The 95,332-nt window shown below is 56.9% G+C and carries 90 protein-coding genes, 1 tRNA gene and 1 pseudogene (1 of these 92 running past the window's edge); 41 read left to right on the top strand and 51 right to left on the bottom strand.

All coding sequences use genetic code 11. The annotated features are described in order from the left end of the window. Positions 1-229: 229 nt before the first annotated feature. On the bottom strand, positions 230-1,042 hold the full coding sequence (locus HK24_RS10930) for a mechanosensitive ion channel family protein (protein WP_086634483.1): 813 nt from the start codon (positions 1,040-1,042) through the stop codon (positions 230-232). Between the two features lie 315 nt (positions 1,043-1,357). Here HK24_RS10930 and fdhA point away from each other — a divergent pair, with 315 nt between their 5' ends. After that, a complete protein-coding gene (gene fdhA, locus HK24_RS10925) occupies positions 1,358-2,551 on the top strand; it encodes a formaldehyde dehydrogenase, glutathione-independent (protein ID WP_086634500.1) in 1,194 nt (397 codons plus the stop codon). A 75-nt stretch (positions 2,552-2,626) separates the two neighbouring features. Beyond that, positions 2,627-3,197, top strand: a pseudogene (locus HK24_RS10920) (NADPH-dependent FMN reductase). A gap of 75 nt (positions 3,198-3,272) precedes the next feature. On the opposite strand, the gene gltB reads toward HK24_RS10920, so the two are convergent. The 3 genes from gltB to HK24_RS10905 all read right to left on the bottom strand — a co-directional run bounded on the left by gltB (position 3,273) and on the right by HK24_RS10905 (position 10,356). Continuing rightward, positions 3,273-7,793: a glutamate synthase large subunit gene (gltB, locus tag HK24_RS10915; RefSeq protein ID WP_086634482.1), complete on the bottom strand. Its 4,521-nt coding sequence runs from the start codon at positions 7,791-7,793 to the stop codon at positions 3,273-3,275. Then, a complete protein-coding gene (locus HK24_RS10910; protein WP_086634481.1) occupies positions 7,790-9,223 on the bottom strand; it encodes an NAD(P)-dependent oxidoreductase in 1,434 nt (477 codons plus the stop codon). Before HK24_RS10910 ends, gltB begins: the two co-directional genes overlap by 4 nt. Positions 9,224-9,396: 173 nt before the next feature. Then, positions 9,397-10,356 (bottom strand): complex I NDUFA9 subunit family protein, encoded by a 960-nt coding sequence (locus HK24_RS10905; protein WP_233126238.1) that lies wholly within the window; start codon positions 10,354-10,356, stop codon positions 9,397-9,399. 110 nt (positions 10,357-10,466) lie between these two features. On the opposite strand from HK24_RS10905, the gene HK24_RS10900 reads away from it, so the two are divergent. The 7 genes from HK24_RS10900 (at position 10,467) to rpoN (ending at position 16,062) form a co-directional block, all read left to right on the top strand. Beyond that, positions 10,467-10,553: transfer RNA gene (locus HK24_RS10900), tRNA-Leu, on the top strand. A 61-nt stretch (positions 10,554-10,614) separates the two neighbouring features. Next, positions 10,615-11,259: a ribonuclease D gene (locus tag HK24_RS10895; RefSeq protein ID WP_086634480.1), complete on the top strand. Its 645-nt coding sequence runs from the start codon at positions 10,615-10,617 to the stop codon at positions 11,257-11,259. A 21-nt stretch (positions 11,260-11,280) separates the two neighbouring features. Then, entirely contained in the window at positions 11,281-12,267 is a 987-nt protein-coding gene (locus HK24_RS10890) for an SIS domain-containing protein (protein WP_086634479.1), read from the top strand. Continuing rightward, positions 12,264-13,034, top strand: coding sequence for an LPS export ABC transporter periplasmic protein LptC (gene lptC / locus HK24_RS10885; RefSeq protein WP_086634478.1), 771 nt, complete (start codon positions 12,264-12,266; stop codon positions 13,032-13,034). Before HK24_RS10890 ends, lptC begins: the two co-directional genes overlap by 4 nt. After that, a complete protein-coding gene (locus HK24_RS10880) occupies positions 13,031-13,975 on the top strand; it encodes an LptA/OstA family protein (protein WP_086634477.1) in 945 nt (314 codons plus the stop codon). Before lptC ends, HK24_RS10880 begins: the two co-directional genes overlap by 4 nt. Beyond that, a complete protein-coding gene (gene lptB / locus HK24_RS10875) occupies positions 13,972-14,727 on the top strand; it encodes an LPS export ABC transporter ATP-binding protein (RefSeq protein WP_046899759.1) in 756 nt (251 codons plus the stop codon). The genes HK24_RS10880 and lptB overlap by 4 nt, the downstream gene beginning before the upstream one ends. A 9-nt stretch (positions 14,728-14,736) precedes the next feature. After that, complete coding sequence (gene rpoN, locus HK24_RS10870; RefSeq protein WP_086634476.1) at positions 14,737-16,062, top strand: RNA polymerase factor sigma-54; 1,326 nt, start codon at positions 14,737-14,739, stop codon at positions 16,060-16,062. Between the two features lie 13 nt (positions 16,063-16,075). Here rpoN and HK24_RS10865 read toward each other — a convergent pair whose 3' ends face one another. Next, entirely contained in the window at positions 16,076-17,695 is a 1,620-nt protein-coding gene (locus HK24_RS10865; RefSeq protein WP_046899760.1) for an ABC-F family ATP-binding cassette domain-containing protein, read from the bottom strand. A gap of 502 nt (positions 17,696-18,197) precedes the next feature. On the opposite strand from HK24_RS10865, the gene fucP reads away from it, so the two are divergent. Beyond that, entirely contained in the window at positions 18,198-19,532 is a 1,335-nt protein-coding gene (fucP, locus tag HK24_RS10860) for an L-fucose:H+ symporter permease (protein ID WP_086634475.1), read from the top strand. 56 nt (positions 19,533-19,588) lie between these two features. Here fucP and HK24_RS10855 read toward each other — a convergent pair whose 3' ends face one another. Then, positions 19,589-20,755: a phosphatidylinositol-specific phospholipase C1-like protein gene (locus HK24_RS10855; protein WP_086634474.1), complete on the bottom strand. Its 1,167-nt coding sequence runs from the start codon at positions 20,753-20,755 to the stop codon at positions 19,589-19,591. Between the two features lie 216 nt (positions 20,756-20,971). Between HK24_RS10855 and HK24_RS10850 the strand changes: the two genes are divergently transcribed. After that, positions 20,972-23,359: a TonB-dependent receptor gene (locus HK24_RS10850; RefSeq protein WP_086634473.1), complete on the top strand. Its 2,388-nt coding sequence runs from the start codon at positions 20,972-20,974 to the stop codon at positions 23,357-23,359. Between the two features lie 93 nt (positions 23,360-23,452). Here HK24_RS10850 and HK24_RS10845 read toward each other — a convergent pair whose 3' ends face one another. The 3 genes from HK24_RS10845 to HK24_RS10835 all read right to left on the bottom strand — a co-directional run bounded on the left by HK24_RS10845 (position 23,453) and on the right by HK24_RS10835 (position 24,666). After that, the gene (locus tag HK24_RS10845) at positions 23,453-23,815 is read right to left on the bottom strand and encodes a RidA family protein (protein WP_086634472.1); all 363 of its coding nucleotides are present in this window, start codon (positions 23,813-23,815) and stop codon (positions 23,453-23,455) included. 10 nt (positions 23,816-23,825) lie between these two features. Further along, positions 23,826-24,077, bottom strand: coding sequence for a DUF1150 family protein (locus HK24_RS10840; protein WP_046899765.1), 252 nt, complete (start codon positions 24,075-24,077; stop codon positions 23,826-23,828). Between the two features lie 76 nt (positions 24,078-24,153). Beyond that, positions 24,154-24,666 carry an Hsp20 family protein gene (locus HK24_RS10835; RefSeq protein ID WP_046899766.1) on the bottom strand — a complete coding sequence of 171 codons (513 nt, stop codon included), beginning with the start codon at positions 24,664-24,666 and terminating at the stop codon, positions 24,154-24,156. Positions 24,667-24,832: 166 nt separating this feature from the next. Between HK24_RS10835 and def the strand changes: the two genes are divergently transcribed. Genes def through truA form a run of 3 tightly spaced genes read left to right on the top strand, consistent with a single transcriptional unit; the run spans position 24,833 to position 27,077 of the window. Beyond that, positions 24,833-25,387 carry a peptide deformylase gene (def, locus tag HK24_RS10830; protein WP_046899880.1) on the top strand — a complete coding sequence of 185 codons (555 nt, stop codon included), beginning with the start codon at positions 24,833-24,835 and terminating at the stop codon, positions 25,385-25,387. 6 nt (positions 25,388-25,393) lie between these two features. After that, positions 25,394-26,305: a methionyl-tRNA formyltransferase gene (gene fmt, locus HK24_RS10825; protein WP_086634471.1), complete on the top strand. Its 912-nt coding sequence runs from the start codon at positions 25,394-25,396 to the stop codon at positions 26,303-26,305. A 1-nt stretch (position 26,306) separates the two neighbouring features. Beyond that, positions 26,307-27,077: a tRNA pseudouridine(38-40) synthase TruA gene (gene truA, locus HK24_RS10820; RefSeq protein ID WP_198942121.1), complete on the top strand. Its 771-nt coding sequence runs from the start codon at positions 26,307-26,309 to the stop codon at positions 27,075-27,077. Here truA and HK24_RS10815 read toward each other — a convergent pair. The 3 genes from HK24_RS10815 to dapD are packed head-to-tail and all read right to left on the bottom strand — an operon-like array spanning position 27,074 to position 29,668. Next, positions 27,074-27,649 (bottom strand): hypothetical protein, encoded by a 576-nt coding sequence (locus tag HK24_RS10815; protein ID WP_198942120.1) that lies wholly within the window; start codon positions 27,647-27,649, stop codon positions 27,074-27,076. The genes truA and HK24_RS10815 overlap by 4 nt on opposite strands. A 38-nt stretch (positions 27,650-27,687) precedes the next feature. Further along, positions 27,688-28,833: a succinyl-diaminopimelate desuccinylase gene (dapE, locus tag HK24_RS10810; protein ID WP_086634468.1), complete on the bottom strand. Its 1,146-nt coding sequence runs from the start codon at positions 28,831-28,833 to the stop codon at positions 27,688-27,690. A gap of 4 nt (positions 28,834-28,837) precedes the next feature. Further along, on the bottom strand, positions 28,838-29,668 hold the full coding sequence (gene dapD / locus HK24_RS10805; protein ID WP_086634467.1) for a 2,3,4,5-tetrahydropyridine-2,6-dicarboxylate N-succinyltransferase: 831 nt from the start codon (positions 29,666-29,668) through the stop codon (positions 28,838-28,840). Positions 29,669-29,942: 274 nt separating this feature from the next. Here dapD and HK24_RS10800 point away from each other — a divergent pair, with 274 nt between their 5' ends. Beyond that, complete coding sequence (locus tag HK24_RS10800; RefSeq protein ID WP_086634498.1) at positions 29,943-30,920, top strand: diguanylate cyclase domain-containing protein; 978 nt, start codon at positions 29,943-29,945, stop codon at positions 30,918-30,920. Positions 30,921-30,926: 6 nt separating this feature from the next. Here HK24_RS10800 and argB read toward each other — a convergent pair whose 3' ends face one another. From argB to rpmH, 6 genes are all read right to left on the bottom strand, one after another. Beyond that, the gene (gene argB / locus HK24_RS10795; RefSeq protein WP_086634466.1) at positions 30,927-31,862 is read right to left on the bottom strand and encodes an acetylglutamate kinase; all 936 of its coding nucleotides are present in this window, start codon (positions 31,860-31,862) and stop codon (positions 30,927-30,929) included. Continuing rightward, entirely contained in the window at positions 31,859-32,539 is a 681-nt protein-coding gene (gene yihA / locus HK24_RS10790; protein ID WP_086634465.1) for a ribosome biogenesis GTP-binding protein YihA/YsxC, read from the bottom strand. Before yihA ends, argB begins: the two co-directional genes overlap by 4 nt. Before the next feature lie 6 nt (positions 32,540-32,545). Further along, positions 32,546-34,267 carry a membrane protein insertase YidC gene (gene yidC / locus HK24_RS10785; RefSeq protein WP_086634464.1) on the bottom strand — a complete coding sequence of 574 codons (1,722 nt, stop codon included), beginning with the start codon at positions 34,265-34,267 and terminating at the stop codon, positions 32,546-32,548. 90 nt (positions 34,268-34,357) lie between these two features. Next, a complete protein-coding gene (yidD, locus tag HK24_RS10780) occupies positions 34,358-34,606 on the bottom strand; it encodes a membrane protein insertion efficiency factor YidD (protein WP_086634463.1) in 249 nt (82 codons plus the stop codon). Continuing rightward, positions 34,603-34,950, bottom strand: a complete 348-nt coding sequence (rnpA, locus tag HK24_RS10775; protein WP_046899775.1) for a ribonuclease P protein component — start codon at positions 34,948-34,950, stop codon at positions 34,603-34,605. Before rnpA ends, yidD begins: the two co-directional genes overlap by 4 nt. Next, entirely contained in the window at positions 34,947-35,081 is a 135-nt protein-coding gene (rpmH, locus tag HK24_RS10770) for a 50S ribosomal protein L34 (RefSeq protein WP_010501271.1), read from the bottom strand. The genes rnpA and rpmH overlap by 4 nt, the downstream gene beginning before the upstream one ends. 142 nt (positions 35,082-35,223) lie before the next feature. Here rpmH and HK24_RS10765 point away from each other — a divergent pair, with 142 nt between their 5' ends. Further along, complete coding sequence (locus tag HK24_RS10765) at positions 35,224-35,433, top strand: hypothetical protein (RefSeq protein WP_233126237.1); 210 nt, start codon at positions 35,224-35,226, stop codon at positions 35,431-35,433. Here the strand turns inward: HK24_RS10765 and gloA are convergent. The 19 genes from gloA to rpoZ form a co-directional block, all read right to left on the bottom strand. Beyond that, complete coding sequence (gloA, locus tag HK24_RS10760) at positions 35,417-35,806, bottom strand: lactoylglutathione lyase (protein WP_046899777.1); 390 nt, start codon at positions 35,804-35,806, stop codon at positions 35,417-35,419. The two genes, HK24_RS10765 and gloA, sit on opposite strands and share 17 nt — an antisense overlap. After that, the gene (locus HK24_RS10755; protein ID WP_083956267.1) at positions 35,803-36,648 is read right to left on the bottom strand and encodes an LpxI family protein; all 846 of its coding nucleotides are present in this window, start codon (positions 36,646-36,648) and stop codon (positions 35,803-35,805) included. The genes gloA and HK24_RS10755 overlap by 4 nt, the downstream gene beginning before the upstream one ends. Before the next feature lie 2 nt (positions 36,649-36,650). After that, entirely contained in the window at positions 36,651-37,508 is an 858-nt protein-coding gene (gene lpxA / locus HK24_RS10750; protein ID WP_046899779.1) for an acyl-ACP--UDP-N-acetylglucosamine O-acyltransferase, read from the bottom strand. A gap of 4 nt (positions 37,509-37,512) precedes the next feature. After that, positions 37,513-38,031, bottom strand: a complete 519-nt coding sequence (gene fabZ / locus HK24_RS10745) for a 3-hydroxyacyl-ACP dehydratase FabZ (RefSeq protein WP_080951397.1) — start codon at positions 38,029-38,031, stop codon at positions 37,513-37,515. Positions 38,032-38,133: 102 nt separating this feature from the next. After that, on the bottom strand, positions 38,134-39,195 hold the full coding sequence (gene lpxD, locus HK24_RS10740) for a UDP-3-O-(3-hydroxymyristoyl)glucosamine N-acyltransferase (RefSeq protein ID WP_086634461.1): 1,062 nt from the start codon (positions 39,193-39,195) through the stop codon (positions 38,134-38,136). 11 nt (positions 39,196-39,206) lie between these two features. Beyond that, positions 39,207-40,118, bottom strand: coding sequence for an OmpH family outer membrane protein (locus HK24_RS10735; protein ID WP_198942119.1), 912 nt, complete (start codon positions 40,116-40,118; stop codon positions 39,207-39,209). 58 nt (positions 40,119-40,176) lie between these two features. Continuing rightward, on the bottom strand, positions 40,177-42,645 hold the full coding sequence (bamA, locus tag HK24_RS10730; protein ID WP_086634460.1) for an outer membrane protein assembly factor BamA: 2,469 nt from the start codon (positions 42,643-42,645) through the stop codon (positions 40,177-40,179). 168 nt (positions 42,646-42,813) lie between these two features. After that, the gene (gene rseP, locus HK24_RS10725) at positions 42,814-43,914 is read right to left on the bottom strand and encodes an RIP metalloprotease RseP (RefSeq protein WP_086634459.1); all 1,101 of its coding nucleotides are present in this window, start codon (positions 43,912-43,914) and stop codon (positions 42,814-42,816) included. Beyond that, positions 43,907-45,130, bottom strand: coding sequence for a 1-deoxy-D-xylulose-5-phosphate reductoisomerase (gene dxr / locus HK24_RS10720; RefSeq protein ID WP_086634458.1), 1,224 nt, complete (start codon positions 45,128-45,130; stop codon positions 43,907-43,909). Before dxr ends, rseP begins: the two co-directional genes overlap by 8 nt. Continuing rightward, positions 45,123-45,971 (bottom strand): phosphatidate cytidylyltransferase, encoded by an 849-nt coding sequence (locus HK24_RS10715; protein WP_086634457.1) that lies wholly within the window; start codon positions 45,969-45,971, stop codon positions 45,123-45,125. Before HK24_RS10715 ends, dxr begins: the two co-directional genes overlap by 8 nt. After that, positions 45,968-46,729 (bottom strand): polyprenyl diphosphate synthase, encoded by a 762-nt coding sequence (gene uppS, locus HK24_RS10710; RefSeq protein WP_086634456.1) that lies wholly within the window; start codon positions 46,727-46,729, stop codon positions 45,968-45,970. The genes HK24_RS10715 and uppS overlap by 4 nt, the downstream gene beginning before the upstream one ends. 14 nt (positions 46,730-46,743) lie before the next feature. Continuing rightward, entirely contained in the window at positions 46,744-47,310 is a 567-nt protein-coding gene (gene frr / locus HK24_RS10705; protein ID WP_046899786.1) for a ribosome recycling factor, read from the bottom strand. 70 nt (positions 47,311-47,380) lie between these two features. Further along, a complete protein-coding gene (pyrH, locus tag HK24_RS10700) occupies positions 47,381-48,118 on the bottom strand; it encodes a UMP kinase (RefSeq protein ID WP_086634455.1) in 738 nt (245 codons plus the stop codon). 126 nt (positions 48,119-48,244) lie between these two features. Next, the gene (era, locus tag HK24_RS10695) at positions 48,245-49,132 is read right to left on the bottom strand and encodes a GTPase Era (protein ID WP_046899788.1); all 888 of its coding nucleotides are present in this window, start codon (positions 49,130-49,132) and stop codon (positions 48,245-48,247) included. 25 nt (positions 49,133-49,157) lie between these two features. Continuing rightward, the gene (gene rnc / locus HK24_RS10690; protein WP_046899789.1) at positions 49,158-49,892 is read right to left on the bottom strand and encodes a ribonuclease III; all 735 of its coding nucleotides are present in this window, start codon (positions 49,890-49,892) and stop codon (positions 49,158-49,160) included. Continuing rightward, a complete protein-coding gene (gene lepB, locus HK24_RS10685) occupies positions 49,889-50,704 on the bottom strand; it encodes a signal peptidase I (RefSeq protein ID WP_233126236.1) in 816 nt (271 codons plus the stop codon). The genes rnc and lepB overlap by 4 nt, the downstream gene beginning before the upstream one ends. 40 nt (positions 50,705-50,744) lie before the next feature. After that, positions 50,745-51,149: a holo-ACP synthase gene (gene acpS, locus HK24_RS10680; RefSeq protein WP_086634453.1), complete on the bottom strand. Its 405-nt coding sequence runs from the start codon at positions 51,147-51,149 to the stop codon at positions 50,745-50,747. Between the two features lie 4 nt (positions 51,150-51,153). Continuing rightward, positions 51,154-53,454: a bifunctional (p)ppGpp synthetase/guanosine-3',5'-bis(diphosphate) 3'-pyrophosphohydrolase gene (locus HK24_RS10675; protein ID WP_064273905.1), complete on the bottom strand. Its 2,301-nt coding sequence runs from the start codon at positions 53,452-53,454 to the stop codon at positions 51,154-51,156. A gap of 38 nt (positions 53,455-53,492) precedes the next feature. Continuing rightward, positions 53,493-53,888, bottom strand: coding sequence for a DNA-directed RNA polymerase subunit omega (gene rpoZ / locus HK24_RS10670; RefSeq protein WP_046899793.1), 396 nt, complete (start codon positions 53,886-53,888; stop codon positions 53,493-53,495). Between the two features lie 205 nt (positions 53,889-54,093). Here rpoZ and HK24_RS10665 point away from each other — a divergent pair, with 205 nt between their 5' ends. Together HK24_RS10665 and HK24_RS10660 are read left to right on the top strand one after the other, a co-directional pair. Continuing rightward, the gene (locus tag HK24_RS10665) at positions 54,094-54,699 is read left to right on the top strand and encodes an NYN domain-containing protein (RefSeq protein WP_046899794.1); all 606 of its coding nucleotides are present in this window, start codon (positions 54,094-54,096) and stop codon (positions 54,697-54,699) included. Continuing rightward, positions 54,696-55,274 carry a hypothetical protein gene (locus HK24_RS10660; protein WP_198942118.1) on the top strand — a complete coding sequence of 193 codons (579 nt, stop codon included), beginning with the start codon at positions 54,696-54,698 and terminating at the stop codon, positions 55,272-55,274. The genes HK24_RS10665 and HK24_RS10660 overlap by 4 nt, the downstream gene beginning before the upstream one ends. On the opposite strand, the gene msrQ is transcribed toward HK24_RS10660, so the two are convergent. Both msrQ and msrP read right to left on the bottom strand, forming a co-directional pair. Beyond that, positions 55,246-55,893, bottom strand: a complete 648-nt coding sequence (msrQ, locus tag HK24_RS10655) for a protein-methionine-sulfoxide reductase heme-binding subunit MsrQ (RefSeq protein ID WP_086634452.1) — start codon at positions 55,891-55,893, stop codon at positions 55,246-55,248. The genes HK24_RS10660 and msrQ overlap by 29 nt on opposite strands. Further along, positions 55,880-56,824, bottom strand: coding sequence for a protein-methionine-sulfoxide reductase catalytic subunit MsrP (msrP, locus tag HK24_RS10650; protein ID WP_086634451.1), 945 nt, complete (start codon positions 56,822-56,824; stop codon positions 55,880-55,882). The genes msrQ and msrP overlap by 14 nt, the downstream gene beginning before the upstream one ends. A 79-nt stretch (positions 56,825-56,903) precedes the next feature. On the opposite strand from msrP, the gene HK24_RS10645 reads away from it, so the two are divergent. Both HK24_RS10645 and HK24_RS10640 read left to right on the top strand, forming a co-directional pair. Beyond that, positions 56,904-57,776 carry an NAD(P)-dependent oxidoreductase gene (locus HK24_RS10645; protein ID WP_086634450.1) on the top strand — a complete coding sequence of 291 codons (873 nt, stop codon included), beginning with the start codon at positions 56,904-56,906 and terminating at the stop codon, positions 57,774-57,776. Between the two features lie 71 nt (positions 57,777-57,847). Further along, entirely contained in the window at positions 57,848-58,456 is a 609-nt protein-coding gene (locus tag HK24_RS10640) for a superoxide dismutase (protein ID WP_046899798.1), read from the top strand. Between the two features lie 95 nt (positions 58,457-58,551). On the opposite strand, the gene yajC is transcribed toward HK24_RS10640, so the two are convergent. After that, positions 58,552-58,896, bottom strand: coding sequence for a preprotein translocase subunit YajC (gene yajC, locus HK24_RS10635; RefSeq protein ID WP_086634449.1), 345 nt, complete (start codon positions 58,894-58,896; stop codon positions 58,552-58,554). A gap of 104 nt (positions 58,897-59,000) precedes the next feature. Between yajC and HK24_RS10630 the strand changes: the two genes are divergently transcribed. Both HK24_RS10630 and bla read left to right on the top strand, forming a co-directional pair. Beyond that, the gene (locus tag HK24_RS10630; protein WP_233126235.1) at positions 59,001-59,870 is read left to right on the top strand and encodes an ATP-binding protein; all 870 of its coding nucleotides are present in this window, start codon (positions 59,001-59,003) and stop codon (positions 59,868-59,870) included. Further along, positions 59,867-60,754 carry a class A beta-lactamase gene (gene bla / locus HK24_RS10625; RefSeq protein WP_086634447.1) on the top strand — a complete coding sequence of 296 codons (888 nt, stop codon included), beginning with the start codon at positions 59,867-59,869 and terminating at the stop codon, positions 60,752-60,754. Before HK24_RS10630 ends, bla begins: the two co-directional genes overlap by 4 nt. A 40-nt stretch (positions 60,755-60,794) precedes the next feature. Here the strand turns inward: bla and HK24_RS10620 are convergent, their stop codons facing one another. Then, a complete protein-coding gene (locus HK24_RS10620) occupies positions 60,795-63,209 on the bottom strand; it encodes a TonB-dependent receptor (RefSeq protein WP_086634446.1) in 2,415 nt (804 codons plus the stop codon). Positions 63,210-63,470: 261 nt separating this feature from the next. Here HK24_RS10620 and HK24_RS10615 point away from each other — a divergent pair, with 261 nt between their 5' ends. Both HK24_RS10615 and HK24_RS10610 read left to right on the top strand, forming a co-directional pair. Next, positions 63,471-64,583: a Rieske 2Fe-2S domain-containing protein gene (locus tag HK24_RS10615; protein ID WP_046899802.1), complete on the top strand. Its 1,113-nt coding sequence runs from the start codon at positions 63,471-63,473 to the stop codon at positions 64,581-64,583. Beyond that, a complete protein-coding gene (locus tag HK24_RS10610; RefSeq protein ID WP_086634445.1) occupies positions 64,580-65,593 on the top strand; it encodes a bifunctional GNAT family N-acetyltransferase/(deoxy)nucleoside triphosphate pyrophosphohydrolase in 1,014 nt (337 codons plus the stop codon). Before HK24_RS10615 ends, HK24_RS10610 begins: the two co-directional genes overlap by 4 nt. Positions 65,594-65,635: 42 nt before the next feature. On the opposite strand, the gene HK24_RS10605 is transcribed toward HK24_RS10610, so the two are convergent. Further along, positions 65,636-66,529, bottom strand: a complete 894-nt coding sequence (locus HK24_RS10605; RefSeq protein WP_086634444.1) for an SMP-30/gluconolactonase/LRE family protein — start codon at positions 66,527-66,529, stop codon at positions 65,636-65,638. 100 nt (positions 66,530-66,629) lie between these two features. Here HK24_RS10605 and HK24_RS10600 point away from each other — a divergent pair, with 100 nt between their 5' ends. Further along, positions 66,630-67,394, top strand: a complete 765-nt coding sequence (locus tag HK24_RS10600) for a molybdopterin-binding protein (protein ID WP_086634495.1) — start codon at positions 66,630-66,632, stop codon at positions 67,392-67,394. A 46-nt stretch (positions 67,395-67,440) separates the two neighbouring features. Here HK24_RS10600 and HK24_RS10595 read toward each other — a convergent pair whose 3' ends face one another. From HK24_RS10595 to HK24_RS10585, 3 genes are read right to left on the bottom strand one after another with little or no spacing between them, the layout of a single operon-like run. Continuing rightward, positions 67,441-68,415, bottom strand: a complete 975-nt coding sequence (locus HK24_RS10595) for an acetyl-CoA carboxylase carboxyltransferase subunit alpha (protein ID WP_086634443.1) — start codon at positions 68,413-68,415, stop codon at positions 67,441-67,443. A 60-nt stretch (positions 68,416-68,475) separates the two neighbouring features. Beyond that, the gene (locus tag HK24_RS10590; protein ID WP_086634442.1) at positions 68,476-69,384 is read right to left on the bottom strand and encodes a tyrosine recombinase; all 909 of its coding nucleotides are present in this window, start codon (positions 69,382-69,384) and stop codon (positions 68,476-68,478) included. A 17-nt stretch (positions 69,385-69,401) separates the two neighbouring features. Then, entirely contained in the window at positions 69,402-69,797 is a 396-nt protein-coding gene (locus HK24_RS10585) for a hypothetical protein (RefSeq protein ID WP_086634441.1), read from the bottom strand. A gap of 62 nt (positions 69,798-69,859) precedes the next feature. Here HK24_RS10585 and aroB point away from each other — a divergent pair, with 62 nt between their 5' ends. From aroB to mtnK, 8 genes are all read left to right on the top strand, one after another. Then, positions 69,860-71,542 (top strand): 3-dehydroquinate synthase, encoded by a 1,683-nt coding sequence (aroB, locus tag HK24_RS10580; protein WP_086634440.1) that lies wholly within the window; start codon positions 69,860-69,862, stop codon positions 71,540-71,542. 318 nt (positions 71,543-71,860) lie between these two features. Continuing rightward, positions 71,861-73,000 (top strand): OmpA family protein, encoded by a 1,140-nt coding sequence (locus HK24_RS10575; protein ID WP_086634439.1) that lies wholly within the window; start codon positions 71,861-71,863, stop codon positions 72,998-73,000. A gap of 145 nt (positions 73,001-73,145) precedes the next feature. Beyond that, entirely contained in the window at positions 73,146-73,709 is a 564-nt protein-coding gene (locus tag HK24_RS10570; protein ID WP_046899808.1) for a GtrA family protein, read from the top strand. A gap of 83 nt (positions 73,710-73,792) precedes the next feature. Then, positions 73,793-76,432 carry an alanine--tRNA ligase gene (gene alaS, locus HK24_RS10565; protein ID WP_086634438.1) on the top strand — a complete coding sequence of 880 codons (2,640 nt, stop codon included), beginning with the start codon at positions 73,793-73,795 and terminating at the stop codon, positions 76,430-76,432. 116 nt (positions 76,433-76,548) lie between these two features. After that, the gene (locus HK24_RS10560; RefSeq protein WP_086634437.1) at positions 76,549-77,232 is read left to right on the top strand and encodes a carbonic anhydrase; all 684 of its coding nucleotides are present in this window, start codon (positions 76,549-76,551) and stop codon (positions 77,230-77,232) included. Between the two features lie 14 nt (positions 77,233-77,246). Then, entirely contained in the window at positions 77,247-78,092 is an 846-nt protein-coding gene (locus tag HK24_RS10555) for an endonuclease/exonuclease/phosphatase family protein (protein ID WP_086634436.1), read from the top strand. A gap of 40 nt (positions 78,093-78,132) precedes the next feature. Continuing rightward, complete coding sequence (locus HK24_RS10550; protein WP_233126234.1) at positions 78,133-78,873, top strand: hypothetical protein; 741 nt, start codon at positions 78,133-78,135, stop codon at positions 78,871-78,873. Beyond that, positions 78,873-80,063 carry an S-methyl-5-thioribose kinase gene (gene mtnK / locus HK24_RS10545; protein WP_086634435.1) on the top strand — a complete coding sequence of 397 codons (1,191 nt, stop codon included), beginning with the start codon at positions 78,873-78,875 and terminating at the stop codon, positions 80,061-80,063. Before HK24_RS10550 ends, mtnK begins: the two co-directional genes overlap by 1 nt. 601 nt (positions 80,064-80,664) lie before the next feature. Here mtnK and HK24_RS10540 read toward each other — a convergent pair. From HK24_RS10540 to rpsD, 3 genes are all read right to left on the bottom strand, one after another. Continuing rightward, positions 80,665-82,116, bottom strand: coding sequence for a phosphomannomutase (locus HK24_RS10540; RefSeq protein WP_198942123.1), 1,452 nt, complete (start codon positions 82,114-82,116; stop codon positions 80,665-80,667). Positions 82,117-82,319: 203 nt separating this feature from the next. Beyond that, positions 82,320-83,867 (bottom strand): peptide chain release factor 3, encoded by a 1,548-nt coding sequence (locus HK24_RS10535; RefSeq protein WP_086634433.1) that lies wholly within the window; start codon positions 83,865-83,867, stop codon positions 82,320-82,322. A 118-nt stretch (positions 83,868-83,985) separates the two neighbouring features. Then, positions 83,986-84,603: a 30S ribosomal protein S4 gene (gene rpsD, locus HK24_RS10530; RefSeq protein ID WP_007282513.1), complete on the bottom strand. Its 618-nt coding sequence runs from the start codon at positions 84,601-84,603 to the stop codon at positions 83,986-83,988. Between the two features lie 347 nt (positions 84,604-84,950). On the opposite strand from rpsD, the gene HK24_RS10525 reads away from it, so the two are divergent. Both HK24_RS10525 and HK24_RS10520 read left to right on the top strand, forming a co-directional pair. Continuing rightward, positions 84,951-85,421, top strand: coding sequence for a BON domain-containing protein (locus HK24_RS10525; protein WP_046899893.1), 471 nt, complete (start codon positions 84,951-84,953; stop codon positions 85,419-85,421). Positions 85,422-85,518: 97 nt separating this feature from the next. Further along, the gene (locus HK24_RS10520; RefSeq protein ID WP_086634432.1) at positions 85,519-86,724 is read left to right on the top strand and encodes an MFS transporter; all 1,206 of its coding nucleotides are present in this window, start codon (positions 85,519-85,521) and stop codon (positions 86,722-86,724) included. Here HK24_RS10520 and HK24_RS10515 read toward each other — a convergent pair. Continuing rightward, a complete protein-coding gene (locus HK24_RS10515; protein WP_086634431.1) occupies positions 86,687-88,069 on the bottom strand; it encodes an MATE family efflux transporter in 1,383 nt (460 codons plus the stop codon). The two genes, HK24_RS10520 and HK24_RS10515, sit on opposite strands and share 38 nt — an antisense overlap. Before the next feature lie 87 nt (positions 88,070-88,156). Here HK24_RS10515 and cysS point away from each other — a divergent pair, with 87 nt between their 5' ends. From cysS to HK24_RS10495, 4 genes are read left to right on the top strand one after another with little or no spacing between them, the layout of a single operon-like run. Further along, entirely contained in the window at positions 88,157-89,515 is a 1,359-nt protein-coding gene (gene cysS, locus HK24_RS10510; protein WP_086634493.1) for a cysteine--tRNA ligase, read from the top strand. 4 nt (positions 89,516-89,519) lie between these two features. Beyond that, positions 89,520-90,296: an RNA methyltransferase gene (locus tag HK24_RS10505; protein ID WP_046899897.1), complete on the top strand. Its 777-nt coding sequence runs from the start codon at positions 89,520-89,522 to the stop codon at positions 90,294-90,296. Positions 90,297-90,327: 31 nt separating this feature from the next. Continuing rightward, a complete protein-coding gene (locus HK24_RS10500; protein WP_086634430.1) occupies positions 90,328-91,287 on the top strand; it encodes an ion channel in 960 nt (319 codons plus the stop codon). Next, the gene (locus HK24_RS10495; RefSeq protein ID WP_233126233.1) at positions 91,280-92,149 is read left to right on the top strand and encodes an aldose 1-epimerase family protein; all 870 of its coding nucleotides are present in this window, start codon (positions 91,280-91,282) and stop codon (positions 92,147-92,149) included. Before HK24_RS10500 ends, HK24_RS10495 begins: the two co-directional genes overlap by 8 nt. Before the next feature lie 48 nt (positions 92,150-92,197). On the opposite strand, the gene gltX is transcribed toward HK24_RS10495, so the two are convergent. Further along, positions 92,198-93,532: a glutamate--tRNA ligase gene (gene gltX / locus HK24_RS10490; protein ID WP_086634428.1), complete on the bottom strand. Its 1,335-nt coding sequence runs from the start codon at positions 93,530-93,532 to the stop codon at positions 92,198-92,200. 292 nt (positions 93,533-93,824) lie between these two features. On the opposite strand from gltX, the gene HK24_RS10485 reads away from it, so the two are divergent. Both HK24_RS10485 and HK24_RS10480 read left to right on the top strand, forming a co-directional pair. Then, positions 93,825-94,418: a LemA family protein gene (locus tag HK24_RS10485; protein ID WP_046900877.1), complete on the top strand. Its 594-nt coding sequence runs from the start codon at positions 93,825-93,827 to the stop codon at positions 94,416-94,418. A 23-nt stretch (positions 94,419-94,441) separates the two neighbouring features. Continuing rightward, positions 94,442-95,281, top strand: coding sequence for a YgcG family protein (locus tag HK24_RS10480; protein WP_086634427.1), 840 nt, complete (start codon positions 94,442-94,444; stop codon positions 95,279-95,281). A gap of 28 nt (positions 95,282-95,309) precedes the next feature. Here HK24_RS10480 and HK24_RS10475 read toward each other — a convergent pair whose 3' ends face one another. Beyond that, positions 95,310-95,332: the final stretch of a glycosyltransferase family 4 protein gene (locus tag HK24_RS10475; protein WP_086634426.1), read on the bottom strand. Its footprint extends 1,165 nt past the window's final position; the window shows 23 of its 1,188 coding nt (coding positions 1,166-1,188); its start codon lies off the right edge, out of view; the stop codon is at positions 95,310-95,312.

Here is a 95,332-nt window from a genome sequence, read left to right as displayed (position 1 = left end):
TCTGCAAAATATGGACTTCAGAGCCAGAAAGATTCATCATCAATCCAACCCATCAAACCACGGGACTAAACAGCCAGTACGTCGGGTCCACCACCAATTTAAGAAATCGCCGTTTCAAACCGAGTGAGTATTTCTGAGGAGAACAACGGCGCTGCGTTCCTAATGGAACACGCTCCAAAGATTATAATGCGGCCTACCCAGCATAATCCCGGACAGGCCTCGAAAAGGTTCAAGCAGCAGTGCGGGCCGTAACACCCAGACGGAAGCCTTCTTTCTTCAGCGCCTGAATGGATGCTTCAGAATACTTGGCAACCAGCGGCGTTACGTTCCCCGGTGCACACCAGAAGCTCAGCGTCACGGCGACATTGGCCGGACGGGGCAGAAACGAAACGGATGGCGCGGGCGTCTTGAGAACCAGAGCGTCATTTTCAAACAGCCCCAGAAGCAGTGCACGAGCCTTGTCGATATCGTCGTTGTAATCAATCAGCAGACTGACCGACGCCAGAAGTCGCTCTGACTGCGAGCTGTTGATGACAACATTGTTCGAGAGCGTCCCGTTCGGCACATAGACGATGTCATTGCTGGCATCCTGCAGGACGGTGCGGAACATCTCGATCGAAACAACCGTTCCGGTATTACCCGCTGCGGTAATGGAATCACCGACCTTGAACGGACGGAACAGTAGGATCAGCACGCCACCCGCAAAGTTGGCAAGACTGCCCTGAAGCGCCATGCCAACAGCCAGGCCAGCCGCGCCCAGAACCGCGACGAAAGACGTCGTTGCAATGCCAACCATCGAAGCAACGCTGATCAGCAGAAGCGCCTTCAGCAGCAGCCCGACGACACTGAGCAGAAAGCCCCTGAGGGTCGGCTCAATGTTGCTTGCAGCCATCATGCGGCCCATGCCGCGCGTGATCATGTTGATGATGGACCAACCCACCAACAGCACGATAATCGCCAGAACAAGCTGCCCGACGTAACTCAGAAGAGTGGGAAGCCAGCCATAAAACTGTCCCCACAATGTATTGACGTGATTTTCCATGAACCCCTCTGTCGCTCGTTCAGTTGGCACAGCCGTGCCTATAGATGGCTCACAGGGTAGTGGGCTTCCATGGGCGGCTTCAAGTCTGGCTTGAAAAGTTGGTCACCTCTTAATTCACAAATCATCCGGCTCAGAAGGTAGCCTTAGGCAAAGGATAGAAATTTCCATCACGTTCGAGCGAGAGGCGCGTCTGTAGCCCTATGTCACGGTTCCAGAGTGCGCGGCGAACGTTGAGGTCTCTGTACGACAACATTTCGTCGTGCCGGGCGACCCCGGCCGCAAGGGATGGCCGCTGCCCGAACCCGGAGAGAAGCCATGTCTGACGAAAACAGAAGGGTCGTTTATCTTGGCCCCAGTCATGTTGAAGTCCAGCGGATCGACGACCCCAGAATGGAAACACCCGATGGCCGGAAGATTGACCACGGCGTCATTCTCAAGGTCATCTCCACCAATATCTGCGGCTCCGACCAGCATATGGTCCGAGGGCGCACGACAGCGCCATCCGGGCTGGTGCTCGGTCACGAAATTACCGGCGAAGTCATCGAAACCGGATCGGATGTCGAGATGGTTCACAAGGGCGATCTGGTCTCCGTTCCCTTTAACGTCGCCTGTGGGCGATGCAGATGCTGCCGGGAACAACACACGGGCGTATGCCTGACAGTCAATGCAAGCCGCGCGGGTGGCGCCTATGGCTATGTGGATATGGGCGGATGGATCGGCGGACAGGCCCGCTACGTCATGGTTCCTTATGCCGATTTCAATCTGCTGCGCTTCCCTGACAAGGCTCAGGCACTTGAGCGCATCAGAGACCTCACAATGCTGACCGATATTCTCCCCACCGGCTTTCATGGCGCCATCAATGCCAAAGTCGGTGTGGGCTCAACGGTCTACATTGCGGGCGCCGGGCCAGTCGGTATGGCCGCAGCAGCATCGGCACGCATTCTAGGCGCTGCCGTTGTCATGATCGGCGACTTCAATCCTGAACGCCTCGCCCACGCGAAAGCGGTCGGGTTTGAACCTATCAACCTCCAGAACCATGACCGGCTCGGAGACCTCATCGAACAGGTCATCGGGACACCGGAGGTTGACAGCTTCATTGATGCCGTCGGTTTCGAAGCCAAGGGGTATGACGGAAAGGAACAGCCAGCCGTCATCCTCAACCAGGCTATGGAAGTCACCCGTCCAGCCGGTGCCATCGGTATTCCGGGCCTGTACGTAACGGAAGATCCGGGCGCCCATGAAGCTGCGGCGCAGAAAGGCAACCTGACACTCCGGCTGGGTCAGGGCTGGGCCAAAAGCCAGTCGTTCCACACCGGGCAAACACCCGTTCTGAGATATAACCGACAACTGATGCAGGCCATTTTGCATGGACGCCTGCCCATCGCAGATATCGTCAACGCCACCGTGATTTCACTGGAAGACGCACCACGCGGCTACCATGATTTCGATAACGGCGCTCCGCGCAAGTTCGTTCTCGATCCTCATGGAATGCTGAAAAACGCAGCCTGACTCTTACTTTGTGTCATGACCCGTTCCCTGTTGGATCATGACACAAAAACCCGGCTCTTCGACGGAGACCAATCCATGCCCAACGACACGCCTCTGCATTTCTTCACCCTGCTCGGAAGCCTCCGCAAAGCCTCCTCTAACGCGTCGGTTGCGCGCGCCTTGCCCGAACTTGCGCCCGAAGGGGTTTCCATTACTCCGCTCGGATCAATCGGATACTTTCCCCATTACAACGCGGATCTTCAGGACGCAGGCTTTCCGTCCCCCCGTTCTGGCCATGGCGGAACAGATCCAGGCTGCAGACGGCGTCATTATCGTGACCCCGGAATATAATTATTCCATTCCCGGCGTACTGAAGAACGCCATCGACTGGCTCTCCCGCGTAGCGCCTCAACCTTTTAGTGGAAAACCTGTCGCCATCCAGACGGCGTCCCCCGGCATGATCGGAGGGGCCAGAGCGCAATACAACCTCCGACAGAATATGGTGTTTCTGGACGCCATTGTTCTTAACCGCCCAGAGGTCATGATTGGCATGGTCGCAGGGAAAGTAGATCCGGAAACGCTGAAACTGACTGACGAACCTACCTGCAAGTTCATTGCCGGCCAGATCGTTGCCCTTGCTGCATTAGCTCGAAAGCTTAGGAACTGACCCCGCAGAAGGTAAAAGAAAACCCCGCACCAGAAACCTGATGCGGGGCTTTCAGACTTTAATCGATCGAAGCAATCAGGCTGAAAGCTTGGACAGATCTTCCTGCACATAGCCAATGACCTTGGCATATTCGCGGGGAACGATGTGCCAGAACTGCTCCAGCGTATGCTCCCAGCAATGCAGCAGGTCCGCGGCGTAAGTGCTGCCCGTTTCTTCCACATGCTGCTCGACCAGCGTGCGCAGTTCCACATCCCAACGGCTACCCGGCTGCACGCGGTTCCACATCACCGTGTCCGGATTGATGCGGGATTCAAAGCGATTCTTCGGATCAAGCACATAGGCCATGCCGCCCGTGAAGCCGGCACCGAAGTTATCGCCCGTTTCACCGAGGATCACGACCTTGCCGCCGGTCATGTACTCGCAACCGTTCGAGCCACAGCCTTCAACTACAGCCGTCGCCCCGGAATTACGAACCGCGAAACGCTCACCAGCCTGACCCGCCGCAAAGAGCTTGCCACTCGTTGCACCGTACAGAACCGTGTTGCCAATGATCGCGTTCTCTTCCGAACGCCACTGGGACGACGGAGACTGACGCACAACGATCGTCGCACCCGAAAGCCCCTTACCGACGTAATCGTTGGAATCCCCTTCCACGATCATCTTCAGACCCTGCACCGCGAACGCACCTAGGGACTGACCAGCCGACCCACGAAGCGACAGCGTGAGCTGGCCTTCCGGCAGTTCGTGCATCCCGAACTGACGGGTGATCATGCCGGAAATACACGTCCCGATCGCGCGATGCGTGTTCTGCACGTTGTAGTGCAGATGCAGCTTCTCACGACGTTCGAACAGCGGGATCGCGTCCGCCACGATCTGTGCGTCCAGCGTTTCCGGAACCTCGTTACGACCTTCGCGGGTGCAATAACGGGCATGTTCACCCGGATCGGCCTGCACCAGCAGGGAGTTCAGATCCAGATCGTCCAGATAATCCGCGCCGCGAGACACCTGACGGAGCATATCCGTCCGTCCAATGACGTCCTTCAGGGAGCGAACGCCCAGATCGGCAAGGATATGGCGGATGTCTTCAGCAATCAGCGTGAAAAGATTGATGACCTTCTCCGGTGAGCCCTCGAACTTCGCACGCAGCTTTTCATCCTGAACGCAGACGCCAACCGGGCAGGTGTTGGAATGGCACTGACGCACCATGATGCAGCCCATGGCCACCAGCGCGGCCGTACCAATACCGAACTCTTCCGCACCCAGCATCGCCGCCATGACAACGTCACGGCCCGTCTTGATGCCGCCATCCGTCCGCAGCACCAAACGATGGCGCAGACGGTTGAGCATCAGAACCTGATGCGCTTCGGACAGGCCCATTTCCCACGGCAGACCCGCGTAATGGATCGAAGACTGCGGGCTGGCACCCGTACCACCGGAGTGACCAGAGATCAGGATGGCATCAGCCTTCGCCTTCGCCACACCGGCCGCAATCGTGCCGATACCCGTTCGGGCAACCAGCTTCACGGTAACGGTTGCCGTCGGGTTGACCTGCTTCAGATCATAAATGAGCTGGGCCAGATCCTCGATCGAATAGATGTCGTGGTGCGGCGGCGGGGAGATCAGCGTCACACCCGGCGTCGCATGACGCAGGCGGCCAATCAGCTCCGTGACCTTGAAGCCCGGAAGCTGTCCACCCTCGCCCGGCTTCGCGCCCTGGGCCATCTTGATTTCGATTTCGCGGCAATCATTCAGATACTGCGCGGTCACACCGAACCGGCCAGACGCCACCTGCTTGATCGCGGAAGACGCATTGTCCCCGTTCGGGCGCGGCTTGGAACGCTCGGCGTCCTCGCCACCCTCACCGGAGTCAGACTTCGCGCCAATCCGGTTCATGGCAATCGCCAGTGTCTCATGCGCTTCGGGGCTCAGAGCACCCAGCGAGATGCCCGGCGCGACAAGACGACGACGGATCTGCGTGATGCTTTCAACCTCGTCCACCGGGATCGGTGCATGAGGTGCCTTGAAGTCCAGCAGGTCACGCAGGGCGACCGGCGGCATCTGACGCACGGCGTCCGCGTAACGGCGATACAGCGTGTAGCTGTTGGCCGAAACAGCGCTTTGCAGCATGTGCACAAGCTGGCCGGAGAACGCATGCGTCTCACCCTGACGGCGCAGCTTGTAGCGACCACCGACCGGAAGGGCTTCAACCTTCTGGTCCCACGCAGCCGCATGAGCCTTCAGGATGTTGCGGGCGATACCCGGCAGACCAATGCCGGAAATACGAGACGGCATCCCCGGGAAAAACTCGGCCACCAGCGCACGGGACAGACCAATGGCTTCAAAGTTGTAACCACCGCGGTAAGCCGAGATGATGGAAATACCGAACTTGGACATGATCTTGAGCAGACCCTTGTCCACTGCCTTGCGGTAACGCTCCATCGCCTCACGCATTGTCATCTGGCCGAACAGGCCACGACGCAAACGGTCCGCGATGCTGTGCTGGGCCAGCGCCGGGTTCACCGTCGTCGCACCAACACCGATCGTCACGGCAATGGCGTGAACGTCGATAGCACTGGACGTCCGCACGTTCAGGGACGTGAACGTACGCAGGGAATGACGCACAAGGTGAACATGCACGGCAGCCGTCGCAAGGATCATCGGCACGGCCACACGATCCGGCCCGGTATTCTCATCCGTCAGGAACAGATGGGTGCAACCGCCACGGACATGATCTTCCGCCTGAACGCGGATCGACGCGATGGCCGCACGCAGCCCTTCCTCGCCGTCCTCAACCGGGAAAGTACAGTCGATCGAGGCTGCGTTCTCACCGCAGACTTTCCGCAGTTCATCAAACTCACCAACCGTCAGAACCGGGCTGGGAAGCTGAAGCAGATCGCACTGTTCCGGACGCTCGTCGAGGATGTTCCCGAGATTACCCAAACGCGTGATCAGGCTCATCACCCGCGTTTCACGCAGGGAGTCGATCGGCGGGTTCGTAACCTGGCTAAAGCCCTGGCGGAAGTAATGCGACAGGCCACGATAGATCTTGGACAGAACCTGAAGCGGCGTGTCGTCACCCATGGAGCCCAGGGCTTCGGCAGCCGTCTCGACCATCGGGTGAAGGATGGTTTCCAGCTCTTCATGCGTCAGGCTGACGGCCATCTGCTGGCGACGCAGCACGTCCGCAGCCATACCTTCCGGCTCGACCACATCCCGCACGATCGGCTCAATATTGCGGATGCGCTTGACCCAAGACTGGAAATCCTGACGGGAGGCCAGCATTTCAAGCAGTTCATCCGGCTGATAGAGGCGACCTTCCTTAAGGTCGAGCGCCAACGTCTGCCCCGGGCCAAGGCGCCCACGACGCTGAATACGCGCTTCCGGCACGCGAACCATGCCCGCTTCCGAACCCACGATCAGCAGGTTGTCATTCGTGATGGAATACCGCAGCGGACGCAGACCCGCACGATCCAGCCCGGCGATGACCCAGCGGCCATCCGTTGCACAGACCGCAGCCGGGCCGTCCCACGGTTCGATAACCGCATTACAGTAGCGGAACATGGCCCGGGCTGCCGGAGAAATCGCGGAGTTCGCACCGCTGGATGCTGGAATGAGCATCATCTTGGCCATCGGCGCGCTGCGGCCACCGAAGGTCATGAGTTCGAAGACGTTATCCAGCGCCGCCGTATCCGAACCCGCAGCCTGCACGACCGGCTTCAGATCCTCCATGTAAGGATCGAGTGCCGCGTGTGACAGGCGCGTTTCGTGCGACCGCATCCAGTTGGTGTTGCCGGAGATCGTGTTGATCTCACCGTTATGCGCCACCTTGCGGAACGGCTGGGCCAGCTTCCAGGTCGGGAACGTATTGGTCGAGTAACGCTGATGGTAGATCGCGAACCGCGAGACGAAACGCTCGTCCAGAAGATCCGGAAAGAAGTCCGTCAGGTTCTCGGCAAGGAACATGCCCTTGTAGATGACAGAGCGGCAGGACAGCGAGCAGATATACAGATCCACCTGCTGACGGGTCGCCTGCTTCTCGATGCGACGACGCAGCACATACAGATCACGCTCGAACTCGTCTTCCGAGCGAGCCAGCGTATTGCGGATCATGATCTGTTCGATTTCGGGGCGCGTCTGGTTGGCTTTCTCGCCAATGCAGGCCGTATCGATCGGCACCTGACGCCAGCCGTAGATTCCGTAACCGAAGTTCAGAACCTCGGTTTCAATAATCTGACGACCGGCTTCCTGCGACGCCAGATCCGTCTTCGGCAAGAACACCATACCGACGGCAATGCGACCGTCGATCGTGTCATCGCTGGAGCTGTTATGAATGGCTTCCGCGAAGAAATCCTGCGGGATTTCGACATGGATACCCGCACCATCGCCCGTCTTGCCATCAGCATCGACAGCACCACGATGCCAGATGTTGCCCAGCGCCTCGATCCCGGCCTTCACAACAGCGCGGGACGGCTTGCCATCCAGAGCAGCCACAAGGCCCACACCACAGGAATCTCGCTCCTGCGTCGGGTCATACAGACCCTTCAGGCGTTCGACGTTCTCAGTGTATTCGCGGATGAAATCGGTGTTCTGTGTCATTCCGCGGCCTCCAGCGCCAGGGTCTCGGTCAGAGAAAGGTGAATTGCATCAGCCGCATCACGGCCGTCCTTGATGGCCCAGACAACGAGGCTCGCACCACGGACAATGTCGCCACCAGCGAACACGCCCGGCAGGCTCGTCTGGAAACCGCCCGGCGGAACCGTCAGCGTGCCCCAGCGCGTCACGGCAAGCTCCGGCTGCTGCCACTGGCCCGGCAGGTCTTCCGGATCGAAACCCAGCGCGCGGATCACAAGGTCGCCTTCAATAATGGAATGCTGGCCCGTGCCTTCGATAGAGCGGCGGCCCGTAGCATCCGGTGCACCAAGACGCATTTTCAGCACCTTCACACCTTCAACCGTGCTCTCGCCCAGAAACTCTTCCGGTGCTGCCAGCCACTCGAAGTTCGCGCCTTCTTCCTCGGCGTTGTAAACTTCCTGACGGGAGCCCGGCATGTTCGCACGGTCACGGCGATAAACGCAGGTAACCTTCTCGGCGCCCTGACGGATAGACGTCCGAACGCAGTCCATGGCCGTATCGCCACCACCGATGACAACAACACGACGGCCCTTGGCATGAAGTGCTGCATCTTCACCGGGGTCTTCGTCATATCCACGACGGTTCGAGGCCGTCAGGAAGTCAATTGCATCCACAACGCCGTTCAGGTTTGCACCCGGAACATCTACGGAGCGCGAACGGTAGACGCCCGTCCCAAGGAACACCGCGTTATGACGCGTCCGCAGATCATCCAGTGAGGTTTCCCCCTCACCCGCACCGATTGGGGTGGAAAGGTGGAAGATGATGCCCTGCTCTTCCAGCAGCTTGTGACGACGGGCCACGACATGCTTTTCCAGCTTGAAGCTCGGAATACCGTAAGTCAGCAGACCACCCACACGGTCCTGACGTTCATAAACATGAACCTCATACCCGCGTGCCCGCAGACGCTCCGCACAGGCCAGACCGGCAGGGCCGGAACCCACGACGCCAACACTGACTTTGAGTTCACGATCCGGCAGGCGCGGTTGCACCCAGCCCTGCTCAAAAGCATTTTCCGTAATAAAGCGTTCGACAGCACCGATCGTGACGCTCTCGAACCCCTTCTGGATCACGCAGTTGCCTTCACACAGGCGATCCTGCGGGCAGATGCGACCGCAGATCTCCGGGAAGGTATTGGTAGCCGAAGACATCTCGTAGGCTTCCTGCAAACGGTCTTCTGCCGTCAGCTTCAGCCAGTCCGGAATGTTGTTACCCAGAGGACAATGCACGGAGCAGAACGGAATTCCACACTGAGAGCAGCGAGAGGCCTGCTCTTCAGCGCGGCTCATCGCAAACCCACGGTAAATCTCTCCAAAGTCTGCACGACGCTCAGCAGCGTCACGCTTCTCCGGAAGGATCTGTGGGTGATTGACGAACTGCAACATCCGTTCGGCCATGCGCCGTGTCTCCTAAAAACAGAACGCACGCCAAAGCGTACGAAATTTGTGGAATACCAGCTATTCCGTCAGTTTGCGCGATAATAGTCAGCAATACTTACCAATATAAAAAAACCGACCTCATAACGTCACTTTTCCTGCGTCAGTGTCACATTTTATAGGTCCGATACGGATCAATCAGGCTTTAGCTGGCGATAAAGCTTACAGATGCTTCCGTTCAGATACCCCGGAACCACCATTCCCAGTGATGCAGGATGGATTCCGAGTGCCTGCAAGGTCTCAGCTCCCGGCTGCACGACATTATCGACAGACATCATGGCCACCTGGTCTCGCGTCAGCAGATGGCCGGGCAACTTCTCCAGAACAGTCGCTTCAAGGCGGGCTATCACTTGCGGGATCGGGAGCAGAATTCTTTTACGACCCGACGCTTCGAGTACGAACGCCATAAGCTCACGCATACTCAGGATATCGGGACCACCGGCCTCAACCGTTAGACCTGCATTCTCCGGTTGCAGAAGTCGTAGCGCTGCTTCTGCAACATCTTCCACAAATACCGGCTGATAATATGTGCGGCCAGCAAAAACCGGCAAAACAGGCGATAGCGCTGCGATCAAGGCGAACAGATTAAAGAAACTGTCGTCCGTCCCGAACACTACAGACGGGCGAAGCAGACGCGCATCAGGAAAAACGTCCCGTACGACACGTTCTGCAGCCGCTTTACTCCGGCCATACGCCCCTGGAGACGTCAAAGAAGCACCAATGGCAGACATATGAACGTAGTGTTTCACACCTGCCAGATGAGCCCGCACAGCTGCGAGCCGAGCACCCTCGACATTAATGCGATGCAGAGTCTGCACATCTGGCGTCATGACAGAGACAAGATTGACGACGGCATCTACACCATCAAACAGACGATTAAGCTGCGCTGCATCATTGACCGACGTTTTCAGGAACTCGACGCGCCCTGTTCCACGCGCTTTTCCAAGCCCCTGAATTTTTTCGGGATTCTGACTCCCCACACGAACGACATGCCCTGTAGCAACCAGCTTTCTCACCAGGCTGCGCCCGATAAAACCACCACCACCAATGACAGCGACCTTCTGCTGCCCGGCACCCGAAAAAAGTTTTTCCATTTCCCTGTTTTCTTTCATTCCAACTGTTGACGCTCTCATTCAGTCAATGTAAACGCCTCTTCACCAACCCGGGATGCCTCAGGAAACTGAAAAAAACCGGTGCTTTCTGAGCCCAGATGGCGGAATTGGTAGACGCGCAGGTTTCAGGTACCTGTGTCCGAAAGGACGTGGAAGTTCGAGTCTTCTTCTGGGCACCACGGACGGTCAGGTTCATAAGAACCTTCCCCTCTGAGTTCATAAAAATTCGGTGACAACAAAATGAGCCAGCAGAACGCCATCCATCTTCATGACGGCGACCTGCCGGAAGATTTTGATATTGGCCCTGTTGTCGCCATAGATACCGAGACCATGGGTCTCAATCCCCACAGAGACCGCCTCTGCCTTGTGCAGCTTTCCGCCGGTGACGGTGAAGCACATCTCGTGCAGATCAAGCCTGTCTCCATGGGCGGCCGTGGCTACGATTGCCCTAATCTCAAAGCCTTCCTTTCGGATGACTCGATTACCAAGCTGATGCACTTCGCCCGCTTTGACGTGGCCGTGCTCCAGAAAGCCTTCGACATCACGATTTCTTCTGTCATCTGCACCAAGATCGCTGCCCGCCTAGTCTATACGTTCACGGACCGTCATGGCTTGGCCTATCTGTGCCGCGACCTGCTTGGCGTCGAGATCAGCAAGCACCAGCAGAGCTCGGACTGGGGCGCTGAAACCCTGACGGACGATCAGAAGCGCTATGCTGCATCTGACGTGCTCTATCTCCATGCCCTGTGGGACAAGCTTGAAGCCATGCTGATCCGGGAAGAGCGCCGGGAGCTGGCTCAGGCCTGCTTTGACTTCCTTTCAGCGCGCACCCGTCTGGATCTTCTGGGCTACGACGAGCCCGACATCTTCGCACACCGCGCGTAATCGCCTACACTGCGCCCCGACATGATAAACCCGGCTACCTCGCCCCTTCCCTCGGCCCTGCACACTCTTGCTGTCGAGCGACAGGGGCTTGAAGCGCTCGAAAGCGCCCTCGGCGGCTCTCTGGGCCAAGCTTTCAGCCACGCCATTGAGCGGATCCTTCTCTGTTCTGGCCGGCTGATTGTCACGGGGATCGGGAAGTCGGGTCATATTGGTCGCAAGATTCAAGCCACCCTTGCCTCTACCGGAACTCCGTCTCTTTTCGTGCACCCCGCAGAAGCCGCGCATGGTGATCTGGGCATGGTGGCGGCAGGGGATGTCATTCTTGCTCTCTCGAATTCCGGCGAAACCACAGAACTTGCCGCAATTCTGTCGTATGCGTCGCACAGACAGCTGGATGTGATTGCCATAACATCCGTCGAGACCTCGGCTCTGGCCCGCGCTGCCAAGATTGCTCTGGTTCTCCCTCCCGCCAGAGAAGCCTGCCCCATGGGATTGGCTCCCACTACGAGCACGCTTCTTCAGCTTGCCCTTGGAGATGCGCTGGCCATCGCCCTTCTGGAAAAACGCGGCTTCACAGCCAACGATTTCAGCGTGTTTCACCCAGGCGGTCGCCTGGGCGCGCGTTTGCGCCCGGTGCGGGAGCTGATGCACACCGGAGAGGCCCTTCCACTCGGGGAAAAATCTCTCTCGCTTCGTTCGGTCATTCTGGAAATGACGCACAAAGCTTTTGGCTGCATGGGCGTGACGGACGAGAATGGCGCGCTGTGCGGCCTCATCACGGATGCGGATCTTCGGCGGGCCCTCCACAGCGATCTTGACACGACCACGGCGGAAGAGGTCATGAATCTCTCTCCGACCACGACAGCCCCCTCGACCCTGGCACAGGACGTCCTTCTTCTCATGAATGCACGCTCCAAACCGATCACGAGTCTTTTCGTCGTTGGCGAGGACGGACGCCCACAGGGCATCATTCACCTGCACGATCTCCTGAGGGCGGGCCTAGCATGACCGACTCGCCCAAGGATGACAAACGCCCCAAACGGGACGACTTTTCAGGAAACCGGAGCGAAAGCCTCGCCAAGCTTGACGCCCTGCGCCGTGCAGCATTCCAAAAGGTACGGACCGCCCCAAATCCGGAAGAGCTGGCCCGCCGCCGCTCTCTTCTGGGGTTCGCCAAATGGGCACTCCCGGGGCTTGCACTTGTTCTGCTGAGTTCAATTGCGGCATGGCCCGAGATCTCTCATCTCGTCAATCAGAACCGTGCCGCTCTGAAAGAAATGGCCCGCCTGCGCGTTGAGAGCGGCAATATGGAAAATGCCGTCTATCGCGGTCTGGACGCCCATAACCACCTGTACATGATCACGGCACGCGTTACGCATCAGGAAGGCCCGGACCGTGTAGATCTGGTTGATCCGGTGGCGGATATCGAGCTGGCAGGCAATTCCTGGGCGCACATCAAGGCGGATCGTGGCGTCTACATGCAGCACGAGCAGACCTTGAATCTGGACGACAACGTGGTGCTTTACCGCGATGACGGGACGCTCATGAACGGCCCTTCCGCCGATATGGACCTGAAGCAGGACGTTATTGCATCCCGCGACTGGGTCCACGCCGAAGGCCCATTTGGCAAGCAGGACGCGCAGGGCTATTTCCTGGACCAGCATGCAGGTATCATGCAGTTTACAGGGCCGGGTCTGACGGTCCGCAACGACGATAACGGCCCCCCTTCCATGGCGGCCCGCCTCCGCCAGGAAGGAGCCAAGACAGAGAAATGATGAGCCGCATCGCCAGACTGCTTCCCGTTGCAGGACTTCTCCTCGCTACCACCGCCACACCTGCCGCTTATGCGGATGGGCTGGATATGTCTCACGGCGAGGCCGTTAAGCTGTTCTGGAAAAACGAGGAAATCTACGACCGGAACGTCCAGACAGTTACCTTGACCGGCGGTGCCCGTGCCGTACGGGGGGATGTAACGGTCGATGCCGATACGCTGATTGGCTATCTGCGCAAGAAAGCGGCTCCACAGGGGCAACCAGCCACACCGCCGCCGGCCGCAAATGGGCAGACGGGTGAAGCCGACCCGATGGGTGGCTCCCTCGAGCTGTACCGCATCGAAGCTCGCGGTCACGTCCATATCTATAACCAGACGGACCAGGGCTGGGGCGACCGTGCCCTGTATGACATGGATCAGGCCGTCATGGTCATGACCGGCAAGAACCTCAAGCTTACGACGCCGCAGGATGTGCTCACTGCACGTGACGTCATGGAATATCATTCCAAGACCCGCATGTCGGTCGGCCGTGGAAACGCAACTGTCACCACCAATGACGGGCGCCAGATCAAGGCTGACGTGCTGGTCTCCTTCAGTGCACCGGACTCCCCTGCACCAGCAGGACAGGCCCAGCCGGCGAAAAGCGACGGCAGCCCTCTCGGTGGCGGCTCTTCCAAATTGGATCGTGCTTATGGCTGGGGCCATGTCGTGCTGCGCACCCCTACCCAGACAGCAACCGGGGACAGAGGCGTCTATGTCTTTGCCAGCCAGATCGCCCGCCTGATCGGCCACGTGCATGTGACGCAGGGCCAGAACCAGAACAACGGGTCTCAGGCTATCGTCAACATGAAGACCGGCATTGCCACGATGCTGCCAGGATCTGACTCTCCTATTCAGGGACTAGTCGTTCCAAACGAAGCCAACAGCAGCCAGGCACCAAAGTGACAGACACATCCCCCTCATTTCCCGTGCTCCAGACCGGTCTGGTCGCCAGCGGGATCGGCAAGACCTACAAAAAGCGGGCTGTCGTCAAGAACGTGTCCATTCAGGTTCAACGCGGTGAGGCCGTTGGCCTCCTCGGACCGAACGGCGCAGGCAAGACGACAAGCTTCTACATGATCGTAGGGCTGGTCCAGCCAGACACAGGCACCATTACGCTGGATGGCGCAGACATCACCCAGTTGCCGATGTATCGACGGGCGCGTCTGGGCGTTGGTTATCTGCCACAGGAAGCCAGCATTTTCCGCGGCCTGAATGTCGAACAGAACATCATGGCTGCGCTGGAAGTGATTGAATCCGATCCGGAAAAACGCGAAACCATGCTGAACGGCCTTCTCGCGGAGTTCGGCATTACGCATCTGCGCCACTCGCCGTCCCTGGCCCTGTCCGGCGGTGAGCGCCGTCGTCTGGAAATTGCCCGCGCCCTGGCCAGCCAGCCGAACTATATCCTGCTGGATGAGCCTCTGGCCGGTATCGATCCGATTGCCGTGGGCGAAATTCGCGATCTTGTGTCTCACCTCAAGGATCGTGGCATCGGCGTGCTGATTACGGACCATAACGTCCGCGAAACGCTCGAGGTCATTGACCGCGCCTACATCATGCATGGTGGTCAGGTTCTGATGGAAGGGACACCGGAGGCCATCGTCGCCAACGAAGATGTGCGCCGGGTCTATCTTGGAGAGAACTTCTCGCTCTAATCTGACGGGATGCTCAGTCCCAGTCTGATACAGCGTCAGTCGCAGTCGCTCGTCATGACGCCGCAGTTGCGTCAGGCGATTGCGATGCTGCAACTGGGCCATCAGGAACTGACGCAATCACTTCAGCAGATTGCGGAACTGAACCCCCTTCTGATTCTGGAATCCACCGACACGGCTCCCAACACAGAGCCCGCGGATCCTGCATCTGAATTGCACGACGATGACCCGGAACGCTTTACTTCGGGTTCGGAACGACCAGAGACTGCAGCCCCCGGCCTCACACTTCATGATGATCTGATTGCCCAGATCCACCTCCAGTTTCCCGTTCAGCAGGACTGTGCCGCCGCTCTTTATCTTCTGGCTTGCCTCGATGAGGCCGGACGATTGCCGGAAGCAGTTTCAGGCCTTGCGGTCGAACTTGGTGTCGAGCCCGCTGCTCTTGAAACTATCCGCCAAGTTCTGATGCGACTGGAGCCTGCTGGTCTTTTTACACGCTCCTTGGAAGAGTGTCTGGCGGTCCAGCTGGAACAGAAAAATCGGCTAGATCCTGCCATGCAAATTCTTCTGGCTAATCTCGATCTTTTATCCCGAAGGGACTGGCGGCTGCTCCGCCAGAAATGTCAGCTCGAACAGGACGACCTGCTCGATATGCTGACAGAAATTCAGGCTCTTAATCCCAGACCGGGCTTTGATCCGCGCCAGCCAGTCTCCCCCATTCAGCCAGACCTGATCCTCCGCAAAAATGGTCCTGGATTCCGCCTGACATTCAATCATCGTCTGCTGCCCCACTGTCACGTGGATCTGGAAATGCAAAGCGCGCTCGACAGTTCAACAGACGCCGGGCGACAGCTACTTGCTTATGCAAGCGAGGCCAATGCTGTCATCCGCGCGCTGGAAATGCGTCGACAGACTATTCTGAAGATCGGAGCAGAAATTGTCCGTCAGCAGGCGACGTTCTTTGAAGAGGGCCTCTCTGCTCTCCGCCCCCTCACCATGCGCGACCTCGCCACAGGCGCAGATGTGCATGAAAGCACGGTCAGCCGGGTTGTGAACGGGAAGTACATAGATACACCCCGCGGCATTCTTCCGCTTCGTATGTTTTTCTCTACGGCTCTTCAGGCCAGCGATGGCTCCACACAGAGTGCCAGTGCCATTCAGCACCGCATCAAAACGCTGATCGCTTCAGAAGGCGATGGCATCCTGTCAGATGATGCCCTGACGACCCAACTTCAAAAAGAAGGGTTCGCCATCCAGCGCCGGACAGTGGCAAAATATCGGGAAGGCATGGGGATTGCAAAATCCAGCCAGAGGCGACGCCTGAGGAAAACCTCCTGACGTCCCAACCCGCTTAATGCAGACCCGGCGCTTCTTGCCCCGTACGCGCCACGTATTCCGTATATCCACCACCATATTGATGCACACCTTCCGGCGTGACTTCCAGAACGCGATTAGACAGGGCTGCCAGGAAGTGACGATCATGGGAAACGAACAGCATGGTTCCGTCATAGTCTGCGAGGGCCGTGATCAGCATTTCCTTCGTGGCCATGTCCAAATGGTTGGTTGGCTCATCGAGTACGAGAAAGTTCGGTGGATCAAAGAGCATCAGAGCCATAACAAGACGGGCCTTTTCGCCACCAGATAGAACCCGGCAACTCTTTTCCACTTCGTCACCCGAAAATCCGAAACCACCAGCGAGCGAGCGTAGAGCGCCCTGATTGGCCTGCGGGAACGTATATTCCAGCATTTCAAAGACTGTTCGGTCGCCATCAAGAAGGTCCATGGCGTGCTGGGCAAAATACCCGATCTTTACATTACTGCCGACGGTCACGGTTCCGGAATCAGGCTCCGTTGTTCCCGTCACAAGTTTTAGCAATGTGGACTTGCCGGCACCGTTCACACCCATGATGCAGCAGCGCTCACGCCGACGGATCATCAGATCCAATCCATCATAAATTGTGCGGCTGCCATACCGCTTGTCCACGCCCTGAATATTCACGACCACATCGCCCGAACGCGGAGCGGGGGCGAATTCGAAGCTCATGGCCTGACGACGCTTCGGCGGCTCCACACGATCAATCTTGTCCAGCTTCTTCACACGGCTCTGAACCTGCGCGGCATGAGACGCCCGGGCCTTGAAGCGCTCGATGAAGTTGATTTCCTTGGCCAGCATGGCCTGCTGACGCTCAAACTGTGCCTGCTGGTGCTTTTCGTTCAGGGCCCGTTGTTCTTCATAGAATTCGTAGTTTCCAGAGAACGTCGTCAGGTTACCGCCATCAATTTCGATCACTTTGTTGATAATACGGTTCATGAAGGCACGGTCATGGGACGTCATGAGCAATGCGCCATCGTAACCAGCAAGAAACTGCTCAAGCCAGATCAGACTTTCCAGATCAAGATGGTTGCTCGGCTCATCGAGCAGCATGACATCAGGTTTCATCAGAAGAATGCGGCCCAGCGCCACGCGCATCTTCCAGCCGCCAGACAGAAGACTAACATCTCCGTCCATCATTTCCTGGCTGAACCCGAGACCATGAAGAACCTCACGCGCCTTGCCATCCAGCGCATAGCCACCAAGATCCTCAAAGCGGCTCTGCACTTCGCCAAAGCGCTCAATGATGCTGTCCAGCTCATCCATCCGCTCTGGGTCGGCCATGGCAGCTTCCAACTCGGCCAACTCGGCAGCCACTTCCGAAACGGCACCTGCCCCGTTCATGACTTCCGCCACAGCACTATGGCCGGACATTTCACCAACATCCTGGCTGAAGAAGCCTATGGTGACGCCACGATCCGTCAGGACATTCCCTTCATCCGGCTCTTCCTGCTTTGTGATCATGCGGAACAGCGTGGATTTTCCCGCACCGTTTGGACCGACAAGGCCCACCTTCTCGCCCTTCAGAAGAGCGGCCGAGGCCTCAATAAAAATGACGCGCTGGCCGTTATGCTTGCTGATGTTGTCGAGACGAATCATGGGTCCTCAGAGGAACTGAAAAGCGGGAAACAAGGGATTGTCGGGACTTACCGTTATCCCAACACGGGCGGAACCCCTGAAAGCCAAAGTCTATACGGGAACCCGCTTTATTCACGCGACAGACGACATCTTCTTCACGCCGCACCTACCCCCGGCAATGCTGAAAAGGCCGGTCATTGCATATGGTTGAGGAGCGCTAACCCTGTCACGGCATGAAACTCACGCATCACGCGAGGACAAGCCTCTCAAATTAAGAATAAGGGCAAAATGATCTTTGACTGGGCTTATGGCGCGTTCCCGTTCCCCCAAGCCCAACTGACCTCCATCGAATGTGATCCATGTTCGAGACGGCATAGCAAAGCGAATGAGCATTATCGCTTTTAAAACATTTTATGTGTGATATATCCGCTTAATATAACAACAAACCAATCATATGCATCTCTTACGCAGATACATCCTTATCCCAAACTTTAGCGCTCAATAAACTTCTGTGAGGCAATCCGTGGCCAAGTCCGATCCTGTCGTCCAACTCCCGGACGGCTTTTATCTGAACCGCACACCCCTTCTGGCTTTTGGCCTCCTGTGTTGCCTGTTCTCCCTCTGGGGCTGTGCGATGAGCCTCAATGATGTGCTGATCGGGCAGTTCCGCAAAGCCTTCATGCTGTCGGATTTTCAGTCCGCGCTCGTGCAGTTCTCATTCTACATCAGCTATTTCGTGCTGGGCATTCCAGCAGGCATGATCATCAAGCGCTTCAGCTACAAATGGTCGATCCAACTCGGGCTGCTCTTGTATCTGATCGGCTGCTGCCTCTTCTTCCCGGCTGCCCATTTCGCGACATACCAGATCTTCTTCGTCGCGCTCTTTGTCGTCGCGGCAGGATTGGTCTTCATCGAAACTGCGGCCGATACCTATTGCACCCTGCTCGGCCCTCCGGGACGCGGAACGCACCGTCTGAACTTTGCCAGTGCATTTCAGCCAATTGGCGCCATTCTTGGCTCCAGCATGGGGGCCTACCTGATTTTCAAGGATGGTGACCTGTCACGCGAGCAGCTTTCCGCCATGCCCGCCGCTCAGGCCTGGCAGCATCAGCTCGGCATGATCCACGCAACTCTTGAGCCATATGTCTATATTCTCGGCGTTCTGCTGGTGGTCATGATCGCCATTGGCGTCACGCGTTATCCGGCCTGCAAAGGACGCGATCAGCAGCGTAGCCACGAACTGGATACGGCCGGCGCCCTCAAACGGCTGTTCGCCAACAAGCGCTTTGTCCTCGGTATCCTGACACAGTTTCTGTATGTAGGTGCGCAGGTCGGCGTCTGGAGCTTCATCATCCGGCTTTCCATGCGACTGGGGCACATCAATGAACGACAAGCCTCCGTATACCTGATCGCCTCATTCTGTGCGTTCTTTGTCGGCAAGCTGGTAGCCAACTTCTTCATGCGACACGCACGCCCGGCACGGGTTCTGTTCGTTTACAGCCTGCTCTGCATCGTGGCGCTAGGCTATGCGGTGATGGTGCATGACTTCACGGCTGTGTACGCGGCCATCCTCGTCAGTGGGCTGCTCGGCCCCTGCTGGCCAACCATCTATGGCCTGACCGTCGATGAACTTGGCCATGACCGCGCATATGGCGGGTCCATTCTGGTGATGAGCATCAGCGGCGGTGGCATTCTCCCGCTTCTGCAAGGCTACATCTCGGACGCAACGGGCGGAAACATGCAGCTTGCATACATTGTTCCGATGGGATGCTTCGTCGTGATTGCAATGTTCGCGGCGTATTGCATGAAAAGCGGCGACGAAACGGCAGAACACGTCGTGTTCGACGCCACGCTTTGATCCAAGAAAAAGGGCGAGCACTAGCTCGCCCTTCATGACCCAACAGCCTGAAGGTCTCAGTCCTTGATCAACGCGCCATCCCGGCAGTCCTTGGGAGCATTAACCGGATTGCATCGGGCCACCGCCTGATTGGCAAACTGAACCTTGTAGTCATGCCAAGGCGCGGGCTCGAGAGCCGGATAATCAGTGCTGATGATCTGCGCGCCACTCTTAAAAGATACGTCTCGGCGGCTCAGGTCATTCTGTCGCGCCTCAATCGTGTTGGCATCCGCCCGCGTCCGAACGAGATAACCCTGCCGAACCAGTTCCGGGATTGTTCGGGCAGCCTCAGCATTATCAAAAGACGCGCCTTTCTGACCGGCGAAACCTTCATTGACCTCCGTATAAGCCGCATCCGGATCACCCGGTCGGCCATTGGTAAACAGAACGCGCCCCTTCAGACCCGGATGGCCCAATACATAACGGGCGGTATCCTGAGGGCGATCCAGCACGAAGATGATCTTGCCACGCGCAGACGCCAGTGTCGGCCAGCCTTTCGTTCGGATCGCTTCATTGACCGAGGCTGACGTCCCCCGAACATCGTCAGGAATCAGGAGATGATCACGGCCAATAACATCCGTGATTTCCTTGTCGAGACGATCATAGGTTACAGGCGTAAACGTCTCGGGAACCGTGAATGTCATCTTGTCGCTTTTGAATGGGATGTCCTGTTTTGTTTCGACATCAATGAACACCGGGAAATGCCCCGGATGCTCATCTGACCACGTCCGGATGATCTGAAGGCATTTGCTGAAAGGTTCGCAGTTCGAGTGCTGGTCAATGTCCACAATATGCATGACCTTGAAATCGGTACCCTGCATGGCTGCAGCAGATGCCGGATCAGCATCGGGGGTAATGCCGCTTTTACGCTCCCACTCCGGCCCCTTTGGATGACTATACTGACCGCCCTGAGTATCGGCATAAATGTCAATTTCGAGCTGGCGAACGCCACCATCGAGCTGCCGGTCCAGTGTCGTGTGCTTGTAGTCCAACGCTTCTGCGGCTTTTGGGGAAACCGCCTGAAGCCATTTCAGCGTCGCGGGGGAAAGATCCGTTCTGTAACTATTATGGGTTCCAATGATCTGAACCTGATTCAGATGTAAATCCTTGGGGATTTCCTGCGCCAAGGCCGATGATGCAAGACCAAAGAAAGAAAAGACCAGTCCATACGTGAAGCGGTTCATGTGATGTCATCCATTTCTCAGAAGCGACGGGATGACAGATCACTACAAGACATATGACAACCGTAATGTTTTGAACGTTTTATGATGATGACTTATTTATTTCATTTCATGTTCATAAAAACATCCTTTGAAATGATCTGGAAGCGCCCGTAGTTCCACCCATGCCTCCTTCCGGGAGGTGGCCTCAGGCCAAACGTGCCGTGTGATGGAATAACAATGCCTTCCTACAAGAGACGTTCTTTTTATCTGCTCTGCGCCTCCGCACTCGTTCCAGCATTGATCTGCAGCACCGGTCCGGCACAAGCCCGCGTCCATCACACCGGAAAAACCCAGACAAAACAGACGCCTGTCGCTCCGGCTCCAAAATCCGCACCAAAAGTTCCACACGATCTGGAAGGCCACTCAGCCGAGAGCATGAGCATTCGCGCCAGCCGCCGGGCACTGGGCGGCGGCATGATGGTGCATCATACGGAAGCCAAAACCATCAGCACCGTCACGCAGGACTATATTTCCAAACAGGCCCCAACCGTTACGCCCGGCGTTCTGGCCTCCAGCCTTCCCGGCGTACAGGCCACCAATGAAGGGCCGCTCAGCACGACCGCAGAAACCATCCATATCCGTGGCCTGGATCAGACGCAGATCGGCATGGTGTATGAAGGCATTCCCCTCGCCGACCCGTTCACTTACGGCGCCTATACGTCCGCTATGGTCGATAACGAGAACCTGGGGTCCGTCTCCGTCAGTCAGGGCTCGTCAGACCTCACGGCACCCGTTTACAACGCTGACGGCGCACAGATGACACTGTCCCTGCGACACCCCGCAGACAAGATGACAGCCTATGCCGAAGCCTCCGGCGGCACACACAGCACGAACAAGGAATTCGTCCGGTTCGATATAGGTGAAATCGGCCATAGTGGCATCCGGGCTTTTGCATCCGGCTCTTATTCCAGCGCCAATCTCTGGCGTGGCCCGGGACGGATGGATCGCTGGCATGTGGATGCCGCCATCGAAAAGCGATGGGCCCCCAAAAGCAGCTCCGAGCTGATTTTCGGATATAACAAAGCCAACCAGACCGAGTGGCTCTACCCGACGCTTGCGCAGTGGAACACTTACGGCACCGGCTACAACACGCACGGGACCTACACGAAGGGTGACACGCTCTATTACAAGCTCAACACCAAGGCGACGAATGCCGTAGTCGGTGCGCTTAAAAACCATTTCGATTTCGGACATGGCCTGACGCTTGACGCTGAACCCTATGCCATCGAGACGTTCGGCCCCAACAACTACGGCGTCAATATTCCAGCGTCCAACGGCTATGTCGGCACCCAGCAATATTCATCCTTGAACGGATATGAAGGCCAGACCGGAAATGTCACAGCCATCAGTATTCACCCATGGGTCCAGACGTCCAGCGGCATCAACCTTGTTGGTGCCTGGCATCGTGGTTTCAATACGCTGAAACTCTCCTACTGGTATTCTTATGCAGTCCATACCGAGTACCAGAACCATTATCCGGTCAATGCATCCGGCCAGTACACCGAGAATAACGGGTACCTGACGGCCTTCAACAACGTGTCCGTCAGCCAGTACAACATCAATGGCTTTCAGCAGCTGAACGCCATCGGTCTGGAAGATCAGGTCAAGCTCTTCCATGACCGCCTTACCATCGACGCGGGCCTGCGTGCCAACATGATCTCCCGCAGCTTCAGTCAGGATCTGCCAGGAGCCAATTTTAAATCCGTGGAGAACATGTTTGTTCCCATCCCGCAGGTCCTGATCAGCTACCAGTTTGATCAGAAAAACCAGATCTACGTGAACGGCACGACCGGTTATCGCGCACCGTCTTCTTTCCAGGCACAGGTCCCGGTTTACAGCTTCACAAGCGCAAATAGAGCTTCACTTCCGCTGACAAATTTCCAGCCGGAATACATGATCGGCGAGGAAATCGGATACCGCCATTCGGGCGATATCATGTTCAACGTGGCGCTGTTCAATTACAACCTGACGCATCACCAGATCACCAGCGTCTCGTATCTTCCCAACTCCACCATCATGATCAGCCAGCCGATCGATGCGGGTGGCGAAAGCGCACAGGGCGTGCAGGCTGAAATTTCAACGCGCCCCTGGCACCATATCAGCGCCTATGCGTCCGGCCAGTTCATGCATACGCGTGTTGGCAACAACATCGCCTATCAGGGTGACTATCTGCGCACGAAGGGGAAGCAGGAAGTCGCGTCCCCGAAGTTCACCGGCGCTCTGGGCCTGACCTATGACGACGGCACCAACTTCGCGAACTTCAACCTGCGCTACACGGACTCCCAGTACGCCACACTGATGAATGACCAGTCCATTCCGTCCTACATCACATCCGATATTTCGCTGGGTCGCTATCTTCCGAAAATCGGTCGGGTTCGCCCGAAGGCCATGCTGAGCCTCATGAATGTCGGGGACAATCACTATCTGGCACAGGTTAACGGCTTCTCCGGCAACGCCACAACAACACGCGGCGTCTATGGAAAGACACTCTCCGCGTCTCAGCCGACCTACAGCGTTGGCACAGGCTTCGCTGCAGTTGTCTCCGTCTCTGGGACGTTTGAATAAAACCCATAGCGGGATCTGGCGGGTCCCGGACAAACAAAAAAAGCGGTACAGCCTCTTTGGCTGTACCGCTTTTTTATTGGGAGTTGTTTCTGCTCAGCGCAGGGCAGCAATCGCCGTAATTTCCACTCGCCAGTCCGGATCGGCCAACTTGGCCTCAACCGTGGCACGGGCGGGCTTATGGCCCGTATCCAGCCACACATCCCAGGCCTTGTTCATGTTCCCGATCTCGTTGATGTCGGTCAGGAAGATCTGAACAGACAAAATACGCGTCTTGTCCGTACCCAGATCCGCCAGAAGCACGTCAATCTGGTGCAGGATATCAGCCGTCTGGCCTTCAGTATCCAGCGTGGCGTCATCCGCGACCTGACCGGCGAGATAAGCCAAGCCATTATGGGTCACGACGCCAGCAAGACGATTTTCTTCAAGATGGCGGGTAATGTCGGGATTAGTGCTCACGCCGGAACCTTCACTGAAGAAGAGTAGGAATCAATTCATGTTCGAGGATCGCGTCCATAGCGCTTTCCTCATCCTCAGCAACGGCCATCGGTGTGCCGTCAGCAGCGTGAATAGCTACCATCAGCTCGCCGTCATGCAGCACTGATTTGACATAGGCCAGCTGGGACATGCCCAGCGTCCGGAGCTGCGGCCCCGTAATCCGCCTCAGATCTGCGGGGAGCACATCTTCCTGCCCATCACTGTTTTCGAACGGGTTGTTCAATTCATAATCCTTACTGACACCTGAGGGCCTTTTCAGCCGCAGTCAGGTTGAAACATTCATACTGTCGATACGTGACTTACTCGTCGTCAAGTTCCCGCACAGGCCGGGTGCGCCGGGCCGTCTTGACCACAGGCGGAACAACTTCGTGCTGAACCGTCTGCGGGCTCCCGCCAGTGCGCCGTCCTTGCGTGATAGCAATCCGTTTGACACGGACTTCAGGCTCCGGACGTAGAAGATCGATATGAAGCAGGCCATTATCAAGCCATGCCCCGCCAATCTCTATGCCTTCAGCCAGAACAAACGCCTTATGGAACTGCCGTGCAGCAATACCACGATGTAGGAAGATCCGTCCCTGGCTGTCATCGGTCTGACGTCCACGGATCACCAGCTGGTTGTCTTCCTGCGTGATCTGAAGGTCATCCATCACGAACCCGGCTACAGCCAAGGTAATCCGGAGCGCCGTCTGGCTCAGCTGCTCGATGTTGTAGGGCGGGTAACCGTCTGACGTAGACTTGGAGGCACGCTCGAGCATCTGCTCGAGATGATCAAAACCAAGGAACATCGGGGATGTAAACAAGCGACCGGACATAGGGCTAGAGCCTCCTCCATGAGCGAGACAGCGGGAACCAGACCCTCCATGAGGCATCTGACGTGACCCTAGGATATGGTGGAGCAGGCTTTCTATGCAAGTTCTGCCTCGGGAAATGCTTGCTCGGGACTGGCATAAACAGCCGTCGCTCGCTACATCGCAAGGCATGAGCGAATTCGATTTCCTGTCCGGCATCGACGCGGTGCCGCCGACCCCGATCCTGATTGCCCCTGCGCCCGTGCTGCGTCAGGTCACCCGTGACGTCCGCGCAGAGGACATGGCGTTCCTGCGTGAGCAGCTTCCAGGCATGTTTTCCGCCATGTACAAGGCTCCCGGCATTGGCCTCGCGGCCCCGCAGGTTGGTCTTGATATGCGCTTTGCCCTTGTGGACGTCGCTGAAGAAGATGCCCCGCGCGAACCCATGGTTCTCATCAATCCGGAGATCGTCACGGATTCCGAACAGATGGCCGTACGGGAAGAAGGCTGCCTCTCGCTGCCGAACCAGTATGCGGAAGTCATCCGTCCCGAATCGATTCGCGTGCGTTACCGCGACCTCGCGGGTGAGATCATCGAGCGTGATGCTGATGGCCTGCTGGCCACATGCATCCAGCATGAAATGGATCATCTGGAGGGTATCCTGTTCGTGGATCACCTCTCCACACTCAAGCGCAACATGATCATGCGCCGCCTGGCCAAAGAGCAGAAGCTGAGAAGGCGTTAATCTCTGATGCGTCTGATCTTCATGGGTACGCCGGATTTCGCGGTTCCGGCCCTGCATGCCCTCATGGCCGCAGGGCACGAAATCGTTGCCGTTTATACACAGCCTCCTCGTCCGGCAGGACGTGGCAAGGCCGTACGGCGCTCTCCTGTCCATGAAGCCGCCGAAGCGGCAGGCATTGAAGTGCGTACCCCTGCCCGCGTTCGCCGGGACGCAGCAGAGCATGAAGCGTTTGCGGCTCTCGATGCAGACGCCGCAGTGGTTGCTGCTTACGGGTTGATCCTGCCGAAAGCCATGCTGGATGCCCCGCGTCTGGGATGCCTGAATATTCACGCCAGCCTGCTTCCCCGCTGGCGCGGAGCTTCTCCTATCCAGTCCTCCATCGTGGCTGGAGACACCAGAAGCGGCGTTTCCATCATGCAGATGGACGAGGGTCTCGATACGGGCGCGGTCCTGCTGGAAGAAACCACGCCAATCAGCCTGTCAGACACCGCCAGCACACTCCACGATCGTCTGGCGGAAATTGGCGGCAGGCTGATTGTTCGAGCACTGAGTGAGCAGCCTCAGCCTGTGCCACAGCCTGAAGACGGCGTGACATACGCGCATATGCTGAAGCGCGAAGACGGACGTATCGACTGGTCACGGTCCTGCGAGGACATTGACCGCCAAATTCGGGGGCTGACACCATGGCCCGGCGCATTCACGATGCTAAACGGTGTCGTCCTCAAAATCGGCGCAGCTACCCCACGCCCCGAAATTGCAGGACCTGTTGCCGGTAGCGCACTGGATGATGCTCTGACCATTGCCTGCGGCACCGGCGCACTGCGCATTGACCGTATCCAGAAACCCGGACGCAGCATGATGGACGCTGCAGATTTCGTACGCGGACAAGCAATTCCGGCAGGCACACGCTTTGACTGAAATGGATATCTCCCGCTGGGCGTTACGTCTCGAATATGACGGGACGGGCTTTGTGGGGTGGCAGAAACAGCAAGACGGCGTCTCTATCCAGAGCCTCATTGAGGCGGCAGCGTCTCGGCTTGTTGGAAATCGTCCGGTCTCCAGCATCACCGCAGGCCGTACCGATGCCGGTGTCCATGCCTCCGGAATGGTCATTCACATCGATTTCCCGGGCGACGCCAAGATCAACGGGCGCCAGATCCGCGATGGCATGGGTTATTACCTCAAGCCTCACAGAGTTGTAGTTCTGGAGGCCGCACAGGTCAGCCTGGACTGGAGCGCACGTTTCTCCGCCATCTGGCGCAGCTACCAGTTCAAGATCTTGAACCGTCAGGCGCGCCCCGCCTTGCAGGAGACACACGTCTGGCACGTCAAGCGCGTTCTGGATGTAGACCTGATGCAGGAAGGCGCGAACTACCTTCTGGGCTCGCACGACTTCACGTCATTCCGGGCGATCGCCTGTCAGGCCCGAAGTGCTGTCCGCACCCTTGATGTTCTGACCATTCACCGGGAAGGCGACTTGGTTATCGTGAACACGAAGGCACGCTCGTTCCTGCATCATCAGGTCCGGAATATGGTTGGCTCTCTGGTCATGGTGGGCTCTCGCCAGTGGCCGCCGGAAAAGATGCGCGAAGTGTTGGAAGCCCGGAACCGCTGCGCTGCGGGACCGACTTCTCCACCGGATGGCCTTTGCCTCACAGGCGTCGGCTATCCGGAAGATCCGTTCGCCTAAGCTCCGAACAGATCGGCTATCGCATTGTAATGCGGTGGGACCAGCAAGAGCAGGCCGATCAGGGCAAACACGCTCACCGTCTGCAATACGGTCATAATGGCGGCCTGCCATGCCGTCATAACAAGCCCAACCCGTGTGACATACCAGGTTAGCCACAGGCTATAGAGCCATACACCCACCGCAACACCCGCCAGCGCTGCAGAAGACGAGGCAGCGGCAGGCATGATGATCCTCATGATGCCTTCGGCCATGATCATCATGATAACCGGTAGCCACGCACACCAGAGCGAGGCCGTCGCATACCGGGTCCACAAGCCTTTCCGGCCTACGAACACGGCATAACGTTCCGAGACGATGAGCTGAAGCAACGGGCAAACCAGCTGAACCAATGCGCGTATGGCCTGCAATTCCCGCTGATCCGCTGGCAACAGGAAGACACTCACCAGTTCGATCAGGGTTATGGCAATGGTGGGCGCCAGAGCCGCCATCAGCGGCTGAACCCCTGGGGAGAAACAGTTGATCCCCACCGCACGCCCACGCCCCAGCAGCCAGACGCCCAGTGGGATACTCATTCCTCCAAGCGGGGGAATACCGGTTGGACGGTCTGGGGTCACAGGCCAAATCTTTCCATGAACGTCAGATAGATCTGCGTCAGATCTTCAAGGGTCGAGACATCAACATGCTCGTCCCGCTTATGCATTGTCGCCCCAACCAGCCCAAACTCCGCTACGGCACAGTGCTGCGAAATGAAGCGCGCATCAGACGTTCCTCCGCCCGTATCGAGTTTCGGCTGCCGCCCTGTCACATCCTGAACAGCCCGCTCAAGACATTGAACTGCTGGACCCGGCTGCGTCAGAAACGCCTCCCCGCTGATGGAAACCGTAACGTCACTGTCAGGGGCATGCCGGGACACAACGTCACGGATCCACTCAGCCAGAGCAGCACCGGTGTGACAGTCATTGAACCGGATGTTCAGGCACGCCCTGGCCTCAGCAGGAATGACGTTCGTCGCAGGGTTGCCGACGTCAACGCTCGTGATCTGCAATGAAGACGGGGAGAACCACTTCGTCCCCTCATCAAGACAGCGTCCAGTCAGTTCACTGAGCGCCGGAAGAAGGCGATGAATGGGGTTATCGGCCAGATGCGGATAGGCAACGTGTCCCTGAACGCCCCGAACCACAATGTTCGCATTCATGCTGCCCCGGCGACCAATCTTGATCGTGTCCCCAAGAGCAGAAGGATTTGTGGGTTCTCCGAGCAGGCAGAAATCAGGCACATCATTTCGAGCCGCCAGCCATTCAATGACAGGCTTCGTACCGAAATGAGCCGGGCCTTCCTCATCACCCGTAATGAGCAGAGAGATTGACCCCTTGAGAATATTGTTCTGAAGAAAACGTGCGATGGCTGCCACCGAGCAAGCTAGGCCGCCTTTCATGTCCGCGATCCCGCGGCCGTACAGTCGCCCATCCTGAATTTGCGCTGCAAAAGGATCGTGTGCCCAGCCTTCACCGGGGGGAACCACATCCGTATGGCCCGCAAAGCAGAGAGACGGACGCCCAGTACCAATTTTAGCGTAAAAATTCGGCGTCGGAGCGTCCGCTGGTCCGAACGGCAAATGGACCACTTCAAACCCCATCCCTTCCAGCACAGATGCCAGAAGAGGCTGTGCCCCGTCATCGGCTGGTGTGACGGACTGACAGCGGATCAGATCCTGCGCGAGAGCAACAGGATCAGTCGGAAAAGATGGGGACGGCATGACTTTAGTCGCGCAACAGTTCGTTGATGGACGTCTTGGAGCGGGTGCGCTCGTCAACGCGCTTGACGATCACAGCGCACGCGAGGGACGGCTGACCTGGCTCCTTCGGCGGTAGCGTGCCTGGGATAACCACGGAATAGGCCGGCACACGTCCCATGAAGATTTCACCCGTCGCACGGTCCACAATCTTCGTAGAGGCACCGATAAACACGCCCATGGACAGGACGGAGCCCTTCTCCACGATCACGCCTTCAGCAACTTCCGAACGGGCACCGATGAAGCAATCATCTTCAATGATGACTGGAGCAGCCTGAAGCGGCTCAAGAACGCCACCGATGCCTGCACCACCGCTGATATGGCAGTTCTTACCAATCTGGGCGCAGGAACCAACCGTTGCCCAGGTGTCGACCATCGTGCCGCTATCTACACGGGCACCCACGTTCACGAAGCTCGGCATCAGAACAACATTCGGCGCAATGAACGCGGAGCGACGAACAATGGCACCTGGAACGGCACGGAAACCGGCTTCAGCAAACCGGAACTGATCCCAGCCTTCAAACTTCAGCGGAACCTTATCAAAAGCAGGCTGACCGCCACATCCACCCACCATCACGCGGCTGTCGTACAGACGGAATGAGAGCAGAACAGCCTTCTTCAGCCATTCATGGACAACCCAGCCATTTTCGCTCGGCTCGGCAACACGCAGCGTACCAGCGTCCAACCCTTTGAGAGCGGTTTCGACGACCTCGCGGTCCTCTCCCTCAGTCTGGGCGTTCAGAGTAGCGCGACGCTCCCAAAGAGCGTCAATAGCGGTGCGGAGCGTATCGTGAGGCATCAGGACCAATCCGGAAAAGGAGCAGAAAACCGCCGGACCATGCGGTCCCCGATCCCGGCTGTCAACGGCTCTTTCCCTGTGAGCAACATCCAGACCAACGTTAAGGCTTTGTTTACCTTTTGATCCTATGAAAAATCCAAGCGCTTTCGCTTCTGGAAAAACCCGGAATGCCCAAGACGCCAGACGGTGTTCTCACATCGATTCACGACGCAGCATATCTCTCGCTTCAACGATGCGGCACGTTCAGCCGCAAAATCATGGACCCTTTGCGGCAATGCATGACATTGGCCTGAAAAGCCCGCCCCTTCCGGTGACCGAGCCGACCTCACCTCAAAGCTTTCAGCTTTTGCGAGAGAGCCTGGCCTGTATGCGCAGCGCCATTCTGCCGCGACTAGGCATCGCAGCGGCTCTCTCCAAAGTACAGGAAGCACTTGGGGCTGAGTGCCTGCTCTTCAGCGCATTCACAGCCTCAGATCATAGTCTGAAGTTGCATCAATCCGCCCCAATTCCAGAGGGGTTTCAGAATGAACTGCAACAGTATGATTTTTTGCTCAATCACGACGTCATTCAGTTCTTCTCAGCGGCCCGTCACGCGCTGTTGGTGTGCGAGGCCATCAGAAGCCAGGCACCTCTCGGCCTTCTGTGCTGGAAAGAAACACCGTGGTCAGCGGAAGAGATCGAATTTATCCGTACTCTTCTGGCCTTCATTGCGACGTTGCAAGATTTTGAAGGGTTGCACAGGAACGTCCTGAAGGGCGCTCACTATGACCTCTCGTCCAACCTTTTGAACTGGGAAGGTCTGAAGCAGGAAATGGAGCGACGCATTCCGCGTCTGGATCGTGATTGCCTCGCGGCGACCCTCATGATCGCGCATGTTCCCGGCCTGAGCGAAATAACCCAAACACATGGATTTCAGGCAGGAGAAGAAGCGCTCACGCAATGCGTTGCCTTGCTCCGCAAAGCCGTACGACCAACCGATGCTATTGCCCGGCTTAGTGGCAACATGTTTGCGCTTTGGCTGGACGGAGGGGATCGCTTTGCTATGGCGGAACGTGCCGAACGGATGACGGCGCATGGCATCCCGATCCTGATTAATCCGCCAGTGCATCTCCCGTTACACATCGGACTGATGTGCCGCGAAGCAAATGATCCGGAAAATACGGCAGACAATCTTCTGGAAAGAGCCAGTCAGGCTCTCCAGACCGGAGAAGAAGAGCAAAAAAAATGGCGCTTCTCACACGAAGCGCCATAAGCCACATCAGGCTTTAATGAGAGTTCCTGGGCCTGCTCGGGTAAAGAGTTCCAGAAGACAGGTGTGGGGCACGCGACCGTCGAGAATAACCGCAGCCTTGGCACCGCTCTGAACAGCGTCCAGACAGGTCTCAACTTTCGGGATCATGCCGCCGGAAATCGTGCCATCCTTGATGAGATTGCGCGCTTCTTCTGCGCTCAGCTCTTCAATCAGCTTACCCTCACGATCCAGCACGCCCGGAACGTCCGTCAGCATCAGCAGACGTGATGCATGAACTGCACCAGCAATCGCGCCTGCTGCCGTGTCGGCATTGATATTGTAGGTCTCACCATTCTCGCCAGCGCCAACAGGCGCGATCACGGGGATCAGACCTGAGCCAAGCAGAGCATAAAGAACGCGCGGATCAATCTTCTCAGGCTGCCCTACGAAACCGAGGTCAATGACGCTCTCGATCTGGCTGTCCGGATCGCGGCGTGTGCGGGTGACCTTACGGGCCTGGATGAGACTTCCATCCTTGCCCGAAATCCCAACAGCCATGGCGCCAGCACGGTTTATAAGCTGGGCAACCTGCTTGTTCACACTCCCGGCCAGAACCATCTCGATCACATCGACCATGGCACTATCGGTAACGCGCAGACCATCCACAAACTCTGAACGGATATTGAGACGATCCAGCATGGAGCTGATCTGGGGACCGCCACCATGCACAACGATCGGATTGATCCCGACCAGTTTCAGCAGGGCAATATCATACCCGAAAGCACTGGCGAGTTTGCCCTCACCCATTGCGTGACCGCCATACTTTACGACGATCGTGTCACCAGCATAACGACGCAGGTACGGCAGCGCGCTTGCAAGAATAGCAGCCTGCTGCTGGGCATCGTCCATATTCACCGCCGGGGGAATCTCCGGCAGCTTTTCACTGTGGGTCTTTTTACTCATGGCCGGACATCTCCTTCCCCTGACGTCTGAACAGGATCTGCGAAACGGGCAATCTCCGCGCGGAGATCTTCAATCCCTTCCCCGGTCTGGCTGCTAGTGCAGACGATCCGTGGGTAGGCCGCAGCCTGCTTGAGAGCGATCGCTTCAACTTCCGCAATCTTGGCTTTCAGTGCAGTCGGCCGAACCTGATCGCATTTGGTGAGCACAATCTGGAATACCACAGCCGCACGCCCCAGCAGATCCATGACGTCCCTGTCGGACTGCTTGATCTCAATCCGCGCATCCAGAAGCAGAATGACGCGGGCCAGCGTTGTCCGTCCACGAAGATAGGCGAACATCATGTTCTGCCAGTCTTCCTTGACGGATTTCGCAGCCTTCGCGAAACCGTAACCGGGCATATCCACAAGAGAAATGCGATCTGCGAGATTGAAGAAGTTGAGTTGCTTGGTGCGCCCCGGCTCCGAAGATGCTCTCGCCAGCGCACGACGCCCGGTCAGGGCGTTGATGATGCTGGACTTGCCAACATTAGAACGCCCGGCAAAAGCAACTTCCGGCCGACCGACCGGCGGAAGCTGGTCGATCTTCTGGGAACCAAAAAAGAACTCGCACTCCCCTGCGAAGAGCAGGCGACCGTCTTCGATCTGTTCAGGGGTAGGAGGGCCAGCGGCTTCTTTCATGATGTCTCAGCGTCCACTTTTAGTAACAGGAACCGGCAGCTTGGCACGGCTCTGAATGAAGGACTGCTGGGCGAATGTCAGCAGGTTATTCCACGTATAGTAAACCAGAAGGCTGGCCGGGAAGTTGGACATCACGAACACATAGACCAGCGGCATAAACTGCATGATGCGGGCCTGAGCCGGGTCCATGCTGACCATTGTCTGGCGCTGGAGCAGCCAGAAAGTCACACCCAGTGCGGCGCCCCAGATGCTGACGTGCAGGAAGGAGAAATACACAGTCGGGTCGAAGGGGATCAGACCAAACAGGTTAAAGATGTTCGTCGGATCTGGAACGGACAGATCGTGAATCCAGCCGAAGAACGGGGCATGACGCTCGTCAATGCTGATGTTCAGCATCTTGTAGAGGCAGAAGAAGATCGGAGCCTGGATCAGAACCGGAAGGCACCCACTTGCAGGACTAACACCCTCTTCGCGGTAGAGTGCCATGACCTTCTGGTTCATCACCATTGGGTCGTCCTTGTTCTTCTCGCGGATCTCCTTGATCTTCGGGGCCAGCAGACGCATGCGCGCTGAAGATCCAGCTGCCTTGGATGCCAGCGGGAAGAGCACAATCTTGACGATCAGCGTCAGCGCCATCAGCGCCAGACCGAAATTGCCCAGATGCAGATACAGCCAGTGCAGCAGATACAGGATCGGACGCGTCAGAAAGCTGAACCAGCCAAAGTCGATGGCTTTGTCGAAATCCGTAATGTGCAGGTTGCTGCTGTAAGCCTGCAGAAGGCTTGGCACCTTTGCACCAGCGAAAAGGTGGCTCGTCTGCGTAACAGTGCCATTCGGCATGATCTGCTGCGGAGCCTGAGACACGAAGCCGATACGATAGGACCCTGCATTTTCCGGAACGTAAGCAAAGCTTGCCGTCACAGAAGACGTGGAGTCAGGTGCGACCGCCGTCAGCCAGTACTTGTCGCTGATACCGCCCCAGCCACCTGTGCCACCCTTGGCCCAGAACGTGTGGTCAGGATGCTCAGCACCCTTGCGGACGTTTTTGTAGGTCTCGTCGTTCAGGCGACCGTCCATGACGGCAATAGGGCCTTCATGTGCAGTCCAGAAACCTTCCGGAGCCTGATAGTCACGCTGCACACGCTGGAACGGAAGCAGCGCAACAGGCTGGGAGGAATGATTCTCCACCGACTGCACAGCCGAGAACATATAATGCTCATCAACTGAAAGGTGGATCGAGAAGATCAGACCTTCGCCGTTATCCCATGTCAGTGTGACAGGGTGGCCAGGAGAGAGTGCCTCGTCCGCGCTGGTCCAGACCGTGTTCAGATCCGGAACCTTCGCATTGGACCCCGGAGCGTTGCTCCAGCCAATTACGAAGAAGTTCGGATGCTCGCTGCCGGGCTTGTCCAGCAGACGGACAAGCGGACTGTCCTTTGCAAGAGTGGCACGGTACTTCGTCAGCACCGCATCATCCAGAAGCGCACCCTTGAGGTTCAGGGAGCCCTGCACGTCGTCGCTGGTAATCGCAATGCGACGAGCGACCACTTCCGGTTCAGGCGAGGCCTGAGCCGGACCAGCAACAGCCGGAGTGGACGGAGACTGTGTCGCAGTGGTTTGCGTCACAGCCGGATGACTGTCCGGACGGGGTTTCGGCATGAAATAGTCGAAACCGATCAGGATGAGGGCCGAGAGGATAATGGCCGCAATGATGCGCTTGATTTCCATCGGGCTGATGCCGGTCTTTCGTCTCTAACGGAGGAATGCTGAGCCTCAAGTGGCCGAAAACCGTTACCAAAACAATAGGCGCACGCGTTTTTAATGCCGATGAGCCTCGGGCGGGAGGTCACATCCCCCTTTTGACCAGGGGTGACAGCGGAGGATTCTCTTCAAGGCCAGCCAGCCGCCCCGAACAGGCCCATGCCCCTTGATCGCCATGATGGCATAGGTGCTGCACCCGGGTTCAAAACGACAATTTCGACCCAGATAGGGACTGATGAAGAGCTTGTAAGCGTCAATCAACGCAAGCAGGAAGACGGTGACAGCCTTATTGAAAAGGCGTGTCATTTTTCCAGGCCCTTGCGGAGCGCTTTACGAAGATCATCCTGAAGGAGGGGAAATTCTCGTCGGCGCGTACCGTCGCGGCCGATCAGGACAAAGTCTCCCGAAGGAAGACCGTCCTCACGCGCTACAAGACGCAACGCCTCACGGAGGCGGCGTTTTGTGCGGTTACGAATGACAGAGTTTCCAACCTTTTTCGTGACGGTAAAGCCGACACGGCTATCAGGCTGGCTATCATCCTGCAGCATCTGCACAACCATTCCCGGGGTAGCGACTTTACGCCCCTTCCCGGCAACACGCAGAAACTGCGGCCGCTTTTTCAGGCGGCCAGCTGTGTGGTTCCGGCTCAGGCGGAGAGCTTCGAGCGGCCCTTGGTACGACGGTTTGCCAGCACGCGGCGGCCACCGACTGTAGCACTACGTGCACGGAAACCGTGACGACGCTTACGAACCAGCTTGGAGGGTTGATACGTGCGCTTCATGACATCGATCCTTTAAAACCATGCAGACGCCTCTCTGGACATCCGCGTCGATCGGGCGCACGAAACGCCCGGTGAATGAGACCCGGGCTTGTACTCACCCGCCCCTCCCCTGTCAATGCTACACCCTCAGGAACTTAAGGATATGAGCCAGGATCCCGCTCTACCACCGTCATCAACTGACGACTCCAAGGCATTTCGACATGATCTGCGAAATGCCCTGTCCCCGGCAATGCTGTGTGCGGACATCCTGACATCCCATTCAGACGAATCCGTCAGAAAACATGCAGGAACAATTGTCGAGGCGCTGGAAAAAGCACTGCGCCTCCTGAAGAAACCTACTTCTTCTCAATAAGCTCGATCTTGTAGCCGTCTGGATCTTCCACGAAGGCAATGATGATCGTGCCAAACTTCAGTGGCCCGGCTTCACGGGTCACTTTGCCGCCGCCGATCCGAACAGCCTCTACAAGCGCAGCCACATCCGGCACGCCAATCGCAAAATGGCCGAATCCCGTGCCGACGTCGTAATCCGTTTCCTGGTCCCAGTTATAGGTCAGCTCAATTTCGGCCTGTCCGTTCTCATTATCAGCGAATCCAATGAAAACGAGTGTGTAACGGCCTTCACGAACTTCCTTGCGGCGCAGTTCTTTCATGCCAAGAAGGCTGTAGAACGCCAGACTGCGATCAATGTCTCGAATACGAACCATCGTGTGCAGGAATGTGCTCATTTTTCTTCTTTCAGATCTTCGCTTGTCAGCCCGTAAAGGAATAGCCCGTATCGGTCAGCCAAGGCGACGCAGCGGTCAGGGTCTGTCAACAACGTGACACCAGGCTGAAACGCGACGCCGCGCAATCCGTTCCGGGCCGCATTTTCCAGCGTCTCAGGACCTATTGTCGGCATATCTGCCCTCAGGTCCTGTCCGCTTTTAGGCATTTTGATAAGAACGCCGCCACTGCCAGCCTGCATCAGTTTGCCGCAGCGTCCCAGCATGGCATCCGTGCCCTCAAGAGCTTCGACAGCCAGAACCAGACCGCTCTGAACGACACACCCCTGCCCGATATCCAGTGCCGCCATGGCCCGCAGCACCTGAACACCACGCGCTATGTCCTGACGCGCCTGTTCGTCTGGCACAACGCGGCCAAGCGTCCCGCTTTTACCGGTAGCATGATCAAGGAATTCGTGGGCACCTCGAACGATGAACCCTTCTTCCCCGAGAACGCGCACAACGGCTCCGAGAAGCCCGTCATCGCCAAGGAAGATCGCGCGTCCCAGACGTGCAAGAACACGCGCCCCTTCCGCATCAGGGCGAAGGTCACGCCACGCAGGGCGCCGAACCGGTCCGATCAGAACCAGCTCCCGGCATCCATGCTTTTTAAGGGCTGTCAGGATTTCTCCTACAGCAGCAAGGCGAATGATTTCATGTGGATAAGGCGCCAGACGGGCCATGTCCGCGAAATCACGAAATCCGACCACGAAAACCGACTTCCCCTTTTCCAGGGCAGCCGCAGCGACCTTTGCAGGCAAGGGGCCTGCCCCGGCCAAAATACCGACGCAACCTGCCCCCATCATGCTCAGGCCCCTTCGGTTTCGGAAAGCCCCTCATTACGGGCCACACGTGTCAGCCCGCGACGGCTTGGCGCTTCCATAAAGTCCAGCATTTCAGCAATGCGCTGCAAATGCCCATATTCACGGCGCACGTCCGCAAGTCGGGCTTCCAGCACCACATCCGTACTGCCATGACGCGGATAAAGCGTCCGGAACGCACGACGCATGGCCTGCATTTCTTCCGGGCCCACACCAGACCGCTTCAATCCGATCCAATTCAGACCGACCAAGCGGGCGCGGTTCCCAAGAACGCTTCCATAGGGAATGACATCCATCTCGACGCCGCAAACGCCACCAACAACAGCGCCGCGCCCAATGCGCACGAACTGATGGAGCGCTGCTGATCCCATAACCTTTGCATCATCAGCAATCTCGACATGACCACCCATGACAACATTGTTCACGATGATCACACGATCACCGAGAACACAGTCATGCGCCACATGAGCATTTGCCATAATCAGGCAGGACGCACCAATTTTCGTCAGAGCATGTCCCTGCGCCGTTCCACGATGAATGGTGACGTTCTCACGGATGATAGTTTTCGCGCCGATCTCACAAAGTGTCGGCTCACCAGCATATTTGAGGTCCTGCGGTGCCATCCCGATCGTGACGAACGGATAGACTTCCACTTCCTCACGCAGGGTCGTGTGCCCGTCGACAATCACCGAAGCATGCAGGTGCACACCGTCGCCAAGTGTCACATGAGGCCCGACGATGCACCACGGGCCAATGCGAACATTTTCCCCAATTCGGGCACGTTCATCGACAAGAGCAGTCGCGTGAATCTCAGCGCTATCGGATCGTTTTCCTGCAATCTGCATCAGTTCAGCCCATGATCATGGCACTGAAGGTTGCCTCTGCAACAGCAACGCCGTCAACACGTGCAGTACCTTTGAATTTCCAGACGTTCGCCCGGGACCGTTCCTTGACCACCTCAATACGAAGCTGATCACCCGGCCCGACCGGACGGCGGAACTTGGCGCCTTCAATGGTCATGAAATACACCAGCTTTCCTTCGAAGGCCTTGCCAAGCGTCAGGACAACAAGTGTTGCAGCCGTCTGGGCCATGGCTTCGATGATCAGAACGCCTGGCATCACCGGATGGGAAGGAAAGTGTCCCTGAAAGAAGGGCTCGTTCACCGTGACGTTCTTGATGCCAACAGCGGACTCACCAGCCTTGATTTCCTGCATCTTGTCGATCAGCAGGAACGGATAGCGATGAGGAATCGCCTGCATGATCTGCAGAATGTCGATGCTCTCAGGAACCTGGTGCGTTCCCGAAGCCCCTTCTGCCGGGGTCGTCTTTTCAGCCGGAGCGTCCACTCGATCCATTTTGTTCACCATGCCCTTCTAAGGGAAAATTTTGTCAGTTTTCTGCTCTCCGAGCAGTGCGGATGGCCTCCCTTAGCAAAACTGGCTACGGGATACCATCCGTCCCCGGAAAGGTCAGTCGCCGCTTTTGCGGGAGAGCTTCCGCAAAGTGGCTACGTTCCGGAAGAATTCCCGGAAGGGCATGGCGGGGCTGCCGATAACATCTGCTCCCGCATCCACGTCAGACATGACACCGCACTGAGCCCCAACACGGGCCTTGTCACCAATCTTGATGTGACCAATCAGGCCGGCCTGAGCTGCAATCGTGACGAAATCGCCAAGCTCGGTCGAGCCGGAAATACCAGCCTGAGAAACAACAATGCAGCATTTTCCGAGCTGGGCGTTGTGTCCGATCTGAACCAGATTATCGATCCGCGTACCTGCCCCAATGATCGTATCGCGCATGGAGCCACGATCAATCGTTGAGTTAGCACCAATCTCAACGTCGTCCTCAATGACAACCAGACCAAGCTGCGGCACGGTCTCGAAACCAGCAGGGCCGACAGCAAAACCAAATCCGTCCTGACCAATGCGGGCGCCGGGATACAGTGTTACCCTGCTCCCGACACGGGCGTGCGTCAGACTGACATGGCTGCCAATGCGACAACGCTCACCAATCTCAACACTCCGACCAATCACGGCATGCGCACCAATCAGTGTGCCCGAGCCAATTTTCGCGCCACCTTCGACAACAGCGAAAGCCCCAATCTCGACATTCTCACCGATCTCAGCCGTCTCACTGACATAAGCCGAAGGATGGCGAACACCCGTCGATGACGGTGCAGGATGAAAGAGTGCTGCAATGCGTGCCCATGCAAGGTATGGCGTTTTGCAGACAAGGCCCGCCGTATGTGCTGGCAGCTTGTCGGCAAAAGCCGGCGCAAGAATGACCACTCCTGCACGCGTTTTTTCCAGAAGAGGCAGGTAGCGGCGATTATCCAGAAAACTCACGTCTTCCGGTCCCGCAACGTGCAATGGGGCAACCCCGCGGAAACTGACTTGATCCTCCTGCCCTTCAGCAGCGGAACGAACCTCGCTTCCCGATACTTCCGCAAGATGAACCAGACCAAAAGGTCCAGCTCTCAGGAAGAAGCGCTCATCACCAGGTCGGTTTTCGGTGAGTACCTTATCAGCCACAGGATCAGGCCTCAGTGATGCTGCCGGAGAACGGACTCAGGCTGCGCTGGCGTCGAAGCTGGCGCTGCCTGTTCAGGACCCTGCGGCGCACGCTGTTCGTCTGCCGTCGTTGGCATCTTGCCAGATTTGGCAAGTTGCTCAGGATCAACGCCTTCGTCAGGAATAAACACGTGTGGTAGCGTCTTGTTCAGCTGGTTTGCCACTTCTTCCGTGATGTCCTGCTCGCCCACATGCAGCACAACCTGCTCGGCATGCAGAACCAGGTTCATGTTATGCGCACCGGCAACGGCGGCAATGATGCCGTTGCCCTGCTCAAGCTCACGCTCGATCTGGTGAAAGGCAACCTGCGCAGCTTCCTGAACAATGCGAGCCTGGTTGCCAAAATCGCGCTGATCCTTGGCGCGACGCTCCTGAAGATGGCGCTCACGAAGCTGGATCTGATCAGCTGTAAGACTGCGGGCTTCGGATTGCAGCTTCTGCTGCTCACCACGCCATGCACCCTCTTCACGCTGCACAGCCTGTGCCAGCTTGTCACGGCGTGCGCCAAGAACCTGCTGGATCTCCTGCGCAGCAGACGACATCTGCATGACAGCCTGGACATTGATCACACCAATGACCGCAGCTGGCGGCGCAGCGCCCTTCGCAACAGTTGGTGGGTTAGGGATCGGCGGCAACGGCAGAACCGGTGGAGCCTGCTGTGCATTCGGAGCAGCCTGATCGTCTTCAACAGGCGCCTCAGCCATGGGCACACTTCGGCGAGGTGCCGGACGTGCAGCAGCCGGTGCCTCCGGATGTGCGGCTTTTGGAACAAACCATCCACCGTTGTTGGCGGCCTGGGCGTGAGCAGCGGGTGCAACAGCAAGAACCGTCGCAGCCAGAAGCGCACCGACCGAAGCCGGGCGCATCAGGGAAATAAAGGTCATAACCACCTCTGGGAAAGGGGATGGAATTGCTTGGAGCTCGAAATCAGACACGCAGTTCTTAGAACTGCTGTCCGAAGCCAAAGCGCAGCGGGTAAAGACGATCGCCCTTTTCCTTACGCAGCGGAATGGCACCATCAATATTCACAAGGCCAAACGGGCTCTTCCAGGAAATACCAAGACCCGTGGAAACACGCGGGATCATGGTGTCACCATTGATCGGGGTATAAGGATACCCGGCCTCGAAGCGGCGAGAATAGTCTGTGTACTTCTTCTGCACACGTACGCTCGACAGGCTACCAGCATCGACAAAGTAACGACCGGAAATACCAAGATCGTCGCCCATCGGCATCGGGAAGTTCAGCTGTGCGGAAGCCGTGTACATGAAACGGCCACCCAGCAGATCTTCCTGGCCCTGACGCGGAAGATAATCAAGCGTCGGGCAGGACCCGCTGACATACGCTCCCGTACAGATATGGCCAGAACGCGGGCCTACACCACCCTGCAGGAAGCCTCGCAGGTTTTCACCACCAAGATAGAAGTTATCAATGATGTTGCGCTTGCTGTTGGAATCCCAGTCGCCCATGTAGCCCACGCCGCCCTTGAACTGCATGGTCCAGTCATGGCTGCCGGTAATGCTGTCGAGCGGCAGGTAGTACGCGCCATCAGCCTTCACACGGAAATACTTGGCGTTTCCGCCAACACCCGCGAAATCACCGCCCAGCTTCATCATGTAACCGTCATGAGGATTCATACGACGGTCACGACGGTCATAGGTCAGGGAGGTGCTCAGCTGCGACAGGAGCGACCAACCTGCAGACTGCTGAACGTAAACAGACGGCACCCATTCGATATAGGACGGGTCAGCTGCAACCGTTGCGGCATCATAGAAGTTGCCAACCTGACGATCGACCAGCGTGTAGCTGAAGGACTGCGACAGATAGCGGTTATACGCATACCCAAGACGCAGGCTCATACCGTACTGGGATTCTTTGTAGCTCTGATACGTCTGGTAGTTATTCTGGATGAAGTAGAAATCAGCGCCAGCCACCAGGTTACGGTTCAGGAAGTACGGATCCGTAATGGAGATGTCAGCCTGCTTCTCATAGTATGCAACCGTACCCGAGATACCGGCGTCAATACCCGTGCCAAGCATGTTGTGCTGCTTGATGGACGCATTACCCAGCACACCAACGTCTGTGGAGTAACCACCACCCAGTGAGAACTCACCTGTCGGCTTCTCAACCACGTTGGCAGACACGTTCACACGATCAGGAGCGGAGCCCTGCGTCTGATCAACAGATACCGTGCTGAAATATCCGAGGTCCTGAAGGGCCAACTTGGAATATTTCTTGTCAAACGGGGTGTACGGGTCGCCCTCTGCCATGGGCAGGTTGCGTCGGATCACGTTATCCCGGGTGATGGTGTTGCCGTTGATGTCAATACGCTCGACATACACATGCGGCCCTTCAGTCACATCGAACAGAAGGTCAACAATCCGCTTTTCCGGATTACGGGCAATTTCAGAGCGCACCATCGCAAACGGATGCCCCTGAGCCTGCAACCACTCCTGCATGTTTGTCGTGTTATGCTGGATGGCAGTGCCATCGTAGATCTGATGCTTGAACAGCTCGATGTGCTTGCGCATCATTTCCGGCGTTACACGACGCACCGTGGAACGAACGTCCATCTTGCCAATGCGATACTGCTCACCTTCATGGATGGTGAACGTTACGTAGAAAGACTTATGATCGGGAGAGAGCTCGCCCGTCGCGTCGATCATGTGAAAATCGACAAATCCGTTGTGAAGGTAGAAGCGGCGCAGAAGCTCCGCATCGTACTTGATACGCTCAGGATTATACTCATCCGAGGATGAGAAGAAGCGATACCAGGTATTCTCCTTGGACGAGATCACCTGCGCCAGACGTGCTTCACTGAAAGCGTGGTTGCCAACAAAAACGATCTTGTGGATCAGCGTCTGCTGAGCCTCGTTGATTTTGAAAACAACATCGACACGGTTATGAGAGAGCTTGATGATCTGCGGCGTGACCGTCGCGCCGAAACGCGCCTTGCCCGCATACTGATTCAAAATCTTCTGACGGTCGGCAGCCGTGGTCTGAGACGAAAATACCGCACGAGGACGAAGACTGATTTCCTTGCGGAGATCCTCATCCTTCAGGGCATGATTGCCTTCAAAGACAATACGATTGACGATCGGATTTTCAACCAGATTCACCAGCAGCGTATTACCATCGCGGTGAAGGGTGACGTCCTTGAAAAGGCCCGTTGCATAGAGCGTCTTCAGGGAACGATCCAGATCGTCCTGATTGAAAGAGTCACCCGGCTGAGCAACCATGTACGACAGAACCGTACTGGTCTCGATACGCGTGTTACCAGTGACCGAAATGGCCTGGATCACGTTGTTGCCTGAGGTTGCACCTGATGTCTGGTGCTGACGAGCAGAGCGGGCCTCCGCCACACCGAGAGCGGTCGGGAGAAGACATGCGGATGCCAGCAGCATCAAACGCATGTTCGGGGACCGGGAACCTCTTGACCGTGATCCTGACAAACCGGTTTTCCTTGTAACAGATTTTTCGCAGGCGCCTGACACGCTACGCCATTGGCGGAGGTATCCGAAAATCCCCCCACCATGCAAGATCTCCCTTCACTCACGAAGAGTTACCGGGCGTATCTCACATTAGCTTCCGGCGTGAAACATCCAGTGAAACAGACCCAGATTCGTGAGATCATTCACTGTTGAAAAGAGGAAAAGCGCGCCGATAAGCGCCATTCCGACCTGCATACTGACTTCCTGAACACGGCGTGAAACCGGGCGCCCCTTAATGGCTTCGACAGCATAAAAGATCAGTCGTCCACCATCGAGAACCGGGATCGGAAACAGATTAATCAGCCCAAGATTGATGGAAAGAAGCGCCATGAACGAGACAATACTGGCCATGCCATAGCTGGCGACCTGTCCGGAGATCTGCGCGATTCGGATTGTTCCCCCCAGTTCCCGTGCACTGCGCTGCCCGGAAATGATCTGCCAGACCCCCTGCAACGTCCGCACTGACATGGTCCAGGTTTCCTGAACACCCATGACCGCCGCCTTGATCGGGGAAACCGGTTTCCCCGGAGAGGCCGCAAAACCAACGCCCAGAACACCAGTCGGATGGGAGCCAGCCTTTACGCTGCCAAGTGTAACGGGCAGCGTCAGATCCTGGCCATTCCGGCGCACTTCAAGCGTGGTCTCAGCGCCTGGTCTTGCCGCTACCGTCCCCATGACATCTTCAGGACCGGAAATGGACAGCGAGCCAATCCGGGTAATGACATCACCCGTTTTTACACCCGCCTTCTCTGCGGCACTGCCTGCCACAACCTGGGAAATATCCCCGCGAAGCTGCGGCTTGCCCACCGTTGCGAACAACAGGGTAAACGCCACAATCGCAAACAGAAAATTGAAAACAGGCCCCATCACGATCACCAGCGCGCGGGAACCGACAGGCTTGTCATGAAAAGTACGCCCGGGAATCCAGGCCGCTTTTTGCTCATCCGTGGCATCGTCAGGGCCTTCAAACCCGTGCGGTTTGACATACCCACCAAGTGGAATCGCGCTCAGGCGCCATTCAGTGCCGGATTTGTCATGCCACCGGCGAAGAGCAGGCCCAAAACCGATGGAGAATGTCTCAACCTTTACCCCGCGCCACCGGGCAGCAAGGTAATGGCCCAACTCGTGGATAAACACGAGAACACCAAGAATCAGAACATAGGCAAGAATGGTACGCAGAAAATCATGCATGCAGGGCAGTCTCGCTTACTATGTTCCGCAGTCGGCCGCTTTCGCGAAGAATATGCTCTTCTGCCAATGCCCGACCGCGCGCATCCCATTCCAGGACTTCATCCAGCGTCGTCAGTTCAGGATTTTCCGTCATGGCCTGAAGAGCGCTATCGATGGTTTCACCAATACCAAGGAATCCTATCCGACGGTTCAGAAAAGCGTCCACGGCAACTTCGTTGGCTGCTGAGAAAACTGCGGGAGCAGCCCCTCCTGCCCTGAGAACCTGACGGGCAAGTCGTAGGGGAATAAAACGCGTCTCATCCGGGGCCTCGAAATCGAGGCGCCCGAAAGCTGTCAGATCCAGACGCTGGCATGGTGTTTCCATGCGGTCAGGCCACGCAAGAGTGTGAGCAATGGGGATACGCATGTCTGCTGACCCCATCTGCGCGACCAGACTGCCATCCCGGAACTGAACAAGCCCATGCACCACAGACTGAGGGTGCACCAGAACATCAATGCGGTCTTCTGTCAGACCAAACAGACGTGCGGCCTCAATAACCTCCAGGCCCTTATTGGCCATGGAAGCCGAATCAATCGTGATTTTCGCACCCATCGTCCAGGTAGGATGCTTCAGCGCCTTTTCAAGCGTCGCATCACGCATCTCTTCCAGAGTGGACTGACGGAAGGGGCCGCCTGAGGCTGTCAGCACGATCTTTTCGACCGTGCTCATATCACAACCACCCAGAGCCTGGGCGATCGCATTATGCTCTGAATCGACAGGAAGAAGCGTCGCACCAGCTTCGCCAACAGCCCGGAGCATCACATCGCCCGCACAGACGAGAGCTTCCTTGTTGGCGAGCGCGATTGCATGACCATTGCGTGCGGCAGCAAGTGTTGGCTCCAGGCCCGCTGCGCCTGTGATGGCAGCCATGGTCCAGTCCGCTTCCATCGCACCAGCCTCGATAACAGCCTGACGCCCGGCTGCAGTGCGAATACCGCTCCCTGCCAACCGTGCTTTCAGATCGTCATGCAGGCTCTCATCGTGAATAACAGCAATTTCAGCGCGAAGTTCGCGAGCCTGCTCTGCAAGAAGGGCAACGTTACGCCCCCCGACCAGCGCCCGCACTTCAATATCACTGCCCATCCGCTTGAGTAGATCGACCGTCGAAGTCCCGATGCTACCTGTACTGCCCAGAACGCTGATCCGCCGAGGCTTGGCCACAGAACCGTCAATCATGAGAAGATTCCCCCTGAGGAATGATACGATGCGCAGACCCGCCTATCAGATCCGCAGGAGTGGCAGACCAGAACACCTGCCCCGCAACTGCCAGTGACAAAAGCGCGGCAAGCGGTGCCGCAGCCAGTAGGCCATCAAAACGATCCAGCAGGCCGCCATGACCTGGAATCAGACGGCCGGAATCCTTGACGTTCAGTCTACGCTTGGCCGCACTTTCAAGCAGATCACCACTCTGGGAGAAAACACCCAGAACCGCGCCCCACAGGAGACCACCACCCACAAAGCCTGCTCCAGATAGCCACGCCACCATTCCCCCGGCAAAAGACGCACCGATCAGGCCGCCAATTGCGCCCGAGCGGGTTTTTCCGGGAGAGATTGAAGGGGCCAGTTTAGGGCCACCAAAGATGCGGCCTGTCAGATAAGCAAAACTGTCGCTGGCGATCACAACGCACAGCACGAACAGAACGCTCTCTAAACCATAGGGCAAATGTCGAAGCCAGAGGAGCGAAAGACCGCCCAGAATGGAGACGACAACAGGAATACAGGCTGGAATACCAAAGATGAGGCTTGGCCAAACCATCCAGAATGCGCCGCTCCACTCGCCGCGAAGGGCCGCAACCCCTGACACCATCGGCCAGAGAAGAAGGAGGACGCCGCGCCAGGTGTGTAATGGCTGCTTGATGAGGGTAAGCCCCTCCCAAACCAGCCCGAACATGGCCAGAAGGATGAGAGCGTTATAGATCATGCCGCCTTGCCAAAGGCATCCCCCGGCAACGACAACGAGAATGACAGCTGACGTCAGACGCAGCTTCAGATCAGACCACCGGGAAGATCCGCTCATGCTGGCCGACCGCCAAAACGGCGCTGCCGCCCGGCAAAATGCGAGAGAGCCTGAACGAACTCGGCTTCCCCGAAATCCGGCCACAAGACGTCCATGAACACCAGTTCCGCGTAAGCACTCTGCCAGAGCAGAAAGTTGGAGAGACGGCATTCTCCACTTGTCCGAATAACGAGATCCGGATCTGGCATATCGGACGTCTGAAGCGCCTGATCCAGACGCTCCTCAGTAATATCCGACGATGCCAATGTTCCATTGGCAACCTGATCCGCAAGACGTCGTGCCGCCTGAACGATATCTGCTCGTCCGCCATAGGACAGGGCGAGCGTCAGAGTCAGGGTCGTGTTGGAAGCAGTCTTCGCTTCCGCACGGCGCAATTCCTCGCGCAACGCTCCTTCGAACCGCTCAGGCTCTCCGATAACGCGCAAACGCACCCCTTGCTCATGCAATTCATTGAGCTTGTGGCGCAGATAGAAACGCAGGAGCGATGTCAGGTCACCGACTTCCTCAGCAGACCGCCGCCAGTTTTCCGAAGAAAAAGCGTAAAGCGTCAGATAGCGCACGCCCTGACGAATGGCCGAACGAACGCAATCCTGCACAGCCTCGGCACCTTTCCGGTGTCCGGCTGCAACTGGCAGATTGCGCGAGCGCGCCCAACGCCCATTCCCGTCCATGATCATGGCGACATGGACGGGAACAGCGGCACCTTCCCCCTCTCTTGATGAAAGAGAAGGCGTGCTGGTCTGAGGAAGAGATCCCATTGTCAACGAAGGTATCAGACCTGTTTGATCTCGCGTTCTTTCTCCGCGAGAATATCGTCAACTTTCTTGACGTACTGATCTGTCAGCTTCTGCACGGAATCCGTCCAGGACTTCATGTCGTCCTGGCTGATGTCACCCTTCTTTTCGAGCGACTTCGTCTGTTCCATGCCGTCACGACGAACACCACGTACAGCGATCTTACCGTTTTCGGCATAACGATTGGCTGCGCGCGCCAGTTCGTTACGACGCTCTTCCGTCAGTACCGGAATGGGAACGCGGATCGTCTGACCGTCAGCAGCAGGGTTAAGACCCAGGCCACCATCACGGATGGCACGTTCCACTGCACCAACCAGCGTACGATCCCAGACGGAAACCGTCAGCATCCGGGCTTCCGGAACAGCGATAGATCCCACCTGAGAAAGCGGCACTTCGGAGCCATAGGCTTCAACCCGGATCGGCTCCAGCAGGTTCGGGCTGGCACGACCAGACCGCAGGCCAGAGAGGTCACGACGCAGACTCTCAATCGCACCATCCATACGGCGCGTGAGGTCAGCCATCAGGTCTTTCAGGTCAGCAGACATTAAGCTGTTCCTTTCTGAATCAACGTAAGTTCAGGAGAATATCCTGAAAGGCTCGTTAAAAATGAGGCGATCAGCCTGCTTCGATAACCCGTGTAAAGCGACCTTCGCCACGCACAACGGCTGCAAACGCGCCCGGAGCATGCATGTTGAAGACCACGATGGGCAATTTATTTTCGCGAGCAAGACTGATCGCTGCGGCATCCATGACATTCAACTGACGAGCCAGAACATCCATGTACGTCAGCTGATCATAACGCACGGCATCAGGATTACGACGCGGATCATCGGAATAGATGCCATCGACCTGCGTTCCCTTGAACACGACGTCGCATTCCATTTCATTGGCACGCAGGGCGGCAGCTGTATCCGTCGTGAAGTACGGGTTACCCGTTCCCGCAGCGAAGATAACAACGCGCCCCTTCTCCATATGACGGACTGCCCGACGACGGATATAGGGCTCGGCAATCGCGGCCATCTGAATAGCCGTCATGACGCGCGTTTCAAGTCCCTGACGTTCAAGGCCGTTCTGGAGCATCAGTGCGTTGATGACCGTTGCCAGCATACCGGCATAGTCACCCTGCGCACGATCCATGCCACGTGCCGCCGCAGACAGACCACGGAAAATGTTGCCACCACCGACAACGAGGCAGACCTGCACACCAGACGCCACAACTGCGGCGATATCGGCGGCGACCATGTCCACCATTTCCGGGTCCACTCCACCCGAGCCCTTACCCATCAGGGCTTCACCTGACACCTTGAGCAGAACACGTTTGTAGGAGGGGCTTTTGTCTCGTTGTTCGGTCATCGTGCCCGTCTCTTGCTGGATTTGTGGTGACTTTGCGCCTGTCATACAGACGCAGAGGGCTGGGAACAAGCGATGTCAGACACGAGGCTTCTTATGAAAAGCCCCGTTGACAGCGTTTCCACCCTGTTACTCTTCGAGGCCAATCGCCCTCAGGCGTGCCTTCTCTTCATCCCAGCCTGCCCGCTCCTTGACGTTCAGGAAAAGATGGCAGGTTCGCTCAAGCAGGCCCTGAAGCTCCATTCGTGCTCGTGCGCCAATGGATTTGATTTTATGGCCGCCTTCGCCAATCAGGATCGCCTTATGACCCGGGCGTGACACGTAGATTGTAACTTCCACGCGCACTGATCCATCGGGGCGCTCCTTGAAGCTCTCTGTCTCGACTGTCGCCTGATATGGAATCTCTTCATGCGTCTGCATGAAGATCTGTTCGCGCACCAGTTCAGCCGCGAGAAGACGATCTGGAAGATCCGTCAGATCATCTTCCGGGTAAAGATACGGGCCTTCCGGCAGTTCACGTGCCAGATGATCCATCAGGTCATCAACACCGTCTCCGGAACGGGCGCTCAGCATGAACACATATTCAACGCTGATCAGGCTGCTGACATCCTTCGTCAGCGGCAGCAATTCTTCCGCACCAACAAGATCCGTCTTGTTCAGAACAAGCCACACTCTCTTACCGCTACCCGCAAGCTTGCCAATGATCTCACGGACATCATCCCGCAAGCCGGCCTTGGCGTCGATCAGGAGAAGCGTCAGATCGGCATCCTGAGATCCCGTCCAAGCCGCGTTGACCATGGCCCTGTCAAGCCGACGGCGCGGCTTGAAAATACCGGGCAGATCCACAAGGATGATCTGGGCATTGTTGCGAACCACAATTCCCAGCGTGCGAAAGCGTGTCGTCTGAGCCTTGGGGCTCACAATCGACAGTTTGGCACCGGCAATCCGGTTCAGAAGTGTTGATTTTCCAGCATTCGGGGACCCGACAAGGGCCACGAAACCGCAGCGTGTGGTCATGTACCAATCCTTTTCCACATGCGCCTCACGACGCTACGTTCTGACCAAGACGTTTCAGAAGATCTATTGCCGCCGCACTCTCGGCCACTCTCTTACTGCCTGCTTCTCCATGCCCCGTCAGGCCAAATGCCTGAACGGCCACACGAAACACGGGCGCATGAGACGGCCCCTCTGCGGCGAGGAGTTCATATTTCGGGAGCGGGAGCCCTTTGGACAGGAGATACTCCTGCAAAAGGGTCTTGGGCTCCTTGTGAGGACGGGCATGACTGTCAATCCGCCCTTCCCATTGTTGACGGACGACACGCCGTGCAGGCTCCAGCCCGGCATCCAGATAAAGCGCGCCCAACAGAGCTTCCATAGCATCTGCCCGGATGCTGGACAGGCGGCGAATACCGGCAGCCTCTTCATGCGGGGAAATCGTCAGAGCCGAAGACAAATGGATGTTATCCGCGATTTCGGCCAGAACCGGCCGGGAAACAAGATGCGCATGCCTCGGACCCAGCGCGCCTTCCTGCTCCAGCGGATAGTGTTCGAACAGCCACTCCGCCATCAGAAGGCCAAGCACCCGGTCTCCAATGAATTCCAGTCGCTCGTTCGAACCGGTTCCCTTAGGGCCCTGCGTGCGTTTGCCACGACGAGGATCACGCCCACTGACGGCAGAACGATGCGTCAGAGCTTCCACGAGCAGATCCCGGTTCGCAAAGCGATGACCGAGCGCCTGCTCCATGGCCTCCATGGCCTCTTCCTGTGAGAGTTTCATGTGACAGGGTGCAGAAAACGGTTCCAGCGAATTTCGACCGGCCAGTACCAGAACTGCCATGCCGGATGCCGCAAATCCATGGAGAACAGAACAAGCGGCGCACGCCCTACAAGGTTCTGCATCGGGACATAGCCGAGATCATCCGGACCATCGCCCTGAAAACGACTGTCAGCGCTATCGTCCCGATCGTCACCCATCGCGAAGAAATAACCCTGCGGCACGACATATTCTGGCGTGTCGTTAGCAAAGCCTTCGTCCGTCAGCTTGAGAATATCATGCTCAACAGGTGGTCGCCCGGCACTCCCAGGCAGCGCTTCCCGATAACGGTCACCGCTCAGCAGACGGTTATTTTCGTCGACAACCTCGTAATGCCCCAGGGACGTCCGCGGCACTTCAATTCCATTAAGGAAGAGCTTTCCGCCCGTCATCTGAATGTGGTCACCCGGAAGCCCGACAATCCGCTTGATGTAATCAACGGACGTGTTCTGGGTGAACCGGAAAACAGCCACATCGCCACGATGCGGCTCAGAGCCCATGATCCGTCCGTTAAAGAGATTGGGCGAAAACGGAAACGAAAACCGTGAATAGCCGTAGCTGGATTTCGATACCAGAACGAAATCACCGATCTGCAAGGTCGGGATCATCGAGCCTGAGGGAATATTGAACGGCTCAAACACCAGAGAACGCACTGCAACGACAGCCAGCACCATAAGGGCAAGCCAGCGCACGCTCTCTCCCAGAGATTCTTCACGGGCCGCCGGCTTTGCACCAGTCTTCTCTGAACCCTTCACGGGGCTTTTCTCCTGAGTCATGGGACGCTCTTAACGCAGCTTGCCCGCAATGGCGAGCGCTTCAAACCCTAACAGACTGAATGATGACCTGCGCCAATGCAAAGGGAGGGTCATCCGTCAGGCTCACAAGAACGTCTGCCCGACATCCTGATGGCGTCAGACGATCCAAGGCGAGCTGAGCTCCGCCGGAAAGAACGAGCGTTGGAGCGCCCTTTTTATTGTTCAGAACCCCAATGTCCTGAAGTTGCACACCTTCAGCAACCCCTGTCCCCAAAGCTTTGACGCACGCTTCTTTGGCCGCCCAACGCTTGGCATAACTTCCCGCTCGCGCCGGACCAGACAGACGCTCGGCGTGACTACGCTCGGCTTCCGTAAATACCCGGTCAAGAAAGCGATCTCCAAACCGGTCAATGCTGCGTTCGATGCGGGAAATCATGCACAGGTCTGTTCCCATGCCGAGAATCACGCCGTCATCCCTTCGCGCGCTCCACCTGCATCACACCCACAGCAGTCCGGAACGCGGCAATAAGTGACGAGAGATGCCTTAGGTCACGGACTTCAAGATCAACCAAAATTTCCATAAAATCGAGCTGACGGTTCACAATCTTGAGGTTGATGACGCTGCCATTATATTTAGCTGCGGTATTGGTCAGGGTCGCCAGAACTTCGGGCTCATTTGCCGCAATAACCGACAGGCGCGCCGTGTAAGGAACCGCATCCTTGCGTCTTCCGAGCGCCTCATAATCCCAGTCCACTTCAATGAAGCGCTCTGGCGTGTCTGCGAAACTCGACAGGTTCTGGCATCCACGACGATGGATCGTCACGCCCTTACTCTGCGCTATGATGCCGACAATCGGGTCGCCCGGCAGCGGGCGGCAGCATCCGGCAAAACTCGTCGCAATCCCTGTGCCGATACCCTTGAGAATATTCGTAGACTGAACAACAGGCGACTGACGTGCCGGCCCACTTCCTGCCCCCAAAAGAAGCGACTGACCAAAGCGCGGTGACAGACCCGGCACCATCCGAGGCGCCCGACCATTCTGCCGCAGATCCGGATATGCGGTATTGACCACATCCTTCGGACCCAACTGTCCGTTCCCGACAGCCACATAGAGATCTTCGATGGAACTCTGCCGAAGCTCCTTGAGGATTCCGTCAAGAACCTTTTCGGAGCCATCGACACCTTCCTGACGGAAGGCCTTGGCAATGGCTGCACGCCCATTGTCCAGATGTACCTGGCGCTGCTGCGCGGCCACAAACCGGCGCACGCGCGCACGAGCCTTGCCCGTAACAACAAACCGCTCCCATGACGGCGACGGTGTACCGCCACGAGCCGTCATGATCTCGACCTGATCACCGTTCTGGAGCTCATGACGCAATGGCAGAAGCCGCCCGTTTACCTTAGCTCCAACACAGGTATCGCCCACCTGACTATGAACGGCATAGGCAAAGTCGACAGGTGTCGCGCCCCGGGGAAGCGAGATCAGCTGCCCTTTGGGCGTAAAGCAGAAAACCTGGTCCTGATAGAGTTCAAGCTTGGTATTTTCCAAGAACTCATCCGGGGCCTGGCTGTCTTCCAGAATATCCAGAAGATCCTGCACCCAACGCAGCTTCCGGCTACCTGCGCCAAAAGCCGAAGATAGCGCTGCGGCTTCACGCTCGCTTGGCGTCGCATCTTCTTTATAGGCCCAATGCGAGGCCACGCCGTTTTCAGCGAGATCGTGCATTTCCGCCGTACGGATCTGCACTTCAATCTTCTGATTACGCGGGTGACGGAGTGTCACACCTGTATGCAGGCTCTGGTAGCCGTTGGCCTTTGGGGTGGAAATATAGTCTTTGAAGCGGCCCGCAATCATCGGATAGGCGCCATGAATGGCGCCCAAAGCCATATAACAGGCATCACGAGTTGGAACGAGCAGACGGAACGCCATGATGTCCGAAAGCTGTTCGAACGCCACATTGCGTCGCTGCATTTTCTCCCAGATTGAAAAGGGAGATTTTTCGCGCCCGGTTACTTCGACCTTGTCGAGACCCGCTTCCGCACAAAGAGCAATCAGCTCCTTGCGAATATGTTCAATAATGTCTGCGCCCTGCCCGCGCAGGAAGTTTAGACGCGCACGGATCGTGGCGTCTGCTTCCGGCTCAAGCTGGGCGAAGGAAAGATTTTGAAGCTCCGTCTTGACCCGATCCATACCAATGCGCTCGGCGAGCGGCGCATAGATATCCATGGTCTCACGGGCAATACGCTGCCGCCGGTCCAGGCGCTGCACATAATGCAGCGTCCGCATGTTGTGCAGACGATCGGCAAGCTTGACGATCAGGACGCGGATATCCCGCGACATGGCCAGCACAAGCTTACGGAAGTTTTCCGCCTGCTTCGTCCGGTCAGACTGCAGCTCAAGCCGCGTCAGCTTCGTCACACCATCGACGAGGGATGCAACGTCTTCGCCAAATCGGTTTTTCAGAGAGGCACAGGAAACGCCTGTATCTTCAACCGTATCATGCAGTAGCCCCACAATGATGGACGTCGTGTCCATCCTGAAACCTGCCAGAATATTGGCAACAGCAATCGGGTGAGTGATGTAAGCGTCACCGTTATCCCGGCGCTGCTCATTATGAGCATCGGCTGCCAGATCATAGGCAGCCTCGACGCGGGATAGATCAGCAGTCGGATCGTAACTCTCGATCCGACGGAGCAGCCCGCTGATGGAAGGTTTGAAGTCTCCCGTCGCGACAGCGGTGCGCTCAACAGGAGGAGATGCGTCAGGCATGATGCATACCCCCCTCAGTCAGGATAAAGCAGAGAAAATCAGCGGCGGCCCCGGCCACCCAGCTCTGCCTCAATGGCAGCAGCTTCATCGGCGGACATGTTGTCTGCCATGTGAGCATGCTCTTCTTCAGCAGAAACATCCTGCAGACCGAAAATGTTCTGGTCCGTCGGGATGATGTCCATGACTTCTTCGTCCACAGGCTCCGGCTCGGGAGCGCGGGCGAGCGAGCGGATGATGCCGTCACGCAGGCCACCAAGGTTCAGCTTGTCTTCAGCGATCTCACGAAGTGCAACGACCGGGTTCTTGTCGTTATCACGATCGAGCAGCATCTCTTCGCCACGGGAGAGTGCGCGGGCACGCTGGGCAGCCAGCAGAACCAGCTCGAAACGGTTTGGAACCTTCTCGATGCAATCTTCGACGGTTACACGCGCCATGCGACTGGCCCCCTTCGGGTAAAACTATAGAAAATGAATACAGAAGAGGCTGGCATTAGCATGCTGTTCATGCCAATGCAACGCAGCCCCGCTTTTCTGCCATAATCCTGACCAAACTTAATCGCTGGCTGAATCGTTTCATGTTCTATCGTTGGGGCCTGTCTCTGTCAGGCGAGACAACACATTTTACAACCAGGAATATCATATGATTTTGCGTCAAAACGAACGCACCGCTCTCTTCATCGATGGCGCGAGCCTTCATCACGCCGCACGCAACCTTGGATTTGAAGTAGATTTTCGTAGCCTTCGCAGTCTGTTTGAAAGCCAGAGCCAGTTCCAGCGCGCCTTCTATTACGCCGCCATGCCTGAGACGGACGACTATTCTCCACTTCGCCCCCTGACAGACTGGCTGGCCTACAACGGCTACCACCTTGTTCTGAAAAATGCCCGAGAGTTTACGGATCATTCAGGAAGACGCCGTATCAAGGGAAATATGGATGTCGAACTCACCGTAGATCTGCTTGAGCAGTCCTCCAGACTGGATCACGCCGTCATCATCAGCGGCGACTCGGATCTGCGTCGTGCTGTTGAGGCCGCACAGAGCCGTGGCGTACGCGTGACTGTCATTTCTTCCATGCGCTCGACCCCGCCCATGATCGGCGATGACCTGCGCAGACAGGCTGACCGTTTCGTGGAGTTGGCTGACATTGCTCCGTCCTTCACACGGCGCCAGTCAGAAACGAGGCCGCGTCAGGCTCCGCCGGTTCGTCATCCAGCAGACATCAATAGTGACGAGAGCAGCGATACATGACGCCCCAGGCTTCTTCCGGTTCAACAATCTCAGACGATCACTCATCTGTTCGTTCCGAGGTCCAGCCGTCCTTGTCTTTAAAGGACGGACTTGGCCCCCTGTCCTCTGAGTTGCTGGTTGTCTGCCTTGATCCGGAAAAAGCCACCAAGACCCTTGTGCCATTTCTTGAAGCACAGGGAATTTGTTTTGCTGGAGACAGACGTGATCCGCTTCTCATTCAGGCGCGTATCACGTCTGTCACCCGGCGCCTGCCTCCGGAGCAGGTATCTCTTCCCACCGATATGGAATCCTGTAGTGCCGCTCTCTGCGACGAATTACAGGGCATGGGGGGACTGCGCCTCGTCCTGGTTCTGGGCATAAGCGCTCACATCGCTGTCCTTGGAGCCTGCGGTATTCCCCTGACACGGCTCGATTTCCGGCCCGGCGAAATTACACGTCTGCCAGACGGGCTCCTGCTTGCCGATGCGTGCCACCACCTCTCTGAAGAGGCCGACCCCGATCTTCTAACTCAGCGCAAAAATGCTTTGATAAAGCTTATTCCGCAGATCAGGAGCGCCTTGCGCCCGAGTGCGTGAGCACGCACCTGCCAGCGCTCACAAGCGCTGGCACTCTTGTCAGCAGCACTAGCCCCATTACCGTCAGATAAAAGGCAGTCGTGCTGTTCAGCGTTTTGAACGAAAGAAAGAAATGTATGCCTGCCAGAACAGCAGCGACATAGACCAGTCGATGCAACCGCTTCCAGTTTCGCTTGAGCCCTCGCATTGAGATGCGATTTGATGTCACGGCAAGCGGCAGAAGCAGCACCAGCGCCACCATTCCCAAAATGATGAATGGGCGCCGCGTTACATCTCGCCAGAAAATCGAAATATCAAACTGAAGATCCAGCGCGAGATAAGAGGCCAGATGCATTACAGCGTAGAAAAACGCTAGCAATCCCGTCAACCGTCTGAATCTTAGCAGATTGATGCCTATAATTTTTTGCATCGGAGCGAGGGCAAGGCAGATCAGCAGGAACCGGAAAGCCCAAAGACCTAAGCTGCGCTCAAAGACATTGACTGGATCAGCACCAAGCTCTCCGTTTTGTCCCAGCCAGACCAGCCAGGCAGCCGGAATGAGACCAAGGGGATAAAGCACGACGTGCCAGTATCTCCGTAAAAAAGCAGTGCTTTTCCCTGATACTCTAGAAGCTTTCATGCAGGTTCATGCCTTTATAGAGACTGGCGACCTGCTCGGCATAACCGTTGAACATCAGTGTTGGCTGACGTTTCGTGCCAAAGAGAGTCTTGGAGCCAATGACACGCTCACTCGCCTGGCTCCATCGCGGATGGTCAACCTGCGGATTGACGTTGGCGTAAAAGCCATATTCGTCTGGCGCCAATCGGTTCCATGTCGTCGGAGGCTGCCGGTCCAGCAGAAGGATACGCTGGATGGATTTAATGCCCTTGAAACCATATTTCCACGGCACAACCAGCCGGATGGGAGCACCATTTTGATTGGGCAGGCTTTCGCCATAAATACCGACGGCCAGCAATGTGAGCGGGTTCATGGCCTCATCCAGCCTCAAACCCTCAACATAGGGCCACGAAATTCCTGAAAATGCACTGCTTTGCCCCGGCATTTCAGAGGGCCTGACAACACTTTCAAAAGCGACATAGCGAGCATTACTGTCAGGCTCAGCCAAGGCCAGAAGCTTCGCCAGCGGAATGCCATCCCACGGGATAACCATGGACCACGCCTCGACACAGCGCATGCGGTAAATGCGCTCTTCAATGTCAGAGGATTTTAACAGTGCTCCAACATCAATGCGTTGAGGCTTCTTCACCATCCCTGAGATTTCGAGTGTCCAAGGCAATGGGTGGAAATCACCTGCATGAGAAACAGGATCATCCTTCTCCATCCCGAATTCATAAAAATTATTGTACCCGGTTACGAATTCTTCCGGCGTCGGCGTTAGCCCTCCCGAATAAGGGCCAGGATATGCTTTTAGAGCGTCCGCTTCAGCCGTCCCGGCAAGAGCAGCCATGAGACTCATGGCACTCCCTCCCAGCATTCCGCGGCGAGAAAGATAAACCTCTTTTGGGGTGATCTCCGATGGTGCAGGACATGGATAGCGAAAAATCGCCATGATCAATTTCCGATCTGAATGAAACTCTGGCAGCCATAGTGCGTGAACTGAAGCAACGCATCGTAAGGAGCCTGTTTGCATGCCCGATATGAAAATCGGTTTTATCGGCTACGGCGCCATGGCCCAGCGGATGGGCGCCAATCTCCGCCGTGCCGGATATTCCGTCGTGGCCTTTGCGCCCTCCGGCGGCAAAGACGAGACGGAGATGCTTCCCTCCCCGCGCGCCATTGCCGAGGCTGCCGACGTCATAATCCTTTGCGTTCCCAACGATGCGGCTGAAAATCAGTCCCTTGAGGGAGAAAATGGAATGCTTGCGGGCATTTCAAAAGGCAAGCTGGTGCTCGACACGTCAACAGTGTCTCCCGAGCAAGCACTCGCTCTTGCCAAGATCGCTGCAGAAAACGGATTTGTCGTTTTGGACGCCCCAATGTCCGGCAGTACACCCGAAGCCGAAACCGGCGACCTGGTCATGCTGGTTGGTGGAGATGCCGAGACTGTCGAACGCGCCAAGCCGATTCTGAACATCGTTGGCAAGCTGACAATCCACGCCGGGCCTGCTGGCTCTGCCGCTCGGCTTAAACTCGTCGTGAATGGCGTCATGGGCGCCACGCTCAATGTCATTGCCGAAGGTGTGAGCTACGGCCTGAAAGCGGGTATCGACCGCGATGTCCTGTTCGATACACTCCAGCAGGTTGCCGTTGTCAGCCCCCATCACAAGCGCAAACTGAAAATGGGCCAGGACAAGTCCTTCCCATCCCAGTTCCCGACGCGCCTGATGTCCAAGGACATGGGCCTTCTGATTGATGCGGGACGTAAAGTAGGTGCTTTCATGCCTGCCATGGCCATAGCCGATCAGGCTCTGGGCCTTTCCAACCGCCAGCACGCTGACGAGGACTACTCAGCTCTCATCGGCGCGATGGAACACAGCGTTGCCAACACGCCTCATAAATGAGATCGATTATGACAGTGGTCACCCCTCATTCCTGAGGGAGTGACTTCTTCATTTTGCCAAGGAGTAACATCATGGCCTTCGAACTGCCCTCACTGCCCTACGCCGCCAACGCGCTCGCAGGCGCTGGCATGTGCCAGGAGACCCTGGAACTTCACCACGGCAAGCATCATCAGGCCTATGTCACGGCGCTGAACGGCTTCGTCGAAAGCAAGCCGGAGCTGGCTGGCAAGTCCCTTGAAGAGATCATCGCGTTCTCTCATGGCAAGTCTGACATTGCCCCGGTTTTCAACAATGCCGGCCAGCACTGGAACCATATCCTGTTCTGGAAGAACCTTTCCCCGACAGGTGGCAAGCTGCCGACATCGCTTGAAAAGAAGATCACGGAAGACTTCGGCTCCGTGGATGCTTTCAAGACCGCATTCAAGCAGGCTGCCACAACGCAGTTCGGCTCTGGCTGGGCCTGGCTCGTTCTCGACAAGTCCGGCAAACTTGCCGTGACGAAGACGGCCAACGGCTCCAACCCGCTCGCCGAAGGTCAGGGCAAGGCTCTTCTCGGCCTCGACGTCTGGGAGCACGCCTACTACCTCGACTTCCGCAACCGCCGTCCGGATTACATCACGAACTATTTGGACAAGCTGGCGAACTATGAGTTCGCAGAAGCCGAACTGAAGTCTGCCTGAGCTTTTCAGGCAATAGCTTTTCAGACAGCCTGAAAACGGAAAACGCCCCGACCGGTCTCCCGGCGGGGCGTTTTTCTTGGCGCGCTACGACCCGATCAGGAGTCGTTTGCAGCCTTGTCGCGAGAGACGATGTTCGTAATCGTGGTGCGAACGATCTTCACACGGACACCCTGAGCGATTTCGACATCAACTTCGTCGCTGCCGTCACGGGTTGCCTGCACGATGCCAACGATACCGCCAGCCGTCACAACCTTGTCACCACGACGCAAACCGCCCTGCTCTTCACGGAGCTTGCGCTGACGCTGCTGCTGCGGACGGATCAGCAGGAAGTAGAAAACCACGAAGATGAAAATCATCGGGGCGAACTGAAGCACCGTCGGGTTCGCGAGGAGCCCGCCGCCATCGGCGGCCTGTGCGGAAGAAATGAACAGACTGCTCATGGAATATTGGTCCAGTCTTGAGTGAAACGTGCGGGGACCATATCGTCCGGAGTTTCCCCGTCAAGGACGGGCGCTTCCTTCATCACTGGCACAAAGCGAATTCCATGACCGACCACGCCCTGCTCAACGTCCTTGAACGTATTGCAGACAGCCTCGAACGCATGAGCCCCAAACCGCCAAGTGCTGATATTCTGAAGCACCATGATGCCTTTATCTGGCAGGCCGCGATGGGAACGCTTGCTCCGGTTGAGAAAGTTTCCGGCGTTACCCTTTCACTGCTTCGGGGGATTGAGCGGCAGATTTCGCAGGTCATGACGAACACACGTCATTTCGCAGAAGGCTTCACGGCCAATAACGTGATGCTCTGGGGCGCTCGCGGCATGGGCAAATCCTCGCTGGTGAAGGCTGCGATTGCCACAGTGAACGCCGAGCAGCGCGCCAAGGGACAGCCGACGCTCGCGCTTATCGAAATCCAGCGTGACGAGCTTTCCACCTTGCCGAAACTTCTAGCCGTTCTGCGCACAACCGATCGCCGCTGCATCCTCTTCTGCGATGATCTGTCGTTCGAAAGCCAGGATGCTGATTACAAATCCCTCAAATCCGTTCTGGATGGTGGTATCGGCGGACGTCCGGACAATGTTCTGGTCTATGCAACCTCAAACCGCCGCCATCTCATGCCGCGTGACATGATCGAGAACGAAACCGGAAGTGCCATTAATCCGTCTGAAGCCATTGAGGAGAAAGTCTCCCTATCAGACCGTTTTGGCCTCTGGATCGGCCTCTATGGCGCCAGCCAAGACGAATATCTGGATATCGTCCAGACTTATGCCGCAGCCCGCAAGCTTCCTGTTTCGCCAGAAGACCTTCGCCGCAAAGCGCTTCAGTGGTCTCTCACGCGTGGCAGTCGTTCAGGACGTGTCGCGGCGCAGTTCATTGATGACCTGAGCGCAGACCTCGGTATTCCAAACTCATGAAACGCCGTTCTTTTCTCGCAGGGGCCACCTGCGCCTTCACTACGCTCTCACAGATTGCGTCAGCAGAACCCCGCGAGCAGGAGCAATCCGGATGGTGGGCACTGGATCTGGAAACGAACCGAACACTCGGTGAAAACCCGGACATGCACCTGCCCATGTGCTCGACATTCAAATGGTTACTGGCTGCTGCCACCTTGTCACGAACGGACTACGGCCGTGAACACCTGGGTCGAGAGATTGCCTTCAGCCGGAAGGATCTTATTGCCGCGTCCCCGGCTGTCAAAGACGCTCTCGCGGCTTCAAAAACAGCGCACGCCAGTCTGTCCGTTGGAGAGCTTTGCGCTGCAACAGTTTCACTAAGCGACAGCACCGCCGCAAACCTCCTTCTGAAGAGGCTTGGCGGCCCGGCGGCCCTCACACACTGGCTGCGCGATCATCATGACCCAGTGACAAGGGTAGATCGTTACGAAACGGCGCTGAACCGTGTTCCAATGGGGGATCTGCGAGATACCACCACACCACGCGCCATGGTCTCAAACCTTCAGAACACGCTCTATGGCAACAATCTGAGTTCGGCTTCTCAAGCCCAGCTTCTCAAATGGCTCCTGGCCACCACAACCGGTCCAAAACGTATGCCGGCCGGATTGAGAGACGGATGGCGCATCGGTCACAAGACCGGAACATGGACTGTGAAACCCGGCTACAATCCAGCCGTGGAACGGGCAGCGTCCGGCGATGTGGCGATCCTGCTTCCCCCTAAAGGCAAGCCCGTTCTCGTAGCCGCCTATGCAGCAGGATATTCCATTGCTCAATCAGAGAAAGAGGGCTGGTTTGCCGATATCGCTCATCGTGCAACAGACCCCGACTGGCTACAGCGGCATTAAAAAAGCTGGGAGACCTGTGTCTCCCAGCCTCTGAACATACTTAGAACGATGCGCTGACCGTTCCAAAGAACTCACGAACGGCTCCGCGTTCCATGGACTGATAATCCCCTGTCGCAGGATTGTCGTTCTGGCCCATCATGGCGATGTATTTCGTGTTGAACAGATTATAGACGTTGAAGCTCGCCGTGACGTCTTTCAGCACACTCAGCTTGCCGAAGCGGTACTGCATCCCGGCATTCGCCAGCCAGTATCCACCAACGGACGTATCATTCATGAAGCTGTAGTAACGGCGGCTATAGTAGTTGGCATCGAAATGCGCCGTCGCACCCTTCCAGGTGTATGAGACGGACGTTTTGTACATCCACGCCGGGTAATTGACGATGTTCTTGCCTGCCAGCGCGTAGAAACCACCCGCCGTATCGACGTCCCGGTCGTAGGTACCCTTGTTGTAGCTCAGGTTATTGCTGATGCTCAGACCTTCGATCGGCGTCAGCGTGATATCACCATTGGCACCCGTCATGGAGATATGACCGAAGTCGATCACCTGAGACACCGGATTGGTCAGAGAGCCAACAGCCGCCGCCAGGATCGGATGGATCAGACTGGCATGATAGACGGTCGCATTCGCCTGAAGATACTTGGACGTGTAGCGATATCCACCCAGATAAACCCAGGCTTTGGATGGCTCGAGAGACTTTTTCTGGGCCTGGAAAGTCGCCTGATCTTCAACCGAGTAAACCGAGTTCGCCACGCCATAGGCCGAGACTTCGTAGGCGCGCATATTCTCGGCCACATCCACATACAGCTCATGGTGGTTGTTGATGTGCCAGTCCAGATTAAGATGCGGCAGGAAGGCCTGAGACGCCGTTAGCGAGCCATTCGGCAGCTCGTCAGAGCCGGTCCAATCCGCGTTATTGTAGTTCGCGCCGCCTGAGGTCGTTGCAACCATGGACTTGAACCCGGCATGCAGCGTCAGACCTTCGGTCAGGCGGATGCTGTCCTGAAGGTGAAACTGCATGACGTTGGTCGTCCACTGGAAGTTGTACCCTTCCAGAAAAGCCTTTCCGTAAACGTCATAAGGACCGACGGCCTTGAGAGGCGCGCTCTCGCCTAGCACCGGCTGCTGGTAATTGAACAGGCCAGCCTGCTGGTTGTTATTTTCATACCAGACACCGCCTTCGATCGTGTGGCGTCCCCACTTGTAGCGAAGGCTCGTATCAAGACCGTAGCGCTCCTGACGGTTCTGCCAGACTTCTTCTGAGAATGGCGCACCGTTCGGGGATGGGTCTTCGGAATCCGTGTAGCTGTAATAGCCGGTCTGGCTGTGACCGTAGACCGTTGTGTTCCAGGTCAGGTTATCCGTGAGAGCCAGATCGAAGTGCAGGCCACCCATGTAGTTGGTTTCAGCCTGACCGCCATCGTACATCGCGATTTCGGACCCATCGATACCCGGCACGCCACCATACCCAGCTGGAAGCGCTGCCGTGCCTTTTGCAATGCCGTAGGCCAGACCATAATTCGGATAGAGATGCGGTGTCCGCCACCCAAGATTTTTCAAAATCCCGACGGACGTATCCGGGTAGTTCCACTGAGCAAGGCTGGACCAATTGAAGAAGGCAGACATGCGGCTGCGCTGCCCGATGGGCTGCACAAGCTTGGCATCAACCTGCTGCATGAACTGGTCGCCACTGCCCATCCACATGCCCTCGTCGGTACGGGCATAGGACGTGTAGAACTTCGTGCCTGAGCTGTTCAGCTTACCGGAATCCAGCCGAACATAGGTGCGATAAGAATTATAGCTGCCGAAAGACTGGCTGATCTTGCCGCCACGCTTGTCGTTCGGGTCAGACGACCCGATCTGGATTGTTCCACCCAGCGTGTTTGTGGATGGTAGCTCGACGGACCCAGCCCCCTGAGACATCCGCATAGACTGGATATCATCCGGGATAATGGCCGAAGCAAGGCTCATGCCACTGACGGACTGGTAAGTCTGATCATTCAGGGGCACGCCATCAACCGTCACACCCATCTGGTTCATGAAGAACCCGCGGACGTAAAGATTGGCGCCGAAGCTATCGATTCCGAATGGATCCGTGGATGTGAAGCTGACCCCCGGCATCCGGTCCAGCATACGGTAGGGGCTGGTTCCCGGCACAAACTGGCGCATGACGGCCTTCGAAACAGCCTGCTCCGCATCACGACCCGTCAACTGGCGCGCCGTGACCGAAACGCTTTCTGTCGAACGGGATTCCAGATTTGTCCGCTGTGAATGCTTCGCTGGAACAGCTGTTTTCTGGGCAGGCACCGTCGAGGTTGCTGCCGGTGATGTCACACCATGCCGCGATGGCGCATGCCGATGCCCTGGAGCGACCTGTTTTGTCGTCTCAGCAGCGTGTGCCTGCGATTGAATAGCCAACAGTGCAATGGAAGACAGAAGCAGGGGTTTCGTGCGCACTGAGGCCAATACTCCGGGAACATAGGGGCAAGAAGAAAGGAAGCGGTGTCCTAGCCAAGCAATACTCATAGGCAAAGCCTCTGAGGCTCAGGATGATGTTTCCATGACATCTTGCCTGTGCTTTTCCTGCCTCATGTTGCGCAAATGACGCGACTTGCCTTGATACATCCTGCCCTCTTCCTGCGAGAACCCTTTGCCTGTTAGGCTCGTTTAGAAAACATGCCTTTTGAAGGCCCGTCTTTACTCAGGATCGGGATATCCATGTCGCAGAGTACCTTAGAAGAAGCTGATATTGTCAGCAGCGTCTCTCCAGAGCCCCAAGGACACAATGCGGACCTACGGCGTATCCGTTCCAACCCGGACTACTGGTACCCTGTCGCGTGGTCTCACGAGCTCAAAAGCGGAAAAACCATAGGCACACGTTACGCCGGGCAGCCCATTGCGCTTGTTCGCCCTCTGGATGGCAGTGTTTTCGCTCTGGAAGATCGCTGTGCCCACCGGCAGGTCCCGCTCAGCCTCGGCCGCGTCAGTGGTGAAGCGGTACAGTGCTGCTATCATGGCTGGGCCTACGGGCGCTCAGGTCGATGCATCGATGTCCCGTATCTGGGCAAGAACAAGCTTCCGAACGGTGTGCGAACCTATCCCTGTCGGGAAGAAGGCGGCCTAATCTTCATTTTCCCAGGTGATCCGGCAAAAGCAGAAACCACGCCCTTCCCCGCGCTCGGCTCAGTTCGTGATCCCGCGTACAAGACGCGCCGTTTCGGCAAAAAAGTCGCCTGCCACTACAGTTTCATGCATGAGAACCTGATGGATATGAACCATCAGTTCATGCACATGAAGCAGATGGGCCAGATGAAGCCCCGCTTCCTTGGTGGCAAGGATGAGCCCACCCTCGTAGAGGCCCGCTATAGCTTCGCACGGACAAGCGGCAAGCAACCCTGGGGCGAAGCGCTGATCTTCGGTGAACGTCGGGACGCCAGCGAGCGCTATGCTCACCGCGACGTCATGACGATCCGGACAGAGTATCCTTATCAAACCCTGAGGATCGCCACGGGTGAAGAACCGCCCGTCATGGATCTGTGGATCGTCTACGTGCCGCAGGATGCAGAAGAGAAAACCTGTCGCGTTTTCGGCCTCCTCTCGGTGCGCAAGCCGAAAGTCGGTGTTGTGCTGGATATGGCATGGCCTTTCCTTGTCGCCTTTACGGAACGGATCTTTAAGGAAGACCGTGATATCGTGGAACTTGAACAGGCTGCCTGGAACGAACTGGGCGGAGACCACAATCAGGAAGTTTTCCCTGTCATCAATACGCTGCGCCGACTGTTGGCACGTTGCGGTGTTCCTGAGGAGCAGGATACAACAAGGCCGACATGACACCTGAACTGAAAGCGGGGGATTTTCTTTTACGTCCCCTTCGCCCGGAAGACGCGCCAGCCGTCCATCGCCTCGTGAACGACTGGAGCGTGGTCCGCATGCTCAGTCGTCTTCCCTTCCCTTACCCGCGTGATCTTGCTGAGAAATGGATTGCCTCCACGCTGGAGGACAGTGCCCGGGGAAGCGCTCATCACTTTGCCATCACGCGCGACGGCATCCTTCTGGGAGCTGTCGGGCTAGTCCTGTCGGACGACAAGCGTTCTGCTTCTCTAGGGTACTGGGCGTCCCCCGCCACATGGGGACAGGGCATGACAACATCTGCGGCCCGACGCGTCACGGAATGGTCCATTCAGGTGCTCAAGCTTGAGAAGCTTACAGCAGACGTCGCGGTTGATAACCCCGCGTCTTCCGCCGTCCTCCGCAAACTTGGCTTTCGGGAAACTAGCCGTTCAAGCCGTCGCTTTGTCTCACGTGGGACCGAATGTCCCATCATTGTGCACGAATTGACGAGGTCGACCTTCCTTCAACTCGACACACCCGCGGCCGTTGAAACGGCTCCTTTGGCTGCGCTGGAAGATCAACCGTCAGCTCCCGCACCAATACGCAAACCACGGACTCTTCTGGTCGTCGCAGCAGCTCTGCTGGATGCGCAGGGACGTATTCTTCTCGCGCGCCGCCCTGAAGGAAAACGTCTGGCTGGGCTTTGGGAGTTTCCAGGCGGAAAAGTCGAACGGGACGAAACACCGGAACAGGCGCTCATCCGGGAAATGAAAGAGGAGCTGGATGTCGATCTGACAGGAGCCTGCCTCGCCCCTTTCACCTTCGTCAGTGAAAATGCAGGCCCGTTTCATCTTCTGATGCCATTGTATGTTGTGCGGCGGTGGCGCGGCGTTCCTGCCCCACGGGAAGGGCAGGTGCTGGCGTGGGTGGAGGCAGCCGATCTGGCAAAATATCCAATGCCAGATCCGGATCTACCACTCATCCCACTCCTTCAGGAGCTTCTGGGATAAACAGCCGGAACCGCTTTAATCATTCCGGCTGCCCGTTGGTGATCAATCGTTCAGCTGGAACTGATTCTGCGGCACACCGGCGATATCTGTGCGAAACGCAAACAGCGATCCGGCCTGCGGCTCCTTGGCAAGAACGTCTTCATCCAGACCTTTGCGCGCCGTTGTCACAAAGACTGTCTTGAGATCATCCCCGCCAAACGCAACCTTTGTTACGTTCGTCACGGGCATATCAATGGATGGCAATTCTGTGCCGTCGGGACGAAAACGCGCGACGCGACCGCCTCCCCAGGTCCCACACCACAGATTGCCTTCACTATCCGTCACGATTCCATCCGGATAGCCCTTCGTCAGCGTGGCAAAAACGCGCTCGTTCGAGAGATCTCCGTTCTCATCAACATCGAAGGCATAGATCGTCTGTTTCGGGCTATGACAAACATACAGGATACGCCCGCATGGCGAGACAGCTGGACCATTCGAGACAATATACCCCTCGTTATGGTGCGTGATTTCAAGACCGTCTTCCGTATGAACCACACGATAGATGGAACCAGTCGGTTCCTCTTCGCCATCATCCATTGTGCCAAACCACACACGGCCTAACGGATCCACACACCCGTCATTCAGACGATTGTCCGGCCGCTCGGGCTCAATTTCCGGACCTGCTTCAAAGTCACCGATTTCTGGATCAAAACCATGCAGGCCATCGCGAAGGCCTGCAAGAAAAGTGCCGTTGGCAACAGGAAGCAGGAAGCCCAGACGGTCCGGAGCATCCCATGTCTTGTGTTCGCCTGATTCCGGCGTAAAGCGATGAACCTTGGCGGCAATGATATCGACGAAATAAAGCGACTTTTCAGCCTCACTCCAGACGGGTCCCTCACCCAGCGTTGCACGCAGATCGAGAATACATTCAGGGAGATGGTGCTTCAGAGTGCTCATGGGTGTCCTGTTTGAAATGGGCATGGCCAGACGTCCGACCCTGCTCGACAACGCGGCACAACGCGCTACGTTTGGTCCACAGACTATCAGGACGAGACTCATGCTTCAAAAAAACGCCTGCCTGCTCGTCATAGGCAACGAAATTCTTTCCGGTCGCACTCAGGACGCCAACACACAGGTTCTGGCGCGTGCGCTGAATGCCCAGGGTATCCGGCTTCTCGAAGTCCGTGTCATTCCGGACATCGAAGACCACATCATCCGAACCGTCACGGAATGTCGGGAGCGATTCGATGTAATTTTCACATGCGGCGGCATCGGCCCTACCCATGACGACATCACGGCTGAATGTATCGCCAAAGCCATGGGCGTTCCGCTGCTGCGTCACGAGCCGACATTCCAGAAGCTTGAAGCCATTATGGGGAAAGAAAAGTTCAATGCGGCCCGCCAGCGCATGGCCATGCTCCCGGAAGGCGCAACACCCATCGAAAACGCCATTTCGGCGGCTCCCGGCTTCAGCATCGGGAACGTGCATGTCATGGCGGGGGTCCCGTCCATTTTCGCAGCTATGGTGGACTCGCTGGTGCCCCAGATGGAGAAAGGACCGCCCCTGACGTCCGTCAGCTGGCATGCCGCGGGGCTGAAAGAGGGTGACTTCGCTGATGATCTGCGCCGTTTGCAGGAACAGTTCCCGGGAATTGATCTGGGGTCCTATCCATACGGCCTGACGAACGGCACGACGGGAACAGCTCTGGTCGCCAAAGGATACGATGCGTCAGCAGTTAAGAGTGCGGGCTCCCTTCTGCATGATCTGATCATGGCACATGGACGCGATCCAATCAGCGGTGACCCGCCGCACAAAGCGTAAAAGCAAAAAAAACCGCTGCTCCGGAGGGCAGCGGTTTTTTTTCAGACTAGTTCAGAGGACCACGGGTCATGGCCAGAAACTTTTCTCTGCGTTTCTGAACGAGAGCGGGGCCTGTCAGCTTCTGGAGTTCCAGAAGTTCTTCAGCAATGACATTGCCGACCGCGTGCACGGCATCGTCCGGAAGACGCTGCGCCCCACCGACGGGCTCAGGAATGATACGGTCGATCAGACCAAGCCCCAGAAGATCCTGAGCTGTCAGCTTCAGAGCTTCAGCAGCGGCCGGAGCCAACTTCGGATCACGCCAGAGAATGGACGCTGCGGCCTCAGGGGAAATAACGGAGTAGATCGAGTTCTCAAGCATCAGAACACGATCGCCCGCGCCGATAGCAATCGCACCACCGGAACCACCCTCACCAATCACGGTTGCGATCAGGGGGACAGGAGCCTTGAGGCAGATATCGATTGAGCGCGCGATGGCCTCGGCCTGGCCGCGTGCTTCGGCATCAATACCCGGCCATGCTCCAGCCGTATCGATGAAGCTCAGAATCGGCAGCCCGAAACGGCCGGCCATTTCCACAAGGCGCTGTGCCTTCCGGTAACCTTCCGGGCGGGCCATGCCAAAATTATGAAGCAGACGCGTTTCCGTGTCGTGACCACGCTCCGTCCCAACCACGACAACCGGCTCACCACGGAATCGGGCAAGACCACCAATCATGGCCTTGTCGTCTCCGAAAGCACGATCTCCGGCCAGCGGCGTAAAATCTGTTGTCAGAAGACGAACATAGTCCAGAGCCTTGGGGCGCTGGGCGTGACGGGCAACCTGCACCTTCTGCAGCGGCGTAAGCTTTGCATAGGTTGCACGAAGCTGTTTGTCCGCCTTGTCAGAAAGACGGGCAACCTCGTCATCGATGTTGATGCCGCTGGTGCCGGAGTCCTTCTCCTGGCTGCCCATCTGGCGGAGTTCGTCGATTTTGGTCTCGAGTTCGGCGACCGACTTCTCGAAATCTAGGAATTGGCGCATGGCTGCCGGATAGCACGGCAACGCATCCGGAAACAGCCCCCCGGTTTTTTACGGGGCAGATCAGTCCCCGGACTGGATTTTCGCCAGTGGGTGATGCGCCGTCACGAGTTGCCTCAGACGTTCCGCCATGACCTGTGTGTAAATCTGGGTCGTCGCGATATCCGCATGCCCCAGCAGCATCTGAAGCGCTCTCAGATCCGCGCCATGAGCCAGAAGGTGGCTGGCAAAGGAGTGCCTGAGCACGTGCGGGCTCACACGCTCAGGGTCAATTCCCGCCTTTAGTGCGCAGGCCAGCAGAATTTTGTCGAACCCCTGCCGGGTCAATGGCTTGTCAGGATTTCTGCCTGGGAAAAGATACGGGCTTCCCAAATCCCGGTCATAGTGAACCAGAACTTCAGCAGCCTCCCGCGCACTGCGAGAGAGAGGAACCAACCGCTCACGGCCGCCTTTGCCTCTCACGAGAAGCATCGCCCCCTTCGCCTTCACACATGTCGCGGGCAAAGACAGGAGTTCTGAAATTCTGAGGCCTGTTGTGTAAAGAAGTTCAAGAGCCGCACGGGACAGCAGATCACGCCGTTCACTGTCGTGCCCTCTGGTGCCTTCTTCCAGAAGCAGTCGAATTTCTTTCTCATCCAGAGGACGAGGAAGCGAGGAACTGACTTTCGGAGCCTGCTGGCGATCCGTCGGATCATCGGACCGAATCGATTCCAACATCAGGAATCGATAAAATTGCTTGAGACAGGACAGTCTGCGCGCTGCCGTACGGGCAGCCATCCCAGCCTGTGACAGTGATGTCAGGTAACTCCTGACCTGCTCTCCCGTCGCCTGCGCCAAAGACGTTGGAGCACAATGACGGGAAAAATCCGCGAGGTCCGAGGCATAGGCCTGACGCGTCTTCAGAGCTGCGCCCCGCTCTGCCGCAAGCATCTCAAGAAATGCCTCGACATGCCGATCAACCACCTCTGACATGCGTCAGGCCTGCCTGATCAGTGCGCGGGAAAGCCAGCAGGCGCCGGAACAGCAGCTCCCTGCAGAGGAGCAGGCTTGGGTGCAGGCATTGTGGGTAGCGGCGTGGATGGCGTCAGAGCGGGAGCGGCTGGAGCCACGGGTGCCGCAGCAACCGGAGCCGGGACAGGCGCAGGCTGAGCTGATCCTGCCGCCGGAGCGGTCGGAACCGGTGGCATCGCCGGAAGAGCCGCAGCAGCAGAACCGGATGTGGCGAACATCGCCGCTGGCAGCTCTTTGTGAACCTGTGTCTGCTCAGGCGGGACAACCCCCATCCCCAGACGCAGGAAAAGTCCTCCCAGCACCACCACCAGAACCAGAGCACCAGCTCCAGCAATCATGGGCAGACGGGAAGATGAACGATCAGATTGTGCCATTATGTTCAGGTCTCAAAGTGCGGGCAGGACGTGATGCCCTCTCCTATGATAGGTAGCAGAGCATGTCACCTCTGCCACCCTCACTTTCCGCCGATCCGGCGGTATCTCTTCCCGTCCCGACCTGCACTGTTGTTCTGGTTGGCATGATGGGAGCTGGAAAAACCACCGTAGGCCGCCGCCTGGCGCAGGTCTGCCGACTGCCCTTCGTTGATGCGGATGCAGAAATCGAACGCGCCGCAGGCTGCACGATTCCGGAAATCTTTTCCCGTCACGGCGAAGCCTATTTCCGTGCGGGCGAACGCCGGGTCATCGAGCGCCTGATCAAAGGCCCTCCCTGCATTCTCGCCACGGGTGGCGGAGCGTGGATGGACGCCCAAACACGCCGCCTTGTTCGCAAACATGCCGTCTCGATCTGGCTTCGCGCGCCTGTGCACGTTCTGCTCAGACGCGTTCAGGGCCGCGGCGGCAGGCCTTTGCTTGCTCAAGGTAGCCCGGAAGAAGTCATGACCCGGCTGGTGGGCATTCGTTACCCTGTCTATGCGGAAGCAGACATCATTATTGATTGCGGAGACGAAACCGTGGAGCAAGGCGTGCAGCGCGTCCGTGAAACCCTCGCAGAATATCAACATCCACAGAAAGTTCCTGTCGCTCTGACACAGCACAGCTACGATGTTCTGGTCGGGCCGGATCTGATCTCGCGTGCGGGGGCGTGGGTTGCACCATATCTGCGCCAGAAGAGAGTCGTGGTGATCACGGACGACACCGTGGCTGCCCTCCATCTGCCCCGTCTGCTTCTGTCCTTTCAGGAAACAGACATTCAGGCAGACGTCATCTCTGTAGCTGGAGGCGAAGAGAGCAAGTCCCTTCACTGCTATCGCGACGTGATGACGCGTCTCCTGTCACTGGGAATCGAGCGTGGCACAACAATTGTCGCCCTGGGTGGTGGTGTTGTTGGCGATCTGGCCGGTTTCGTAGCCGCAACAGCCTTGCGCGGAATCCCGTTCATCCAGATTCCCACGACTCTGCTCGCACAGGTGGATAGTTCCGTCGGCGGAAAAACCGGCATCAATTCCCCGTCCGGCAAGAATCTGATCGGCGCATTCCATCAGCCCATCATCGTTCTCGCAGACAACTCCGCACTCGCGACTCTACCGCGCAGGCAGCGGATTGCGGGTTATGCCGAAATTGTGAAGTCAGGCCTGATCGCAGATCCTGACCTGTTTGCATGGTGCGAAACCAACGGACGATCCGTTCTTGATGGGGATCCGGCGGCTCTCGCAGAAGCCGTTCGACGTGCCTGTACTTTCAAGGCTGCAGTCGTCGCAGCAGATGAGCGCGAACAGGCAAAGCTGAATGGTCGCGCCTTGCTAAACCTCGGTCATACCTTTGGTCACGCCCTTGAGGCAGAGCTTGGCTATGATGGACGTCTTCTGCATGGCGAAGGCGTTTCCATAGGGTTGCATCTCGCGATGGCACTATCTGTTCAGCTCGGATATGCGCCCGTTGAAGACCTTTCCCGTCTGGACGCCCATCTGCGCAGCCTCGGAATGCCGGTCAGCTTTGACTGGTTCGATATTCCCTTCTCAGCACAGATACTTCTCGATCACATGACTCGGGACAAGAAAATGCAAGACGGGAAAATTTCCTTTGTCCTCCTGCACGGTATTGGCAAAGCATTCACAAGTCGTGACGTTCCGATGGATACGGTCCGTAACTTGCTGATAAATGAAGGCTGCAAACCATAAGGACCGTTACAGTCCTTTATGGTTCAGCCTAACTTTTTGTTTTTAACTGCATTTGAGCAGCAGAAATTCCCGGAAGAGTCTGGCGTCCCTGCAAGTGTTCAGCTATGGCAGCAGGGACGCGAGGCGTAGATCGTGAAGCGGGCGGAATGAAATGTGACTTTTTTGTCACTCCTTCCACCCGAGTAGGTCTGGAAGGCTCTGTCTGGCTTTGTCCGAGGGAACTCCCCGATCTATATGCGCTTATGCATCGCGCTGGGTCCGTTGGTTGAAGCAGTTTTTCCAACGGCTCGAAACGTTAGTCACTAAGAGGACGAAAACATGCGTCTCCGCACGGCACTCCTTGCCATGACGTCGATGGTCGCCGCACCGTCGCTCGCCATGGCCAGCACGATCACCGGCCCGTACGTCAACATCGGCGGTGGTTACAACCTGGTTCAGCAGCAGCACGGCCGCTTCTCACCAACCACACAGGCTGACGGCACGTCTAGCAACAACGCTAGCAGCTCACGCCTCCGCCACAAGGACGGCTTCACGGGCTTCGGTTCGTTCGGCTGGGGCTTCGGCAACGGTCTGCGCGTTGAAGTGGAGGGTGTGTACAACTACTCCCAGATCAACCACCGCACGCCGACGGCAGTTCGTGGCTCCACGAACGGTTCTGACCAGGCTTATGGCGGTTTCGTCAACGTCCTGTATGACATCGATCTGGCCCACTTCGGCCTGAACGTTCCTGTCACGCCGTTCGTTGGTGTTGGCGCTGGCTACCTGTGGCAGCACTACAACCCGATCACGACGAACTATGCCAATGGTTCCGTCAACCGTATCGGTGGCACGCAGGGCAGCTTCGCGTACCAGGGTATCGTCGGTGCAGCTTACGACATTCCGGGCGTTCCGGGTCTTGCTGTCACGACCGAGTACCGCTTCATCGGTCAGCAGTTTGCTGACGGCCCGTACCGCTCCACGGCCTACAACGGCTCTGGCGTTCACAAGGGCAACGTGAACTTCGACCCACGCTTCTCGCACCAGTTCATTCTGGGTCTGCGTTATGCGTTCGACACGGCTCCGCCGCCGCCGCCGCCGGCTCCGGTCATCGTTCCGCCGGCTCCGACGCCAGCTCGTACGTACCTCGTGTTCTTCGACTGGGACAAGTCTGACCTGACGGGCCGCGCTCGTGAGATCGTTGCTCAGGCAGCTCAGGCTTCCACGCACGTCCAGACGACGCGCATCGAAGTTAACGGCTACACCGATAACTCCGCAGCCCACCCGGGCCCGCGCGGTGAGAAGTACAACATGGGTCTGTCCCTCCGCCGCGCACAGAGCGTTAAGGCTGAGCTGATCCGTGATGGCGTTCCAGCAGCTGCTGTGGACATCCATGGTTACGGTGAGCAGAAGCCACTGGTTCCGACCGGCCCGAACACCCGCGAGCCGCAGAACCGTCGCGTCGAAATCATCCTGAAGTAATTCAGTTTGAAAAGACGTCGGAGCCCTCGGGCTCCGGGTTTCTGGAAAAGGCGTCCTTCGGGGCGCCTTTTTCTGTTTCAGAGCCTTTGCAGCCTCAATCTGCACACGCTAGAGCAATACCCACAGCCCCTCCGGAGATGTCCACTTGCGACGCACCCGAATTTTCTATCCACGTTCACGCCCGCAGGTGATTGATCAGTTCCTTCGATTTGGCGTCGTTGGGGCATTCGGCTTCTTCGTAGACTGGGGAAGCGTAGAGGCTTTGCGGCCAGAAATTGGCCTGATCGCTGCAACCATTGCAGCCTATTTTGTTGCCGCCACCGTCAACTGGATTCTGAACCGCGCCTGGACGTTTCGAACCTCGGCGGCCGATAACCAGCATCTGATCCTTCAGTGGCTCCGGTTCCTGATCGCAAATTCCTTCGGGTTCCTTCTGAACCGCGGAGCAGTCTTCCTGCTCTACGCCTTCGTGCCCTTCACAGTGCACCACCCTGTTACGGCACTCGCGATTGGTGCGGGTTGCGGGATGATGGCCAATTTCAACCTGTCCAGGCGCCTGGTTTTCAGAGCTAAAATTCCCGAAACTCCAATGGAACTTATGCAGATGGCTGTGGAGATCCCGGCAGCAGGCCTGACCTCTCCTGACCCGGAACCTCAAATGCCTATTCCACAACCAACCATGGAACCCTTTGAGCACAAGGCCCCCTGAGGCGCACATTTCCAAGCTGCTCACAATGGTCTAGGAGTAACGCTGGTTTTTCCCGTTTTCTCCGGAATCTGACGCTTCATCCCATGACCAGCACAAACGACATCCGCTCAGCCTTCCTCGAATATTTCGGGTCGAACGGCCATCGCATTGTTCCTTCAGCGCCCCTCGTACCGCAGAACGACCCTACCCTGCTGTTTACGAACGCTGGCATGGTTCCCTTCAAGAACGTTTTTACCGGCCAGGAAACGCGCCCTTACTCCCGCGCTACAACCGCTCAGAAGGTTGTCCGCGCAGGTGGCAAGCATAACGATCTCGACAACGTCGGTTACACCGCGCGCCATCACACATTCTTCGAGATGATGGGCAACTTCAGCTTCGGTGACTATTTCAAGGCCGAAGCCATCGAGTTCGCCTGGAACCTGCTCACGAGAGACTTTGGCCTTCCCAAGGAAAAGCTTCTCGCCACGGTTTACGCTGAAGATGAAGAAGCAGCAGATCTCTGGAAAAAAGTCGCTGGCCTGAGTGATGATCGCATCATCCGGATTGGTACGTCCGACAACTTCTGGCGAATGGGCGACACCGGCCCGTGCGGTCCCTGCTCCGAAATCTTCTACGATCACGGCGACAGCGTCTTTGGTGGCCCCCCGGGCAGCCCGGACGAAGACGGTGACCGCTTCGTCGAGATCTGGAACCTCGTGTTCATGCAGTTTCTGGATCAGGCCGATGGTTCCCGCGACAATCTGCCGCGTCCTTCGATCGATACGGGCATGGGCCTAGAGCGTTTCGCTGCAATCATGCAGGGCAAGCGCGACAACTACGACACAGACACGATGCGCGCGCTCATTGAGTCTTCTGCTGACGTCATGCATCAGGATGCAGACGGACAGTTCAAGTCCAGCCATCGCGTGGTGGCGGATCATCTCCGCTCCACGGCTTTCTTGATCGCGGACGGCGTTCTTCCGTCCAAGGAAGGTCGAGGCTATGTGCTGCGTCGCATCATGCGTCGTGCCATGCGCCATCTGCACATCATGGGCGCCAAGGAACCAGTTTTCTATCGCCTGCTCCCGGCCCTGATCCAGCAAATGGGCGCGGCCTATCCGGAACTCGTGCAGCACCAGGCTCTCATCACTGAAACGATGAAGGGTGAAGAAGAGCGCTTCACAGCCCTTCTGGAACGCGGCCTGACCCTTCTGTCCGACGAAGTCAGCAACCTTGGAGACAAGCAGGCCCTTCCGGGCGATGTTGCTTTCAAGCTGTATGACACTTTTGGCTTCCCGCTCGATCTGACGCAGGACGCCCTTCGCGAGCAGGGCCGCACTGTCGATGAATCCGGCTTCGAAACAGCCATGGCTGAACAGCGCAAGCGTGCTCGCGCTGCGTGGGTCGGTTCTGGCGATACGGCAGCCGAGACCGTCTGGTTCGACGCACGTGACAAGCATGGTCCCAGCGAATTCCTGGGCTATGTGTCAGAAAAAGCCGATGCTGAAGTGCAGGGCATTTTCCGTGGAAACGACGAACTGGCCGAAGCCCCGGCTAGCGATGACATTATTGCCATCCTGCTGAACCAGACACCGTTCTATGGCGAAAGCGGCGGTCAGGTTGGTGATCACGGCACACTCACGGCCAACGGTCTGCGGGTGCAAATCACAGACACCCAGAAGCGCAACGGCGATCTGATCGTCCACTACGGCAAGGTTGTCAAAGGCACACTGAAGCCAGGCATGGCCGTTCATGCAGAGATCGACCATGGTCGCCGTACGGCCGTCCGTGGCCATCACTCAGCAACGCACCTTCTGCATGAGGCCCTGCGTCGCCAGGTCGGCACACATGTCACTCAGAAGGGCAGCCTGAACGCCCCTGAACGCCTACGCTTCGACATTAGCCAGCCTCGCCCACTGACGGACGCAGAACTTCAGGCTGTTGAAGCCGAAGTCAACGCCCGTATCCGCGAAAATGCGCCTGTCGAAACGCGCCTCATGACGCAGGAGCAGGCTGTTGCCGAGGGCGCAATGGCGCTCTTCGGTGAAAAATACGGCGACGAAGTGCGCGTTGTTTCCATGGGCGTCGGAGAGGAAGGCCGTCCCGCCTACTCCATCGAACTTTGTGGTGGCACGCATGTTGGTCGCGTGGGAGAAATCGGCCCGTTCCGGATCGTGTCAGAAAGCGGTGTGTCTGCAGGCGTTCGTCGTATTGAAGCCGTCTGCGGAATTGCCGCAGAAAATCTGGCACTTGAAACTGAAAGCCGCCTGAAACAGATCGCAGATCTTCTGAAGGTTCCGGTTTCTGATGCCGTCACGCGGGTTTCGGCTCTGCTGGAAGAGCGTAAATCGCTCAACAGCCAGATTTCAGAATTGCAGCGGAAACTGGCCACAGGCGAAGGTTCGGCGGCAACCGAGACCATCAACGGCATCACACTTTCAGCCCGCAATCTGGGAGACGTGAGCCCCAAGGAACTCAAAAGCCTGGCGGACAGCATCTCCAAGCAGATCGAATCTGGCGTTGTTGCTCTTATTTCAGAAGCCGATGGCCGGGGCAGCATCGTGATTTCCGTCACACCAGATCTCAAAGACCGACTGAATGCTGTCACGCTTGTCCGTGCAGCATCTGAAGTCATGGGAGGAAAAGGTGGCGGCGGACGGCCAGATATGGCGCAGGCTGGTGGCCCCAATGCAAATGCAGATGAAGTCTTTGCAAAGCTGCGCGAGCACCTTGCTGCGTCATAAACCGTAACGACAACAGATGTCAGGGCAGTAACAAATCATGAGACTACCGTTTTACTGCTTTACCTGCCCTGACAAAGCCTCCTAACTGCTCACTAGTTTATAAAAAGGAGAACACCATGGCCTGTGGTCGTGATACTCTGGCAAAACTGCTGAGCGGTGTCCGTACATTCGAGACGGACGTCTATCCTGACAGTGCGGAGCTTTTTGAGAGCCTGGCGTCCAGCCAGTCTCCTTCCACGCTGTTCATCACCTGCGCCGACAGTCGGATCAGCCCGAGCCTCATCACCCAGACTGAACCGGGTGAGCTGTTCATTGTCCGGAATGTTGGCAACATCGTGCCGGCTTACGGTGAGATGCTGGGTGGCGTGTCTTCTGCCATCGAGTACGCCGTTGCGGCACTCAAGGTAAAGAATGTCGTCATCTGCGGCCATTCCAACTGTGGCGCCATGAACGCCCTGCTGGACCTGAACGCACCGAAGCTGGACGCTCTTCCAACTGTTCGCAGCTGGCTGCGCAACGCAGAAGCAGCACGCGCGGCTATGGGTGATCTGAAAGCAGACGATGCTGGCCCGGCGGACATCCGCCAGCTGGCAGAATACAACGTCCTGCTTCAGCTTGCCCACCTGAGAACCCATCCTGCGGTCGTTCGCGCCCTCTCTCAGGGCACACTGACCCTGCAGGGCTGGTTCTACGACATTCCGAAGGGTGAAATTCTCATTCTGGATGAGAAAACCCGCACGACCCGCTCTATCGAAAGCGTTCTTTCGGAAATGGGCGCAACACAGAAAGAAGCTGTCTGAGGTTTCTTTCCGCACTGACCCTCGCCGCATATTTTCTATGCGGCGAGGCTTTTCCAGCCCAGGCCAGAGACATCAAGCTCTCAACCTGGAATCTGGACTGGCTCTCCCTTCGCCAGACGGGAGATCCAGCACTCCCCGACGATGTTCACGGTCGTAAACCCCGCGACTTCATTCGGCTGCACCAATACGCGACCCACCTGAACGCAGATCTCATTGCTTTTCAGGAAGTGGACGGCCCCGAACCTGCAGCGCAGGTCTTCGATCCCCAAACCTACCAGATTATTCTGTCCAACGCGCCCGTTATCCAGCGTGTCGGCCTAGCCATCAGACGCCCGCTGAACGTGACAGTGAATGAAGAACTCTCAGCCTTGGATGTTACTGCTCCCGATGCGCCCCACCATCTGCGAACCGGCCTTGATGTCACGGTGTCAGACGGAAAAAGCCATCTCCGTATTCTTGTTGTGCATCTGAAAACCGGCTGCTGGGATCAGCCTCTCACTCAACGCAAACATTCCTGCCCGACCCTGTATCAACAGTTCCAAGTTCTGGAAGACTGGATTGCAGAGCGTCAGGACGAAGGAGAACCCTATGCGGTTCTCGGTGACTTCAACCGCCGCCTGACCATGCATGACCCGCTCATGCAGCAGATTGAGCATGATGCGCCCGTTCTTCTCACCACAGCAGGCAAAGCCAGTCCCTGCTGGAATGGAGAGTACTTCATCGACCACATCCTTCTTGGTAACGAAGCCCGCAGTTGGCTCGTCCCGGAGAGTCTGCGGGTTATGACCTATCAAAACGATAGTGCGCCGGAAGGATTGTCTGACCACTGCCCCGTTTCAGTGCGCCTGCACCTACCTTGACCGAAGCAGCATCGGGGAAAGTGTTTTCCAGAACGGAATTATGCCTCATGAAGGCATGTGCTTCCCGCCTATCGTTCAAGGTTCCAATATGCCGCAGTCCCTATCCTGGCCCATCACGCCACTTCAGCCAGATGTGCGGGTGTTGGCTGACCGCCCCCTCCCTCCCCTGACCACTGAGCAGGAAGAGACCGTCTCGCGCATCTGGGCCAAAGCACTTACGTCTTATCCCGGCCTCTACAATGGCCGTGTCTTCTGTGCCGATGAAATCACCCCAGCTCGAATTCACGGGCACTGGTCCGAATACCGTCGCGTTCTTGCACAGATGAAAGAGCCAGACGTTTATGGACCGCACATCCTGCGCCCACTGGCCGTTGTCGGGCTGATGTTTACGCCAGATGGCATTGTCATTGGCAGACGCGCTGAGACCTCAATCTACCTTCCCGGATACTGGCAGGGCGCTCCAGCAGGGAATGTTGAAAGCCGCGCACAGGAGAGCACCATAGATCTCGCCGCGCAGCTTCTGGCGGAATGTGAAGAAGAACTTGGGCTCGTTCCAGCGGAATGCAGGGTTGGACCGTCCCTTTTGGCCTGCGAGCATCCCTCATCCCATATCGTGGATATCGGGATGCGAATTGACGTCTCCCTGACTTTTGAGGACCTTCAGACGCGATGCCGCGAGCAGGGCAACGCCGAATATGGCGCACTGCACCTGATCCGCCCAGATCATACACCTGAAGGCCCAATGGTCCCGACCCTGGCCGCTCTGTTGGAACTGTCCTGATGCCGTATTTCACTCTCGATACTTCCAGCCTTCGACACTGGCTGACAGAGCATGCCGATCTTGCATCCCGCCTTGGTGGAAACCCGGCAGACTGGACAATCCGCGAGGTCAGCGACGGCAATCTGAACACGGTTTTCATTGTGGCCGGTCCAGATGGGCAGCTTTGCTGCAAGCAGGCTCTGCCTCATGTTCGCGTGGCACCGGAATGGCCCATGCCTCTGCAACGTGCGCTGTATGAAGCCCGTTATATGCGCGCAACGGCAGACGCCGTTCGCCCAGCCGCGCCAGAGCTGTATTTCTACGATGATGAAATGTTCCTGCTCGTCATGGAGTGCCTGACGCCACATGAGGTCCTGCGCTCTGCCCTGATTCGCGATGATGCGCAGCCGGGCTTTTCGGCCAGTATCGGCAAGTATGTCGCTCGTAGCGTACACGCGACGAGCTGGATCAGCCGCCCCTTTGAAGTCGGCTCGAAACTTCTTGAGGAGTTCTCGGGCAACACGGCCCTCACCCGTATTACCGTCGACCTGATACTGACCGACCCGTTTCGTCCCTGCTCCCGCAACCCGGAACCGGAGGCGGCTCTTCTGCCGGATGTGACAGCCCTGCAGGAAAACAAGCCTCTTCACCGCGCAGTCGGGGTGCTTCAGGATCGTTTCCTGACGGCACGACAGGCCCTTCTGCATGGAGATCTTCACACAGGCTCCATCATGCTGCATCGCGATGATGTTCGTGTGATTGACGGCGAGTTTGCCACAATGGGACCAATCGGCTTCGATTGTGGACTTTATTTGGGCAATCTGGCCCTTCACGCCTGCGCAGCGCCCCACAAGCAGGGTTTCATTAAAACCGAGATCATTGCCTTCTGGCGCAGCTTTACAAACGAACTCCGCGCCCTACTGAAAACGGGCGGAGGAGACGTGTGGGCGCTGTCAGACGGAACACAGCGCGAAGAACTGCTCGAAAATTTCTTGACGAGCATCCTTCAGGACACAGCAGGTTTCTGTGGTCTCGAAATGATCCGCCGAACTATCGGTTTTGCCCAGGTTGCAGATTATACACTCTGCCCAACCCCAGAAAATCGCACACAGGCACGCCGCAAAGCTCTTCAGACAGGCCAGCGACTCATCCTTAACGCGGCCAGCGTCCAGACCCTGAGCGACCTCCTCGCCTTACTGACACTCGCTTGAGATCATGACTAACAGTCGATCTAGATAGTGCGATTTTTTTGTCTCTGCCTCGGAGTCTGTTCGCATCCATTTCTGATGCTTAAATTACGGGACAGAGTGAAAGAACCGATGCCAAGCCGATCTATCTGTTTCGCAAACTCCCACCAGAGGCGCCCGTACTCAAGGTCTTTTCAAATTGCTTTGATGAACTTTAAGAAATGCAGACTTACTTAAGATGGCAGGCCAGAATATGGGATTTTATTCAAGCACCCCTCCAAGGCAGAAGAAATATTGACCATGAAAAATTAAAGACGATCAGACTAAATATACCTAAGCACAGAGTTGTAAAATCTAATAATTTAGACAAATTACCTCTTACTAGCAGCCAAAAATATCCAGATTTTCAATACAAGAAAGTCTATTACCTTGGGACGCGTAGCGTTTCTTTGCCTATCATAGGTCAAAGATGACAACTGAACTGGTTATATCATCCACGTAAAACTCGTAGCGATTGCTATTTATCAAACAAAATCAACGCAACAGCCTGAGGACAAAACCGTTCATACAATTTTTCAGGAAACACCCGTTAAAATCGCTGCTGCACCTACTATTACCACCGATTTCAAGCTAGCCACTTGGCGACACTATCCAAGCCTTGAGTCAGCAGCTTTTCGGCTCGCTCCTGAGTATCTGCCTCCACATACATGCGCAACTCCGGGGCATTGCCCGACGGACGTAGGTGGATGATGTCACCATGCTTGAAGATCATACGTATGCCATCCGTTTCATTTACATGTGCTACAGGACCGCAGGCAGCTACAAACCCCAGCGCTTCGGCTACACCGGGAACATCGTCACGAAGTATCTGAAGCTGTGCTTTACTGCGTTCCGTAGATATCTCTTTCAAACGGTCACTGACAGTAAAGCGAGACGGAAGAATAAGGAGAAGTTCTTCAAGCCCTCCCCGATATTTCTGCGCCATAATCAACGCACAAATCATCGGAAGAACAGCATCCCGCGTTGGAAGTGACCGAAGTATTTTCCCATCTCGCATAATATCGCTGACTAACAGGAAACCACCATTAGCCTCATACCCCATGGACGGAATAACGCCTTCTGCCACCGCATCCATCATAGCTGAGACAACAAATGGCGAACCAATACGCGTCCTTCGAACAGAGGGTACAAATCCTGACGCTTCAAGCGCCGTATTGCTACTAACTGGTGTCGAGACTGCAGCAGCTCCTAACTTCTGTGCGGCCAAGATGCCCAAGACGTCGCCACGGATCCAGCGCCCCCTCTGATCGGCCAGAAGAGGGCGATCAGAGTCGCCATCTGTGGTAAGGATGGCATCGTATAGGCCTTCTTGACCCCAACCACGTGCCAGATTGACGTCTTCTGGCCGCACGGCCTCCGTATCCACCGACACGAAGACATCAGAACGTGCCAAAGGCACCGCTTTTCCGCCCAAAGCTTCAACAACACCTACAAGAACGTCGCGACCTACAGCGGAATGTTGGTAAATTCCCAATGTTAAGCCATTCAGCGAGGCAGCACCAAAAAAGTGGCGATATCGCTCTATGTAGTCCGTTACAACGTCTGTGACGGCAGGCAATGCAACATCTATTTTAAGCGCACCTTGAGCATCAAACCATTCCTCTGGCAGGACAACATCCTGCGTCCGCATGATAGCTTCATCGCTCTTCAAAAACTCGCCAGAAATACGATTGAATTTGATCCCATTACGATTATCAGGAATGTGACTTCCAGTGACCATAAGCGAGGGAATACCACGGGAAAATGCATAAAAACTCAGAGCAGGTGTTGGTACGAAACCACAAAATACTGGCTGCCCCTTCATCCATGTAATGGCCGCAGCACAAGCACGTAGAATACGTGGCGTGCTGGGGCGAAGATCTCCCGCAATAGCAACAGATGCCTTAGGGGAGAATTCGCCCAACGCTTCCAAGTGCTTTAGATACCCGACAGTATATGCGAAACACACAGCATCCGTCATAGCGGAAACGAGACCACGGGCCCCGCTGGTTCCGAATTCAACACCGGAATTTACCATCCACTCTGAAATTTTCATGTCTATCACTGCCTCCGCTTTAATAATTTACTACAATATTTCTTGATATTAAGAATATTTTTATACGCCATGAAATCATACTCTACTTATGTTATCTAATTTATTCAAAGATGATTTTTTTATTTCCGGAATCCATTCTGAAAATTAAAAACCTCGCTTCCTGAGACAGGAGCGAGGTTTAAAAATCAGACCGAAGCCAGACCGATCTGCTTGATATCGTGGAACGCCAAGTCAGGGTTCATTTCGATAGTCCGGCGCATCATGAAGGATGAACTGGCAAGGAAAACCGGATCTCCATCCAGATCATCGGCCATAGATGAGCGGTTCACCATCATGAATGCCTCGATCTTCTCGCGACTTCCCGTAATCCAGCGTGCCAACGTGAAGGGTGTGTTTTCGAACCCGATAGACACGCTGTATTCACCTTTCAGGCGAGACTGAAGCACGTCCAACTGGAGCGTTCCCACCACGCCGACAATCGGCGGCAAACCATCCTGCGGACGGAAAAGCTGCACAACGCCCTCCTCGGCCAACTCTACCAGAGCCTGACGCAGCTTCTTGGCTTTCATGGCATCATCGAGACGAACACGACGCAGAATTTCAGGCGCGAAGTGCGGCACACCTGTGAAACGAAGTTCTTCACTTTCACTCAGTGTATCGCCAATGCGGAGCGTCCCGTGATTGGGAATGCCAACCACGTCCCCACCAAAAGCTTCCTCAGCCAACTGACGATCACGCGCGAAGAAGAACTGCGGCGTATGAAGGGCGAACTGCTTGCCCGTCCGCACATGCTTCAAGCGCATACCGCGCGTCAAACGCCCCGAACACACACGGGCAAAAGCCATGCGGTCACGGTGGTTCGGGTCCATGTTGGCCTGAATTTTGAAAATCAGCGCCGTTACCTGTTGTTCGCTGGCCTGAACTTCACGGGTTTCCGTCGGCTGGGCACGCGGAGCTGGGCCATAAGCAACAAGCGCATCCAGAAGATCGGTCACACCAATTTCTTTCATGGCCGAACCAAAGAACACCGGAGACAAATGCCCGGCATCAAAGGACTCACGGTCGAATTCAGGTAGAGCGGCTTCTACCAGTTCCAGATCTTCCCGAAGCTGCACCATCCGCGGATCAGCCTCATCAACCGCATCCTTGGTGTGAACTTCACGCGTGCGGATATCAAACGTGCCGATAAACGTCGCGGCACGACCAATTGGCCACGTAGCAGGCGAGACGTCCAAAGCAAGAGAGTTGGAAATTTCGTCCAGAAGCGCAAAACAATCCTGTGCTTCACGGTCCATCTTGTTGATGAACGTGATGATCGGAATGTCGCGAAGGCGGCAGATTTCGAAGAGCTTGCGCGTCCGGTCTTCGATACCCTTCGCAGCGTCGATCACCATGACCGCACAGTCCACAGCCGTCAGGGTACGATAGGTGTCTTCGGAGAAGTCTTCATGGCCCGGCGTATCAAGCAGGTTGAAGACACATCCACCGTATTCAAACGTCATGACGGACGTCACAACCGAAATGCCACGATCGCGCTCAATACCCATCCAGTCAGACTTGGTGCGGCGGCGCTCACCTTTGGCGCGCACGTTTCCGGCAAGCTGAATGGCACCACCAGCCCGAAGAATACGCTCGGTCAGGGTCGTCTTACCGGCATCCGGATGGGAGATGATGGCGAAAGTCCGCCGACGGGCGATCTCGCGGTTGATTTCGGCGCTGAGAGCTTCGGACATGGAGACTCCGGGAGAGACGGGAAGCCGGGGGCTTTAAAATGAGAAACGCCGGACGGGATGACCCGCCCGGCGTTTTCCGGTCGCTTGCTGATCCAGGTCCGAAGACCCGGGATCGGAATTAGCGGGAGTAGAACTCGACGACCAGGTTCGGTTCCATCTGCACCGGATACGGCACGTCAGAAAGAACCGGCGTACGCAGGAACGTACCCTTCATCTGGCGGTGATCAACTTCAACGTATTCCGGCGTGTCGCGCTCGCCCGTCTGCACGGAGTCGAGAACGATGGCGAGGTGCTTGGACTTCTCGCGCACTTCGATGACATCGCCTTCCTTCACGAGGTAGGACGGAATGTTCACCTTCTTGCCGTTGACCGTAACGTGGCCATGACTGATGAACTGACGTGCTGCGAACGGCGTGATCGCGAACTTCAGACGGTACACAACGGCGTCCAGACGACGCTCCAGCAGACCGATCAGGTTCTCGGAGGTATCACCCTTACGACGGACGGCTTCGTCGTAGTACTTGCGGAACTGCTTCTCGCTGATGTTGCCGTAGTAGCCCTTGAGCTTCTGCTTGGCCATCAGCTGGATGGAGAAGTCAGAAGGCTTCTGCTTACGACGCTGACCATGCTGACCCGGACCGTATTCACGACGGTTCACAGGGGACTTTGCACGGCCCCAAAGGTTTACGCCGAGACGGCGATTGATCTTGTACTTGCTCTCAAGACGCTTTGACATGGGTTAACCCCTGTTCATACATCAGGCCCGCCCCATGCTGCATGGCGAGCCGTTTTGTTGCACCGGTAGGCCTCTCCCCGAATTGGGAAAGACGGGCGCGCACCCAAAAACCGGAGCCTGCGGGGTACAGAAACCCGCTTTATTGGTCCGGCCGGTACGTCCACGTTTCCGGCAGTGGACCCGCGCCTAACAGGTCTCGCTCTGTCATGTCAATGAAAGGACGAGTCTGACCCTTGTTATTTTCTCACATCGGAGGCCTATAAAGCGCGCAACCCTTCCCTGGGGATTTGCGCTAACGGTCTGGTACTCCCCATGAATCCGGGAGCCATGTCTTTTTGAGTTTGCCCATGAAAATCTATCGCTTCAATCCCAAGGCTGGCCGCATCGCTGAGGGTTCCCTCGAAGGGCTGATCCAGTCTCTGGATTCACCGCCCCCGCCCAAGCCAGGCGAGAGCGCCATCAAGCGCGCCTTCAAGAGATTCGGTCTCGCGCAGATGCATATGTCGCATCTCGTGATTGATGACCGCACGATCTATCTGCGCGGCAAGGCCGATTCCGCCAAAGCGCGTGACCAGATGATCCTCACGGCGGGTAACGTCGCTGGCGTGGCTGCTGTGGAAGCGGAAATCCAGGTTCCCCCCGGCACGCCTGATCCGAAGTTCCTTGAAATCAAGACAAGCCATAACCTTGATGAGGTCGCCGAGAAGCTGCCGGAAGATATTTCTGGCGATGAGCTTCTTGATGCAAATCAACCGCTTGTCACAAGCAAGGATGACATTTATCCGGGGCAGACAATTCGCCTGCCAACGGAGAATTGAACTGATCTGCCCGGACACTTCCACGTGAGTGTGTTCGGGTAGCTTTTCAGGGTCCGGATGGTAGGCGGGTTTTCCCCTTATTCCGGACCTTTTCCATATGGAATTAATCGAACCAGTCGATGTCGAGCGGGTGCGTCCACCCCACGGTGTCGAGCCAGCCATGTTTGCTCTCATGCTGGCGACATTTACGATTGGGACTGGCGAATTCGCCATGATGGGCCTTCTGCCCGAATTCTCCCATTCCCTTGGTATTTCCATTTCCCGCGCCAGTTCCGTCATTTCAGCTTATGCGCTGGGTGTCGTGGTCGGAGCACCCCTCATTGCGGTTGCTGGTGCAAAACTCCCCCGTCGCACACTTCTGCTGGCTATGCTTGTGCTGTTCCTTGTGGGGAATATCGGCACAATCCTGATGCCGAACCTGCTCGACATCGAAGTCATGCGCTTCATCACCGGGCTCCCTCACGGCGCCTTTTTCGGTGTTTCCGCGCTCGTTGGCGCCTCCATGGTTGAGCGCGCAAGACGTGGCCGCGCAGTCGGGCGCGTTCTGTCCGGCATCATGATCTCCACGGTTGTGGGGTCGCCCCTGTCCACCTACGCCGCCAATCATCTGGGCTGGCGCGTCGCTTATGGTGCAATCTCTGCGCTGGGATTGCTCTGCTTCCTGGCACTCTGGTACTTCGCCCCACGCGACAAGCCCCATCCAGACGCAAATGCACTCGCTGAACTCGGAGCTTTCAAGCGGCCTCAGGTGCTCCTGACGCTTCTGACAAGCGCCATTGGCTTTGGTGGCCTCTTTGCAGTGTACACGTTCCTCACGACAGCCCTGTCAGACGTAACGCATCTCCCGGACTGGGCCGTTGCGCTTTATCAGATCGTCTGGGGGCTTGGCATGGTTGCTGGCAATTCGTTTGGCGGAGCCATGGCGGACCGAAATATCAACCGGACGATCCTTTTCTCTCTGGCTGCCAGTTGCGTGTTCATGATCGGGTTCTGGCTACTCCTGCCATCCCCTGTCGCCATGCTGCTGATCACGTTCCTGATCCCGGCAACGCTGATCGGCATTTCCCCAGCCATTCAAACGCATCTGATGGGAGTTGCAGGAGATGCCCAAACCCTTGCCGCATCCCTGAACAATTCGGCCTTCAACATTGCCAACGCTGCGGGCACATGGCTCGGGGCCTATCTGGTAAGTTCAGGGCACGGCCTGGAATCGATCGGATGGGGTGCCGCGCTGCTCTCTGCCGGTGGGTTTGTGGCTTATCTGATTACGATGGCACAGGCTCGGCTTTCCGCATCACGCTGAACAGCCGAATTCCCAAGGCGACAGAGCTCACCGTGAGCGCTGCCGCCATGCCGACCCAAAGGCCTTCCGCACCCCAGTGCTGCTGGAAGGCCAACCATCCCCCAAAGACAAGGCCAATCAGGCCATAATTCGTGACAGCAATCACCATTGGCCAGACGGCATCACCGCACCCCCGCAGGGCGCCGCTGAACACAACCTGAAGTCCGTCCACAATCTGGTAGATCCCGGCAATCTTCATAAGCGTGATCACCAATGCCGCCGTAGATGGATCAGGAGCATGCCCCGTGAAGTACAGGCTGACGATTTTTTCTGGCCAGATCAGCAACAAGGCTGAAGACAGAACAGACCAGATGAGCACCACCCAGATACCGGTCCACGCAGCCCGGCGGCTTTGATCCATTCGCCCTGAACCCCGCCAGTATGCCACCCGAACATTGGTGGCCTGACCAATAGCCAGACACACCATGAACAGCAGTGCGCTCACGTTTACTGCAACCTGATGGGCTGCAAGGCTTTGTGTTCCAAGCTGCCCGGCCCGCAGGCTTGTGATCTGAAACATGAGAATTTCAGCAGCAGCTCCCATCATCATGGGCAAACCGAGCTTCAATAGTTCCTTCATGATAGGCCAGCGCACAGGAGCTGGCTTCATAACGGCCCGCACTCGCGGATGCATCAGACACAATCCGGTCAGGGCAAAACTGATCGCCCAGCCTGTCAGGGTCGTGGCTGTGGCGGAACCATACATCCCCATCGCAGGCAGCCCGAACCATCCATGAATGAGCGCTGCATTGGTAATGCCATTGCAAAGCGCCATGGCGGGCATGATCCACAGCAGAAGCGTTTCCGCCCCGAGCGATGGAAGCGCCACACGCAGCACACCAATCACGGCCAGATCCGGCAGCAGGGATAACAGAAGGATATGAATGAAGTGGCTGCCCTGGGTCACCACATCCCCGGGTTCCGCCAGCCATGCAAACAATGGCTGCACGAACCATAAGAGCAACGCACAGGGAATGAAGATCAGCAGTGCCAGAACGAACGCAGCGCTCATGACACTGCGACCGTCATGAGAATCCCGCCCGTGGTCTTCCGCTCCTCGACTATGAGACAGAAGAACGCCAGCTCCACCTAGAATGGTCTGGCAGGTCACCATGGTGGTGAAGAAAAAAGTATTGGCCAGACCGCCGACCGCCACTTCAGCTACCCCCAGACCGCCCAGAAGGATGGTGTCCGTCACGCCCATCGACATTTCGGAAAGCTGGGAAAGTGCAAGCGGAAGAGCCACGCGAAGCAGGGCAAGAGCATGCCCGCGTGAAGAGGTCGGATCTTTGAAGGTTCTACACATAAGCCTCACTATCGCAGTGCAGATCATACAGACAAGAGTAACAAAGCCTGTTGCACCAAAACGGTGGCTGGCGCATTGATCCCATCTATGGCCGATCCCGTTCCTCACGTGCTCCGTCTGCACGACACCCACGCGCGCGAAAAGCGACTGTTCACACCACTCGATCCGCAGAATGTGCGGGTCTATTTCTGTGGACCCACAGTCTATGACCGGGCGCACCTGGGCAATCTGCGCGCCATGATGGGCGCGGATATCCTGATCCGACTGCTCCGCGTGCTGTATCCACGTGTCACCTATGTCCGCAACGTCACAGACGTGGACGACAAGATCACAGCCCGAGCGAAAGAAAACGGGGAGGACATCTCCGCCCTGACCGCCCGCACGACTGAAGCCTTTCATGAAGATTTGGCGTCACTCGGGATTCTGCCGCCGGATATCGAACCCCGCGCAACCCACCACATTGGTGAGATGCTGGACATGATCGGCCGCCTGATCGAAAACGGGCATGCGTATGAAGCCGAAGGGCACGTTCTGTTCGCGGTCCGGAACTTCTCCTCTTATGGCGAACTTTCCGGCCGCTCACTGGATGACATGATCGCTGGCGCCCGCGTTGAAGTGGCGCCCTATAAGCGCGATCCCGGCGATTTCGTGCTCTGGAAGCCCTCCACACCCGATCAGCCCGGTTGGGACAGCCCGTATGGTCGTGGTCGCCCTGGCTGGCATATTGAATGCTCGGCCATGTCACACCGGTATCTGGGTGAGAGCTTCGATATTCATGGCGGTGGCGACGACCTGCTCTTCCCGCATCATGAAAACGAGCGTGCACAGTCTCTGTGCTGCTATCCGGGCAGCAAGTTCGCCACGCATTGGCTCCATAACGGCATGCTGCTCTCCAACGGGGAAAAGATGTCCAAGTCTCTGGGCAATTTCTTCACCATCCGGGAAGTTCTGGAAAAGTCCCCGGCGGAACCGCTGCGTCTCCTGTATCTGGGCGCGCATTACCGTTCGACGCTGGATTTCACGTGGGAGAAGCTGGAAGAAGCCCGCCGCGTTCTGGATCGCCTTTACCGTGCTCTTGAGCGCGGTGACGCGCAACAAGGGGCGAACGTTCCTGCAACCGTGCTCGATGCCCTGTGCGATGACCTGAATACACCGCTCGCCATCGCAGCCCTTCACCCGCTGGCAGACGCTGCCATGCAGGGCGATCAGGAAGCCGCCTCTGGTCTTCTGGCCGCTGGCAAACAGCTTGGTCTGTTTCAGGTTTCCCCGGCTGAATGGTTCCGCTCAGGCGTTGATGCGTCCGCCGTCGAAGCGCTGATCGAGGAACGTCTGGCAGCCCGCAAAGCCCGCAACTTCGCCCGCGCGGATGAAATTCGGAACCAGCTTGCTGCAGACGGCATCACGCTGGAAGACGGCCCCGGCGGCACAACATGGCGGAAGGCATAATCTCATGACCGGACGTGATGGTGGTGCCGATCTGGAACCGATCGGCGAATTTGACCCCGTTGTTATTCTCGTGCGCCCGCAGTTAGCCGAAAACGTCGGTACGACTGCGCGCGCCATGGCGAATGGCGGCCTGTTTCACCTGCGCCTCGTCGCCCCACGGGATGGCTGGCCGCAGGAACGCGCCTGGCCTGCGTCTTCCGGCGCCCATCGTATCCTCGACAACGCACAGGTTTTCGAAACGGTCGATGAGGCCGTGGCTGACCTGCACCGCGTTTTCGCCACCTGCCCCCGCCCCCGCCATGTCGTGAAGCCTGTCATGACGGCTCGCGGGGCAGCGGCGGAACTCCGGGTCGCTTCTACGCGCGGTCTGCGTACCGGCATCCTGTTCGGGCCAGAACGCGCGGGCCTCGACGTCGAAGACATGGCCCGCGCCGATACGCTGGTGCGTTACCCGCTCAATCCGAAGTTCATGTCCCTCAACCTCGCACAGGCCGTGCTCGTCATGGCCTATGAGTGGTACCTGACCGAAGACATGACGCCCCCACGCGACCTCATGACCAATGAGACGCATGTGGCCACCAAGGGCGAGCTGGAAAACTTCATGTCCCATCTGCTGCGGGAACTTGATGACTGTGGCTTCCTGCGGAATGAACAGAAGAAACCGGGCATGATCCGGAATCTGCGGCATTTCTTCACACGAGGCGAAGTCACCGAACAGGAACTTCGCACGCTCCACGGCGTGGTCAGCGAACTGGTCAGCGCCAGAAAGGCGAGACGGTAAGACCATGATCCACTGGCGACACAGGCACCGGATGACTCCACGGCCTGAGGCGCTGGTGGTCGAAACGGCCAACCGCATCCGGGCCCATGTTCTGGAAGAAAACGGCCGGGGCGACATTATCCGCACCGGTCTGAAAGACGGCTCCCTCGGAGACCTCTATCACCATCTGATGACCATGACATGGGGGGCGTTCTTCTGGGCGTCCCTCGCTCTGTATCTGGGTATCAATATCGGATTTGCCTGCCTTTACTACATGATCCCCGGCAGCGTCAGCGGCGTCCCACACGGGGATTTCCTTGATGACGTGTTCTTCAGCGTCCAGACAATCTCAACCGTCGGATACGGCACGATGGCTCCGGTTGGACGCCTGACCAACACCATCGTCTCCTTTGAAGTGCTTGCCGGCATGATGCTCAATGCGCTCGCAACAGGACTGGTCTTTGCTCGCTTCTCGCGCCCAAGAGCCCGTATCCTGTTCAGCCATGTCGCCGTCGTGGCCTATGATGACCTGATCCCGACACTCACCATTCGCATCGCGAACCGTCGTCGCACGCTGATCCTGTCTGCCAACGTTGAAATGACCCTGACGCGCCTGATGCCGGACGATCATGGGCGACTGGTCCGCCGTTTCGATAGGCTGGCGCTGATACAGTCGCATGTTCCGATCTTCCGGATCAGCCTGAACGCCACACACATGATTGATGAGACCAGCCCGCTTTATGGCCTGTCAGCAGACACGCTGATTGACCAGAATGCGGAAATCATCATCACGATGGATGGGACAGACGAAATCTCCTCCCAGACACTCTTCGCACGACATGCCTACGAGATCGGCCATGTGAAACACGGCTACCGTTTCTCGGACATGATCCATCACCGCCCGGATGGCAGGGTCGAGGTCGACTTCACCCGGTTCCACACAACCGAACACGGGGACCACGAGCCGATTGATCCGTCCACAGCGCATGAAAGGCACCATCACCATGTCTGATACCCAGCACAGCTTCGGAAAAAATGGCCTGACGGCAACGGTTTCCGCCCATGGCGCAGAGCTGACCTCCCTGCGGACCACTTCAGGGCAGGACCTGCTCTGGAATGCTGGCCCCGCCTGGAAACGCCATTCGCCCGTTCTGTTTCCCATCGTTGGAAAACCACCGGAAAATACAACGCTGAATGGCCAGCCCGTTACGCTGACCCAACATGGCTTCGCCCGTGACATGACATTCCGCTGGCTCGAACGAACAGAAACCGGCTGTGTTCTGGAGCTGGAAGATACACCCGAAACATGGCAGCTCTTCCCGGCGGCATTTCGGCTGCACCTGATCTACCGGATGGAAGAAACCGGCCTGCACGTCGGCTATGTTCTGACCAACCCGTCCGAAGATGCCACGCTACACGCGTCCCTTGGTGTGCATCCGGCTTTCATGTGGCCTCTGAACCCAGAAACGGGCCGCGAAAATCATCGCCTGACCTTTGACACGAATGAAGCCGATCATATCCGGCGCATCAGCCCGGATGGTCTGATTCCGGAGGCAGTCCCGTCCCCAATCCATGACCGGATTCTTCCGTTGCAGGACAGCCTGTTTGAGGCTGATGCCATCATCATGCTGGATGCCCGTAGCAAGGCTGTCGATTTCACAGGCCCGGACGGAAGCGGCCTGCGCGTGCGCTGGGACGGGTTCAAGGATCTTGGAATCTGGACCAAGCCAGGTGCTGGCTTCCTGTGCATCGAGCCTTGGTATGGCTACGCCACACCCGTTGGATTCAGCGGCGATTTTTCGGAAAAGCCGGGTCTGCTGCATCTACAGCCTGGCGAAAGCTGGGAAGCTTTCTGGAGCGTCGAACCCGTCTGATGCCCGGAAGTGGGAATGCCCGGACAAACGGGCATTCCCACTCATCACTCAGGCGCCAATAGCGTCCTGAAGACGTGACACCGTCCGGGCGTGTCCCATCAGGTTCAGAAGAACATGCAGTTCTGGGCCGTTATCTTCACCCGTCAGGGCAAGGCGCAACGGCATAAACAGGCTCTTGCCCTTACGGCCTGACTTTTCCTTCAGAGCCGTGGTCCAGTCCTGCCATGTGGTTTCGCCCCATGGCTCGGCAGGAAGGGTTTCAAGCGCCTGCTGAAGGAAGTCACGGTCTTCCGGCTGCGACGGCGGAATGATCGTTCCCTGCGTCACATCCCACCAATGCGGGATTTCAGCCGTCAGATCGACATTGCCACGCACTGCATTCCAGAACTCTTCCGTCGCCTCGGCTGGAAGGTGTTCCTTCGCCACCGAGAACGGCAGATTGTGCAGAGCCTTCCGGTTCAGAGCCAGAAGCTGGCGCATATCGAACCGCGCCGCAGACTTGGAAACATGGGAGATTTCGTAGGCCGCAATCGCCTCTTCCATCGTCATGACTTCCGGATCATCGGACGTCCCAACGCGTGCCAGATACGACACGATGGACATCGGCTCGATCCCATCCTGACGAAGCGACTTCAGGCCCAGCGCATCGAAACGCTTGGACAGCTTCCCACCGTCGGAATCCAGCAGCAGCGGCAGATGTGCGAACGTAAAGCGATCCGGCTTTGCACCCAGAGCTTCTGCAATGTCGATCTGAACGCCAGTATTTGTGACGTGATCTTCACCGCGGACGATATGCGTGATACCCATTTCCAGATCATCAACAACCGAGGCCAGCGTATAGAGGATCGTGCCATCAGCGCGGATCAGAACCGGATCGGAGATTGCCGTCAGCTTGACGGAACAATCGTCCATGACGAGATCCTGCCACTTGCGGCTGCCATCCGTCAGCTTGAAGCGCCAGTGCGGCGTCTTGCCATTGGCTTCGGCACGTGCCCGCTGGTCAGGCGTCAGTTTCAGCATAGCGCGATCATAGATCGGGGCCTTGCCCGCCCGGATGCGCATCTCGCGCTTGGCGTTCAATTCGTATTCTGTCTCGAAACACGGATACAGCCGACCAGAGGCTTTCAGCTTGTCGATCGCCGCAGCATACCGCTCCATCCGCGAAGACTGACGGGCCTCTTCGTCCCAGTCCAGACCGAGCCACGCCAGATCCTTACGGATCGCGTCCTCATATTCAGGCTTGCTGCGCGCGACGTCCGTATCGTCGATACGCAGGAGGAACTTGCCGCCATGACGGCGGGCGAACAGGAAGTTGGCGACGGCCTGACGGGCGTTACCAACGTGGAGATAGCCGGTTGGCGATGGGGCAAAGCGCAGTTTCATGCCGCCTTAATGCCGCATGATTGCGCGTCATGCCAGATGCATGAAGCATCGTGTTCAGAACACCCGACACTCTCCAGTTTCTCGACACTCCAGCGGGCAAATAAAACATGGCCATTCTACCGATATAACATAACGGGAAACCGGAATACTTGCCCCACAAACATGGACTAAAAAGAAACGTTTTTTCCTTCAGTCCATCCTGTTGTATAAAGGCGAAGAACAGACACTCACGACTGACGATTTTTTCTGCGATCGGAGTGATGATCCGTTTTTTGATTTAAGAGGACCCCTGATGAGAAAACTTCTCATTCCTGCCATTCTGGTAATCGGCATTATTGCCCTGCTGGGATCAAGCTATAACCGTTTCATGGGAGCGGACCAGAACGTCAAGGAACAGATGGGTCAGCTTCAGAACGAAGTTCAGCGCCAGACCGACCTGATTCCCAATCTGGTCAACACAGTCAAAGGCTATGCCACCCACGAGCATGACACCCTGACGGATTACGCTGCGGCACGTTCGGGTGAAACGCCCCTGAACCGCATTGACCCCCGCTCGGTCAGCGATGAAGACCTTCAGAAAAAAATCCTGGACGCACAGACCCGTAACGCACAGGAAATCAAGGCCATTAACGTCGTGGCTGAACAGTCCCCGCAGCTACAGGCCAATCAGAACTTCACGAGCCTGATGGTTCAGCTTGAAGGCACACAAAACCGCATCACTGTGGCACGCCAGCGTCTGCAGCAGGCCATTTTGGCTTACAACCAGACAGTCATGCACTTCCCGGGCAACCTCGCCGCCGGGATCATGGGCTACCATCAGCGCGTCTACTACGAGGCTTCCCCAGCCGCACAGACACCGCCAGTCGTAGACTTCTCCAAGCATTGATCTGACTGAAGGACCGGACGAACGTGCCGACTGTTTTCCGCCCGCTTCTAACGCGCACCCTACATCTGGTCCTTGCCGTGACTGCCCTGCTATGCCTGTCCCTGACTGGTCCGGCAGGCGCGGCCACACCTTTGACCGAGCTCGTCACGGATCCGCATCAGAGCCTGTCCGAGCAGGAACAGGATCAACTCGTCCAGAAGCTGACGGATCTTCGGCAAACACTCCCAAGTCACCCGCACATTCTGATCGTTCTTCCCGGCCATGTGGACGATATCGATCAGTATGCGAATGCGACGTTTCATGCCTCCGGCATTGGTCAAAAAGGGCAGGACAACGGTCTTCTAATCGTTCTGGATATTCCGGATAATCAGGCCCGCATCGAAGTCGGGTATGGGTTTGAAGGCGACCTGACCGACCTTCAGACATTCAATATCCTGCATGCTGCCCAACCGGACCTGAAAGCCGGTCACTATGCCGCCGCGCTAAACGGGATGCTGGATTCCATCACCGACATTTTGCGTAAAAGCGAGACGCAGGTTCACGAGAAACAGGCCACATCCGATACGGACTTCAACATCAACGGATTTGATCTTGCACTCGGTGTCGGAGGGATGGTGCTGTTTGCTCTTGGCTCGGGCTTTACCGTCCGCGCTCAACGCCGCGAAGCTCAGGGCCTCCCTCTTTCAATTTTTGACAGGTTTCTGATCAGCATTCCCTGGGACGTGATCCTGAGCCTGCTGATCAATATTCTATCAGCCGCGTCACGTAATAACGCCAACTCGTCCGGCGGCGACAAGAAGAAAAACTCCTACAAATCCGGCGGTGGAGATTCTGGCGGAGGCGGCGCGAAGGACTCCTGGTAACGGACGCCTTCGTAAGTTTATCCTTCGGTCAGCGGCCCGCAGCATCAAGAC

This window comes from Gluconobacter sp. DsW_058 (genome assembly GCF_002153615.1).
Lineage (GTDB): Bacteria > Pseudomonadota > Alphaproteobacteria > Acetobacterales > Acetobacteraceae > Gluconobacter > Gluconobacter cerinus.
The sequence above is the reverse complement of the archived record's forward strand: the minus strand, read 5'-3'. Positions and strand labels throughout refer to the sequence as shown.

Excerpts from the sequence above, each read along its gene's own strand:
- HK24_RS10930 (WP_086634483.1), bottom strand. The coding sequence starts at position 1,042 with ATGGAAAATCACGTCAATACATTGTGGGGACAGTTTTATGGCTGGCTT.
- fdhA (WP_086634500.1), top strand. The coding sequence starts at position 1,358 with ATGTCTGACGAAAACAGAAGGGTCGTTTATCTTGGCCCCAGTCATGTT.
- gltB (WP_086634482.1), bottom strand. The coding sequence starts at position 7,793 with ATGACACAGAACACCGATTTCATCCGCGAATACACTGAGAACGTCGAA.
- HK24_RS10910 (WP_086634481.1), bottom strand. The coding sequence starts at position 9,223 with ATGGCCGAACGGATGTTGCAGTTCGTCAATCACCCACAGATCCTTCCG.
- HK24_RS10905 (WP_233126238.1), bottom strand. The coding sequence starts at position 10,356 with ATGGAAAAACTTTTTTCGGGTGCCGGGCAGCAGAAGGTCGCTGTCATT.
- HK24_RS10895 (WP_086634480.1), top strand. The coding sequence starts at position 10,615 with ATGAGCCAGCAGAACGCCATCCATCTTCATGACGGCGACCTGCCGGAA.
- HK24_RS10890 (WP_086634479.1), top strand. The coding sequence starts at position 11,281 with ATGATAAACCCGGCTACCTCGCCCCTTCCCTCGGCCCTGCACACTCTT.
- lptC (WP_086634478.1), top strand. The coding sequence starts at position 12,264 with ATGACCGACTCGCCCAAGGATGACAAACGCCCCAAACGGGACGACTTT.
- HK24_RS10880 (WP_086634477.1), top strand. The coding sequence starts at position 13,031 with ATGATGAGCCGCATCGCCAGACTGCTTCCCGTTGCAGGACTTCTCCTC.
- rpoN (WP_086634476.1), top strand. The coding sequence starts at position 14,737 with ATGCTCAGTCCCAGTCTGATACAGCGTCAGTCGCAGTCGCTCGTCATG.
- HK24_RS10865 (WP_046899760.1), bottom strand. The coding sequence starts at position 17,695 with ATGATTCGTCTCGACAACATCAGCAAGCATAACGGCCAGCGCGTCATT.
- HK24_RS10855 (WP_086634474.1), bottom strand. The coding sequence starts at position 20,755 with ATGAACCGCTTCACGTATGGACTGGTCTTTTCTTTCTTTGGTCTTGCA.
- HK24_RS10850 (WP_086634473.1), top strand. The coding sequence starts at position 20,972 with ATGCCTTCCTACAAGAGACGTTCTTTTTATCTGCTCTGCGCCTCCGCA.
- HK24_RS10835 (WP_046899766.1), bottom strand. The coding sequence starts at position 24,666 with ATGTCCGGTCGCTTGTTTACATCCCCGATGTTCCTTGGTTTTGATCAT.
- def (WP_046899880.1), top strand. The coding sequence starts at position 24,833 with ATGAGCGAATTCGATTTCCTGTCCGGCATCGACGCGGTGCCGCCGACC.
- fmt (WP_086634471.1), top strand. The coding sequence starts at position 25,394 with ATGCGTCTGATCTTCATGGGTACGCCGGATTTCGCGGTTCCGGCCCTG.
- truA (WP_198942121.1), top strand. The coding sequence starts at position 26,307 with ATGGATATCTCCCGCTGGGCGTTACGTCTCGAATATGACGGGACGGGC.
- HK24_RS10815 (WP_198942120.1), bottom strand. The coding sequence starts at position 27,649 with ATGAGTATCCCACTGGGCGTCTGGCTGCTGGGGCGTGGGCGTGCGGTG.
- dapE (WP_086634468.1), bottom strand. The coding sequence starts at position 28,833 with ATGCCGTCCCCATCTTTTCCGACTGATCCTGTTGCTCTCGCGCAGGAT.
- dapD (WP_086634467.1), bottom strand. The coding sequence starts at position 29,668 with ATGCCTCACGATACGCTCCGCACCGCTATTGACGCTCTTTGGGAGCGT.
- HK24_RS10800 (WP_086634498.1), top strand. The coding sequence starts at position 29,943 with ATGCATGACATTGGCCTGAAAAGCCCGCCCCTTCCGGTGACCGAGCCG.
- argB (WP_086634466.1), bottom strand. The coding sequence starts at position 31,862 with ATGAGTAAAAAGACCCACAGTGAAAAGCTGCCGGAGATTCCCCCGGCG.
- yihA (WP_086634465.1), bottom strand. The coding sequence starts at position 32,539 with ATGAAAGAAGCCGCTGGCCCTCCTACCCCTGAACAGATCGAAGACGGT.
- yidC (WP_086634464.1), bottom strand. The coding sequence starts at position 34,267 with ATGGAAATCAAGCGCATCATTGCGGCCATTATCCTCTCGGCCCTCATC.
- yidD (WP_086634463.1), bottom strand. The coding sequence starts at position 34,606 with ATGACACGCCTTTTCAATAAGGCTGTCACCGTCTTCCTGCTTGCGTTG.
- rpmH (WP_010501271.1), bottom strand. The coding sequence starts at position 35,081 with ATGAAGCGCACGTATCAACCCTCCAAGCTGGTTCGTAAGCGTCGTCAC.
- HK24_RS10765 (WP_233126237.1), top strand. The coding sequence starts at position 35,224 with ATGAGCCAGGATCCCGCTCTACCACCGTCATCAACTGACGACTCCAAG.
- gloA (WP_046899777.1), bottom strand. The coding sequence starts at position 35,806 with ATGAGCACATTCCTGCACACGATGGTTCGTATTCGAGACATTGATCGC.
- HK24_RS10755 (WP_083956267.1), bottom strand. The coding sequence starts at position 36,648 with ATGATGGGGGCAGGTTGCGTCGGTATTTTGGCCGGGGCAGGCCCCTTG.
- lpxA (WP_046899779.1), bottom strand. The coding sequence starts at position 37,508 with ATGCAGATTGCAGGAAAACGATCCGATAGCGCTGAGATTCACGCGACT.
- fabZ (WP_080951397.1), bottom strand. The coding sequence starts at position 38,031 with ATGGTGAACAAAATGGATCGAGTGGACGCTCCGGCTGAAAAGACGACC.
- HK24_RS10735 (WP_198942119.1), bottom strand. The coding sequence starts at position 40,118 with ATGACCTTTATTTCCCTGATGCGCCCGGCTTCGGTCGGTGCGCTTCTG.
- bamA (WP_086634460.1), bottom strand. The coding sequence starts at position 42,645 with ATGCGTTTGATGCTGCTGGCATCCGCATGTCTTCTCCCGACCGCTCTC.
- rseP (WP_086634459.1), bottom strand. The coding sequence starts at position 43,914 with ATGCATGATTTTCTGCGTACCATTCTTGCCTATGTTCTGATTCTTGGT.
- dxr (WP_086634458.1), bottom strand. The coding sequence starts at position 45,130 with ATGATTGACGGTTCTGTGGCCAAGCCTCGGCGGATCAGCGTTCTGGGC.
- HK24_RS10715 (WP_086634457.1), bottom strand. The coding sequence starts at position 45,971 with ATGAGCGGATCTTCCCGGTGGTCTGATCTGAAGCTGCGTCTGACGTCA.
- uppS (WP_086634456.1), bottom strand. The coding sequence starts at position 46,729 with ATGGGATCTCTTCCTCAGACCAGCACGCCTTCTCTTTCATCAAGAGAG.
- frr (WP_046899786.1), bottom strand. The coding sequence starts at position 47,310 with ATGTCTGCTGACCTGAAAGACCTGATGGCTGACCTCACGCGCCGTATG.
- pyrH (WP_086634455.1), bottom strand. The coding sequence starts at position 48,118 with ATGACCGAACAACGAGACAAAAGCCCCTCCTACAAACGTGTTCTGCTC.
- era (WP_046899788.1), bottom strand. The coding sequence starts at position 49,132 with ATGACCACACGCTGCGGTTTCGTGGCCCTTGTCGGGTCCCCGAATGCT.
- rnc (WP_046899789.1), bottom strand. The coding sequence starts at position 49,892 with ATGAAACTCTCACAGGAAGAGGCCATGGAGGCCATGGAGCAGGCGCTC.
- lepB (WP_233126236.1), bottom strand. The coding sequence starts at position 50,704 with ATGACTCAGGAGAAAAGCCCCGTGAAGGGTTCAGAGAAGACTGGTGCA.
- HK24_RS10675 (WP_064273905.1), bottom strand. The coding sequence starts at position 53,454 with ATGCCTGACGCATCTCCTCCTGTTGAGCGCACCGCTGTCGCGACGGGA.
- rpoZ (WP_046899793.1), bottom strand. The coding sequence starts at position 53,888 with ATGGCGCGTGTAACCGTCGAAGATTGCATCGAGAAGGTTCCAAACCGT.
- HK24_RS10665 (WP_046899794.1), top strand. The coding sequence starts at position 54,094 with ATGATTTTGCGTCAAAACGAACGCACCGCTCTCTTCATCGATGGCGCG.
- HK24_RS10660 (WP_198942118.1), top strand. The coding sequence starts at position 54,696 with ATGACGCCCCAGGCTTCTTCCGGTTCAACAATCTCAGACGATCACTCA.
- msrQ (WP_086634452.1), bottom strand. The coding sequence starts at position 55,893 with ATGAAAGCTTCTAGAGTATCAGGGAAAAGCACTGCTTTTTTACGGAGA.
- msrP (WP_086634451.1), bottom strand. The coding sequence starts at position 56,824 with ATGGCGATTTTTCGCTATCCATGTCCTGCACCATCGGAGATCACCCCA.
- HK24_RS10645 (WP_086634450.1), top strand. The coding sequence starts at position 56,904 with ATGCCCGATATGAAAATCGGTTTTATCGGCTACGGCGCCATGGCCCAG.
- HK24_RS10640 (WP_046899798.1), top strand. The coding sequence starts at position 57,848 with ATGGCCTTCGAACTGCCCTCACTGCCCTACGCCGCCAACGCGCTCGCA.
- yajC (WP_086634449.1), bottom strand. The coding sequence starts at position 58,896 with ATGAGCAGTCTGTTCATTTCTTCCGCACAGGCCGCCGATGGCGGCGGG.
- HK24_RS10630 (WP_233126235.1), top strand. The coding sequence starts at position 59,001 with ATGACCGACCACGCCCTGCTCAACGTCCTTGAACGTATTGCAGACAGC.
- bla (WP_086634447.1), top strand. The coding sequence starts at position 59,867 with ATGAAACGCCGTTCTTTTCTCGCAGGGGCCACCTGCGCCTTCACTACG.
- HK24_RS10615 (WP_046899802.1), top strand. The coding sequence starts at position 63,471 with ATGTCGCAGAGTACCTTAGAAGAAGCTGATATTGTCAGCAGCGTCTCT.
- HK24_RS10610 (WP_086634445.1), top strand. The coding sequence starts at position 64,580 with ATGACACCTGAACTGAAAGCGGGGGATTTTCTTTTACGTCCCCTTCGC.
- HK24_RS10605 (WP_086634444.1), bottom strand. The coding sequence starts at position 66,529 with ATGAGCACTCTGAAGCACCATCTCCCTGAATGTATTCTCGATCTGCGT.
- HK24_RS10600 (WP_086634495.1), top strand. The coding sequence starts at position 66,630 with ATGCTTCAAAAAAACGCCTGCCTGCTCGTCATAGGCAACGAAATTCTT.
- HK24_RS10595 (WP_086634443.1), bottom strand. The coding sequence starts at position 68,415 with ATGCGCCAATTCCTAGATTTCGAGAAGTCGGTCGCCGAACTCGAGACC.
- HK24_RS10590 (WP_086634442.1), bottom strand. The coding sequence starts at position 69,384 with ATGTCAGAGGTGGTTGATCGGCATGTCGAGGCATTTCTTGAGATGCTT.
- HK24_RS10585 (WP_086634441.1), bottom strand. The coding sequence starts at position 69,797 with ATGGCACAATCTGATCGTTCATCTTCCCGTCTGCCCATGATTGCTGGA.
- aroB (WP_086634440.1), top strand. The coding sequence starts at position 69,860 with ATGTCACCTCTGCCACCCTCACTTTCCGCCGATCCGGCGGTATCTCTT.
- HK24_RS10575 (WP_086634439.1), top strand. The coding sequence starts at position 71,861 with ATGCGTCTCCGCACGGCACTCCTTGCCATGACGTCGATGGTCGCCGCA.
- alaS (WP_086634438.1), top strand. The coding sequence starts at position 73,793 with ATGACCAGCACAAACGACATCCGCTCAGCCTTCCTCGAATATTTCGGG.
- HK24_RS10560 (WP_086634437.1), top strand. The coding sequence starts at position 76,549 with ATGGCCTGTGGTCGTGATACTCTGGCAAAACTGCTGAGCGGTGTCCGT.
- HK24_RS10550 (WP_233126234.1), top strand. The coding sequence starts at position 78,133 with ATGCCTCATGAAGGCATGTGCTTCCCGCCTATCGTTCAAGGTTCCAAT.
- mtnK (WP_086634435.1), top strand. The coding sequence starts at position 78,873 with ATGCCGTATTTCACTCTCGATACTTCCAGCCTTCGACACTGGCTGACA.
- HK24_RS10540 (WP_198942123.1), bottom strand. The coding sequence starts at position 82,116 with ATGGTAAATTCCGGTGTTGAATTCGGAACCAGCGGGGCCCGTGGTCTC.
- HK24_RS10535 (WP_086634433.1), bottom strand. The coding sequence starts at position 83,867 with ATGTCCGAAGCTCTCAGCGCCGAAATCAACCGCGAGATCGCCCGTCGG.
- rpsD (WP_007282513.1), bottom strand. The coding sequence starts at position 84,603 with ATGTCAAAGCGTCTTGAGAGCAAGTACAAGATCAATCGCCGTCTCGGC.
- HK24_RS10525 (WP_046899893.1), top strand. The coding sequence starts at position 84,951 with ATGAAAATCTATCGCTTCAATCCCAAGGCTGGCCGCATCGCTGAGGGT.
- HK24_RS10520 (WP_086634432.1), top strand. The coding sequence starts at position 85,519 with ATGGAATTAATCGAACCAGTCGATGTCGAGCGGGTGCGTCCACCCCAC.
- HK24_RS10515 (WP_086634431.1), bottom strand. The coding sequence starts at position 88,069 with ATGTGTAGAACCTTCAAAGATCCGACCTCTTCACGCGGGCATGCTCTT.
- cysS (WP_086634493.1), top strand. The coding sequence starts at position 88,157 with ATGGCCGATCCCGTTCCTCACGTGCTCCGTCTGCACGACACCCACGCG.
- HK24_RS10505 (WP_046899897.1), top strand. The coding sequence starts at position 89,520 with ATGACCGGACGTGATGGTGGTGCCGATCTGGAACCGATCGGCGAATTT.
- HK24_RS10500 (WP_086634430.1), top strand. The coding sequence starts at position 90,328 with ATGACTCCACGGCCTGAGGCGCTGGTGGTCGAAACGGCCAACCGCATC.
- HK24_RS10495 (WP_233126233.1), top strand. The coding sequence starts at position 91,280 with ATGTCTGATACCCAGCACAGCTTCGGAAAAAATGGCCTGACGGCAACG.
- gltX (WP_086634428.1), bottom strand. The coding sequence starts at position 93,532 with ATGAAACTGCGCTTTGCCCCATCGCCAACCGGCTATCTCCACGTTGGT.
- HK24_RS10485 (WP_046900877.1), top strand. The coding sequence starts at position 93,825 with ATGAGAAAACTTCTCATTCCTGCCATTCTGGTAATCGGCATTATTGCC.